99 protein-coding genes, 1 pseudogene and 1 riboswitch (2 of these 101 only partly in view) are annotated in these 115,343 nt (G+C 55.0%); of the genes and pseudogenes, 47 read left to right on the top strand and 53 right to left on the bottom strand.

Translation table 11 applies throughout. The features are described from left to right. On the bottom strand, positions 1-871 hold the 5' portion of the coding sequence (locus KJI95_RS07245) for an extracellular solute-binding protein (protein WP_214506512.1). Its footprint begins 137 nt before the window's first position; the window shows 871 of its 1,008 coding nt (coding positions 1-871); it begins with the start codon at positions 869-871; the stop codon falls past the left edge of the window. A 245-nt stretch (positions 872-1,116) separates the two neighbouring features. On the opposite strand from KJI95_RS07245, the gene KJI95_RS07240 reads away from it, so the two are divergent. Continuing rightward, positions 1,117-1,626 carry a hypothetical protein gene (locus KJI95_RS07240; protein WP_214506511.1) on the top strand — a complete coding sequence of 170 codons (510 nt, stop codon included), beginning with the start codon at positions 1,117-1,119 and terminating at the stop codon, positions 1,624-1,626. A gap of 23 nt (positions 1,627-1,649) precedes the next feature. On the opposite strand, the gene KJI95_RS07235 is transcribed toward KJI95_RS07240, so the two are convergent. The 5 genes from KJI95_RS07235 to KJI95_RS07215 form a co-directional block, all read right to left on the bottom strand. Beyond that, positions 1,650-2,243 (bottom strand): glutathione S-transferase N-terminal domain-containing protein, encoded by a 594-nt coding sequence (locus KJI95_RS07235; RefSeq protein WP_214506510.1) that lies wholly within the window; start codon positions 2,241-2,243, stop codon positions 1,650-1,652. A gap of 18 nt (positions 2,244-2,261) precedes the next feature. After that, positions 2,262-3,008, bottom strand: a complete 747-nt coding sequence (locus tag KJI95_RS07230) for a ferredoxin--NADP reductase (protein WP_214506509.1) — start codon at positions 3,006-3,008, stop codon at positions 2,262-2,264. Positions 3,009-3,085: 77 nt separating this feature from the next. After that, entirely contained in the window at positions 3,086-3,703 is a 618-nt protein-coding gene (locus KJI95_RS07225) for a DUF5610 domain-containing protein (protein ID WP_214506508.1), read from the bottom strand. A 433-nt stretch (positions 3,704-4,136) separates the two neighbouring features. Beyond that, the gene (locus KJI95_RS07220; protein ID WP_214506507.1) at positions 4,137-4,394 is read right to left on the bottom strand and encodes a hypothetical protein; all 258 of its coding nucleotides are present in this window, start codon (positions 4,392-4,394) and stop codon (positions 4,137-4,139) included. Positions 4,395-4,464: 70 nt separating this feature from the next. Continuing rightward, positions 4,465-6,249 (bottom strand): ABCB family ABC transporter ATP-binding protein/permease, encoded by a 1,785-nt coding sequence (locus KJI95_RS07215; RefSeq protein ID WP_214506506.1) that lies wholly within the window; start codon positions 6,247-6,249, stop codon positions 4,465-4,467. Between the two features lie 487 nt (positions 6,250-6,736). Here KJI95_RS07215 and KJI95_RS07210 point away from each other — a divergent pair, with 487 nt between their 5' ends. Continuing rightward, positions 6,737-6,913 carry a hypothetical protein gene (locus KJI95_RS07210; protein ID WP_214506505.1) on the top strand — a complete coding sequence of 59 codons (177 nt, stop codon included), beginning with the start codon at positions 6,737-6,739 and terminating at the stop codon, positions 6,911-6,913. Between the two features lie 58 nt (positions 6,914-6,971). Here the strand turns inward: KJI95_RS07210 and aroG are convergent, their stop codons facing one another. Further along, entirely contained in the window at positions 6,972-8,030 is a 1,059-nt protein-coding gene (gene aroG / locus KJI95_RS07205; protein WP_214506504.1) for a 3-deoxy-7-phosphoheptulonate synthase AroG, read from the bottom strand. Between the two features lie 573 nt (positions 8,031-8,603). Here aroG and KJI95_RS07200 point away from each other — a divergent pair. Both KJI95_RS07200 and KJI95_RS07195 read left to right on the top strand, forming a co-directional pair. Then, positions 8,604-9,461, top strand: a complete 858-nt coding sequence (locus KJI95_RS07200; RefSeq protein ID WP_214506503.1) for a lipase family protein — start codon at positions 8,604-8,606, stop codon at positions 9,459-9,461. Positions 9,462-9,470: 9 nt separating this feature from the next. Continuing rightward, positions 9,471-10,721, top strand: coding sequence for a DUF4785 family protein (locus KJI95_RS07195; protein ID WP_214506502.1), 1,251 nt, complete (start codon positions 9,471-9,473; stop codon positions 10,719-10,721). 144 nt (positions 10,722-10,865) lie between these two features. Here KJI95_RS07195 and KJI95_RS07190 read toward each other — a convergent pair whose 3' ends face one another. The 4 genes from KJI95_RS07190 to glnK form a co-directional block, all read right to left on the bottom strand. Continuing rightward, positions 10,866-12,023, bottom strand: a complete 1,158-nt coding sequence (locus KJI95_RS07190) for a tetratricopeptide repeat protein (RefSeq protein WP_214506501.1) — start codon at positions 12,021-12,023, stop codon at positions 10,866-10,868. 165 nt (positions 12,024-12,188) lie between these two features. Then, positions 12,189-12,497: a hypothetical protein gene (locus KJI95_RS07185; protein WP_214506500.1), complete on the bottom strand. Its 309-nt coding sequence runs from the start codon at positions 12,495-12,497 to the stop codon at positions 12,189-12,191. 279 nt (positions 12,498-12,776) lie between these two features. Next, positions 12,777-14,027: an ammonium transporter gene (locus tag KJI95_RS07180; RefSeq protein ID WP_214506499.1), complete on the bottom strand. Its 1,251-nt coding sequence runs from the start codon at positions 14,025-14,027 to the stop codon at positions 12,777-12,779. 12 nt (positions 14,028-14,039) lie between these two features. After that, a complete protein-coding gene (glnK, locus tag KJI95_RS07175; RefSeq protein ID WP_214506498.1) occupies positions 14,040-14,378 on the bottom strand; it encodes a P-II family nitrogen regulator in 339 nt (112 codons plus the stop codon). Between the two features lie 307 nt (positions 14,379-14,685). Here glnK and KJI95_RS07170 point away from each other — a divergent pair, with 307 nt between their 5' ends. Beyond that, a complete protein-coding gene (locus tag KJI95_RS07170; protein WP_214506497.1) occupies positions 14,686-15,225 on the top strand; it encodes a hydrolase in 540 nt (179 codons plus the stop codon). Between the two features lie 149 nt (positions 15,226-15,374). Here KJI95_RS07170 and nrfA read toward each other — a convergent pair whose 3' ends face one another. Continuing rightward, complete coding sequence (gene nrfA / locus KJI95_RS07165) at positions 15,375-16,778, bottom strand: ammonia-forming nitrite reductase cytochrome c552 subunit (protein ID WP_214506496.1); 1,404 nt, start codon at positions 16,776-16,778, stop codon at positions 15,375-15,377. A 244-nt stretch (positions 16,779-17,022) separates the two neighbouring features. On the opposite strand from nrfA, the gene narQ reads away from it, so the two are divergent. Together narQ and KJI95_RS07155 are read left to right on the top strand one after the other, a co-directional pair. Further along, entirely contained in the window at positions 17,023-18,735 is a 1,713-nt protein-coding gene (gene narQ, locus KJI95_RS07160) for a nitrate/nitrite two-component system sensor histidine kinase NarQ (protein WP_214506495.1), read from the top strand. Further along, positions 18,728-19,357, top strand: coding sequence for a response regulator (locus KJI95_RS07155; protein ID WP_214506494.1), 630 nt, complete (start codon positions 18,728-18,730; stop codon positions 19,355-19,357). Before narQ ends, KJI95_RS07155 begins: the two co-directional genes overlap by 8 nt. A 164-nt stretch (positions 19,358-19,521) precedes the next feature. Here KJI95_RS07155 and KJI95_RS07150 read toward each other — a convergent pair whose 3' ends face one another. Continuing rightward, entirely contained in the window at positions 19,522-19,896 is a 375-nt protein-coding gene (locus KJI95_RS07150; protein WP_214506493.1) for a YacL family protein, read from the bottom strand. 137 nt (positions 19,897-20,033) lie between these two features. Between KJI95_RS07150 and KJI95_RS07145 the strand changes: the two genes are divergently transcribed. Then, positions 20,034-20,999, top strand: a complete 966-nt coding sequence (locus tag KJI95_RS07145; RefSeq protein ID WP_214506492.1) for a zinc transporter ZntB — start codon at positions 20,034-20,036, stop codon at positions 20,997-20,999. A gap of 93 nt (positions 21,000-21,092) precedes the next feature. On the opposite strand, the gene fkpA is transcribed toward KJI95_RS07145, so the two are convergent. Then, entirely contained in the window at positions 21,093-21,878 is a 786-nt protein-coding gene (gene fkpA, locus KJI95_RS07140; RefSeq protein WP_214506491.1) for an FKBP-type peptidyl-prolyl cis-trans isomerase, read from the bottom strand. Between the two features lie 142 nt (positions 21,879-22,020). On the opposite strand from fkpA, the gene KJI95_RS07135 reads away from it, so the two are divergent. The 5 genes from KJI95_RS07135 to lpoB are packed head-to-tail and all read left to right on the top strand — an operon-like array spanning position 22,021 to position 25,713. Beyond that, on the top strand, positions 22,021-22,995 hold the full coding sequence (locus tag KJI95_RS07135) for a WD40 repeat domain-containing protein (RefSeq protein WP_214506490.1): 975 nt from the start codon (positions 22,021-22,023) through the stop codon (positions 22,993-22,995). Positions 22,996-22,997: 2 nt separating this feature from the next. Further along, a complete protein-coding gene (locus tag KJI95_RS07130) occupies positions 22,998-23,222 on the top strand; it encodes a SlyX family protein (RefSeq protein WP_214506489.1) in 225 nt (74 codons plus the stop codon). Positions 23,223-23,236: 14 nt separating this feature from the next. After that, entirely contained in the window at positions 23,237-23,743 is a 507-nt protein-coding gene (gene def, locus KJI95_RS07125) for a peptide deformylase (protein WP_214506488.1), read from the top strand. Next, positions 23,740-25,107: a COG3014 family protein gene (locus KJI95_RS07120; protein ID WP_214506487.1), complete on the top strand. Its 1,368-nt coding sequence runs from the start codon at positions 23,740-23,742 to the stop codon at positions 25,105-25,107. The genes def and KJI95_RS07120 overlap by 4 nt, the downstream gene beginning before the upstream one ends. A 12-nt stretch (positions 25,108-25,119) precedes the next feature. Beyond that, positions 25,120-25,713: a penicillin-binding protein activator LpoB gene (gene lpoB / locus KJI95_RS07115; RefSeq protein WP_214506486.1), complete on the top strand. Its 594-nt coding sequence runs from the start codon at positions 25,120-25,122 to the stop codon at positions 25,711-25,713. Between the two features lie 102 nt (positions 25,714-25,815). Here the strand turns inward: lpoB and chrA are convergent, their stop codons facing one another. Then, positions 25,816-26,961 carry a chromate efflux transporter gene (gene chrA, locus KJI95_RS07110; protein ID WP_214506485.1) on the bottom strand — a complete coding sequence of 382 codons (1,146 nt, stop codon included), beginning with the start codon at positions 26,959-26,961 and terminating at the stop codon, positions 25,816-25,818. Between the two features lie 298 nt (positions 26,962-27,259). Here chrA and KJI95_RS07105 point away from each other — a divergent pair, with 298 nt between their 5' ends. Genes KJI95_RS07105 through KJI95_RS07090 form a run of 4 tightly spaced genes read left to right on the top strand, consistent with a single transcriptional unit; the run spans position 27,260 to position 30,395 of the window. Continuing rightward, the gene (locus KJI95_RS07105; protein ID WP_214506484.1) at positions 27,260-28,123 is read left to right on the top strand and encodes a MipA/OmpV family protein; all 864 of its coding nucleotides are present in this window, start codon (positions 27,260-27,262) and stop codon (positions 28,121-28,123) included. 9 nt (positions 28,124-28,132) lie between these two features. Further along, the gene (locus tag KJI95_RS07100) at positions 28,133-28,516 is read left to right on the top strand and encodes a DUF3019 domain-containing protein (protein ID WP_214506483.1); all 384 of its coding nucleotides are present in this window, start codon (positions 28,133-28,135) and stop codon (positions 28,514-28,516) included. Further along, complete coding sequence (locus tag KJI95_RS07095; RefSeq protein WP_214506482.1) at positions 28,501-29,202, top strand: response regulator transcription factor; 702 nt, start codon at positions 28,501-28,503, stop codon at positions 29,200-29,202. The genes KJI95_RS07100 and KJI95_RS07095 overlap by 16 nt, the downstream gene beginning before the upstream one ends. Beyond that, positions 29,199-30,395 (top strand): ATP-binding protein, encoded by a 1,197-nt coding sequence (locus tag KJI95_RS07090; RefSeq protein WP_214506481.1) that lies wholly within the window; start codon positions 29,199-29,201, stop codon positions 30,393-30,395. The genes KJI95_RS07095 and KJI95_RS07090 overlap by 4 nt, the downstream gene beginning before the upstream one ends. A gap of 64 nt (positions 30,396-30,459) precedes the next feature. Here KJI95_RS07090 and rlmC read toward each other — a convergent pair whose 3' ends face one another. The 3 genes from rlmC to ohrR all read right to left on the bottom strand — a co-directional run bounded on the left by rlmC (position 30,460) and on the right by ohrR (position 33,359). Then, complete coding sequence (gene rlmC, locus KJI95_RS07085; protein ID WP_214506480.1) at positions 30,460-31,596, bottom strand: 23S rRNA (uracil(747)-C(5))-methyltransferase RlmC; 1,137 nt, start codon at positions 31,594-31,596, stop codon at positions 30,460-30,462. Between the two features lie 33 nt (positions 31,597-31,629). Next, on the bottom strand, positions 31,630-32,859 hold the full coding sequence (locus tag KJI95_RS07080) for a glycerol-3-phosphate dehydrogenase/oxidase (RefSeq protein WP_214506816.1): 1,230 nt from the start codon (positions 32,857-32,859) through the stop codon (positions 31,630-31,632). A 65-nt stretch (positions 32,860-32,924) separates the two neighbouring features. Then, on the bottom strand, positions 32,925-33,359 hold the full coding sequence (gene ohrR / locus KJI95_RS07075) for a transcriptional regulator OhrR (RefSeq protein WP_214506479.1): 435 nt from the start codon (positions 33,357-33,359) through the stop codon (positions 32,925-32,927). Positions 33,360-33,738: 379 nt separating this feature from the next. Between ohrR and KJI95_RS07070 the strand changes: the two genes are divergently transcribed. From KJI95_RS07070 to KJI95_RS07060, 3 genes are all read left to right on the top strand, one after another. Next, entirely contained in the window at positions 33,739-34,116 is a 378-nt protein-coding gene (locus KJI95_RS07070) for an OmpA family protein (protein WP_214506478.1), read from the top strand. A 178-nt stretch (positions 34,117-34,294) separates the two neighbouring features. Continuing rightward, positions 34,295-35,695 carry a thioredoxin family protein gene (locus tag KJI95_RS07065; protein ID WP_214506477.1) on the top strand — a complete coding sequence of 467 codons (1,401 nt, stop codon included), beginning with the start codon at positions 34,295-34,297 and terminating at the stop codon, positions 35,693-35,695. Positions 35,696-35,800: 105 nt separating this feature from the next. After that, positions 35,801-36,001, top strand: a complete 201-nt coding sequence (locus KJI95_RS07060; RefSeq protein WP_214506476.1) for a cytoplasmic protein — start codon at positions 35,801-35,803, stop codon at positions 35,999-36,001. Between the two features lie 279 nt (positions 36,002-36,280). Here the strand turns inward: KJI95_RS07060 and KJI95_RS07055 are convergent, their stop codons facing one another. From KJI95_RS07055 to KJI95_RS07020, 8 genes are all read right to left on the bottom strand, one after another. Further along, entirely contained in the window at positions 36,281-37,900 is a 1,620-nt protein-coding gene (locus tag KJI95_RS07055; RefSeq protein ID WP_214506475.1) for a methyl-accepting chemotaxis protein, read from the bottom strand. A gap of 47 nt (positions 37,901-37,947) precedes the next feature. Further along, a complete protein-coding gene (locus tag KJI95_RS07050) occupies positions 37,948-38,355 on the bottom strand; it encodes a type 2 periplasmic-binding domain-containing protein (protein ID WP_214506474.1) in 408 nt (135 codons plus the stop codon). Between the two features lie 9 nt (positions 38,356-38,364). Then, entirely contained in the window at positions 38,365-39,450 is a 1,086-nt protein-coding gene (locus tag KJI95_RS07045) for a porin (RefSeq protein WP_214506473.1), read from the bottom strand. Between the two features lie 121 nt (positions 39,451-39,571). Then, positions 39,572-40,678, bottom strand: a complete 1,107-nt coding sequence (locus KJI95_RS07040; RefSeq protein WP_349356713.1) for a GGDEF domain-containing protein — start codon at positions 40,676-40,678, stop codon at positions 39,572-39,574. A gap of 151 nt (positions 40,679-40,829) precedes the next feature. Then, complete coding sequence (ahpF, locus tag KJI95_RS07035) at positions 40,830-42,404, bottom strand: alkyl hydroperoxide reductase subunit F (protein WP_214506471.1); 1,575 nt, start codon at positions 42,402-42,404, stop codon at positions 40,830-40,832. A gap of 95 nt (positions 42,405-42,499) precedes the next feature. Continuing rightward, positions 42,500-43,069, bottom strand: coding sequence for an alkyl hydroperoxide reductase subunit C (ahpC, locus tag KJI95_RS07030; RefSeq protein ID WP_214506470.1), 570 nt, complete (start codon positions 43,067-43,069; stop codon positions 42,500-42,502). A 322-nt stretch (positions 43,070-43,391) separates the two neighbouring features. Further along, on the bottom strand, positions 43,392-44,921 hold the full coding sequence (locus KJI95_RS07025) for a leucyl aminopeptidase (RefSeq protein WP_214506469.1): 1,530 nt from the start codon (positions 44,919-44,921) through the stop codon (positions 43,392-43,394). Positions 44,922-45,074: 153 nt separating this feature from the next. Further along, positions 45,075-45,821: a spermidine synthase gene (locus tag KJI95_RS07020; protein WP_214506468.1), complete on the bottom strand. Its 747-nt coding sequence runs from the start codon at positions 45,819-45,821 to the stop codon at positions 45,075-45,077. A 96-nt stretch (positions 45,822-45,917) separates the two neighbouring features. Between KJI95_RS07020 and KJI95_RS07015 the strand changes: the two genes are divergently transcribed. Next, the gene (locus KJI95_RS07015; RefSeq protein ID WP_250885691.1) at positions 45,918-46,502 is read left to right on the top strand and encodes a mechanosensitive ion channel family protein; all 585 of its coding nucleotides are present in this window, start codon (positions 45,918-45,920) and stop codon (positions 46,500-46,502) included. Between the two features lie 76 nt (positions 46,503-46,578). Here KJI95_RS07015 and KJI95_RS07010 read toward each other — a convergent pair whose 3' ends face one another. The 3 genes from KJI95_RS07010 to fccA all read right to left on the bottom strand — a co-directional run bounded on the left by KJI95_RS07010 (position 46,579) and on the right by fccA (position 50,326). Further along, on the bottom strand, positions 46,579-47,313 hold the full coding sequence (locus KJI95_RS07010) for a dienelactone hydrolase family protein (RefSeq protein ID WP_214506467.1): 735 nt from the start codon (positions 47,311-47,313) through the stop codon (positions 46,579-46,581). A 67-nt stretch (positions 47,314-47,380) separates the two neighbouring features. Further along, positions 47,381-48,394 carry a 2-hydroxyacid dehydrogenase gene (locus tag KJI95_RS07005; RefSeq protein ID WP_214506466.1) on the bottom strand — a complete coding sequence of 338 codons (1,014 nt, stop codon included), beginning with the start codon at positions 48,392-48,394 and terminating at the stop codon, positions 47,381-47,383. 150 nt (positions 48,395-48,544) lie between these two features. Then, complete coding sequence (fccA, locus tag KJI95_RS07000; protein WP_214506465.1) at positions 48,545-50,326, bottom strand: fumarate reductase flavoprotein subunit FccA; 1,782 nt, start codon at positions 50,324-50,326, stop codon at positions 48,545-48,547. Between the two features lie 351 nt (positions 50,327-50,677). Here fccA and KJI95_RS06995 point away from each other — a divergent pair, with 351 nt between their 5' ends. From KJI95_RS06995 to KJI95_RS06985, 3 genes are read left to right on the top strand one after another with little or no spacing between them, the layout of a single operon-like run. Then, a complete protein-coding gene (locus KJI95_RS06995; RefSeq protein ID WP_214506464.1) occupies positions 50,678-51,088 on the top strand; it encodes a hypothetical protein in 411 nt (136 codons plus the stop codon). Then, positions 51,085-51,606, top strand: a complete 522-nt coding sequence (locus KJI95_RS06990) for a class I SAM-dependent methyltransferase (protein WP_214506463.1) — start codon at positions 51,085-51,087, stop codon at positions 51,604-51,606. Before KJI95_RS06995 ends, KJI95_RS06990 begins: the two co-directional genes overlap by 4 nt. Next, positions 51,606-51,896 (top strand): hypothetical protein, encoded by a 291-nt coding sequence (locus KJI95_RS06985; RefSeq protein WP_214506462.1) that lies wholly within the window; start codon positions 51,606-51,608, stop codon positions 51,894-51,896. Before KJI95_RS06990 ends, KJI95_RS06985 begins: the two co-directional genes overlap by 1 nt. Before the next feature lie 107 nt (positions 51,897-52,003). Here KJI95_RS06985 and KJI95_RS19585 read toward each other — a convergent pair whose 3' ends face one another. The 3 genes from KJI95_RS19585 to KJI95_RS06975 form a co-directional block, all read right to left on the bottom strand. After that, entirely contained in the window at positions 52,004-52,126 is a 123-nt protein-coding gene (locus tag KJI95_RS19585; RefSeq protein WP_284730688.1) for a hypothetical protein, read from the bottom strand. Between the two features lie 115 nt (positions 52,127-52,241). Next, on the bottom strand, positions 52,242-52,448 hold the full coding sequence (locus KJI95_RS06980; protein WP_214506461.1) for a hypothetical protein: 207 nt from the start codon (positions 52,446-52,448) through the stop codon (positions 52,242-52,244). A 368-nt stretch (positions 52,449-52,816) separates the two neighbouring features. Continuing rightward, a complete protein-coding gene (locus KJI95_RS06975; RefSeq protein ID WP_214506460.1) occupies positions 52,817-55,201 on the bottom strand; it encodes a winged helix-turn-helix domain-containing protein in 2,385 nt (794 codons plus the stop codon). A 154-nt stretch (positions 55,202-55,355) separates the two neighbouring features. Between KJI95_RS06975 and rluA the strand changes: the two genes are divergently transcribed. Then, a complete protein-coding gene (gene rluA / locus KJI95_RS06970) occupies positions 55,356-56,030 on the top strand; it encodes a bifunctional tRNA pseudouridine(32) synthase/23S rRNA pseudouridine(746) synthase RluA (protein ID WP_214506815.1) in 675 nt (224 codons plus the stop codon). A 78-nt stretch (positions 56,031-56,108) separates the two neighbouring features. Further along, positions 56,109-56,570 (top strand): transcriptional regulator AsnC, encoded by a 462-nt coding sequence (gene asnC, locus KJI95_RS06965; RefSeq protein WP_214506459.1) that lies wholly within the window; start codon positions 56,109-56,111, stop codon positions 56,568-56,570. A gap of 77 nt (positions 56,571-56,647) precedes the next feature. Here asnC and KJI95_RS06960 read toward each other — a convergent pair whose 3' ends face one another. From KJI95_RS06960 to KJI95_RS06950, 3 genes are all read right to left on the bottom strand, one after another. Next, positions 56,648-57,751: a succinylglutamate desuccinylase/aspartoacylase family protein gene (locus KJI95_RS06960; RefSeq protein WP_214506458.1), complete on the bottom strand. Its 1,104-nt coding sequence runs from the start codon at positions 57,749-57,751 to the stop codon at positions 56,648-56,650. Further along, positions 57,751-59,109, bottom strand: coding sequence for a lysine-sensitive aspartokinase 3 (gene lysC / locus KJI95_RS06955; RefSeq protein ID WP_214506457.1), 1,359 nt, complete (start codon positions 59,107-59,109; stop codon positions 57,751-57,753). The genes KJI95_RS06960 and lysC overlap by 1 nt, the downstream gene beginning before the upstream one ends. 138 nt (positions 59,110-59,247) lie before the next feature. Further along, a riboswitch (Lysine riboswitch) is annotated at positions 59,248-59,421 on the bottom strand. 99 nt (positions 59,422-59,520) lie between these two features. Next, positions 59,521-59,952, bottom strand: a complete 432-nt coding sequence (locus KJI95_RS06950) for a DUF3293 domain-containing protein (RefSeq protein WP_214506814.1) — start codon at positions 59,950-59,952, stop codon at positions 59,521-59,523. A gap of 572 nt (positions 59,953-60,524) precedes the next feature. On the opposite strand from KJI95_RS06950, the gene arcA reads away from it, so the two are divergent. Continuing rightward, positions 60,525-61,241, top strand: coding sequence for a two-component system response regulator ArcA (gene arcA / locus KJI95_RS06945; RefSeq protein ID WP_214506456.1), 717 nt, complete (start codon positions 60,525-60,527; stop codon positions 61,239-61,241). A 131-nt stretch (positions 61,242-61,372) separates the two neighbouring features. On the opposite strand, the gene KJI95_RS06940 is transcribed toward arcA, so the two are convergent. Beyond that, positions 61,373-63,580, bottom strand: a complete 2,208-nt coding sequence (locus KJI95_RS06940; RefSeq protein WP_432653789.1) for a S9 family peptidase — start codon at positions 63,578-63,580, stop codon at positions 61,373-61,375. A gap of 237 nt (positions 63,581-63,817) precedes the next feature. Here KJI95_RS06940 and KJI95_RS06935 point away from each other — a divergent pair, with 237 nt between their 5' ends. Then, positions 63,818-64,780 (top strand): class 1 fructose-bisphosphatase, encoded by a 963-nt coding sequence (locus tag KJI95_RS06935; RefSeq protein ID WP_214506454.1) that lies wholly within the window; start codon positions 63,818-63,820, stop codon positions 64,778-64,780. Positions 64,781-64,902: 122 nt separating this feature from the next. Further along, on the top strand, positions 64,903-65,436 hold the full coding sequence (gene ppa / locus KJI95_RS06930; RefSeq protein WP_214506453.1) for an inorganic diphosphatase: 534 nt from the start codon (positions 64,903-64,905) through the stop codon (positions 65,434-65,436). A gap of 146 nt (positions 65,437-65,582) precedes the next feature. On the opposite strand, the gene KJI95_RS06925 is transcribed toward ppa, so the two are convergent. From KJI95_RS06925 to KJI95_RS06905, 5 genes are all read right to left on the bottom strand, one after another. Then, positions 65,583-66,827 (bottom strand): dicarboxylate/amino acid:cation symporter, encoded by a 1,245-nt coding sequence (locus KJI95_RS06925; protein WP_214506452.1) that lies wholly within the window; start codon positions 66,825-66,827, stop codon positions 65,583-65,585. A gap of 605 nt (positions 66,828-67,432) precedes the next feature. After that, positions 67,433-68,653 carry a phosphoenolpyruvate carboxylase gene (locus tag KJI95_RS06920; protein WP_214506451.1) on the bottom strand — a complete coding sequence of 407 codons (1,221 nt, stop codon included), beginning with the start codon at positions 68,651-68,653 and terminating at the stop codon, positions 67,433-67,435. Then, positions 68,650-69,309 carry a hypothetical protein gene (locus tag KJI95_RS06915; protein WP_214506450.1) on the bottom strand — a complete coding sequence of 220 codons (660 nt, stop codon included), beginning with the start codon at positions 69,307-69,309 and terminating at the stop codon, positions 68,650-68,652. Before KJI95_RS06915 ends, KJI95_RS06920 begins: the two co-directional genes overlap by 4 nt. After that, a complete protein-coding gene (locus KJI95_RS06910; RefSeq protein ID WP_214506449.1) occupies positions 69,309-72,986 on the bottom strand; it encodes an ATP-binding protein in 3,678 nt (1,225 codons plus the stop codon). The genes KJI95_RS06915 and KJI95_RS06910 overlap by 1 nt, the downstream gene beginning before the upstream one ends. 246 nt (positions 72,987-73,232) lie before the next feature. Continuing rightward, entirely contained in the window at positions 73,233-73,934 is a 702-nt protein-coding gene (locus KJI95_RS06905) for a DUF3581 domain-containing protein (protein ID WP_214506448.1), read from the bottom strand. A gap of 212 nt (positions 73,935-74,146) precedes the next feature. On the opposite strand from KJI95_RS06905, the gene KJI95_RS06900 reads away from it, so the two are divergent. From KJI95_RS06900 to KJI95_RS06885, 4 genes are all read left to right on the top strand, one after another. Next, the gene (locus tag KJI95_RS06900; RefSeq protein ID WP_214506447.1) at positions 74,147-76,315 is read left to right on the top strand and encodes a TonB-dependent receptor family protein; all 2,169 of its coding nucleotides are present in this window, start codon (positions 74,147-74,149) and stop codon (positions 76,313-76,315) included. Positions 76,316-76,575: 260 nt separating this feature from the next. Continuing rightward, positions 76,576-77,748, top strand: a complete 1,173-nt coding sequence (locus tag KJI95_RS06895; protein ID WP_214506813.1) for a porin family protein — start codon at positions 76,576-76,578, stop codon at positions 77,746-77,748. A gap of 93 nt (positions 77,749-77,841) precedes the next feature. Then, positions 77,842-78,351: an FMN-binding protein gene (locus tag KJI95_RS06890; RefSeq protein ID WP_214506446.1), complete on the top strand. Its 510-nt coding sequence runs from the start codon at positions 77,842-77,844 to the stop codon at positions 78,349-78,351. Between the two features lie 8 nt (positions 78,352-78,359). Next, entirely contained in the window at positions 78,360-79,130 is a 771-nt protein-coding gene (locus tag KJI95_RS06885) for a PepSY-associated TM helix domain-containing protein (protein ID WP_214506445.1), read from the top strand. 229 nt (positions 79,131-79,359) lie between these two features. Here KJI95_RS06885 and KJI95_RS19580 read toward each other — a convergent pair whose 3' ends face one another. Next, positions 79,360-79,494 carry a hypothetical protein gene (locus tag KJI95_RS19580; RefSeq protein ID WP_284730687.1) on the bottom strand — a complete coding sequence of 45 codons (135 nt, stop codon included), beginning with the start codon at positions 79,492-79,494 and terminating at the stop codon, positions 79,360-79,362. Between the two features lie 91 nt (positions 79,495-79,585). Between KJI95_RS19580 and KJI95_RS06880 the strand changes: the two genes are divergently transcribed. Then, complete coding sequence (locus tag KJI95_RS06880; protein WP_214506444.1) at positions 79,586-80,494, top strand: LysR family transcriptional regulator; 909 nt, start codon at positions 79,586-79,588, stop codon at positions 80,492-80,494. Here KJI95_RS06880 and KJI95_RS06875 read toward each other — a convergent pair. The 6 genes from KJI95_RS06875 to KJI95_RS06850 all read right to left on the bottom strand — a co-directional run bounded on the left by KJI95_RS06875 (position 80,448) and on the right by KJI95_RS06850 (position 91,943). After that, a complete protein-coding gene (locus KJI95_RS06875; protein WP_214506443.1) occupies positions 80,448-81,329 on the bottom strand; it encodes a universal stress protein in 882 nt (293 codons plus the stop codon). The two genes, KJI95_RS06880 and KJI95_RS06875, sit on opposite strands and share 47 nt — an antisense overlap. 133 nt (positions 81,330-81,462) lie before the next feature. Next, the gene (gene fusA, locus KJI95_RS06870) at positions 81,463-83,553 is read right to left on the bottom strand and encodes an elongation factor G (protein WP_214506442.1); all 2,091 of its coding nucleotides are present in this window, start codon (positions 83,551-83,553) and stop codon (positions 81,463-81,465) included. Positions 83,554-83,832: 279 nt separating this feature from the next. Beyond that, on the bottom strand, positions 83,833-85,431 hold the full coding sequence (locus tag KJI95_RS06865) for a sensor domain-containing diguanylate cyclase (RefSeq protein WP_214506441.1): 1,599 nt from the start codon (positions 85,429-85,431) through the stop codon (positions 83,833-83,835). Beyond that, complete coding sequence (locus KJI95_RS06860; protein ID WP_214506440.1) at positions 85,421-85,846, bottom strand: hypothetical protein; 426 nt, start codon at positions 85,844-85,846, stop codon at positions 85,421-85,423. Before KJI95_RS06860 ends, KJI95_RS06865 begins: the two co-directional genes overlap by 11 nt. 2 nt (positions 85,847-85,848) lie before the next feature. Then, positions 85,849-87,096, bottom strand: coding sequence for a hypothetical protein (locus KJI95_RS06855; RefSeq protein WP_214506439.1), 1,248 nt, complete (start codon positions 87,094-87,096; stop codon positions 85,849-85,851). A gap of 293 nt (positions 87,097-87,389) precedes the next feature. Then, complete coding sequence (locus tag KJI95_RS06850; protein ID WP_214506438.1) at positions 87,390-91,943, bottom strand: ATP-binding protein; 4,554 nt, start codon at positions 91,941-91,943, stop codon at positions 87,390-87,392. Between the two features lie 121 nt (positions 91,944-92,064). Between KJI95_RS06850 and KJI95_RS06845 the strand changes: the two genes are divergently transcribed. The 7 genes and pseudogenes from KJI95_RS06845 to KJI95_RS06815 all read left to right on the top strand — a co-directional run. Further along, positions 92,065-92,976 (top strand): LysR family transcriptional regulator, encoded by a 912-nt coding sequence (locus tag KJI95_RS06845; RefSeq protein ID WP_214506437.1) that lies wholly within the window; start codon positions 92,065-92,067, stop codon positions 92,974-92,976. A gap of 277 nt (positions 92,977-93,253) precedes the next feature. Further along, the gene (locus KJI95_RS06840) at positions 93,254-94,408 is read left to right on the top strand and encodes a C15 family peptidase (protein ID WP_214506436.1); all 1,155 of its coding nucleotides are present in this window, start codon (positions 93,254-93,256) and stop codon (positions 94,406-94,408) included. A gap of 192 nt (positions 94,409-94,600) precedes the next feature. Then, a complete protein-coding gene (locus KJI95_RS06835) occupies positions 94,601-95,116 on the top strand; it encodes a SprT family zinc-dependent metalloprotease (protein WP_349356712.1) in 516 nt (171 codons plus the stop codon). A 172-nt stretch (positions 95,117-95,288) separates the two neighbouring features. Next, a complete protein-coding gene (locus tag KJI95_RS06830) occupies positions 95,289-96,032 on the top strand; it encodes an endonuclease (RefSeq protein WP_432653788.1) in 744 nt (247 codons plus the stop codon). A 17-nt stretch (positions 96,033-96,049) separates the two neighbouring features. Then, the gene (gene rsmE, locus KJI95_RS06825; RefSeq protein WP_214506434.1) at positions 96,050-96,781 is read left to right on the top strand and encodes a 16S rRNA (uracil(1498)-N(3))-methyltransferase; all 732 of its coding nucleotides are present in this window, start codon (positions 96,050-96,052) and stop codon (positions 96,779-96,781) included. Positions 96,782-96,809: 28 nt separating this feature from the next. Beyond that, positions 96,810-97,760, top strand: coding sequence for a glutathione synthase (gene gshB, locus KJI95_RS06820; RefSeq protein WP_214506433.1), 951 nt, complete (start codon positions 96,810-96,812; stop codon positions 97,758-97,760). A 21-nt stretch (positions 97,761-97,781) separates the two neighbouring features. Continuing rightward, positions 97,782-99,074: pseudogene (locus KJI95_RS06815) on the top strand (alkaline phosphatase); the annotation flags it as partial. A 242-nt stretch (positions 99,075-99,316) separates the two neighbouring features. Here KJI95_RS06815 and KJI95_RS19675 read toward each other — a convergent pair. The 4 genes from KJI95_RS19675 to KJI95_RS06795 form a co-directional block, all read right to left on the bottom strand. Next, the gene (locus KJI95_RS19675; RefSeq protein WP_432653787.1) at positions 99,317-99,502 is read right to left on the bottom strand and encodes a pentapeptide repeat-containing protein; all 186 of its coding nucleotides are present in this window, start codon (positions 99,500-99,502) and stop codon (positions 99,317-99,319) included. Between the two features lie 177 nt (positions 99,503-99,679). Continuing rightward, positions 99,680-102,154: a putative bifunctional diguanylate cyclase/phosphodiesterase gene (locus tag KJI95_RS06805; RefSeq protein ID WP_214506432.1), complete on the bottom strand. Its 2,475-nt coding sequence runs from the start codon at positions 102,152-102,154 to the stop codon at positions 99,680-99,682. Positions 102,155-102,158: 4 nt separating this feature from the next. Beyond that, the gene (locus tag KJI95_RS06800; protein ID WP_214506431.1) at positions 102,159-103,355 is read right to left on the bottom strand and encodes a hypothetical protein; all 1,197 of its coding nucleotides are present in this window, start codon (positions 103,353-103,355) and stop codon (positions 102,159-102,161) included. Next, positions 103,352-103,714 carry a type 2 periplasmic-binding domain-containing protein gene (locus tag KJI95_RS06795; RefSeq protein WP_250885690.1) on the bottom strand — a complete coding sequence of 121 codons (363 nt, stop codon included), beginning with the start codon at positions 103,712-103,714 and terminating at the stop codon, positions 103,352-103,354. Before KJI95_RS06795 ends, KJI95_RS06800 begins: the two co-directional genes overlap by 4 nt. 204 nt (positions 103,715-103,918) lie before the next feature. Between KJI95_RS06795 and KJI95_RS06790 the strand changes: the two genes are divergently transcribed. The 3 genes from KJI95_RS06790 to KJI95_RS06780 all read left to right on the top strand — a co-directional run bounded on the left by KJI95_RS06790 (position 103,919) and on the right by KJI95_RS06780 (position 108,132). Continuing rightward, a complete protein-coding gene (locus KJI95_RS06790; protein ID WP_214506429.1) occupies positions 103,919-104,947 on the top strand; it encodes a methyltransferase in 1,029 nt (342 codons plus the stop codon). 242 nt (positions 104,948-105,189) lie between these two features. Beyond that, on the top strand, positions 105,190-106,860 hold the full coding sequence (locus KJI95_RS06785) for a flagellar assembly protein A (RefSeq protein WP_214506428.1): 1,671 nt from the start codon (positions 105,190-105,192) through the stop codon (positions 106,858-106,860). A gap of 171 nt (positions 106,861-107,031) precedes the next feature. Then, positions 107,032-108,132 carry a site-2 protease family protein gene (locus KJI95_RS06780; protein WP_214506427.1) on the top strand — a complete coding sequence of 367 codons (1,101 nt, stop codon included), beginning with the start codon at positions 107,032-107,034 and terminating at the stop codon, positions 108,130-108,132. 70 nt (positions 108,133-108,202) lie between these two features. Here the strand turns inward: KJI95_RS06780 and KJI95_RS06775 are convergent, their stop codons facing one another. Further along, complete coding sequence (locus KJI95_RS06775; protein ID WP_214506426.1) at positions 108,203-109,246, bottom strand: LacI family DNA-binding transcriptional regulator; 1,044 nt, start codon at positions 109,244-109,246, stop codon at positions 108,203-108,205. A 158-nt stretch (positions 109,247-109,404) separates the two neighbouring features. On the opposite strand from KJI95_RS06775, the gene KJI95_RS06770 reads away from it, so the two are divergent. The 3 genes in view from KJI95_RS06770 to KJI95_RS06760 are tightly spaced (at most 45 nt apart) and all read left to right on the top strand, a layout consistent with a single transcriptional unit that may run on beyond the window. After that, on the top strand, positions 109,405-111,759 hold the full coding sequence (locus KJI95_RS06770; RefSeq protein WP_214506425.1) for a GH92 family glycosyl hydrolase: 2,355 nt from the start codon (positions 109,405-109,407) through the stop codon (positions 111,757-111,759). A 45-nt stretch (positions 111,760-111,804) separates the two neighbouring features. Beyond that, positions 111,805-114,336: a GH92 family glycosyl hydrolase gene (locus KJI95_RS06765; protein ID WP_214506424.1), complete on the top strand. Its 2,532-nt coding sequence runs from the start codon at positions 111,805-111,807 to the stop codon at positions 114,334-114,336. Positions 114,337-114,339: 3 nt separating this feature from the next. After that, positions 114,340-115,343, top strand: the 5' portion of a protein-coding gene (locus tag KJI95_RS06760) for a sugar MFS transporter (protein ID WP_214506423.1). It continues 235 nt past the right edge of the window; only the first 1,004 of its 1,239 coding nucleotides appear in the window; its start codon is at positions 114,340-114,342; its stop codon lies off the right edge, out of view.

The raw sequence follows: 115,343 nt of genomic DNA, 5'->3' as shown, positions 1-115,343 counted from the left end.
CCGGATATTCCATGTTCACTTCGGCATAGGCCTGCTGGGCTTTGTCGGAAGATAGGAACTCCATCAGCTTGACCGCCTGGTCGCGGTTTGGCGCGTGCTTGGGCAGGGCCATACCGGACACGTTGATGTGGGTGCCGCGGTTTTTCTGATTGGGGAAGTTAATGTATACCGCCTCGGCCCAGCTCTTTTGCTCTGGGTCCTGCATCATGGCGCCAAAGTAATAGCTGTTGCCGATGGCGATATCACACAGGCCTTCTTTTACGGCTTTTACCTGAGCGCGATCGTTACCCTGCGGCACGCGGGCGAGGTTTGCCTTAAGCCCTTCAAGCCAGGTGCGGGTTTCGGCCTCGCCCTTGTGGGCAATCATAGAGGCAACCAGCGAAATGTTGTACGGGTGCTTGCCGCTGCGGGTACAAATTTTGCCTTTGTACTCAGGCTTGGCCAGATCTTCATAGTCGATATCCAGCTTGCCGAGGCGTTCTTTGGAGGAATACAGGCTGCGGGTGCGCACAGTCAGGGCATACCAGTCATCGCCTTCTGAGCGCAGCTGCGCCGGAATATTGCTTTCGAGCACCGGGCTGTCGACCTTGGCAACCAGGTTTTTATCAACCAGTTCCATCAGCTTGGAAAAATCAGAGGTCAGTACCAGATCCGCTTTCGACAGTCGGCCTTCGCGCTGCAGGCGCTCGGCAATGCCGTCTTTGGCAAACACCACCTGGGTTTTGATGCCGGTTTCTTTGGTAAATTCGGCAAGAATGGGTTCGATAAGGAACGCCTGGCGGTAGGAGTAAATGGTTAATTGTTCAGCCGCCACGCTGGTGCCCGCGATACAGGCCAAGCCGGCAAACAGGATCCCTTTGGATAATTTCATGTCGAACTCCGGTGAAGTTGATGCCCTGAGAATCAAACTAACTAATGATAATTATTATCACTTCCGACAAGGGTAATTCAAGCTTTGGAGCCAAGCAACAAAAAACCGAGAAATTGTTATGCTAGCCAATGATTTTTAAAGATTTTGATCCAAATCTCAACGAGCTTCAAACCAGTAAAACCGGCGATTATCTCAAACTAAACTAAACTGAAGCTTAATTGATTACGGACTCGGGAGTGGGCCCTATGGCGGTGGCGTTCTTGATTATGGCCGTGCTGCTGACGCTGGGCTGGTTTGGCTACAGCCACTATCAGGCCAATCACTGGCTTCAGCGGCATCAACGCCAGCGCAATGGCCATGCCGCCCATGGCAAAGGTGTGTCAGAGGAGCGGGCACTGCGCAGCGCGCCTGTGTATGAAACACTCGAGGAAGTGGCGCTGCATGCCAGTCACAACGTCAGCGCCCATCACGGAGAACATCCGTTCCACTGCGTGGCAATTGTCAGCGACAGCGACAGCTGCACCGCCCAAAAAGCCCTTGGGCAGAAACGTTTTTTATCGGCCGAAGCCCCCACCCTGCCCCTGCCAAACTGCGATAAAGCCCAGTGTCAATGCCACTACCAGCACTTTGAAGACAGACGAGTCCCCGGCACTGATCGGCGCGCCCGTTATGGCCTGTCCGACGAACTCTACGGCCACTTTGGTGAGACTAACCGCCGCGCCCGCTCCAAAGGCAGGCGGCTTAGCGATCACTGAGCTGAATAATCCGCGCTTTTCGCTCAGCCTGGGCGGGTTTGGGCAAACACTGGCAGCTCACGCACTTCTTCAAACCACAGCGCCGTTGCTGGCGCGAGCTTACGCCAATCAAGGCTTGGATGACGAAAATCCACGTAGTCGAGCAGACACACCAGCGCCATGGCACTGGCATCTATGCGGCTGCGATTACCCGCGCCCTGACGCTCAAGTTCACGGATGCCGCGCAGCAGCGCCTGTTCATAGCGCGCCGTCCAAAAGGGCGAGCGCACGCCCTCATCTTCACGCATTTGTTCCTGACGCAGTTTAACCGCGCTGTCGATAAGGCCCTTTATCAATGAAAACTGGCATTGCAGATGCCAATCGCTGCCGGGCGCACCAAAGAGCTGGGATTTGGCATGGGTCACATCAAGGTAACGGCTGATGACCTCGCTGTCGTACAACGCCGCGCCATCACTTAAAAACAGGCAGGGAATTTGCCCGAGCGGGTTGCCGCGCAGCAACTCATCACCATTATCAAACGGGTTGGTGCTGACTTCTTCAACCTCAAGCTCCAGATAGCGCACTATGATGCGCACCAGACGGGAATAGGGAGACGGCGCAGAGCACAAAAGCTTCATCGTTATTTTCCTTTTGGGTTACCAATATTTTTCCAGAGTGATTTGGCCGGGGGCCCGGCGAAGGTTTTTCTCAAGCCCCCGCTCAAGCAGCAGCCGAAGGCTTTCGGCGACCATGTCGGGATTACCGCAAATCATCACCTGAGAATCTTCCTTTGTAAGCAAAAGACCGCTGCGGGACTCAAGCAGCCCCGAAGCGATGGCGTCGGGGATCCTCACCCCCATGGCATGCTCGCAGTGCTCCCGGGTTACAGACAATTGCAGCTGGAATTGCGGCTGACTGCGCTCCAGTGCCCGAAGCTCATCAAGGTAAGCCAGATCCTGTGCGTAGCGCACACCGTAAACCAGCACCAGGTGATCGAACAATTGCCAGGGCTCGGCGGTGCGCAGCATAGAAATAAAAGGGCCAACGGCGGTGCCTGTGGCAAGCATCCACAGTTTTCGGCCTTGACGGGGGGCAAGCGGTAACTCGTTTAAGGTCATAAAACCGGCGGCGCTGGCGGAGACTTCGAGCTTGTCACCGGTATTCAGATCCTGAAGTTTGGGCGACAGCTGACCATCTTCTACGGCAACGGCCAGCACTTCGAGACAGTCATCATCAGGGGCATTTACCAGCGAATAGGCACGCGCCAGCCGTTTTTCATCGCCGCCGAGGCTTAACTTGATAAACTGCCCGGCAATAAAGGGCGCGATTTGCGCCTTTATCCGCAGCGAAAACAGTTTATCGGTCCAATCGCGACGTGCCACCACTTCACCAGTTACCCACATGCTGCCTCCAAAGACGCTGTTTGAAAGTTCAGCATAAGCAAGCGGTGGCCAAATAAAAACCCCTTTCTGTGAGCGGCTTAATTGGCGGCGGTGTTATCGCTGTTATCATCCTTGGGCGACTTGAAGCCGTCGTAAAAGGCTTTCAGGCCATCCTGCACCAACGAGTAGGTTTTATCGACGCCGGCCGCAATGTCACCTTCGAGCACCTTAAGCCCCGATAAAATATCCCGCGCCTCTTTAAACCCCTGATCGATAGCGCCGCCTATCACCGACATAAAACCATCGAGCTGCTCATCGAAGGACTGACTCTGATTTTGCGATTGATAGACGCCAAAAAACTGGGTGGCAAAGTCGACGATACGTTTGGCGGTGGCCTCGGGGGAAGTATCAACCCCTTCATCGGCGAGGCGCTGAATTGCCTTCTCGCCCTGGGTGGGCGCAAGCTCCTCGTTGATGGCCTCGATGGCCGCGCGGTACAACAGCACCATAGGCTCATCGGCTGCGCTGAGGTTAACCTCCTGCTGGGCTGAGAGGATAGCGGCATTCATTAACGAGCGCGCCGAGTGCTCGGCGGTTTTCTGACTGGCGACAACTGAAACCGACTGACCATGATTGGTAGCGGAAGATGCCTCTTTATCCCGTGCGACCTGGGATACCTGACTGCCATGGTTGGCCGCGGGCGGACGAATTTCCATAACTCACCTCAACGCAAACGGATCATCACACCATCGTTATCGGACATTTTTTACACAACTTTAGCGAAATCTGCGCAAAAAACACCCGAAACCCTGCTCGACTTAAGTTTTAATTTAAACTTCATCTGCCTTGAGTATAATGGCCGCAAGAACATTGATTCAGCTCACGCCAAGGAATGAGAGTGAGAGTTGGATCAACCATTGTCAGACCAGGATCCTGTAATTGAACGACCCCAAGTTACCAATGGCAAAAGTACGCAGCACCAGTTGTCAAAACTGTGATCGGCTGACGGAAATCGAAGGTGAACAGCTGTGTTTCAGGGATGGCCGCATCATCAGACTCGTGCCTGCCGATGACGAAAAGCCACATCCGCTGTTGTGTGAAGGCTGGCGTAAGAATCCGCCAGCCAACAAGTAGGCAAATCTCTCTGACTCAGTAACGGCAAGCCCCCGCAGCCTGTATCTTGACTGAGTCAGATATTATCCCGTCCAGCAGTAAATCGGTATTCAGCTTGGCCAGGGTTAAACCACGGGTTGTGACCTTAAGTCCGGCACACAAATCCGCATAAATGTCTTCCAGTGCATCCTGAGATACCTGGCGCTTTAGCAAGGTTGCAGCAACTGCATTCCAATCCGTGGTTACCTTTTCTGACATACCTTCCAGGTTGACCAACAAAGCGATATTTTCCATAGCGACTCCGTTACAACTCCCACGTTTATCAGACGATTATGCGAGTTGCGAGCTGAATCAAACCTGAACTTTACTTCATCTTTTGGTCATGTTGGATATGCCACAGCCGCGCATAAAGCCCGTTGGCCGCAAGCAAATTGTCGTGGGTGCCCTGCTCGGCAATCTGCCCCTGGCTGAGCACCACAATCCGGTCGGCATCCACAATAGTCGACAGCCGGTGCGCCACCACCAGGCTGGTGTGGCCCACGGCCACCTCTTTGAGCGCATCCAAAATCGCTTTCTCTGAGCGGCTGTCGAGTGATGAAGTCGCCTCATCAAATACCAGAATGGGCGAGCCCTTCAACATGGCCCGCGCAATGGCAACCCGCTGCTTTTCACCGCCAGAAAGCTTAAGTCCGCGCTCCCCTACCCGGGTATCCCAGCCGCCGGGAAGCGACGCGACAAATTGCTCAAGGTGCGCATGACGTATCACATCCCGCACTTCCTCATCGCTCGCATCGGGGCGACCGTAGCGGATATTTTCCAGCAGGCTGTCGTTAAACAGCACTGTGTCCTGCGGCACAATCGCGATATTGCGGCGAAGACTCTCCATGCTCATGTCGCGGATATCAACACCATCAATCAGGATGCGGCCGCTGCTGACATCGTAAAAACGAAACAGAAGTTTGATAAGGGTCGACTTGCCGGCACCGCTGTCACCGACCACCGCCACTTTTTCACCGGGTGCTATGGTAAAACTCACGTCGCGGATGATGTCACGCTCGTCGTAATTGAACGCCACCTGCTCAAAACGGATTTCGCCGCGTGGGCAGTCAAAGTCGATGGGATTGCAGCGGTCAACTATTTTTGGCGTTTCATCCAGCAGGCCAAACATCCGCTCGATATTGGCAAGGGCACCGCGAATTTCCCGGTACACAAAACCAAGGAAGTTTAGTGGCATAAAGAGCTGCATCATAAAGGCATTGATGAGCACAAAATCACCCAGAGTCATTTTGTCATCCGCCACGTTCACGGCCGCAAGCGCCATCATCGCCGTCATGGCGCCGGCAATGATCACCGCCTGGCCACCGTTCAGGGCAAACAGCGACAGACGGTTATTGCGCTTGGCCACTTCCCAGGTTTCCAGTGCCTTGTCGTAATGGCGTGATTCATAGCCTTCATTGTTGAAATACTTAACGGTTTCGTAGTTCAGCAGGCTGTCGATGGCGCGGGTATTGGACACTGAATCCGCTTTGGCGGCATCGCGCACATAGGTGGTGCGCCACTCGGTCGCCACCACGCTGAAGAGGATATACAGCAGCACAGACACCAGGGTGATGGCGGCAAACTGCCAGCCATATTTGACAAAAAAGATCACCACCACCAGGCCAATTTCGAGCAGGGTAGGCACTATGTTGAACACCATAAAGCGCATCAGGAAGCTGACCCCACTGGTGCCGCGCTCGATATCGCGTGACAAACCGCCGGTGCGCCGCTCGAGATGAAAATCCAGATCCAGCCGATGCAAATGCTCAAACACCGCCAGCCCCAGCCGGCGGATCGCGCGCTCGGTCACCCGCCCAAACAGGGTGTCACGGATTTCACCTGTGATGGACATCAGCAGCCGGGTTCCGCCATAAGCCAGCACCAGACCTATGGGCACAGCAACCAGGGCGCCGGCGTGGCTCTTATCCAGCCCATCGACCAAATCTTTCAGCAAAAACGGCATCCCAACGCTCGCCAGTTTGGCGACAACAAGGCACGAAAGCGCGAGCAAAATCCGCCCTTTAAACTCCAGCAAATAGGGCCAAAGCAGCGTGAGTACTTTCCAGTTCAGTTTTTCGATTGGGCCGTCAAAGTAAGCAGAGGGGCGCATAGTGTTGGCAACAAAGAAGATTTGCGTCTTATTCTACCACTCACCCACCGTGGCGCCAGTATGGAGCTTGCCGGAGTTGCCAAAGCGGCACTTGGACTGACGGTGACGGTATTTTATTGTGAGCTATACCTTTAGAGGTATGCTGCGGCCAGACAAATACGCCATTACCCTCATCCCCAACCGACAAACCAGCGCAAAAGCACTGGAAGATGCCAGTCACGAAATGGTATTTTAGCGCCGGTTATAGCACTTCGTACCATTTATAAGCCAACAAGCACCAACTTTTGACTTACAAATTCGAAAAATGTATAACCATTTAAGACTAAATTAAGGATTTATTTTGTGTCAGCCTCATGGACGTAGTTAAACATAAAAACAGAATTTGATACTCTGTGACCACCCGAAAGGCTGCCCAGCACACCTATCTGGGCAAACGTACAAAATGCAGGATTTTTTCCTGAAATACACAAAGACTTAAGGAAGTTTTATGTTGGATTCTTCAAAAGTTCAGCACCCACCTATAACTCTGATCCAAACCTGGGTATGGATGATGATGGAATCAGGCAATCCTGAATTGCAGGAAAAAGGCCGCCGAAACCTGGTAAATTCCTTCGGCAGTCTGGCGAAAGCCAACGAATATCTGGCAGAGATGTTGAAGAAATAACCAAAAAGGCGCCGAGGGCGCCTTTTTTATGTCTGCTTCTTCTGTCTGTAAGAATCGCTCAACCTGCCACGCGGCGCGCCAGCACAGCACTGTTCAACTGCGCGAGCAACCGCTCGCTGTCTTCCCAGCCGATACAGGCATCAGTAACGCTCTTGCCATACTCAAGCTCAACGCCGGGCTGATGATCCTGACGCCCTTCCTTAAGGTGGCTCTCCACCATTACCCCGAAAATGCCGCGATTACCGGCGGCAAGCTGAGCACCCACATCCTCTGCAACCAGCAACTGACGGGCAAATTGTTTTGAGCTGTTGGCGTGGCTGAAATCAATCATCACATTGTCCGGCAGGCCAGCATTGACCAATTCCGCCTGAATTTGTGCCACGTGCCCGGCGCTGTAGTTAGGCTCACGGCCGCCACGTAAAATAATGTGGCAGTCAGGGTTACCCTTGGTCGAAACGATAGCAGAGTGGCCAAACTTGGTCACCGACAAGAAGTGGTGCGGCGCGGCGGCGGCGCCGATGGCATCGATAGCAATTTTGATGGTGCCATCGGTCCCGTTTTTAAATCCCACCGGGCAGGACAAGCCCGAGGCCAGCTCACGGTGCACCTGCGACTCAGTGGTGCGGGCACCAATGGCGCCCCAGCACATCAGGTCGGCCACGTACTGCGGCGTGATCATATCCAAAAACTCACCGGCGGTAGGCATGCCCATGTCATTCAAATCCAGCAACAACTTTCGGGCGGTGCGCAGGCCATCGTTGAGTTTGAAGCTGTTATCCATGTAAGGATCGTTGATAAGTCCTTTCCAGCCCACTGTGGTGCGCGGCTTTTCAAAATACACCCGCATCACGATTTCAAGCTGGTCGGCATATTGCTGGCGCAGCTGCAACAGTCGCTGGCCATATTCGAGCGCCGCGACCGGATCGTGAATAGAACAGGGACCAATGACTACCAGCAGTCGGTCGTCCTTTTTCTCAAGCAGACGGTGAATATTGTTGCGAGCATTAAAAACTGTGGCTGATGCGTTCTCGGTTGCAGGAAATCGCTCGAGTATGGCGATAGGAGGCAGCAATTCTTTTACTTCGTTAATGCGAACGTCATCATTTTGGTAATACATAGGATTCACAAGCTCCACAGTGGGTTAAATCGAAAGTCTCTCTCGCTGTTATGACCCAGCCAATTTAGCCATTAAAAACATCGATGGCAATCAAGATATGGATTATTTCAAAATTCATTTTTAATGCGTTGTTTTATATTGTTTTTACCATGCATAAAATTCATTAATCGTGAATCCCAGTGGCCACAGCCGCGCCGGGTTGAGGCAGCCTCACAAGTGCCCGCGAGGGCGCAAACGCCGGAGCCACTTGTCAGCTAAGCGACCACTATTTACAGCCGATACCAAATAAAGCCCCGTATAAATTTACGCTTTGAACTTGCGCCGTTTTAAACAATGCAGGCGGCAGCCCCACAGGCCGACAACGACAGGCCCTGACCAAATAAACCCAGCACGAGCGCCACAAAGCTGAGCAAAAGCTCCAAACCGAGAGCTGTTTAACCGGCTGCCAAACGAACAAGCGTACCAATTAAACTGCTTGCCAGGCCGAAATTGTTAGCGATAGGTTAACAACGCAGGTCAGACGTCCTACCTGTTCAACAAGACCTTAAAAAAACAACTCAATGAGATCAGACAATGAAGACAGCATGCACGCTTTCGCTTCTGGGTCTGTTAGCCGTCAGCCCCCTGAGTATGGCCGCGTCAGGAATTGCGTTTGTCCATGGCACAGGTCACCAAACCAATGCACTCAACGACTACTGGACCGCCGAATTCGTCAATTCGGTGCGCCAGGGATTACCAAACAGCGCCAACTACACAGTGATCAACTGTGACTTTGACCAATACATGTGGGAGGAGGCCGCCGCCGGTTGCCTGGTCAATCAACTGGGCAGCTTTATCGACAGTAAACAAATCACCGACCTCGTGCTGTTGACCCACTCCAACGGCGGCAACGTGGTGCGCTGGGTGCTGTCAAACCCCACCTGGGATAGCCGCTATGCCAAGGTTATCAAGGCCACCAGCAGTGTTATTGCCCTCGCGCCCTCCAGCGCCGGCACCCCACTTGCCGATGCCGTGACCGAAGGCAATGTGTTTGAAACCACCCTGGGCTGGATCCTGGGCTATGGAAGCAATGCGGTGAAACAGCAGCAGGTAAGCTCGATGGCCTATTACAACGCCAACTGGCTTCATGGCACCGCAGGTCGCCCGAGCCTTGGTAAACCCTTTGAAACCGTAATAGGTACAGATGTGGATTCGGCAATCTGGGACAGCGACAGTTACTGCGGCGGCTATCAGAATCAGGTGGCGCTCGAAACCACCCAAAACTGGCTCGACGACTGCTCCGACGGCTTCCTTGAGTGCAGCTCCCAAAGCGCCGCCGGCACTGTGTGGTTCAGGGACAAACAAAAGACCCGCGGCGTTGAACCACTGAGCCACCAACAAAGCCGCCGCGCCTGTTTCGGGCTTGACGTCTTTATCCGCAACCGCATTTAGGAGCGCGCCATGAATACCCATAACAAGCTCGCAGCGGCGCTGCTGATGACGCTGCTGCTCGGTGCCTGTCAGGACGATAACCAAACCACCCTGGCAGAATCTTTCAGCACAGCAAGGCTCAACTCTCCGATTGGCGCCGATTTTTCACCCCAAACCCTTTCGTCGCCAAGTGGTACAGGCCTTAACGCAAGCCGCGATGCGGTGGAGTTTATCTCGCCGCTGTCAGGTGCCTATCAGGCGTCATCACCCTCCTCACAGCAGCTGTTAAGTGATGAGTACTGGTTCAGTGTCAGCGGCGCCGACTTAAACCGCGGGGTTGGGTTAAACCTGACCCAGGGCGGCGCGGTTATCCGCATTGCGCCGCGCGCCGATATGAGTTCAGGCGCGCTGTATCACGCCGAGCCGATTGCGCCGGAAACATTGCAGCTGCAGGCACCCAAAGGCGCGCAGATCCCCAATCTGGTGCGCTCCATGGCCGACAGTCAGGCGCTTGCCAGCGCCGGGATGAATGATGACTCCAGCGCCCTGCTGCTGTCGCCTGCCGCCCCGGCCGGCGAATACCGGCTTAAGTCACGCACGACACTTGATAGCCGTGGGCAGTATCTGGTCAACGTGAAAGAAAAAGGCAGCCCTTATAAGCTGCACCTGTCAAACCCTATGTCGGCCGAGCTTGGCAGCGAGGCGCTGGCGCTCAATCTGAGCCTTGATGGCGTTGACAGCACGCTGCACACCCGCGCCCGCATAAGACATGCAGGCGAGGAGTATCCGGTCGCCATAAGCGGCGATGACGGGCAGCGACAACTTGAGGTGCCGCAAACCCTGGGCCGCGAAATCAGCGCCGAACTGAGTGAGATCCTGATTGATGTCGAGGCAAGTGGCGCTGACGTCACCGTCAAACGCACCATCAAGAGTGCGGTGCGGCTCTACTCGCCAAGCGGCCGTATTCAGCAGGATGTGGTGGTAAAGCGCCAGCAAGGCACACCGGTTGCGGTTATTTTCCAGCTTGAACTGGCCGGTGCCGGCCGTTTTGAGGCCTCAGCAGTAGTCACAGGCATTGATGCCAGCGGCAATGAAGTCGCCATTCATCGAACCCAGGCCGCCGCCTGGCTCGATGGCAGCGGCACCTTGGCGCTGCCGCTTAGCCGCGAGCTGATTGAACAATCGGGCCTGAAACCGCCGTTTCAGTTAAGGGAGCTTAAGCTTGCCGACCAGGGGCAGATGGCCACGCTGTCGTATCAGGACAGGGCGCTCACGCTCTGATAACGCTAGCCCGGATCAAGCTTTTACGGATAACGCTTGGGCGGATTAAGCAAGCCTAGATTAAGCAAGATCCGATTAAGCAAGCTCAGTGAAAAAGGCGCCTCAGGGCGCCTTTTGATTTATCGCTTTGAAACCGTCTTTGGCTCAGTGGCTTGCCATGGCGTTAAGCTTCGCCTGATAGCGGCGTTTGTTGTTTTCATCCCGGCTGAGCTGCATCGCTTTTTCCATGCTCTGGCGCGCCTTCATCGGGTTGCCGGATGCCCAATATGCCTGCGACAGACCAAAGTAAAATTCGTGGCGGTAATCAGCCTTTTCCACCGCCTGCAAATACCAGTTCACTGCCTGTTGGTATTCGTGCTCCGACAGTGCCTGCTCGGCCATATCGTAGTAGTAATAAGGGTTTCGGATGCGCGCAAGCTCCAGCACCTTGTGGATCTCGGCCCATTCAGACAGCCTGTCCTGATCGGCAAGAATAAGCGCGAGATTGTACAGGGTCGTCATGTTTTGCGGCTCAAGCTTCAGGGCCTCCCGGTACACAAACTCGGCCAGATCTTCGCGGCCATGGTAGCGATACAGAATGGCCAGAGTATTGAACGCCGGCACAAACGCGGTACTTTGCGCCAGCGACAGGCGAATTAGGCCATAGGCCTTGTCATGGTCGCCCGTTACCAGCGCCTCGGCGGCCAGATTGTTGTAAAACATCGCCAGCAGCATAGGGCGGTCCACATGCACCCGCTGATAACCGCGCATGGCCCGCGCGGGTAAAAAATCAATTTGGATAGGTTCGCTGAAATGGACCACATTGGCTTCTTTGGTGGGCAACAGTCGCAGATTCACATGGCCATTGACCAGATAAAAATCCCCTTGCCTGTCCCACACCGGCTGCACCAGCACATCCTGAAAATCGACCCCGACCCCAATGGCATCGGCCATGGCGGTGGCAAGCACCACCAGAGACATACAGTTGCCGGCCCGGTCCAGATAGCTGTCGGCAGCAATGCGGGTGTCGTTGTCCTGATAACGAAAGCCGCCATCGGTGGCATTAAGCTGATTGGCAAGCCAGCGATGGGCAAGCTCTCCGCCACTGGTCGCGGCCCGTTGGCGCTCAAAACTGCGTTTAAGCTCGGCCGCAACGCCCGCAGGCAAGGCAAACACCTGCTCTGGCTCAGGTAATCCACCAACCGGCGCAAACAGTTCATCGTGCAACAACTGGTTGGCCATCGCGCTGTGGGAAGGGCTTTGGCTGGTCGCGCAGGCAGTAAGCAGTGGCAGCAACAGGCAAAACAGCAGTCTGACGGACATGGCGTGACTCCCGGTTTTTAAGGCACCTGATGTTGAGATTACGCCAAATTGCCCCGCTGCACCTCCTCCAAAGGTAACAAATAATTAACGCTGTTTAGCCTGCGTTTTGGTCCCTGCGGCTGATTAAACTGCTTTTTTGGGACCTGCCGTTTAAAGCCCCGCCGTTTATGGCTTGGGCACCTTGATAAACACTTCTTTGCCGCGCCAGGGGTAAGGGCGATAAAAGAGGCCGTTGCAGCTGAAATGCCGGTAAGGCGTTGGCTGCATCAGGCAGCCAACGGGCAGCCTTTCCAGCACTTGCAGTTGCTGCTCGGCCCGAAGCGCTTCCTGCCACTCATGCTGGCGGGCAAGTTCATCCCGCACGGCAAAGGCATCAAAAGGCTCATCTGTCGTTCGCACCACCACCTGCCCGGCACCGGCGCTGTGCGCCACGCCAATCAGCAGCAATGCCACCATGGGGATTGTTAATCTCATCTTGCCTCCCGCGCTTCGATGTTCGCTTCGATGTAAATGGGTGCCTCAATGGTCAGTATCCTGCAGCTGCGCCCAGCGAACAAGTTCAAGTGTATGTGCAGCGACGGCTTCAACCAGAATGAATAAAAGCCAGCAAGTCAAACATCAGCCATTCAAAAACGCGGCATCAAAAATCAGGTGTCAAAAAACAAAAACAGCAGGCATTGCCTGCTGTTTTTTAATCGTGCTCAGTCTTTTACGTTAGGCTCAGCCGTTTGCTTAGCGCTCAGCGCGCCGGGCTTAACCTGCTGATTTCACGGTCACAAATTCGGGGTAAGCATCGATACCACAGTCGGATGCGTCCATGCCGTTGTATTCTTCTTCTTCGCTGACACGAATGCCCATGGTCTTTTTAAGTGCCAGCCACACCACGAAAGAGGCGCCGAATACCCAGCCAAAAATCGACACTATGCCAAACAGCTGGCCGCTGAGGGTGGCATCACTGTTGGACAGCGGCACCAGCAGCAGACCCAGGGTACCGGCCACACCGTGCACCGAAATGGCGCCGACCGGATCGTCGATGCGGATACGATCGAAACCGACAATCGAGAACACCACCAGTGCGCCAGCCACCAGCCCAATTACAGCAGCCATACCAAGCGAAGGCGACAGCGGATCGGCGGTAATGGCAACCAGGCCTGCCAATGCACCGTTTAAGATCATGGTCAGATCGGCCTTGCCCCAAATCATCTTGCACACCACCAGCGCCGAAATCGCCCCGAATGCCGCCGCCGAGTTGGTGTTCACGAACACCTTGCCCACCGCGGTGGCGTTGGCGGCATCGGATACCATCAGCTGCGAGCCGCCGTTAAAGCCAAACCAGCCCATCCACAGGATAAACATGCCGAGGGTTGCCATGGGCAAGTTGGAGCCAGGGATAGGATGCACCTGTCCATTAGGGCCGTATTTGCCTTTGCGGGCACCAAGCAGGATTACACCGGCAAGGGCCGCGGCGGCGCCAGCCATGTGCACTATGCCGCTGCCGGCAAAGTCGACAAAACCCGCTTCTTTCACAAAGCCGCCGCCCCAGGTCCAGTAGCCTTCCACCGGATAAATCACGGCAGTCATCACCACTGAAAAGGCAAGGAAGGCCCACAATTTCATGCGCTCAGCCACGGCGCCTGAGACAATCGACATGGAGGTTGCCACAAACACCACCTGGAAAAAGAAGTCCGACTCCAGCGAGTGATTGGCGTCCTCAGCCTGAGTGCCAATCAGGGCGCCAAAGCTTGGCAATATGCCGCCGGCAGCATTATCGACGTACATGATGTTGTAGCCGACCAGCAAAAAGGTAATGCAGGAGATGGCGTACAGACACACGTTTTTGGTGAGGATTTCGGTGGTATTTTTGGAGCGCACCAATCCGGCCTCCAACATGGCAAAGCCTGCGGCCATCCACATCACCAGCGCACCGGAAATCAAAAAGTAAAAGGTATCCAGCGCGAATCTCAGCTCGGCCACGGTCAGGCCCAATTTGCTCAACTCTTCCATCTTATCGCTCCGTTACAGTGCTTCGTCGTCGGTTTCGCCGGTACGAATGCGCACCGCCTGCTCGAGATCAATCACGAAAATTTTGCCATCGCCAATCTTGCCGGTGTGGGCGGCCTTGATGATGGCCTCCACCAGATGCTCGACGTTTTCTTCGCGGGTGGCGATGTCGAGTTTTATCTTCGGCAGAAAGTCCACCTGATACTCGGCGCCCCGGTACAGCTCGGTGTGCCCCTTTTGACGGCCAAATCCCTTAACCTCAGTCACTGTCATCCCTTCTATCCCCATCCCGGCGATGGCTTCACGCACATCATCGAGTTTGAAGGGTTTGATAATTGCACTTACCAGTTTCATCCCGGCCTCCGTTTATCCTTGTCAGTCTGTTCTAACATCCCATTTACAAGCATCAGGCCAACATTTCATCTACATGTTTTTATTTGATTTATTGAAAATTCGCACCATAACAGCACTGCTGTTTCGCACAGTTTTTGTGCAAAGCAGAGCCCTATGCACCGCGCTGGTGCGTTGCCGCTCAGCTGCTGGCACGCTGCTAAGGGCTTTGACTTAAGGCCTATTGGCACAGGCGTGAAAAAGGCGTTAACTGGGCTTAAGCCACGTGCTTAAGCTAATGACTCAGGCGTAAAAACAGAGGAGGACAACCATGCTCAGCGCAGCTGAAACTGTATTGGTGATAGTGGATGTACAAGGCAAACTGGCGCGGCTGATGGATGGCAGCGAGGCGCTGCATCAGCAGCTCGTAAGCCTGATAAGCGGTGCCAGACTGTTTGATTTACCCATAGTCTGGCTTGAGCAGCTGCCGCAAAAGCTTGGCGCTACCTCAGAAGAGCTGCAGGCGGTGCTTGAAGGACACCAGCCCATCGCCAAGGAGCATTTCAGCGCCTGGCCCTGTGATGCCTTTCGCGCGGCCCTTAAGCACACAGAACGTAAACAGGTACTGTTGTGCGGCATTGAAACCCATATTTGCGTATATCAGACCTGCCGCGATCTGCTGGATAACGGATTTGATGTGCATCTGGTCGCCGATGCCATGGGCTCGCGCACAGCCGCAAACAAGGCGCTCGGGCTGCAGATGATGCTGCAGGCGGGAGCAAAGCTTACCAATGTCGAATCACTGCTGTTTGAGCTGCAGCATCACGCCGTTGGCGATAACTTCAAGGCACTGCTGAAACTCATCAAATAGAGCACAGCCGCTCATTATGTTGCCCAGTAATTAGCACGCAGCTGAAGCAAATCAGAAAAAGCGCAGCGCAAACCAGAGCAGTGGCCAAAGGCCATAAAAAAGCCCCCGCAATGCGGGGGCTTGGTGTATGCAGGCTTGGGGTTCGCTGCTTACTTGTAAGTGGCTTCGCGGGCCTTGGCTTCTTCATCCCACTTAGGCACAAGTTCTTTCTTGAACTTCTCTTTCTCAGCCTTCATCGCTTCCATGTCCATACCCAGCGCGGCTTGCGCCTTAGCTTTGGTTGACACGTCAGGCAGTTCGATTGGCTGTTTCACGCCCTTGGCTGCCAGGAGCTGTGCCAGCTGTACGCGGGCATTGGCGGCCTTGTCCACGGCAGTACCGAGGATGCGCAGCGCTTCGGTCGGCGCGTGGGCATACACACCGTGAGACGCAATTGCGTAGTCCCAGCGCCACTGAGCGTGACGGATGTTGGTCAGAATTGGCTTCATTTCTTCTTCGGTGGCACCTGCTTTCCAGGCAGCACCGGCTTCGAAGTGAGCAGCAACCAGTTGCTGTTCAGCCTTGCCTTTCACTTCCAGTACTTTGGACTTGTTGGTCTTGTAGACATTCAACATGTAGTCCTTGTCCTGGCTGTGGCAGGTAGCACAGGTTTCTTCGAAACGATCGAATGGGTTACCCACTTTGTGATCGGTGAACTTCTTGCCTTTTTCGTTGGTCACTTTAGGCATGTGACAGTCAACGCACGACACATTGTTCTGGCCGTGAGTACCCAGCTTCCAGGTTTCATAACCTGGGTGCTGCGCTTTCAGCATTGGCGTTTTGGATACGGCGTGGGTCCAGTCAGCAAACTGAATACCATCGTAGTAGGCTTCCATCTGCTCAACTGTGGTACCCATATCCCATGGGAACTTCACGAAGCCCTTGCGATCGTCGGCCTTCTCGAAGTAGTACTCCACGTGACACTGGGCGCACACCATGGACTCTTTGTCCTGCTTGGAGGCCTTGTCAAACGGAGTGCCAATGGCTTCCATCGCGCGCTCGGCAAATGGGCGTGACAGACGCAGTTTTGGCGAGCCCTTTTCGTGACAGTCGGCGCAGCCGATGGTGTTTACCACTTCGGCGCCGCCCTTGGCCCATTTACCGGCAAAGTAACCGGCCTCGCCCTTGTCTTCAATCAGACGCGGTACGTCGGTACTCTTACAGCTCCAGCACGCCATTGGCATCGGGCCATCTTCGGCGTTGGTTGGGCCACCGGTACGCAGAGTGTTGCGAACGTCGGTCACGGCATACATGTGACCACGTGGGGCGTTGTAATCTTTGGCAAAGCCGTAACCAGCCCACAGAATCACCAGGGCAGGATCCTGCTCCAGTGCATCGGTGATGGTTTCACTTTCGGCGGTTGAATGCCAGGTTTCGAATTGATTGCTGAACTTGTCTTTGTACACATCACTGCGTGGCTCGGTCTTGTCACTTGCCATCGCACCGGCAGCTACAAAGCTGGCGGCGACCAATGCGCTGAGCGCAAAGGATTTTCCGTTAAGCTTTTTCACCATCTCATCTCCCTGTTGGGTTATTGTGTTTCTGAATATCCACGACATCTCCAGGGTCAAAAGTAGTCCTGAAACCGTGGCAAAGACATACCCAATAAGGAGTATCAGAGACAAAGTTTGCTCAAGATCAACATATTGATGTGTCTTTGTTCACACTTTTGTTTAACAGTGGGTGAGCAAAAGAAAAAGCTAATGTAGAACATGCACTTTAGTTGTAAATAATCGGCCGTAACGGCGGGGGAAAACCATGAAACGTGGCAGTCTGACATCCAAGATCCTCGGCCTGATGCTGACGCTGATTTTACTCTCCAGTGGCCTGGCGATTTTTGCACTGGCCAACCTGTCATACAGCTTAGGGGATGCCCGCGCCATCAACGCCTCCGGGTCGCTTCGGATGCAAAGCTACCGGCTGATGTTTTATGCCAACTCCGGCAGCGAAGAAGCCAGTGCCAAAATCCACGAATTCGAAAGTACACTTTACTCCCCGGCGCTCAAGGCGTCTTTGAGCTGGAGCACACCACAAAGACTTAAAGATCAATATCTTTTGGTTATCGATAAATGGAAGATGATGAAGTACTTCATCGAGGAGGAAAACTCCCGCCAGTACGCACTGTCGCTGAAGGATTTTGTCGATACAATCGATCTTTTTGTGCTGGAAACCGAGCACCACGCCGCATTCAAATTGCGGCTGTTGGCGGCAAGCCAGCTGATTGGTCTGGGGCTGATGCTGGCCATCGCGCTGATTGCCGTGCGCTACACCAAACGCAAGGTTGTTGAGCCACTTAACCAGCTGATGTTATCGGCCAACACCATCTCCAAGGGCAATTTCGATGTGGACATGCCCCAAACTGAGTACATTGAGCTGCAGGCGCTGGCCGATGCTCTCGACTCCACCGCCAAGGAGCTGTCGGCGCTTTATGGCGATCTCGAGTCACAGGTACAGGAAAAAACCCATGCCCTCACCCGCGCCAATCAGGAGCTGAGTTTCCTGTACGACAATCTGGTGGCACTGCACGGCAACCGACTCGACTACAAGGCGCTGAAAAGCGCGCTGGATCAGCTGAAAGAGTACGAGCAGCTGCAGTATCTGCGCCTGGTTATCCAATACGAAGACGACACCGATGAAGCCATTGAGGCCGACGGCGGCTGGCCGGCCGACACAGTGCCAAGCTGCCGCTTTGGTCTCAGCTTTGAAGATACTGACCTTGGCTACCTTGAAATGGTGTCGGACAAGACCCCGAACCGGCCACTGTTTGAAAACTTTGCCATCATGCTCGCGCGCTCGATTCTTATTCATCAGTCCGCCGAGCAGCGCCAGCAACTGGCGCTGATGGAAGAGCGCGGCGTGATAGCACGCGAGCTGCATGACTCCCTCGGTCAGGTGCTGAGTTTCCTTAAAATTCAAATCAGTCTGCTTAGAAAAGGGCTGGATGAGAGCTGCCGCAATCCACAGGTGGAAGAGCAGCTTAACGAGATAAACGAAGGGGTCAGCAGCGCCTATGTGCAGTTAAGGGAGCTGCTGTCGACCTTCAGGCTGACCATCAAGGAGCCCAACCTCAAGCACGCCCTCGAGACCATGCTGGATCAGCTCAGAAGCCAGACCGATATTCACATCGCGCTTGATTACGGCATCCGCGAGCAACTGCTTGGTGCCAATCAGCATATTCACATATTACAGCTCACCCGCGAGGCGACAATTAATGCGATAAAACATGCCAATGCCAGTGAAATTGTGATTCACTGCTGTAAAAACGCCGAAGGTATGATTAACATCAGCATCAGCGATAACGGCATCGGCATTGAGCACCTTAAAGAGCGGGATCAGCACTTTGGCATCGGCATCATGCACGAGCGGGCCAGCAAGCTCGACGGCAAGCTCGATTTTGCCAGTAACGACGCCGGCGGCACTACGGTGACGCTCACCCTTCCACCACAGCAGGAGCCAAATCAACATGGGTAAACCCTATTCAGTCCTGGTCGTCGACGACCATCCTTTGCTGCGCCGCGGAATTTGTCAGCTGATTGGATCTGATGCGGATTTCACGTTGTTCGGCGAAGCCGGCAGCGGTATTGAGGCCCTGAGCGCGGTGGCCACCGACGAGCCGGATATCATACTGCTGGACTTGAACATGAAAGGCATGTCGGGGCTCGATACCTTAAATGGCCTGCGCCAGGAAGGGGTAACCTCCCGCATCGTTATTCTCACGGTATCCGATGCAAAACAGGACGTTATCCGCCTGCTGCGCGCCGGTGCCGATGGCTATCTGCTGAAAGACACAGAGCCGGATCTGCTGCTTGAAAAGCTCAAGCAGGCGATGCTCGGCCACCGGGTCATCAGCGAAGCGGTGGAGGAATATCAGCTTGAGCTCAAACACGCCACCGACGAAAACGAATGGATTGATGCGCTGACCCCAAGGGAGCTGCAAATCCTTGAGCAGCTTGCCGAGGGCTTAAGCAACCGGCTGATTTCCGAGCAGCTGCATATCAGCGAAGGCACGGTCAAAGTGCACGTGAAAAACCTGCTGCGTAAAGCCGGTGCCAAGTCGCGCACCGAAATGGCAGTGCGTTACTTGAACAGGTGATGCACTTGAACAGGCGGTGCACTGATTCGTAAAAAACACAGGCAGCCTTCGCTGCCTTTTTGTTTTTTTGCTTGCTTTGCCAGACGCTTGAGTCTGTAACTTAACGCTTCGCCCAGCGGCCGTAACTTAACGCGTCGCTCGGCGGCCGTAGCCAAAAGCTTCGCTCAGCGGCTGTCGCTCAAAAAACCAAGCCAGCTTTTCAGCGCCGCTTCGAAATCCTCAAGCCCGCAGCTGGCCTCAAGCTCGGCGTCATACAGCGCCATGCCCTCATCCAATTCGTCCTGATTGTCGTAACCCAGCACATTGGCGTACACCCGCGCCTGCTCGGTATCCAAATCCAGACTGAACTCACGCCCGCTGCGGTGCCACTCGCGCAGGCTCCCGGCAGCAATTTTCGAAATCGCCTCCAGCACAGCGCCAATCGCGGCCTTGTCATCCCCCAGCTCTTCACCAAACCAACGCCCCATCACCTCATGCTCCATACTGAAGCAGGCCATTACGGCGCCATCAAGGCTGTTGCGGCGAAACTCGTACTCCATGGTGAACCTCTCACTCAAACGTTATTGTGACATTTTACCCCAAGCGCCCCACTCTTGCCTCCCAAGTGCCACGCAGGACTTGAATCAGCTACCCGCTCTGGGCTAGTGTCAGGGAAATTTTGGAAAGGAAACTGATTATGTCACAGGGCTTTGTACACAGTCTCTGGTTGTCTGGCGAACATGCCGGAGAGGAGCTGACCCGCGAACAGCTTGGCAACTGGAGCGCCGATCAGGGCTGCATCTGGGTGCATCTGAACTACCATTCCCGCGACGCCAGAGAGTGGCTGCAAAGCACAGATTTGCCCAAGCTGGAAATTGATGCCCTGCTGTCGCGGGACACCCGCCCCCGCGCCATCAGCGGCGAAGGCGGCCTGCTGCTGGCGCTGCGCGGGGTAAACCTTAACCCAGAATCCGCCCCAGAAGACATGGTGGCGCTTAGATTGTTTGCCGATAAGTCGCGGGTTATCAGCACCTGCAGGCGCGGCCTGCAGTCTGTGACCGAAATCGGTAATGATATCCGCGCCCGGGTGGGCCCAAGCTCGCCATCTGAAGTGATCCTGGCCCTGTGTGAGCGCCTGACGCTGCGCAAGACCGAGTTCATCGACAGCCTCGAGGAGAAGCTTGACGATCTGGAGGAGCTGGTGGTGTCGGGTAATGCCAAAGACCTTCGCAACGACATCGCCGAGCTTCGCCGGCAAACCGTCACAGTGCGTCGCTACCTTGCGCCGCAGCGGGAAGCCTTTTCGACGCTGCAAACGGAAACCGGCCACCTGTTCAAAAAGAGTGAGCAGCTCAGAATGCGCGAAATTCGCGACCGCCTCACCCGCGCCATTGAAGATTTGGACGCGCTGAAAGACAGAGCCAGCGTGACCCAGGAAGAGCTGATGGGGCGCCAGTCGGAAGAGCTCAATACCCGGCTGTATTTTCTGTCGCTGGTCACAGCGGTGTTTTTGCCGCTGGGCTTTTTAACCGGTTTGCTTGGGGTCAATATCGGCGGCATCCCCGGCGCCGACACGCCCTGGGCCTTCGCCGCCTTCTGCGGTTTGCTGGTGCTGTTGGTGGTGGTGCAGCTGCTGCTGTTTTACCGTAAGCGCTGGTTCTGATCCTGCGCCCGCTTAGAAACAAAAATATTAGCGATAAAAATCAGCAACAAAAAAGACGCCCTCGGGCGTCTTTTTCGTCAAACCAAACCCGGATTAATGGGCGTGGCCGTCTTCGGCTTTGGCTTCTGCTTTCGCTTCGGCAGAGGCTTTTTCCACAGACACCAGCTCAACTTCGAATACCAGAGTAGAGTTAGGTGGAATGGTGCCGTTGTCGCGATCGCCATAAGCCAGCTCAGCCGGGATCACGAAGCGGTACTTGGAGCCAACTGGCATCAGCTGCACGCCTTCGGTCCAGCCTGGGATCACGCGGTTCAGCGGGAACTTGGCGGTCTGGTTGCGATCGTATGAGCTGTCGAACTTGGTGCCATCAATCAGGGTGCCAACATAGTGCACTTCCACTGTGTCTTCAGCGGCAGGCTTCTCACCGGTACCGGCGGTCAGCACTTCGTACTGCAGACCAGACTCAGTGGTGGTCACGCCTTGCTTGGCCTTGTTGGTTTCGAGGTACTTTTTGCCTTCTTCGGCATTCTTGGTAGCCAGGGCTTCAGCCTGAGCCACACGCTTGTCGTTCAGCTTCTTGTCGAGGTTCTGCAGTACGGTCTGCATTTCTTCTTCGGTCAGCTTCAGGGCACCGTTCAGGCCGTTGGCAAAACCTTCAACCACCAGAGCGCGATCGACTGGCAGACCCAGTTCTTCCTGCTCTTTGATATGGCCAGACATATAGTTACCGATAGAAGCACCTACGCTGTAGGCTTCTTTATGGGCTTCGGAAGTCAGGGCAGTAGCTGGAGCAACTTCAGTTGCTTTTTCTTCTTTATTACAAGCAGTTAAACCAACAACAGCCAGGGCGACCAGAGAGTATTTATAAATAGATTTCATTGAAGCTTCCTTAGCATCCTCAAGTGGTTACAATAACCATAATTAAGCAAACCGACCCACTTTATACTAGTTATAAGGCTTATGCCATGGGGCAAGCGCAAGTGGGCCGGTCCTTATCATCAGTCAGCAGTGAGACCAAACCATGTGGAGAAAGTTCATCGCTGGATATTTTGCCGCCATGCTCGGCGCACTGGTCGCAGGCTGCGCTCCGGTGGCGCCCGACAAGGTGCTGGTACTGACCGAATCCCCAAGCTATGGCGCCATGCTTAACCAAAGCAGCACCGAAGCCCTGCTCAGCACAGAGGATAACGGCGTTGAGCTGTGGCAGCTGTCTCCCAAAACCCTTAAACACCGCTGGCAGCACGGCGCCGCCGGCAATGAGTCAGTTGAACTCGCGCTGTCGCAAAACGGTGAATTTGCCGCCTCATTAAGCCGCGATTCAGTTGCCCTGTGGCGTACTGCCGATGGCGCTCAGGTTGGCTGGTGGAGCCTGCCTGAGCCGGGGCAGAGTATTGCAGTGGCCAATCAGGGCAGTTTGCTGATAGCGCTGGTGGATGGCTCGGTAATGTCCCTCGTTGGCGGCCAGCAAAAGCTCATTCGCTTTTTGGGCCACAGTGAAAAGGTCAACAGCGTTGCCCTGTCGGCCGATGGCAGACTGGCGCTCAGCGGCGGCAACGATTACCGCGCCATCCTGTGGCAGGCGTCGACCGGCCAGCCCATCAGCGAGCAGCAATTTGGCGCGCGGGTCTTGAAAGTCGCATTGTCAGCCGATGGCAGCCAGGCCTTTGCCGCCGACGCCAAGGCCGATGCGCGGATTTTTGCCACTGACTCGGGCAAAGAGGTCAGTCGCCTCAGGATAAAACAGCGCAGCCTCACCTTTTCTTCGGCGCGCTTTAGCGGCGATAACCAGCTGCTGCTGACCGGCACCCCGTTTCGTGAGGTGATGCGCTGGCAGGTTAGCGATGGAAAATTGCTCACTCGCTGGCAGGCCGGACTGTCAACCCGCCCCCAAATCAAGGGCGCCGTTGTATACTCGGTGGCAACAAGCGATGACCCCGGCGTGGCGGCGGTCAGTATCAGCAGCAGTGGCAAAGTCGAGTACTGGCCCCAGAGGTAAGAATGCAAACAGACTATCAGGCACTACAACGAGAGATTGAAGAACTGCAAACCAAGCTCGCTTTCACCGAAATGACGGTTGAAGAGCTGAACCAGGAAGTGATAAAACTCAATGAACTGGTGGCGAGGCAAAGCCATTCCATGCAATTGATCGTCAGTAAGCTTCAGGCCATGGAACCGAGCAACATAGCCACAATGGCAGAAGAGACGCCTCCGCCACATTATTGATTTCAAGGACGAGCATGTTTGCGCCCACCCCCCTGCCAATTTGCGTAACAGGCGACCCGGTGCTGTATCAAATCGCCGCGCCTGTGACCGAGTTTGATGCCAGACTCGAAGCCCTTGCCCACAGCGCCATGGTCACCATGGATGCCGCCAAGGGCGTCGGCATTGCTGCGCCGCAGATTGGCGTAAGCCTGCGCTTTTTTATCGTCGCCTCCCGCGCCAACGAGCGCTACCCGGATGCGCCGAACATGGCGCCGGTGGTCATGGTCAATCCCTGCATACTTGCTGCGTCAAATGAGCTTGTCGCCGGTGAGGAAGGTTGCCTGTCGGTGCCCGGTAAACGCCTGTCTATCCTGCGTCATCAGTGGCTCGATGTAAGCTGGCAAAGCCTTGATGGCGAAACGCACCACGCCCGGCTTGAGGGTTTTGTGGCGCGGATATTCCAGCACGAACTCGACCATCTCGATGGCATTACCCTGCTTGAACGGATTGAACGCCAGCACAAGGAGCCTGTGCCATCATGAGACATATTGCGCTGCTGACGCTCGCATTCAGCCTTGGCGGCTGCGCCATGGGCAGCCTGTTTATCAGTTACCCGTCACAGATGGCGCCGGTAAAGCAGGCGCTGTCGAGCCAGACACCACTTGCGCCCCTTGGTGACCTCGCCAAAGAAATCGACTCGCAGGACGGCCTGCTGTACGCCCAGGAAGCGGGCCGGGTCGCCCAGGTTGGCGGCGATTTCAGCGCCAGCAAAAGCTATTATCAGGCTGCCATTGCCGCCTATAACCGTTTTGACGATAAGGCCACGGTCAGCGTCTCCGGCATCGGCGCCAGCGCCGGTAGTCTGGTGCTGAACGATAACGTCATTCCCTATCGCGGCCCGGGCTTTGAGCGGGTAATGCTGCATCAATATCAGGCGCTCAACTACCTGATGCAGCGCGAGTTTGATGGCGCACTGGTGGAAGTTCGCCGCGCCAACGAGCTGCAGGATCTTGAGCAAAAACGCTACGCCAAGTCGAAAGACTCGGTCAAAGCCATGGCCAACGGCACGGTGGACGCCGAGATGGACCGCCTCGGGCGAGAAGCGGGCAGCGTAACCAGCTCGTTTATGAACGCCTACAGCTACTACACCACAGGGCTGCTGCACGAACTGCTTGGCGAAGAAAACGATGCCTACATCGACTATCGCAAGGCGGCGCAGATTTTCCCCGGCAACCCCTTCCTCGAGCAGGATTTGGTCAGACTGGCGAAAAAGCTCGCCATGCCGCAATACGACGAGTTCAAAAGCCGCTTTGGCGATGCCAAATTGCCAGAGGCCAACGACGGTGAGGTTATTTTACTGCTCGAGCGCGGCTTTGTGCCGGAAAAGCGCGCCATCACAGTACCTTTTACCATTCACGACAATTGGCAAACCGTGTCGCTGCCAACCTATGGCGGCTCTTACGGCCAGTTGCCACCGGCGACCATCAGCGGTCTAAAAACGCCGCTGACCACAGCCACCATCGCCAATATCGATGCGCTGGCAATCACCGCCCTGAAAGAAGACTTGCCGATGTTGCTGGTGCGTCAGGCCGCGCGGGTGTATGCCAAGTCGGAGTTAACCCGCAGCGTCGAGAGTCAGAGTAAAAAGCAGCGCAACGATTTTGACGGCGCCGCCATTGCAATGCAGATTTTCAACGTGGTCAGTGAACAGGCTGACCTTCGCAGCTGGCTGACCTTACCGCGTCAGGCACAAATTGCCCGCCAATATTTGCCCCAGGGTGAATATCGGCTCAGTATCGGCGGCCAAAGCCATGCCGTGCAGGTACAGGCAGGCGCTGCCACCCTGGTGTGGGGCATTGACACAGGCAATAACATCCGGTTTTATTCAATCAACATCAAAAAGTAAATGGAACTGACTATGAAACACTTCAAACTGATTTTCATCCTGGCCGCCTCGCTGGGCCTCGGTGCCTGTCAATCCAAAGTCGAGTACGGCGATGCCACGGAAGTGGAAACGGTTAACGAGAACTTCGGTTCCACCGATCTGCAGGCCATCACCTCCAAGATGGTCGACAGCATGCTGACCTTCCCGCCTGTGGTTGCCATCACCGCCAAAGAACGTCCAATCATTTTCGTGGACAAAATCAAAAACAAAACCTCAGAGCATATCGACACCGAATCGGTCACTGACTCCATCAGCAACAAGCTGCTGCGCTCAGGCAAATTCCGCTTCATCGACATGACCAAGGTAGACACAGTGCGCAAGCAACTGGATTACCAGAACAACTCCGGCATGGTTGACCCATCAACCGCCATCCAGTTCGGTCGTCAAATCGGTGCCCAGTACATGCTGTACGGCAACCTGTCGAGCATAGTAAAACAGGAAGGCAGCACCAAGGACGTGTACTACAAGGTCACCATGCGTCTGATGGATCTGCAAACCGGCCTGATTGAATGGTCTGACGAAAAAGAAATCCGCAAGACCAAGTCCAAGTCGTTCCTTGGCATGTAATCTTGCGTTAAGCACAAAAAAACCAGCGCACTGCGCTGGTTTTTTATTTGGGCCGTACGCTTACAGCTAAAGAGAATATGCTTACAGCAAAAGGCCATCGGCTTAGAGCAAAAGGCCGCCGCCCGCAGCAAACGCCGCCACCAGCGCGAGTATCGGCAGCTTAAGAAGCTTTAGCGCAGCCACCCCAAGGATAATCAGTGCCACATCACGCGGCCCACTCACAGCCGAAGTCCAGATGGGCTGATACAGGGCGCTGAGCAGCAAGCCCACCACAGCAGCATTCACACCGGCAACGGCGCCGGCAATACGCGGCCGCTGACTGAGCCCCTGCCACGCGGGCAGGAAGGCGAGGATAAGTAAAAAGCCCGGTACAAAAATCCCCAGCGTCGCGATAAGGGCGCCCGCCACACTGTCACCGGTTGCGGCATCGGCACCCAAAAAGGTCGCCAGGGTAAACATGGGGCCGGGGATGGCCTGGGCCGCCGCGTAACCGGTGAGAAACCTGTCCGGCGACATCACCGCCTCAAAATGTCCCTCAAGCAGCGGCAGCACCACGTGGCCGCCGCCAAACACCAAGGAACCCGCCTGAAAACCCACGGCGCCAAGCCAGGCGGCCGAGCCGGGTGCAAGGGTCGGCAGCAGTGCCACTGCCGCAAGCAGCAGCGCCGCAAAAGCGCCAAGCCAGCCCCAGCCAATACCGCGCACCGGCGCCGCATCGCCCTCGCCGCGCACCAGCAGCCGCGAGCCAATAATGGCCGCAAGCAGCAGCACGGCAAACTGCATTAAGCTGCTGCCAACCAACAGCAGTGATGCCGCACTTGCCGCCATCAAAAGCTTAGCGGCCGTGCTTTGGCAAAACTGGCGGAACATACCAAGGCAGGCATCGAGCACCACCACTACAGCCAGCAGTTTCAGGCCATTAATCATGCCGTTAAACCACTCCTGCCCCAGCACATTGGCGCTGGTCACGGCAATCAGGTACATCAGCATCGCCGATGGCAGGGTAAAACCGATAAAGGCCGCCAGCGCGCCGCCAAGCCCGCCGCGACTTAGCCCAATGGCAAAGCCCAATTGGCTGGAACCCGGCCCCGGCAAAAACTGCGACAGCGCCACCAGCGAGCCAAAGCGCGCTTCATCTATCCAGTTAAGCTCTTTTACAAAGGTTTGCCGGAAGTAACCGATATGGGCCGCAGGGCCACCGAAACTGGTGAGGCCCAACATAAAAAAACGGATGAAAATCTGCCACATGAAGCAAAACTCAGGCTGATGGAGGTTAAGGGAATTATGCCATTTTAGCGCCAGAGTGTGACACTTTTAGCCGGGCGGGCGCCGATTTTGTACAAATTTGTGACAGCCAGAAGATCTTTGCCTGAGCCGTTGAATTGCAAAATAAACCTGTCAAAACACTGTGGCGGAACCATGTAGCATTTTGTACACCTGTACCAAAATTTGCTTTATCTCACGGCACTCTTTGGTAGTCTGTGAACCAAAAGGTGCCCCAAGAGCACCGCTTTTTCTGAGTCACACACAGGCATCAACACCAATAATGAAGCGTTTGTTCACACTACTGCTGCTCCTTTGCACCAGCGTTTCGGCCTTGGCTGAAGCGACGCAAGATGCAGCAGACAGCGACACACTGCAGCAGGTCAGCGCCGGCGACTGGCAGTTTTCCCTTGCGCTTGGCTATGGCGTGCTGGAAAACCCCCGGGCCAAAACCGACAATATCAGCACCTATGTGCTGCCAAGCTGGTATTACTACGGCGAGCGGTTTTACGTCGAAAACCTGACCCTGGGTTACAGCCTGTATGAAACCGACTGGATCTCGGTCGATGTCCAGGGCCAGCCCAACGAAGACGGCATCTTTTTCGAGTTTGATGGCGTAGGCAAATTGCTGCTGTCAGACATCATGGGCTTTACCCCGTCGCGGGAGCCTATCACCCGCCCAAGTAAAGCCGTCGAACCGCCACCGGCTGTGGAACGCAAAATCTCCTACCTCGCAGGCTTAAGCGCCACCTGGTACACCCCGGCGTTTGATCTGACCTCCGGCCTTTTTTACGATGTCACCGGGGTGCATAACGGTTATGAGTGGCAGCTCAGCGCCAAAAAGGCTTTTGTCTGGTCATGGGGCGCCATCGGGCTTGAAGCCGGCGGCGTGTACAAGAGCGCCGAGCTGGTGGATTACTACTATAACGCCCGAAAAGAAGAGTTTACCCGCCCCATTCGCTTAAAACCGCTTGAAGCCGCCACCAACTGGCATGTGAAAGCGGTAGTCAATGTGCCGCTCAGCGACAGTCTTATGCTGGTCGCCACGTTAAAGCACACCGCCCTTGGCGACAGCATCCGCGACAGCGTGCTTATCAGCGCCGACAGTTACTTCGCCGGCTTTGTCGGCGTCAGTTATCAATTTTAAGGAGGCGAGATGAAGATAATCCTGTCACTCATCCTCCTGTGCATCGGCCTTGTGCCCGGCAGTATGCCGAAGGCGGCCGAGCTGAAAGTTACGCCCAAGGCCTGCGCCACCAGTGCAGACAACCTGCCCTGCCGCTTTGATGTGTCGGTCACCTACGCCGGAGAGCGCGAGCAGGACCTGTGCCTGTGGCTTAAACATGAAACCGGACCACGCCGCTGCTACACAGGCCTAAAGGAGCTCAGCGAGCAATTGTCGCTGGCACTGGAGCAGGATACCCAGGTCGAAATCCGCGACATGGAATCGCGGGTGCTGCTGTCGGCCGACCTGTCGGTGGCACTGTTTCAGCCACCGGTGAAACGTAAACGGAGGGGACTCAATTGGGATCTGCTGTAACACCCGTACTGCTGCTGATTGAAGATGATCTGCCACTGGCCGAACTCATCATTACCTTCCTTGAGAATCAGCAATTTACTCTTATTCACGCCGATTCCATCGAGGCGGCGCTCAAGGCCTGCGACGGCAAAACCATCGACCTCATCATCTGCGATGTGATGTTGCCCGGACAGGATGGCTTTGCCGCCTTTCCGACCTTAAGCCGCAAGTTTGCCGCGCCGGTGATTTTCATGACCGCCCTTGCCAACACCGAAGATGAAATCCACGGCCTTGAGCTTGGCGCCGTCGATTACATCACCAAACCCGTGATGCCGGGGCTGCTGCTTGCGCGCATCAACGCCAGGCTCAGGCGCCAGTCAAAGCCTGACAAACTCATCTGGCAGCGGGGCGAGCTGCAACTGCACCGCGCCCACCAGCAGCTGAGCTTTGGCGAAAGGCACTTTGAACTGACCACCCAGGAAACTGAGCTGCTGTGGATTTTACTCAGCCGCATCGATGAAGTGCTGAGCCGCGAATTTTTGTTTGAGCGCTTTATTGGCCGCGAATACGACGGCCTGGATCGCGCCATGGATCTGAAAATCTCCCGCCTGCGGCGCAAACTGGAACAGTTCAGGATCCCGGGGCTCAACATCCGCACCGTCCATGGCCGCGGCTATGTGGTGAACTTTGCCGGCGAGGAGTCATGAAGCCGCAGCTGCTGCGCCTGTTTGTGCTTATCATCGCCTCCTGCGCCCTTATCGTCTGGTCGTTCAACCTCATCTACAGCGCCTTTGACGACGCCTACGGCTATAACCTCGATGCCGAGGCGCTGCTGCGCCAGGGCTCGCTGGAATTTCGCGACATTCCCGCAGGCCATATCGCCTTTTCCGCCGAGCTGATGGAAAAATTAGCCGCAGGGCAGCTGATTTCACTCGGCCGCGAAAATGGCGAAAGCTATTATTATCAGCAGCTTGAAAATGGCGATCTCAGAGAAATGGGGCCTGTGGTATCCCGGCCTGGCAGCGATAAAATCACCGCGCTGATCCCTTTGCTTTACGCCAGCCTCGCGCTCACCATATTGCTGCTGATAGGCCGGGTTTTCAAAGATTTAAGCCTGCTGCAATCCAAGGCGCTGTCCTTTGGTGACAGCCCGCAGAAGCTGAAAACCGGGATCCGCCCCCGCTCCGCCATCTACCCGCTGGCACTTAGCTTTGAAACCATGACGGCGCAAATCATGGACTTTTTGCAGCTGCACAAAGACCTATCCCGCACCATCTCCCATGAAATCCGCACCCCCTTGTCACGGATGCGCTTTGCGCTGGAGCTATCACGGGAACAGCTGCCCGAGCAGTACCTGAGCCGGTTGTCGCAGGATATAGATCAGATTGAAGAGCTGACCCGCAGCTACCTCTCCTTTGCCCAGGTTGAGCATCAGCAGCATAAGCAAACCCGCCAATGGCTCGATGCCGACGCCTTTATGGCGGATTTACTCAGTAAATTCAGCATCTACGCCGACAGGTTCCAGTTCAGCCTGCAGCTCGATTGCCAGGCAAGCGGCGGCAAAATCCAAATCGATCCGCTGTCAATGGAGCTTGCGGCGCAAAATCTTATCGCCAACGCCCTGCGCTACGCCGGCAAACAGATCCGCATCAGTCTGCTGGCAACCGAGCGCCACTGGACGTTGACTGTCGCCGACGACGGCCCGGGCTTTGATGATAAAGGCAGCGAACTGCGCCGCGCCTTCGAGCGTGGTCAAAAGGAGCAAAGCTCAGGTTACGGACTCGGACTTTACATCGTCCGCAAGATTGCCATCTGGCATCAGGGTACAGTAAAAATCAAGCGCGACAGCGACCTTGGCGGCGCCGCCATCAGCCTGCGGTGGCGCAGGCCGGTTTTCTGAAATCGGTTTTGCCGCGCAAAAGAGTAGAGCAACCAAGTCCAGTTTGCTGCGCCCTTGGCTTGAATCAATCGACTTTAGTGAGCAGACACAGCACTTCAAAGTGGTCGCTGTGGGGGAACATATCAAAGAGCTGCACTCTGGCGATGCGATAGCCGTCGATGGCGCGCAAATCCTTGGCGAGGGTCTCGCCGTTGCAGCTTGAATAGATGATGGCGCGGGGACCAAAGGCGCTTAAGCTGGCACACAGCTCGTCACCAATCCCCCGGCGCGGCGGGTTGACTATGATGACCTCAGGCACGCTGGCAGCATCGCTGCCCTTGGCAAAATCGGTGGAATCCAGGGCGCTGAAGCTCAGATTTTCAAGCCCCATGCTCCTCGCCGACATTCTGGCGCACTCGATGGCCTCGGCTTCAATCTCGATGCCGGTTACCGGGAAGGTATCACTGGCGCAGTGCAGGCCAAATCCGCCAACACCACAAAAAAGATCCCACAGGCTTTCGGGCTTAAGCTCATCCACCCAGGCCGCAGCAGTGGCATAAAGCGCCGATGCGACCTCTGGGTTGGTCTGAAAAAAGCTCTTGGGGCGAATATACAGCGGCACGGCATTGAACACTTCCTCAAGGCGCGTGGCGTCGGTGAGGAATATCTCTTCGTCGCCCTCGAGGCGTGCCATGTGCACCGGCTGCAGGTTGACCGACACCACCTTGATGGCAGGAAAACTGGCGAGCAGCGCCGGCAACTCGCGCTCGATACGGTGAATAGCATCATGGCTTCGCAGCACAAAACGTAGCATAAACTCGCCGCGCACGGCGCTGCGGGTCAGCAAAACAAACTTAAGCTCGCCTTTGGCTTTATCGACCCGATAGGGCGGAATGCCCGCGCGGCGCACAAAGGCTTCAAGCTCAGCGAGCAGCACCTGCATATCGGCAGGATACAGCGGGCAGGCGGTGAGGCTTAGGGGTTTACCGCCCGGGCCGGGAATGCCGAGTACCGGCTCATGGGCCGCGCCCATCACTACCATCTTGGCCTTATTGCGAAACCCGAACTCCGGGCCACTGACCGGCGGCAAAAAGGCATCGACGTTCAGCCCGGCAAGCAGCGATTCGAGTTTTTGCTGCTTGTCAGTGAGTTGCTCATCCAGACTTTTTGCCATAAATCGGCACGACTGACACAGGCCTTTGGCAAAGAATTCACAACTCACGTTTGGCTCTCCCGTTTAAAATCGGCGCACACTTTAGCCTGTTTGGCCGATAAAATCATCCCGCGGCGGCGCAATTGCCAGCTTAAGTTTATCGACATTGGCAATTGGCTGGCGTGGCCCAAGGCTCGCGGTAATCCAGCCCAGCACATCGGCCGCACTGCTTCTGAAGGTGGTGAGTTTGCCGCCATAAATGCTCAAAAGCCGTGGATGGGTCGGGTCGAGATGCATCAGAGTATCCCGCGGTGCATGAAAGGCATCACCGGGAAGCTTTGGCAGCACCCTCACCCCGCAAAAACTGCCGCAGATAAAAGACTCAAGCGCCGCCACATCGCCTTTTTGCGGAAAGTAATGGCTGTAAAGCGACAGCAAATAGCGCTTTTCGGCCTCGGTCACCGCCACAGTGTCAAGGGAGCTTAAGCGGGTTTCAGTGGTGCCGACCAGGGTTTTGCCGTACCAGGGCATCACAAAGACCACCCGTTGGTCGATGGGGGACTCAAGATACAAAATGCCGTCAGGCGGCGGCAGGTCGAGCAGCAAGTGCGCGCCCTGCACCCAGTCAATCGCCAGTTTGGCCACCGGCGGACTAACACAATCCAGCAGTTGATTGACCCAGGGGCCGCAGGCGTTTACCACCAGCGCAGCACGCACCTCGGCTGGCACTGGGGCTTGTCCGTGTTGAAAATGCTTAAGCAGGCTCACCTGACAGCCATCTTTGCCATGGCTGATGGCGGTAACTTCAGTGTGCTCACAAAGGCGGGTGCCAAGCAGCAGCGCGCTGTGGGCAACCGCCTGACACAAGCGACTGTCGTCAGTCTGGGCATCCCAATACTGGAACACCGCCTCAAGGCCATCGGTTTTCAGGCCGCAAAGCGTTTGCCAGTTTTTCGCCGGTACACGCCGAAAGCGGCCAAGGGGGTCAAATTCACTGAGTAAACCGTAGAGGGACAAGCCGGCGCGAATCGTCAAAGCGCCGCGCTTGCTGGTTCGATAAACCGGGATATAAAACGGCACGGGTTTAACCAGCTCTGGCGCAAGCTCAAGCAGCTTACGCCGCTCTTTGAGTGACTTACGCACCAGATCGAGCTGAAAGCTTTCAAGGTATCTGAGCCCGCCGTGGATAAGCTTGCTGGAGTTGGCTGAGGTTTCGCTGCCAATCAGGCCGCGCTCCACCAGGGTAACGCTGTAACCGGCCGCCGCCGCAAACTGCGCCACGCCCACACCGGCAATACCGCCACCGACCACCAGCACATCCATGTCTGTCATCATGCTCATTTGCGCTTCGCCGTTGCTGCCTTGTCTGTATGACAATAGTCAGAATTTTCGAAAGTTTACAGCTCCCGCTCAAGCAATTTGGCCGCCTTGTCGCACAGCCTTTTAAGCTCGGCGAGCTCTTCAAGACCTGTGCCCACCATGCAGCGCATCCGGTCGGGAATATCACGGGCGCCGCGTTTAAGAATACGGCCATCGTCGGTCAGGTGCAGTACCCGCACCCTTTCATCCTGCTCGCTGCGCCCACGGCTGATAAGGCCCTTTTGCTCGAGGCGTTTCAGCAGCGGCGTGAGCGTGCCCGAGTCCAGATGCAGCCGCTCACCCAGCGCCTTGACACTGAGCCCTTCTTCTTCCCACAGCACCAGCATCACCAGGTATTGTGGGTAAGTCAGCCCCAGACCATCGAGCACAGGGCGGTAGGCGCGGATCATGGCATTACTTGCACGGTACAAAGAAAAACAGACCTGACGGTCAAGCGCCAATGGATCTTGCATCTTGCGCTCCAATTTAAGTTGCACACAAATTAGTTGTGTTATAACAAAAAAAATCTGCCCATGGCGAGGAAAAAGTGACAGACGTAAAAAATTTTTTTCAGCCAAAATCCTGACGCCATGCCGCAGAGAACCGCCTTCACGCCGCTCTTTTTGCGGTGTCCTTTTTCTGACGTTTACCCCCGTCGCAGCCGCCGCTTTTTTTGGCCGGTTCTCAAATTGAAATCAGGCTAACAATGTCTTAAATTGACCACCAAAAATAAATAATAAACAGTACAATATTCTTTACGGAACCCTGATGTTAAAACATATTTCTGCACTTATCTTAATATTGGCATTTAATGCCAACGCTAAATGTCTGGACAGAACAGAACTCGGCCTTGTGAGTTTTGACAGGAACAGTTCGTACTTTGACGCCAGTGGCGGCAACACCCTAAAGCAGCTGATTGAGTCTTCGCAAACGCAGGCGAGCAGCAATAAAGGTTACCTTTTAATCGAATTTGAATTCGACCGTGAGCTTGGCAACGCCGACCTGCAAAAATACAACATGTGGCTTGCTGAGCGCCGGATTGAGCGGGTAAAGGAGTTTCTGAGCAAAGGCGGTTTCGGTTCGGCCATGGTCAGCCGCATTCTCACCGCCGGCAACGCCGAAAACCGTGATGTGCGGCTCTTTTGGTGCAATGAACCCGAGATGCCCGCCGAGCAAATGCTTGCCGATGTCACCCCCGCCCCGCGAGAGCCTTTCATCAAAGCGCTCTGAGCACCCAAAAGGCCTTCTCACGAAGGCCTTTTGCTTCTCATAATCGGTTCATTTTCTGATGCAATTTACAGTTTTGACAGGCCGATTTAGCCCCTGCATGCGTTTTCGTTAAAGTAGTAACAAAGGTTTTGTTTTGCGGTTTTGTTTTGCGCCCGGCAATACCGGGAAGGGAGGCCATATGGTCCGCGCTATCTTTGTTACGCTGTTGATGCTGTTTGCCAGTATCAGTTTTTCATCCTATGCCCACGAAGGACATTCGCCGGACAACCCGCTTTGGCACGCAAAGGACGCCAGCGGTAAGCCTGTGGTCAAACTGTATTTTTTCTGGTCCAAGACTTGCCCACACTGCGCTGAGGCGCATCCCTTTATCGATGAACTGCCGAAAAAGTACCCCTGGATTTCGCTGGAATCGGAGATGATCACCGCCCCCGGCGCGCGGGATAAATGGCAGCAAATCGCCTCGGCAACCGGCACAGACACCCGCTCTGTGCCCTTCTTTGCCATTTGCGGCAAAGCCAGCATAGGCTACAGCAGCGCCGAAGTAACAGGTGCCTTTTTGGTATCGCGCCTGAAGGAATGCTACTTAAGCCTTGGCGGCGTGCTCGATGCCAGCGACGATACACCTGTTACTGCGCCAGCGGGCAATGCGCCACTTTTTGGCACCTGCAGCTCATCAACCGAGGCGGGCACCTGTGACTCAGGCGCTGACACCTCCGCCAGCAGCAATGTGCAACCGGTGGAGCTGCCCTTTATCGGTGTGGTGACACCGGATCAGTTATCTCTGCCGCTGCTGACGCTGGTACTTGCCGGGGTCGATGCCTTTAACCCCTGCGCCTTCTTTGTGCTGCTGTTTTTGCTGTCGATCATGGTCAACGCCAAGAGCCGCAGCCGGATGCTGATTGTCGGCGGCATCTTTGTGTTTTTCTCAGGCTTTATTTACTTCCTGTTTATGACGGCCTGGCTCAACATGTTTGAACTCCTTGGCGCCGACGGTGATGGCGGCACCATTATCCTTGCCGCCGGGGTGCTGGCACTGGTAGCCGGCAGCCTTAACATCAAGGACTTTTTCTTCGAAAAGGGTGAAGTCACCCTGTCGATGTCGGCCGAAAAGCGCACTGGTCTTATCAAGCGGATGGGCAAGCTTTCCAGCGCCAGCTCCATGACCGCCATGATAATAGGCACCACAGTACTGGCCATCCTTGCCAACGCCTACGAGCTGCTGTGCACCGCCGGTTTCCCGATGATTTACACCAGTGTGCTGGCGATGCACGAACTGCCGTCAACCGAACGCTATTTTTATCTGGTGATGTACAACCTGGTGTATGTGATCCCGCTGGCGCTGATTGTGCTGGTATTTGCCCTGACCCTGGGCAAACGCAAGCTCAGTGAGAAAGAGGGCGAGTCGCTCAAACTCATGTCCGGCGTGATGATGGTTGGCCTTGGCGGCATGCTGGTGTGGGATCCGACCTCACTGCAAAACGTAGCGCTGGCCATCGGTCTGATTGTGGGCTCTATCCTGCTGACGACTGTAATTTTACTTGGTCGTAAGCTCTTGGCTACAAAGGCGGCGAGCCAATAATCGCCCGGGCGAACCATACGGCGCCTTGCAAATCAGGCCTCGGGGGCTAAAGTTTACTGGCAGGGCGCCGATAAAAGGTTTCGGCCACCATTGGAGAAGTACATTATGGCGATGTCCATCAGCACAGCAAATATCGAACCGAACCTGAGCAACGGCGCGGTTGGGGTTAAGGTTGCCCAGCTTGCCAAAGAGCAGCAAAAAGTTGAGGGGCAAATTGCCGTGGATTTGATTAATGCCGCTACCGCGCCTGCACCCAAATCCGCCCCGGTGGGCAATATCGGCCACAACATCGATACCACCGCCTGAGCTTTACACTAAGGTTCAAGCTTTGAGGTTCAAGCTTCGAGGCTCAAGCTTCGAGGGTAAAAGTTCAGGGCTTAACCCATAACGCCGGCAATTGCCGGCGTTATTGTTTGTAAACTTATCGACTTATCGACCTAGCGACCTATCGACCTATCGACCGACTTATCGACTCGCAGCCTTGCTCGATGAAACTTGAAACCTGCAACTGTGCCATTAAATCAGGCACGGGCTCAGCAAGCTCAGGGTAGTCAACAAGCAACTCGCCGACTTTCGTCCTTAACATCAGAGCCTGAACTGGGACGTGGCACTTTGCAGCGCATCAGCAAAGTCAGATAAGCCTGAAGACAACTGCTGCACCTGACTTAGGATACTGAGGGTGTGCTCGAGAGAGGAGTTCATGTCCACCACGTTATCTACCACCAAGGATGCCACCTGAGACTGCTCGTCAGTCGCCTTGGCAATATGGCTGTTCATGGCGGTAATACTCACAATCTGCTGCTGAATGCTCTCCAGCGCCCGGCCGGTTTTCCCCGCATGCTCTTCATTTTCAGACGACTTGCTCATTGCCGTGTTCATGGTACTGACAGAAGACTCCGCCGCGCCTTTAAGCCGGGTCAGCACTTCGCGGATTTCTTTGGTGGCATCCGCCGTTTTCGATGCCAGCGCCCGCACTTCATCGGCCACCACCGCAAATCCCCGCCCCTGCTCACCCGCCCTCGCTGCCTCAATCGCGGCATTGAGCGCCAACAGGTTGGTTTGCTCAGCAATGGAGGTGATCACGTTCAAAATGGATGTCACACTCTCGGTATCTCGCGCCAGCTCATTGATGGAATTGGATGCCTGGGCAATTTCAGCGTTCAGCTCGCGGGAAATACTCATGGTGCGCTGCACCACCGCCATCCCGCTCATCGCCTCTTTTTCGGCAATTTTGGCCGCTTCCGCCGCCTGGCTGGCATTGTGGGATATGTCGGTCACAGAATGGCGCATCTCTTCCATTGAGCTTTGCACGTTGCGGGCATCACGGCTTTGCTGCTCGGTTGCTGCGCTTGCCGCTTCCATTTTGGCATTCAAATCGTGGGCGCTGTCCAGCAGCGGTGCGGTTACATTTACCACCCGCTGAATCGACTCGGCCAGTAAGCCAAGAAAGCGGTTAAAGTTACCGGCCACCTGCCCCAACTCATCGTTGCTGCTGACCGGCAACTGGTCGGTCAAATCACCCTTGCCGTCGGCAAGCTCCCCAAGAGAACGCGCAACGCCTTTGGCACTTTGGCTGATGGCGCGCCCAATCGACATAGTAACCACCGCCATAATAAGCAGCAGCCCTACTCCCACCGCCATGGTCAGCCATAGGCTGTTTTCGGAGCGCTCGGCTGCCTCCCTGATGGTGTTTTGAAATTCCTCAACCTTGGCCTGCTTGTAAGCCTGAATTTGCCTCAGAACCCCTTCATAGGCGGCACTTTTTTGCTGGCTTACGGTGGCAATATTGGCCATATCGGCGGTGCCGTCCAGCATGCTTTTGGCGAGTGATGAGGTCATTTGCTTGTAGTCAGCAAGCTCTGTGCTGATGGTCTTAAGATCGGCTGATTTGAGTGTGTCAGACTCAAACAGCAGCCCCAGATTATTGGCCAGCTCCTGATAGTGGTTGCCCGCCTGCTCGAGCAGCTCTTCATCGGCCAGCGACACCGCCTGGGTGTAAACCTCATCAAGACGCTGCACCAACATGACATTCTGGTTGGCAAGCTCCACCCGCTGATAAATCTTCTGCTCCATAAAGTCGAGTGTGGCGCGATTTTTACTGATGGACACCAGACTGATACCGAGGTTAACCATAAAAATGGCCACCGACAGCACAAACACCACTGCAACTTTTTTGAATATGGAAAGGTTATTGAACCACGACATGGGCAGCCCCCTCTGAGCAAGGTGCCGGCAAACGCCGGCACCGGCTATCAGAACTCGGCAATTACCTTCACCGAACCATTGACCTGACTACTATCAATGTAGCCAATGATATTGGGGTTGGATGAAACAAGCCCTATCACCTCTTCGGCGCTGGCCACTTCCTTTGGCGGCGTACCTTTACCGGTAAACACTTTTTGCGACCAGTAGGACTTAAGCTGGCTGGACGACTTGCCAAGCACAGTGCTGTCGAATGCTTCACGCACAGGCCCACCTTCCAGATTTACCGGCACCGCCTGACCGCCACCGGGGAACGACTTGGTTTTGCCAAGGTAGATGTTTTCGATGGCTTTTTTATCTATGGTGTCGCCGTTATTGGGGTGAACAATCACAGCCACTCCGGCAAACACCTGCATTGAACACAGACACAGTAGGATTGAGTTAATCAAAGTTTTCATGGCTCTCTCCTAAAATACCAGGTCAACGCCCAGACTGATGGACTTGGAGTCCCCGGCAACCCGCCATGAATCCTCGGTACCGGCGCCGACGCCTTCGTCACTCACGTCGTCGTACTGGATCTTAAACGCGGCAGAGGGATGAAAATCCCAACGAACACCAAAGGATGTGGTGTTATGAATTTCATTGCCGTCATCAAAGTCTGAATAGGAAACAAAGGGCATCACACTGCCAAATCGGTAACCCAGAGTTACAAGATAGGTATCCAAATCATCGCCTTGCAGTGTGAGTCGGTTAATTTCGGTCAGCAGCAGTACGTTATTCCAGTCGATGTTGACTGACAGGCCGTAAAACTTGCCATCGCGCTCGGTCTGGCCGTCCCACTCCACCTGTTCGCCGCCGATATAGCGCTCGTTGGTGTATTGCATGTGGGTCAGGCGAATGTCGAGCCATTCGTAATTCAGCTGCGCCACAATACCGCCGATATCTTTCCAGATTTCACGGGTTGGCTCGCCAAAAAAGAACTCTGACAGTAGCTTGTTCGGCTCATCGTCCTCACGGCCAAAATATGCCTGGCCGGTCAGGGTCCAGTCGCCAATCAGGTAGTTATAGAGCACGCTGACACCTGTGTAGTTGAAGATTTGCCAGGTGTAGTTATCAGCAGGTGGACGGATCCAGGGGTAGGCAAAGCCCACATCAAAAAAGTCACTGTAATAATAAAGCGGCAGCCGCTTTTTACCGGCCTGCACTGTCCAGTGTTCATTAAATTCGTAGGAGAGATACGCCCACTCAAAGTCGGCTTCAAAGTCATTGGCACCGCGGGACACTATCTGTGCGGTTGCCGACAAACCTTCAAGCAGATCGGCTGAGAGCTGAATACCGAACAGGGTGTCCGGTTCAAAACTGATTTCTTCGGTATAAGCGCCCACCAGGGGATAGTCTGCAAGGAAGGTCGGCTCCAGACCAAACTCCTCGACACCACTGCCTTCCAGCACCTGTCCGCCCACAACAGACGCAAATCCGGATATGTTGACCTCGGCCAGCGCTGCGCTACTCATCACCAGCGCGCCAAGGCAGATTGCCTGTTTGTATTTCATATAAAACCTTACAGTTGCCAAGTGTATCCAACTTTAAGACTAGGTCAGGTCAACAAATTGGCAAACTTAAGGGTTATATTTTGAACAAATCGTCAGTCGGGCGGTCTAAGGGTTCTTCAGTTCAGGCCGAAATGCTGGCAACCCGGAATTGATTGCGACCCCGCTGTTTGGCTTCATACAAGGCTTCATCGGCGGCCGCGAGCAGAGGCACGGCTTCCATCCCCGCCTGCCACTTCACCAGCCCCTGTGACACGGTAATGGCACTGCCAACGTCAGAATCGGGATGTGGGATAGCCGCCTGCGTGAGCAAACGGGCAATCTTTGTCGCGACTTCTTCGGCGCCGGCAAGGCTGGTCTCAGGTAACAGAATAGCAAATTCCTCACCGCCGTAGCGGGCGGCCAGATCCCGTGGCCGGCGCGAAGTACTGCCAAGCAGTTTGCCTATCCGGCGCAGGCAGTCGTCTCCAGCCTGATGACCAAGCGAATCGTTGAGCCGCTTGAAGAAATCGATATCGAGCAAAATCAGGCACAAAGAGTGGCCTGTGCGGCTCGCGGCGCGGATTTCCTGCTCGAGTATATCGTCAAAGTGACGGCGGTTACTGAGGCCAGTCAGCCCATCCACCAGCGCCATTTTGCGAAAATGTTTCAGCAACTTGCGCTTTTCAGCGTCACGGCGCACCGCCTTTCGAAACCAGCCGTAAATGATTTCACGGCCACTGAGAAGCAACACAGCAAGGCAGAAGGTACGCACCAGGTTAAAGAGCCAGCTTTCCGGCATCAGCTCAAAACGAAAATAGGCCGACAACAGCAGCAGCGGAAACACCGCCGCTATTGTGAGCCGAAGCGAGGGAAACAGGGCTATCGCCATCAGCAACATCAGGATGTCGCACAGGGTCTCCACCGCGGTCAGCATGGATGCGCCGCCGTGGGAAAGCATCCACATTACCACCAGCCAGCCCACCACCATCGCGAGCAAATGCCCATAAACCCAGTTATGGAAACCACTGTGGCGAAAACGGAAAAAATACAAGCCGATAAAAGCAAGACACAGAAGTGAAAACGGCAAAACCAGCGCCATCACCCGGACGAAATCGAGCTCAAGATGGGGCGAAAACAGCAGACTTAACAGCGTTACCCACAGCAACACCAGGCTTGCCGAACTCAGCCACAACATGCCTCTTAGCAGGTACTGACGGGTTTCGTCCCTGAGCAATTGATCAAATGGCACTGCTTCTCTGTCCAACTGTTAACCCATAAATCCGGTTGAAAAAGCCAATATAGCACGAATTATCAGACACACTTCCCCAACGGGGGAATGAAAAAGCCGGCGGACGCCGGCTTTGTCTTTCACTGAATTTATCAGTTTGTTTCCGTGTTTATCACGCGGCCTGTGTATCAGTTTGCTCGCTGTGCCTGATGAGGTAATCGAAGGCACCGAGGCTTGCAGTCGCGCCGCTGCCCATGGCGATGATAATTTGTTTGTAGGCTGAGTTGGTTACATCACCCGCCGCAAATACTCCCGGCAAGGAGGTTTGGCCGCGCTCATCCACGACGATTTCACCGCGAGGAGTTAGCTCCAGAGTACCCTTGAGCCATTCGGTGTTTGGCACCAGACCGATTTGCACGAAGATCCCCGCCAGAGTGACTTCATGGCTGTCGCCGGTGTTGCGGTCGGTGTAAACCAGACCAGTAACCTTGTTGCCGTCACCGCGCACCTCGGTGGTTTGCGCCATGGTGATGATGTCGATATTGCCCATAGAGCGGGCCTTACGCACCAGCACCTCGTCGGCGCGCAGCTTGCTGTCAAACTCAAGCACAGTTACGTGCTCAACGATGTTGGCAAGGTCAATCGCCGCTTCAATACCTGAGTTACCGCCACCAATCACGGCAACGCGCTTGCCTTTGAACAGCGGGCCATCGCAGTGCGGGCAGTACGCCACGCCGCGGCCACGGTACTCTTTCTCGCCGGGCACGTTCATTTCGCGCCAGCGGGCACCGGTGGCAAGCAGTACGGTTTTACCCGACAGCACAGCGCCGTTGGCAAGTTCGACCTGATACAGACCGCTGCTGTCGCGCTCTTTGGTCAGGCGCACCGCTTTCTGGCTGTCCATCACGTCAACCTCATAATCTCGGACGTGTGCTTCAAGGTTTGCCACCAGCTTTGGACCTTCGGTCGCTTTAACCGAAATAAAGTTCTCAATACCAATAGTTTCCGCCACCTGACCACCGAAACGGTCGGCCACAAGCCCGGTACGCAAGCCTTTGCGTGCCGAGTAAATGGCCGCCGAGGCACCGGCAGGACCACCGCCGACAATCAGCACTTCGTAAGGCTTACGCTCGCTGAGCGCCTTGGCCTGACGCGCCGTGGCGTTGGTGTCGACCTTGGCAAGAATTTCTTTGAGGCTAATACGGCCCTGGGCAAACAGTTCACCATTCAGGTACACCGAAGGCACCGCCATGATCTGGCGAGCATCCACTTCGTCCTGGAACAGCGCGCCATCAATCATGGTGTTGCTGATCCCGCTGTTCAGTGCCGCCATCATGTTGAGGGCCTGCACCACATCAGGACAGTTCTGGCAGCTCAGCGACACAAAGGTCTCAAACTTGAGCCCTTCCGGCAGCCCTTTGATTTGCTCAATGATTTCAGCATCAAGCTTCAGCGGGTGGCCGCCTGTGTGCAGCAGTGCCAGCACCAGCGAGGTGAATTCGTGTCCCATAGGCAGGCCGGCAAAACGAATGTCGGTGCCCTGGTCGTTGGTCACCTGCATGGCAGGAGAGCGCTCGAGCCTGGCCTTGGTCACTGAAACCAACGGAGACAAGGAGGCGATGTCGTTGGCCAGGTCGAGCAATTCCTGTGACTTTTTGCTGTCATCGGCAGACACCACGAGTCTGACGTCTTGCCGTAAATTCTGCAGATAGGTTTTAAGCTGCTGTTTCAAATCCGCGTTTAACATGGTGGCTCCAGATGCAAGCAAATATATAACCGGGTGAAAAGGCTCCGGGCCAAATCAGGGGGAGGCCCGGAGCAAGGGGTGATGCAGGGTAAGGCTTAGATCTTGCCTACCAGGTCCAGTGATGGAGCCAGAGTTTCGTCACCTGGCTGCCACTTGGCAGGGCACACTTCGCCGTCATGGCTGGCAACATACTGAGCGGCCTGGATTTTGCGAACCAGTTCGCTGGCGCTGCGGCCGATGCCCAGGTCGTGGATTTCAGCCACTTTGATCTGACCTTCTGGGTTGATAACGAAGGTACCGCGCAGGGCCAGACCTTCTTCTTCGATCATCACGCCGAAGTTACGGGTGATGGTACCGGTTGGGTCACCCACCATCGGGAAGTCAATCTTGCGGATGGTGTCAGAAGTGTCGTGCCATGCTTTGTGGGTGAAGTGGGTGTCGGTTGACACTGAGTACACTTCCACGCCCATTGACTGCAGCTTGGCGTAGTGGTCAGCCATGTCACCCAGTTCAGTTGGGCACACGAAGGTGAAGTCGGCTGGGTAGAAGAACACTACAGACCATTTGCCCAGCAGATCCTGCTCGGTCACAGGTACGAATTCGCCCTTGTGGAAAGCCGTGGCTTTGAATGGCTTGATGGTGGTGTTGATGATTGATTGAGTCATGGTTTGCTCCTTCATTAACTAACGTTTGGTTCAGTGAATTTTCGCGGCAACCTGATTGCTGCCCCGTCGATGGAGAGCATAGTAGTCAATCGAACCAATCATTTATAACGGATAAAAACTATCGACCTAATCGATTTTTTGAGTGAGCCAAAAACAAAAAAGGGAAAACAGCTGTTTTCCCTTGTTTGATATTTCAGAGGCTTGGCTGAAAGCCAGCGAGGACTGTGATGACTTGTGATGACTTGTGATCACTAAGAGTCGCAGGCTGGGCCTCGCGGATTCAGCATCGAGGCCCGGCCGCCATGACCGCAGTCAGTACGCATCAATTGGCTTTCTGAGTTTCCATCAACCACTGGCTCAGCAAACGCACACCATAACCGCTGGCACCGGCCGGGCTGATGGCGCTGTCAGAGCCTGCCTGCGCATTACCGGCGATGTCGATATGGGCCCAGGGCAAATCGCCGCTGAAGCGCTTAAGGAACATGGCGGCTGAGGATGCGCCCGCGCTGCCTTCAGCGCCGGTGTTTTTCAGGTCGGCAATGTTTGACTTAAGCTCATCGCCATAGGCTTTATCGAGCGGCAAACGCCACAGCTTTTCACCCACGGTTTGCCCGGCGGCGGAAAGACTGCTTACCAGCGCCTCATCGTCACTGAAAAGACCGGCATACTCACGGCCAAGGGCGCGCACCTTGGAGCCAGTCAGGGTTGCCACATCAATCAGCACCTTGGGCTTATACTGGGTGCGGGCATACCACATGCCATCGGCAAGAATGAGGCGGCCTTCGGCATCAGTGTTCATCACTTCAACCGACAATCCCTCGGCGGTGCGAACCACATCGCCCGGACGCAGCGCATCGCCGGACACCATGTTTTCCGCGAGCGGCAGCACAGCCACCAGATTCACCTCAGCCTTCTGCATCGCCATGGCTTTTACAGTGCCAAGAATGGCAGCGGCGCCGGCCATGTCGGTTTTCATATGGGAAATAGAATCGCCGCTGGCCTTGATGTTGTAGCCGCCTGAGTCAAAGGTAATGCCCTTGCCCACCAGCGCCACCGGGGCGCCTTTCGCGCCTTCCCAGTGCGCCACCACCAGACGCGGGCCGCGCACGCTGCCCTTGCCTACGCCCATCAGCGCGCCCATGCCGAGCTTTTCAATGCCCTTGGGGTCAATCACAGTCACCTTAACGCCAAGGTCTTTGAGCTGCTTGGCTGCATCGGCAAAGTCTTCCGGGGTCATGTCACCTGCAGGGGTGTTTACCAAATCCCGCGCCAGTACCACACCGGCTTCGATACCAACGCGCTGCTGATAGGCTTTAGCGGCGGCGTCGGCATCCGAGAGCGCAAAACGCAGCTCGCGCTCATCTTTTTTAGGCTCGATGTAGCGACTGAAGTGGTAACGCTTGAGATCAAAACCATGGGCCACGGCAGCGGCGAAATTGGCTTCATCCGGCGTGCCTTCGGCAACCAAAGTGATGTTGCTGTCTTTATTGGCCACCAGGCGATCGGCAAGTTTGCCGCCGAGGTTATTCAGCTCGCCTTCGGTGAGCTTGCCGTCACCCAGCCCCAGCACCAGGATCCGGTTAAGCTGGCTGCCGGCCGGAGCCAGCAGCTCAAGCACCTTACCTTCTTCGCCATCAAACTGATTCACCTGCATGGCGCGCTCAAGGTGGGTCAAAGCGCCATCGGCAAGTACCCGGGCACCGGGAAAGTCGGTATTTTGCACCTTGAACAGCACCAGGGTTTCACCACTGGCATTCAGCTCGTCAGAAAAGCTGACTTTATCGGCCATGGCGGGCAGAGACAGCAGCGATGCAAACAGCAGCGCGAGGGGGGATTTGGATGTTTTCAGCATGGAAACGTCGCCTCAGTCGTACGGCGCGCAGAGGGTCAGGCGCCTTGTTATTTTAAGACGCGCAAGCATAACAAAGCTGTATTGCCAGGTTAACCGGTTAAGCACCGGGTTAACACCGGCTTACAATTTTCTGCAGCCTGTATTAATTGAGGCTTAAAACTGCCAGGGGCCGAAGCTGAGCGACGATTTTCCCACGTTGAAGTCGAGCCGGGATGAGAGTTCGGCGCGGGCCTGTTTCAGCCCGTCTTCGCGGATAACATTGGCTGTGCGGGAGGCAAAAATCACCCAGTTACCACCACTGGTGAGACTGGCAAACACCTGGGCAAAGTGGCGGTTAAGCAGTGCAGCAAGCTCAGGGTTCTGACGATGCTCCTTCCAGCAGTTAAGCACCAGCATGCCATCGTCTTTCAAGAGCCTCAGGGTTCCTTCAATAAAGGCCTCGCTGAGCTGACCATCGGCTACGCCATCGACACTGAAGAGATCCGCATAAATCACATCCACCCGTTTATGCTCGCCGCTGGCGATAAACTCGATGGCATCCCCTTCAATCAGCTGCAGTTTTTTACCAACGGGCAAAAAGAAAAACCGCTTGGCCACCTCGATAACCGCCCCACGCAGCTCCACCGCGGTGAACTTGATGGCCGCGTCATAGCGGCGCAGCGCATGGATCAGGGCGCCGCCGCCAAGCCCAAGCACTATGGCGCTTTTGGGGGACTTGAACATCAGCGATTCGAGCATCACCTGCACGTAGGAGTGGCGCGGCACATGATGCTGCTTTTTATCGAGCTTGCTTTGCTCGTCGTTGTCACCAAAGGCCAGTACCCGGCACTCGCCATCATCCAGCACCCGCACCGTGCCCCAGTCATCCCGGGTTTCAAAAATTACTGCATATTCGGACAAAATCAGACTTCCCGGGCACTCAACACCCTTCACGACACCCGCATCCAACCTCTACAATAGCGGCTTTTGGCTTAGGTGATTTTTTGAAGGGTTATTATGACAAATCAAATCCTGCTTGCCTGTTTTTATTTGCTGGCGTTTTACATTATTCAGCGCAACCTCAAATCCATGATTAACGTGCTGGCCGAGAAAAAACAGGTCAGCCCGGCGCGTACCAGTCTGGTGAGTCGATTCCTGACCGCCATTTTGTTTTTCATCACCCTGTCGCTGATGGCGGTGTCGCTGGGGCTTGGCTACAACGACGTGGCGCTGTTTGTCTCCTCCGCCTTTGCGGTGCTGGGTGTGGCCCTGGTGGCCCAGTGGTCGATTCTCAGTAACCTCACCGCCGGGGTACTGATTTTCTTTGTGTTTCCCTATCGGATCGGCGACTACATCAAGGTGGTGGACAAGGACGAAGATATTCGCGGCATCATTCAGGAAATCGCGCTGTTTCATGTACTTATCAAACGTGATGATGGCAACCTTATCACCTACCCCAACAGCCAGATTCTGCAAAAGTCGGTGATCAAGCTGCTTAATCCGACCCTGTATGAAAAGGCGGCTGAAGAAGCCAAGGCCAAACTGCTGGAAAACAAAAGCAGCGACACCAAGGCACCGGAAGCGCCTAACCCCGGGGTGTAATGGCGCTGTTTTCAGGCAAATAAAAACGCGGCAACTTGGCCGCGTTTTTTTTATGCTGCATTTACTTTAGCGCAGATCACAGAGTGCGCTTGAACAGGGCTATCGCCTTTTGGTACATCTCCAGCGCCAGCGCCGGGTCGTGGCGCGCATCACCGTCACGCATAAAGGCGTGCTCGGCATTGACCTCAAGCCAGCTGTAATTGGTGCCTGCATCTTCAAGATTTTGCTGGATTTTACGTCGGCCTTCGCCACTCACATGGGGGTCTTGCTTACCAAATACCATGTACAACTCGCCGCGAATATCTTTGGTACGGCTTAAGGAGTCGTTGCCGCTCTGGCTTGGAATACCGCCAGAGTGAATGTCGGTGGCGTACAGGCAAAAGGCGGCAGCGATATCCGGATTGACTGCGGCGCGGTAAGCCAGATGGCCGCCGATACACACGCCCATACTGCCGATTTTGCCGCGGCTCCAGCTTTGGGCGCGGATAAAATCGACCATGGCGACTGTGTCGGAATCATGGGCTTCGAGTGGCTTGGTGGCCTTGTCGCAGTTGCCCTTGTTTTTACCGGCATCATCGTAGCCAAGCACTGTGCCCATGGGGTTGAGCTCGTGAAAAATCTCCGGCACCAGCACCACAAAGCCGTGCCCTGCCAGTACGGTAGCCATGCGGCTGATGGGGTCAGTTTCCTGAAAAATTTCCGAATAAAAAATAATGGCCGGAAAACTGCCGGTGGCCAGCGGGCGGTATACCCGGGTTTGCATGGGGCCGGTGGCGGTATTGAGGGTGAAAAGTTCAGAAGTAACGCGCATATAGGCTCCAAGGGCTTGAGATTGCACTCAATCTAGCAAGCCCAGCAGCCGGTGTCAGCGCAGATTTTCAGAAAAGTTCGTTTCCGCTGCGCTCGCCACTAAGCGCTGCGCGCACATTACCCAGGGTGGTGCGGGCAATGGCGCCGAGCGCCTCTTCGGTTAAAAACGCCTGGTGGCCAGTAAACACCACGTTGTGGCAGGCCGACAGGCGGCGAAACACATCGTCCTGAATGACTTCGTTTGACTTGTCCTCAAAAAACAGCTCTTTTTCGTTCTCGTATACGTCGAGCCCGAGCGAGCCGATTTGGCCAAGTTTGAGGGCCTCCATGGCGTCGATGGCATTGAGCAAACCACCGCGACTGGTGTTAATGACCATGGTACCTGGCTTCATTTTGGCAAAGGTCTCGGCGCGAAGCAGATGATGATTGTCCTTGGTCAACGGGCAGTGCAGGCTGATGATGTCGCACTGCGGGAAGAGTTCATCGAGCTCCAGATAGGGCACACCGAGGGCTTCCACCGCCGGATTGCGATAAGGGTCGAACGCCACCACCTTACAGCCAAAGCCAAGCAGTACTCGAATGGTGGCCAGGCCGATTTTACCCGTGCCTATCACCCCGACGGTTTTGCCAAACATGTTAAAGCCCACCAGCCCTTCGAGGGAGAAGTTGGCATCGCGGGTACGCTGGTACGCCTTGTGGATTTTGCGGTTGAGGGTCAACATCAAGGCTACTGTGTGCTCGGCCACTGATTCAGGCGAGTAAGCCGGCACGTTAACCACAGTCATCCCCAGCGCCTTGGCGGTATCAAGGTCAACGTTATTAAAACCGGCGCAGCGCATGGCTATCACCCGGGTACCGTTGGCGTGGAGCTCACGCAGCACTTCGGCCGACAGTTCATCGTTTACAAAAGCGCAAATCACTTCAAAGCCATAGGCGAGCTTGATGGTCTGCATGCACAGGCGCGAATCAAAGTACTCGATACGGGCCACCGCCTCGAGCCCAAGCTCCTGCCCAAGGGCAGTGTTGGTGCGGTCAAAATGCTGCATATCGTAGTGCTTGGCACTGAAAAATCCGATTTTCATGGACTAACCCCTTGTCTTTATTTATGGCCGCAGTGTAAGGCAAATTCGAAAATCTGTCGTCCCAATAAAGCTGACAACTAAGGATGCAAAAAAGGCGGCCATGATGGCCGCCTTATCCTTATCCGACTAGGGAAAACCGGAAACCGGCAATCAGTTGTCTTTGGCGTACTTGGCGGCTTCGGCGCCGGCGATACGGCCAAAGGTGACGATGTCGGAGATGGCGTTGCCACCGAGGCGGTTGGCGCCATGCACCCCACCGGTCACTTCACCGGCCGCGTACATGCCCTTGACCTGCTTACCATCTTTGCCCATGACTTCGGCCTTGGTGTCAATCTTCACGCCGCCCATGGTGTGGTGCACCGCTGGTGCAACTTCCATGGCGTAGAAAGGCGCTGTGGCCAGTTCACGTGGCATGTCGGCACGCTCAAACTGCTCATCCTTGCCGGATTTAACAAAGCCGTTGTAACTGGCAAGAGTCTTTTCAAGCTCAGCCGCTGGCATGCCCAGTTTATCGGCCAGGTCTTTGACCGTCTTGCCTTCGTTCACAATCTTAAGGTGCACATAACCCTCAATCTTGCTGAGGCTCTTACGTACCGAGTCGTCAAACACCAGATAGGCGCTCTCGCCTTTCTGAGCCAGAATGGCGGCAGATGCCTTGTCGCGGGTGGTGATTTCGTTGACGAAACGCTTGCCCTCACGGTTAACCAAAATGGCACCGTTACCACGCACCGCTTCGGTGATCATCACGCCGCCCACCGGGCTGTAGGTTGGGTGGGCCTGCACATATTCCAGATCCACCGTCTGTGCACCCGCCTGGGTCGCTACATCCAAACCATCACCGGTCGCGCCGGGGTGGTTGGTGGCTTTAAAGCCCTTGAGCTTGGCATCGTACTTGGCCACGCGCTCGTTGTTTTTGGCAAAGCCACCGGTCGCCACCACCACAGCATCGGCCTTGATGACGTAGTAGCCGGTGTAGGCGCCCTGCACCAACACGCCGGTTACTTTACCGCTCTGGTCTTCCAGAATGCGCACCACACGGCTGTTAAGGCGAATGTCGGTGTCGCGCGCAACTGCGGCATCCCACAGTACCTGCGCCACATGAGCGCCAACACCAGCGCCGCCGGTTGGACGGTGGCTGCGGTTAACACTGGCGCCGCCCATACGGCCAACGTCATTCATGTCGGCACCGAGGCTGGTCAGCCAGTCAATTGAATCAGAGGAATTGTTGGCAAGCACCTTCACCAATTCCGGATTATTGATATTGCGGCCACCTTTCATGGTGTCCTCAATCATGGTCTCTTTCTTGTCCTGAATACCAAGCTTGGCCTGGGGCTTGGTTTCGGCGGCGTTCATGCCACCAGCCGCAAGCTTGGTGTTACCACCGGGCACTGGCTCTTTTTCCAGCAGTACGACTTTCACGCCGGCATCGCGGGCCGACACGGCCGCAGCAAGCCCTGCGCCGCCTGAGCCAATAATGACCACATCTGTGGTTTCACGGGGGCCGGCTGCAATCGCTTTGTCCTGAGCCGCTTTGTCGGCATCCACAGGAACAAACTTGCGCTCCCACTTGCCGCCAAAGGGCATTTCATAGCCAAAGCTGTGGCATGCATCGCAGTAGGTCACTGATTTTTCGTGGCCTTTGTGGCAGCTGGTACAAGATACCTCACCAATCAGGTGCGACTTGTGCGGCGACACTATCCCCTTGCGCTCACCTTCAGCAACCTCAGGCAGGGTGCCGTGGCAGCTCACGCACTGGGCGTTTTCGTGGGTCAGGTTATCGTTGGTGGGGCCCTTTTCGGACTGGTGGCAACTGTCACAGCCGTTGTCGGCGTGGAAGTCTGCCAGGTTTTCAGCATTGGCCCAGGCAGAGCCTGCCATGATCCCGGAGATCAGGGCTGCCAGCATGGATTTTTTCATCGCTCCCGTGAACATAAGTGTTCCTCCAAAACTACTTATAAAGAGGTATTCGCTAGGCGTGTTTGCATCTCAATTTTTGATTATTTTCAGAGTAAAACGCCATTTGCGAGAGAAATGGTAGCACTATCTAAAGAGGTAGTTTTTATGCCTAAGTCACAGTATTCGGCCAAGGCTCACGCCAGCTGCAACAATTTGCAACCAGCGGCCGGTTTTAGCGAGCTGTGGTGAACAGGATCACAGCACGGGATTACAAAATGTCGGCCAGACAACATTTTATCGATGAATAACCCCACTAAAGGCAGCGCGCGCTTTCTTTGCCAAACCGGCCTGATATGCTACTGAACATGGTTTTCAGGGAGCCAACTCATGGCAGACAAACAACTTTCAGAGCCCAGTTTCTGGTTTCAGCGCCTCAGTAAAACAACGTTGCGGGCGCTGCATCTGCTGGGGATTTGCGGCGTAGGTGGCGGCGTGCTGCTCGGCGTCGCCAAAGGCGAATGGCAGCACTATTGGCTGCTTGCCATGTTAAGCGGCAGCATGCTGATGGGCTGGGAAATCTGGCGTGACTGGCGTTGGCTTATTCAGCTTAAAGGTGTGCTGACCCTGGTAAAGCTCGCGCTTTTGGCGCTGTTTATCCCGCTGCCGGAGTATAAGGCGGCACTGTTTATCAGCATTTTGCTGCTGTCAGTATTGGTGTCCCATGGGCCTGCGGGCCTTAGACATTATTCCATCTGGCACAGGCGCCAACTCCACAGCCGCAAGGAAATTAAGGGATGAGCGCGCCATCGCCGCTGTTTGCTGCGTTCGAAGGCAGCTTTAACAGGCCCGGACTCAGGGTGCTGGATCTTGCCTGCGGCAGCGGCCGTAACGGGCTTTGGTTTCTGGAGCAAGGTCACCAGGTCAGCTTTATTGACCGGGATTTGTCAGCCTTGGCGCCACAAATAGTGACCCATCCCAATGCAAGCTGCCTGCAGATGGACCTCGAGATTTCCCCTTCCCCGGCCCTTGGCGAATTTGATGTGGTGCTGGTGTTTAACTATCTGCACCGGCCGCTGTTTGCGACCTTGCAGGCAAGTGTGGTGGCAGGTGGGCTCATGGTGTACGAAACCTTTACCCATGAACAAGCAAAGCTTGGCAGGCCAAGAAATCCTAACTTTCTGCTGAATGATGGCGAACTCAAACAACGCTTTACCGGGTGGCAGCTGCTGTATTATGGTGAGGATTCGCCTGAAACCCGTCCTGACAGCCCTGCGTACAAAGCGAGGATTATCTGTCGTAAACCCCTGGAAAATTGATGTTTCCCTACCCTGAAGCTTACCGCAACGCGATTCCGCCGCTGCTCACAGCCCTGATAGTGGCCTGGGCCATTATCGGCCGCGCCCTCACCGGCAGCGGCAACCCTGTGTTTTACTACCCGCTTTTGATGATGTACCCCGCGATATTGATAAGTCACATCTGGCTTATCTGGCATGCGGACGGCTTTAAACGCCTGGATCAGGCCTTTTATGGTCTGGTACACGGGATCCTTGCCTTTGTGGTGTGGACCTTTGCCATCATGCATCTGCGCGATGCAGGCCTGCAGTAAAGACGCGAGCATTCGCACAAAAGCCGTTATCGTGGATGAAAAATCAGCGCATAGAAATAAAAAGTGGCACAGGGGAAACCCGGTACCACTTTGGCGGAAAGGGAGATTTAGTCGTCCTTTGGGTCAAGCAAACATGATTCTTCGGACGCCAGAACCACGTTGATAAACACGTAGTAGATAGTAAAAAATCCACTCAGTGCCCCTACGATATAGAACGCGATAGACCACATACACTATCCAATTTCACACGCAGGATTTTAATTAACGACCCATGTCGATGACACCTGTCATTAATCAAAATTGGAGTCTTTATTTAGATCGCCTTTAAATTAGAGCTGCTTTCAATTAGAGCGCCTTAGGTTTTTCGGCATTCAGTTTATCGGCGTCTGCGCCATCGGCGCGGTAAATAATACAATCAGGGAATGGCTCACAAATAGCCAGTTTGGGTGATGTATTCTCATCAGGCTGCGCCTGAGTATTTGCCAGATAAAAAGGCACTGCAAATACAGAAGATAAGGCGGTTGCTGTCAGCAAGGTCACATATTTTTTCATATTCAACTCTCCACGATTAACCAAAGTAGTAATGAACCAAAGCAGTTAATTTTGTTTTTGAAATATCATTTGGTACACGGCATTGGAAACATGGCCAATTAACAGCAGGCAGCAATACCTTTACCTGTTTTTGAATCAGCTGCTGTAAGCGCGTTGCAGCTGACACATTATTTGAACTCAACCAGCTCGGCTGCGGGGGATGCGCCATTGCTTTTGCGACCAGCGGATTAGCAAATCAAAGCGACTCAGGGTAAGGCGTCGTTATGTTTCGAAGCCGAGCTGGTTGATGAGCCAACACTAGCTATTGGCCCATCAAACCGCGACAAGGAAAAGGTGAGGAAAAAGTGACGAAAACCTATAGCATTGAATTAATTGAACAATACAACATCCACATTGGCATCATCCAGCACAGACAGCAGCACCTTACCATCCTCGCTGAGTGACAGTGAGTTGGCAGATACCGAGGTTTTGGTAATGGCATGCTCCTGCCGAGCCAGGCTCTGCGGGTCAAACTCCACTAAGCCCATGCCGGTATTTGTCTGTTTAAGAAACCAGATTTTGCCGGATTCAACACTCCAGGCGCCGGCAAAAAATGGCGTGACTTCGTCTGTGATCAGCCGCTCTTGCCCATCTGCGACGGTCCAGATCCCGCCGGCATGGATTTTCGAGTAATAGAGTTTACCGGTGGCATAATCATATTTTCCTGAAAACCCATTATTGGCTAACACTTTAATGGTTGTGCCAGTAACCACATTCACAAGCTGTAATTGCTTTTGACCATTATCAGAGGAAAATAAAATCAGCTCGTTATTATTCATACCCCAGCTGAGATTTCTGACCGAACTGCGCCCCGGAATATAATTAAGGGTGGTGGTGGCAATATCAAAAACAAAGGCTTCGCCATTAATAGTACCAGCAAGGGCTTTACCATCGACAGAAAAAGTCAGTTCATCAATAAATGAAAAACGGGAAAAATCACTGAGCTTATGTTCGCGGCCATCGCTGTGTTTAAGCCAAATTTGCGGCAGCCCGGTGCGGTTGGACACAAATGCCGTTTGTTTACCATCATGGCTGATAACGCCGCGATAATCCCGTCTGCTTGATGACACCCAGGCGCTTGGTTGTAAATTCCCAGCCCCAAGATTGGCAATCCACAGCGCCTCTTCAATCAGTTCGCCGGCCACCGCAACGGTTTGCCCAAGCTCATTGGAGCGCGGCGAATTCACTTCCTGCAGCACTTTGGTGATACGCGTGCGGCTGCCGGTCGCTAAATCGAGCCGATGCAGCTGACCTTCTTCTGCTCGATAAATCAGGCTGTTACCATCTGCCGACCAGGCCACACTCTTCAGTGGATAGCCAACCTTAAGCGCGGTTTGCCACTCGCCGCTGGCAAAATCGAACAGCATTATCTGGGTATCAAACCAGCTCAGGTTTCGCAGCACGGCCATCCGGCGCTTGTCCGGCGACAGGCTCAGGCCATAGTCGCCCCGGCCAAGACTATGACTCAGGCTGAGTTGATCCCGCCTTAAGGTATTAAGGTCAACCTGATAGATTTTTTTGACCTCTTCCACCCCTTCCGAGTCGACATAAAACAGCATCTGCCCCTTGAGTGCCAGGGCGCCGGATTGGCTGGACGGATGGCAATGGGCAACGGTTTTAAGATTTTGGGTGAGTAAATCAAGCAGCATAACCTGACAACTGTCACGGCCATTAAACTGCATAAAAGCCAGATGGGCACCATCGTCACTCCAGGTGGGAAAGCGCTGATTCAAGCTGCTGTTATCACTGCGGATAAAGTTGATTTGCCCGGTCGAGAGCTCCTGTGTCATCACCCGCCAGCGCTGGCCATTGAGCTCACGGTATGAAAAGGCGAGCATCCGGCCACTGGGTGACAGTGCCGGGTCCACTTCCTGCCCATCGAGGGAGGTCAGCGGCTTAAGCATGGCTATCTCTTCATTTATCTCGAGTGCGCCGCCCCCTGCTACATCGGAAGAGTGATAAGAGTCCCAGCCCCAGAGAAGCAGGACAGGCAGGCAAATTCCCAGCGCCGCATAGGGCCAGCTGCGCCGGCGCGGCTTTGACACTGATTTGGGTGTCGGTTTTAACGTTAGCCCAGCTTCATCTGATACCCGATGAAAACGCAGCCTTTCTATATTGTCGGGCGCATCAGCAAGATCGTCAGGCGCACCAGCAAGGGCTTGTGTATCGGTGGCACCATCCATTGTTTCTGAACTGATATTGCGTCTTTCAAGTGTTACCGCTTGAGGCTGTACTTCACTTAAACCCAGTGATCCGGCGCCAGAAACCTCCGGCGTTAGCGTTTCTAACCTAGCCCCCGACACAGCCTCTGACATAGCCTCTTGCAAGGCTTCTGGCGCGGCGTTTGTAGTGTGAAGCGGCCTTGGCTGGACTGTTTTAGATTGGCTTAGCAGCAGGGCTTCTACATCCGCCGTCAGCAGATAGCCGACTTTGGGCACAGTTTTTATCAGCCGCTGATTTTTGGCATCATCGCCAAGGGCGCTTCTCAGCTGGGCAATAATCCGATTTATCGCATTGTCAGAAACGACACCACCGCGCCACACTTCTTTAATCAGTTCATCGCGGCTCACCGGGCGTCCGGCCCGCTCAAGCAGGCACACCAATACCTGCATCACCCGCAGCTCAAGCCGCGACTCCAATCCATCACGGCTGACCAGGCACATCTCAGGGTTAATCAGAACATCGCCGACGCGGTATTTTTTATTATTAAACATGGCGTTCGTTTAATGACTCGTTTTTGATTTTCCGTATTTAAGCAATTACCGCGACAAAGGGAAAGCGCAGAAAATCACCAATGGCCGAACAAGGCTTGCTGCATCTGCCAGCCTTGGGTATCTTTAGCGCCCTTACGCCCAATTGAGACGGATGATGGACGACTTTATCTACAATCCCCCCACCGAGCCCTGGCTGGATATTTTGCACCAGGACAAGGACATCATCGTTATCAATAAACCCAGCGGCATTTTGTCGGTGCCGGGGCGCGACCCCATTCACCACGACAGCAGCTTTAGTCGCATCAAGGCCGACCATCCCAACAGCCAAGTTGTGCATCGACTCGATATGGCCACCTCAGGCGTGATGGTTTTTGCCCTGCGCCGCAGCGCCGAGGTGGAGCTCAAACGGCAATTCCGCGACCGCGAAACCCACAAAATTTACTTTGCCCGGGTGGCGGGTCACGTCAAACAAGATTGCAGTGTTGAGCTGCCGCTGATTTGCGACTGGCCCAACCGGCCGCGCCAGAAAGTGGATCACCAAATCGGCAAGCCCTCATTGACCCATGTGGAAGTGGTGAGCTACGGCAAACGCTCGACCCTGGTGAAACTGACTCCGGTTACCGGCCGCAGCCACCAGCTCAGGGTTCATATGATGGCACTTGGCCATCCTATCCTCGGCGATGGCTTTTATGCCGATCCGCTTGCCAAACAACTGGCCGACCGCTTGCTGCTGCACGCCGCCAGCCTGAGCTTTGTCCACCCCTACAGTGGTGAAGCGCTGACCTTTACCACGCCAGTGCCGTTCGAGCAGGCGATAAACGATCAGTAAAGGCCGATTATTTCTGGAAAAAATGTATCGAATACCGTAAATTATTGCCTAATTACTCAATTTAAAGAGCAATATGCAGTGGATACATCATTTCAGCGAGACCAGTTGGACAATCAGATCCTCGAAGCCCTGATGGCAGATGCGCGCACGCCCTTTGCCGAGCTTGCGAAGCGCTTTGGTGTCAGCGCCGGTACTATCCACGTGCGGGTCGAAAAAATGAAGCAGGCCGGCATTATTACCGGCGCGCAGATAACGGTTAACCCCAAGGCGCTGGGCTACGATGTCTGCTGTTTTATCGGCATCAATTTAAAAAGCGCCGGCGACTACCCCTCCGCCCTTGCCAAACTCAATGCGCTGGAAGAAGTGGTTGAGGCCTACTACACCACAGGCAACTACAGCATCTTTGTGAAAGTCATGTGTCAGTCCATCGACAGCCTGCAGCATGTGCTGATTAACCGCATCCAGTCGATTGCCGAAATTCAGTCCACCGAGACCCTGATAAGCCTGCAAAACCCGATTTCGCGCGCAGTAAAACCCTGAGCCGCGCCAGCACAAAAACGATAACACCGGGCAAGCCCGGTGTTTTTTTATATTATGTTTTAATGCATTAGCTGAGATTACAGCGCAAACACCTTGGTCATTACCTTGTAAAGCTCGGTGCCCTGATGCACAGATGCCGAGGCAAAGTGCAAAATCGGCACGCCATCCTCCGGCAATTTAAGCGCAGTGAGCTCTTCGCCCGTGCCATAAAGGTCGAGCCGCAGCAAATTCACCAGCACATCCCCTGCCTTCATCGGCTGGCCAACCTTGCCCACATACTCGACCATGCCAGCTTTCGGCGCATGGAACTTGCGGTAATCCTTCAGCAAACAGCCGAAACGCTTCATTGGTTTGGGCAGCACTTTTTCAGCAATCACACCGCGATAGCTGAGGTACGCCAAAATGCCCTCGGCATCGTTCAGCGCATCGGCAAGGTCGATACGCTCCTGACTGCCAAGCTCCAGCGTCAGTGCCGATACCCGCACACCAAGCTCACGGCCATGGGCAGCGGCCACCTCGGCAAGCGTCCACCAGGGGACAAACGCCGCCTCATCCATGGCACCGCCGAAGCTGTTTGGGATAAACAAAGTGTAAGGAATGGAGAAATACTGCGCCGCTTCGCGCTCATACTCCGGGCAATACAGGTGCTTACATGACTTGGGGCCTGTGTGTAAATCGAGCACTATGTCCGAGCGGTGCGCCATCGCCTGCAGCGAGGTCGCAAGCCACTGTCCGGTGGTCACGCCCCAGACATTGTCAAGCTTACGCTCACAGGCGGCAATCAGCTCGGTGCGAAACGCCGCAACCAGACTGTCATCATCAAGCTCACTGTGCGCCGCGTACCAGGCCGCAATATCGAGGCTGTGATTAAGGTACTCGCGGTTCCAGTTTACCCCGGTGATAGGGTCAAAGCGGCCGAGGGTAAACTCACCGCTTTTTTGATTAATCCCCAGCGGATTGGCGAGCGGCACCAGACTGATGTCACCCAAAAGCTCATAATGCTCAAGGAGTTTCATCAGCTGATAAATTACCGCATTGCCCTGCACCTCGGCGCCGTGGACATTGGCCTGAATGTACACACTCGGGCCCTTGCCTTTGCCGTGAAAGCGGTAAACCGGCAGGCTCAGGGCCTGACCGGCCGCAAGCTCGCCGACCTTAACCTCCTGCTTTTCGACCCGCATTAAGCCTGGCCTTCAAACAGGTTTTCGTGCAGCGCCTTCACAACCTGCGCCGCCTCGCTTTCAGCCACCAGCACACACAGGTTGTGGGGGCTCGCGCCCTGGCAAATCATGCGTACATTGTGCTTTTCAAGAACAGTGAACACCCGGCTGCAAATGCCGGCTGTGGTGGCGATGCGGTTACCGATAATGGCCACCAGCGCAAGACCATCTTCCACCCGCACCCGGCAGTGCTGCGACAATTCCTGCAGCAGCGCCTCGCTGAGCAGTCCCGCGCCGGTCGAATCTGAGCCGGTTTTGTCCAGAGTCAGCGACACGTTCACTTCAGAGGTGGTGATAAGGTCAACCGAGATCTTGTGGCGGGCCAGGGTGGCAAAGGTTTCAGCCAAAAAACCGCGGGCGTGCAGCATCTGCAGGCTGTGCAGGTTCAGCAGGGTCTGATCGCGGCGCACCGCAACGGCGCGGTAAATCGGCGGGTTATCGACCTGATGACGTATCCAGGTGCCACCTTTTTCAGGCTCGCGGCTTGAACCCACAAATACCTGAATTTGCTGGCGTACGGCCGGCAAAATGGTGGCTGGATGCAACACCTTGGCACCGAAAGTGGCCATTTCAGCGGCTTCGTTAAAGCTGATTTCGGCAATCGGGCGCGCGTTTGGCGCAAGGCGCGGGTCGGTGGTGTAGATGCCGGCCACATCGGTCCAGATCTCTACCGCATCGGCGCACAGGGCTTCGGCAAGGAGCGCCGCCGAGTAATCACTGCCGCCACGGCCAAGAGTCGTAGTACGGCCTTCGGCATCAGCGCCGATAAAGCCCTGGGTCACGACAATCTGAGTCGCCAGCAGTGGCTTTAAAAAGTCGCGCGACAAGGCAGCAATGTCTTCAATCTGGGGCTCGGCGCGGCCAAAATGGCTGTCGGTACGCAGCACCTGGCGCACATCAAAACTCACGCTGCTGGCGCCGCGCTCACGCAGCACGGCGGCAAACAGCAGCGACGAGCACTGCTCACCCATGGACAAAAGCTCATCCATAATCGCCTTGCTGCGATTGAGAATAAGTGACTCGCTGAGGCTTGCGATGCGCGACAGTAAGCCATCAAGCGGCGCAGCAACGTCCTGCGGCCGGGCCAACTTGTCGATAATGGCATATTGAATTTGGGCGATGCGCTTTAAAAGCTGCAGGCGGGTTTCATCGGTTACCGTGGCCTGGGTCAGCTCAACCAGAAGGTTGGTGACGCCACTTGAGGCACTGACCACCACCAGACGGGTGGCGGAATTGGCCAGCACTATATCGGCACAGCGGGACATGGCGCCAAAGTCGGCAACGGAGGTACCACCAAATTTTGCGACGACCAGAGACATCAGCACACCTCCGTCAGACAATTAACGACGAAAGCGCGAGAATAAAGAGTTACGTATTTCATGAGTTAGCTCCGAACTGACAACGTTCGAAGAGCCTGGTGCAAAGATTCGGCACCCCAAAAGGAGGGAAAAGCGATCGTCACCAGAAGCTCTCCACCAAACAGGTGACAATCGTCAGGATTCAGCCTGAACGACCGACGCAATCCACGCAGCCACGTGTGTTGCACCTCGGCGCCAATCTCCCTCGCAAGCCGTCATTGGAGTGGTTGCTCCTCAGACTCGCTACCTAGTGGGCGCTCCTCTTCTGTGCCTTCCATCGGAAGGGACGAAAAAAGTAGCAATAAAGACCTACACAAGTCAATGCGAAAATACACAAGTTGACAAAAACTGTATTTGCGCTGGTAACCGCTGTTACAAATCGAGCTCAGGCAGTTCCTGCACCAGTTTCACCCGAGAGCGAAAGGAGCCAAGCGACACCACCTCACGCTCCATCAAACAGGGCAGCAGCAGTAACTCATCCTGCACCACGTAATAAATGGCATTTTGACGGTATTTTAAGGCAAGTTCGAGGGACTCTTCTTCGCTGGCAAACACGGCCCAACTCTTTTCCATGTGCGACAAGGTGCTGTTGGTGCCGATTAAGGCGCGGTATGGCACCCCCATCGCCTCAATGTCTGCCAGCAACTTGCGGTCAAGCAAGCGATTCTGACAGGGAGATAACAGCTCCCCCTGAGGGTTGTGGGCGGTCACGATAGCGAAGCGGGAAACAGAAGATAGCGGCTGGGTCAACAGAAATTCTGTCGACTGATAACAAGACCAAAGCTGTTCGAAATGACTTTCCATGTACGTAATAATCATTCAAAAGAACCCGAATTAGTTTAGCAGACTCTTTTCTTCTGCCTAGCCATGTGAGACAGATCTCGTTTACAAAAATCAACATATCATTAATTATCATTGACTTACAAAAAATTAATGATAATTAATCGCCCATTGGACTGGATTTGTTAACATTTCAATTGTTAAAAAATGCCTAAAACGAGTACAATTGTCTGCGTTAGCCATCCAAACTTCCAGTCTGCACCTTGATACAGGCTGTTACAATTTTCCCACTGATGTCAGTGACTTGGCTAAACAACTGTACGAAATGTGATCCATATTCAAATTAACATTTATACTTTGCAAAAAAAGCAATCGGCGTTGGAACTTTAGTAACGCCTTGTTTATCGAAGTAAGTACAGATTTACCACCATCTTTTGATGGCTTGTTGGACTAGTCGTTGCGTGTGCCACCTGTCGGCACAGCCTCTTTTTAAAGTTCAGGTTTTACAGGTCTTGCATAAAAAGCAGCGGGGCCTGGCCGGTCGTCAGCCGGCACACCCGATTAGCACATATTTGTTTTAAATTTAGGTACTTAATATGCAAAATCCGCACATTCTCATCGTAGAAGACGAAGCCGTTACCCGTAATACCTTAAGAAGTATTTTTGAGGCAGAAGGATATGTGGTAACTGAGGCCAATGATGGCGCAGAAATGCATAAAGCTTTGCAGGAAAACAAAATCAATCTGGTGGTGATGGACATCAACCTGCCAGGTAAGAACGGTCTGTTGCTGGCACGTGAACTGCGTGAAATCAACAACATCGGTCTGATTTTCCTGACTGGCCGTGATAACGAAGTGGACAAGATCCTGGGTCTTGAAATTGGCGCGGACGATTATATTACCAAGCCGTTCAACCCACGTGAACTGACCATTCGTGCCCGTAACCTTCTGACTCGCGTCAACAGCGCAGGCGTTGAAGTCGAAGAGAAAAGCGCCGTTGAAGTTTATCGCTTCAACGACTGGAGCCTGGAAATCAACAGCCGCTCTCTGGTTAGCCCTGCGGGCGAATCCTACAAGCTGCCACGCAGTGAGTTCCGCGCCATGCTGCATTTTGTAGAGAACCCGGGCAAGATCCTGACCCGCGCCGATCTGCTGATGAAGATGACCGGCCGCGAGCTCAAGCCACATGACCGCACCGTTGACGTGACCATCCGTCGTATCCGCAAGCACTTCGAAAGCCTGCCGGACACGCCGGAAATCATCGCCACCATCCACGGTGAAGGCTATCGCTTCTGCGGTAACCTGGAAGAATAAGGGCTATCAGCCTGCAAAAAAGCCAATCTCCGGATTGGCTTTTTTATTGGTGAAATTACAAAAAACAAAGGCCTGTCATCGACAGGCCTTGTTCATCTCATGCTTATTACGACTGGTTCAGTACAGATGGCTCAGCGCTTAAGCTCACTGTCGAGGAAGTCAGCCAGAGTACGGTACAGGTGATTACGCACCTTCTCACCGCGCATCGAGTGCTTGGAGCCCGGGTAATCCACCATGCGGAACAGTTTGCCTTCATCCTGCAGCGCCTTGTATACCCGGGTTGAGTTTTCAAACAGCACGTTGTCATCGGCCATGCCGTGGTACATCAAAAGCCCGCTCTGGTAACCGCCCACATGGGGGAATACGCTCGCCTTATCATAACCTTCGGCGTTGCGGTCCGGATGCCCCATGTAACGCTCGGTGTAATGGGTATCGTACAGGCGCCAGTCGGTCACGGGCGCGCCGGAAATTGCCGCTTTAAAGTGGCCTGGTGCCTTGAAAAGACTCATCAGCGCCATGTAGCCGCCATAGCTGTGGCCATAAATCGCCACCTTATCGCCGGCAACATAGGGCAAGGTGCGCAGGTAATCCACCCCGGCCATCTGGTCGCGCACCTCGGCATCACCGAGGTTTTGATAGATCACATATTCAAATTTGGTGCCGCGATGGGCCGAGCCGCGGTTATCCAGCTGAAACACCAGATAATCGTTTTGCAGCAGATACTGGGTAAAGTAATCCTGCTCGCTCCAACTGTTGGTGACGAGCTGCGCATGTGGGCCGCCATAAACCCTCACCACTACAGGATATTTTTTACTGGCATCAAAATTAACCGGTTTGAACAAACGGTAATGCAGCGTTTGGCCATCATCTGCTTTCAGGGTGCCAAACTCCGGCAGCTGCCACAAACCGGCAAAGGGATGCAGCGGATGACCGGCTTTGACGGCGTTTTCTTCAACCCAGGCGAGCTGTTTGCCGCTGGCATCATGCAGGCTTACCTGCGGTGGCTGCGACAGGCTGTTGAAGTAATCCAGATACACTGGGCTCTTGTCGGCGAACACTGTGCCGTGCATGCCCGGTTTCTCCGACAGACGCGCGATATCGCCGCCCTTGAGGCTTACGCGGTACAGATGGCGCTCGGTGGCCATGTCTTTACGACCGGCAAAATATACCAGCCCCGCTTTTTCATCGACGAAGGCAATCTCATCCACCGCCCAGTCGCCCTTGGTGAGCTGACGCTTAACCTTGCCCTTGCTGTCAAACAGATAGATATGATTGAAACCATCACGCTCTGAGGTCCACAGGAAATCGTCACTCTCTTTCAAAAAGTGCAGGTCGTCATTGAGGTTTACCCACGCCTTGCTGGTTTCCTTCACCAACAGCTGACTTTTGCCGGGTTTAGCTACCGACACCTTGCGAAGCTCCAGCGTTTGCTGGTCACGGCTTTGCCACTGGAAACTGAGCTCTGTGCTGTTTGGCAGCCACTTAACCCGCGGCAGGTAAATGTCTTTCTCTTTACCCAAATCAACCCACTCGGTGCTACCGCTATTGAGAGTAACAATGCCCAGGGCGATTTCCACGTTGGCTTTGCCAGCATAGGGATAGCGCTGCTCAGTCAGCTTAATGCCGTCAGCATAGATTTCATTGCGGGTCACCAGCTCTACCGGCGTCTCGTCGATGCGGGTAAAGGCGATACGCGCCTCATCACCCGACCACCAGTAGCCGGTCATGCGGCCCATTTCTTCCTGGGCAACAAACTCCGCCATGGCGTTTTTAATAGCGCCGCCACCATCTTTGGTGAGCTGAGTCAGCTTGTTACTGGCAAGCTCATACACATAGAGATTTTGCTCACTCACAAAGGAGACAAAGTTCCCCTTGGGCGACAATTTAGGATCGGTGGCAAAGCCATCGCCGGTGGCAAGCAAACGAACCTCACCACTCGATGGTGTAAAATAGTAAAGTTTTCCGGCAGATGGGATAAGCAGCGCCTTACCGTCGGCCGCCCAGAAATACTCCATGATGCCTTCGCCATAAACCCGCTGGCGTTCACGGCGGGCCTTTTCTTCATCGGAAAGCTCACCTCCAGCCAGCTTATCGGCATCCAGCAGCAGGCTCAACTTGCCGCTCGCCACGTCCATTTGCCACAGATCGAATCTGTGTTGATTGTCATCACGGCCCTTGATAAAGGTGACCAGCGCGCCATCGGGCGACAACGTCAGGCCACGGGGGCTGCTGCCTGCCAATGCAGGAGAAGCGTACATGCGCTCAATGGCTAAAGGTTCGGTACCGGCGCCCGGAAAAGCCGGCGCCGCCTGCAGAGATGCGGCAACACCTGCCAGCATTAATGAAGCCACGATTTTTTTAATCATTGTTTTTTCCATGTGTGGTTCGTGTGGAGGGTAGTTCAACACTGTTATCGACCTTTGCGATAAGCCAACCATTCTGCCCGAAAACTTTGCCCCTGCCAAAGTAATAGCCAAAGGCAAAGGCGACTGAAAATGTCGCCAATCTCGGGTATCATTAGCGCCAGAATTATTCCAAAGACCTCCCACAAATTTGTCTAATCAGAAGGACACAAGATGCAGACCCTGTCCCAATCCCTCAAGCAAAGCGGTATCAATGACGAACTTGCCAAGCTCATCACTGTGCTCGCCAACACCTCCAAAGACATCAGCCAGGCCGTGCGCCATGGCGCCCTTGCCGGTGTGCTCGGCGTTGCCGGCACCGAAAACGTCCAGGGTGAAGATCAGAAAAAGCTCGACGTTATCACCAACGACATGCTGAAAGACGCATTGGCAGCCCAGGGTTCGGTGAAGGCGCTCGCCTCTGAAGAAGAAGATGAGATAGTGCCACTCTCAAAGGACGGGCAGTTTCTGGTGTGCTTCGACCCACTGGATGGCTCATCCAATATCGACATCAACTCCCTGGTAGGCACCATTTTCTCTGTGCTGCCCGCCCCAAGCGGTGATGTGAGCGAACAAAGTTTCCTGCAATCCGGTCGCAAACAGGTAGCGGCGGGTTACGTGCTTTACGGCCCATCCACCATGCTGGCACTGACCACAGGCAAGGGCGTGCAGCTTTATACCCTAGACCCGGTCAGCGGCGACTACCTGCTGACGGTAGATGGTGTGCAAATCAGTAAAGACACCGGCGAGTTCGCCATCAATATGTCCAACCAGCGCTTCTGGGAGCCGGGCATGCAGGCTTACATTGCCGACCTTATCAAGGGCAAAGAAGGTCCGCGCGGCAAAAACTTCAACATGCGCTGGATTGCAGCCATGGTAGGCGATGTGCACCGGGTACTGTGCCGCGGCGGCCTGTTTACCTACCCAACCGACACCAAGGACCCGAAAAAGCCGTTCAAACTGCGTTTGATGTACGAAGCTAATCCGATGGCATTCTTGGTTGAACAGGCGGGCGGCAAGGCCAGCACAGGCTATGAGACCATACTCGATGTAGCGCCAAGCGAAATTCACCAGCGTGTGGCGGTCATTTTGGGCTCAGCCAACGAGGTTGATGCCTGTCTTGGTTACCACAAATAAGGCTCGCGTTAGTCTTTAGTGCAATGGCGGCGGCCTTTGATTGGCAAGCCGCCAAATCGCGCTATAATACGCGCCAACCGATTTTCTGAAATCTGATTTCAATACCGTTAAAGGATATGCAAATGAGCTTGAATGCAGTGCCAGCGGGCAAATCCCTGCCAGATGATATCTATGTAATCATCGAGATCCCACAGAACCACGATCCTATCAAGTACGAAGTGGACAAGGACAGCGGCGCCCTGTTTGTTGACCGCATCATGACTGCTCCTATGTTCTATCCTTGCAACTACGGTTATGTAAACCAGACTCTGAGCCTGGACGGTGACCCAGTTGACGTGCTGGTACCAACCCAGTACCCACTGCAGCCTGGCAGCGTGATCCGTTGTCGCCCTGTTGGCGTGCTGAAAATGACCGACGAGTCAGGTGAAGACGCCAAAGTAGTTGCCGTTCCACACGAGAAAGTGTCCAAAGAATACGGCCACATTCAGGACGTAAACGACCTGCCAGCCCTGCTGAAGGCCCAGATCAAGCAGTTCTTCGAACACTACAAGGATCTGGAAGTTGGCAAGTGGGTGAAGGTTGAAAGCTGGGAAGATGCAGCAGCTGCCCGCGCCGAAATCCTCTCCAGCGCCGAGCGCTACAACAAGCAAGCCTAATTCGCCTGTTTGCAATAAATTGCGTAAGAGCCGACCTTTGGGTCGGCTTATTTATTCCTGCCGCCTGGTAACGACGTGCGGCATACTCACAGTAAAAAGCCGCCCAGGGGCGGCTTTGTCATTAAGCGTTGTTGCCCTATACAGGCTTAGTCATCATCGCTGGTCACCTGATGCGGCCTTTCGGTTTGGTCAACTATGGTCAGCACCGCGGTATCGCCCACTACGTTGCAAGAGGTGAGCACCATGTCGATAAGGCGGTCAAGCGCTGCCACCAGCGCAAAGGCTTCAACCGGCAGGCCCATCTGGTGAATAAGCACGCCTATCATCACCATGCCACCACCGGGTACGCCACCGGCGCCGACCGACAACAGAAAGATACTGAAAATCAGAGATGGTAACTGCTCCAGGGTTATCGGCATACCAAAGGCATTGGCAACGAAAAAGATGGCGATAGTGATGTAAATCGACACGCCGCCCATGTTCATGGTGGCACCGAGCGGCACCCCAAAGCCCGCAACGGCACGGTTCACTTTGAGTTTTTCAGTCAGGGTGCGCATGGTCACCGGAATGGTGGCATTGGAGCTCGCAGTAGAGAGCGAAAACAGGATTTGCTCCTGGGTCTTTTCACGAAATACGCTGGCTTTGACCGGAGTAAACAACTGCACCGCATAGGGGTAGACCACAAAAATCCACAGCAGCAGCAAGCCAAGAATAAGCACCAAATATTCCATCACGCTGAGGAACACGCCGGCTTCTAAGGTCGCCCCTAACTTGAACATCAGCGCCGCCACGCCAATGGGTGCCAGATGCATCACCACCGAAATCAGTTTCATCATGATTTTATTGGCGGTTTGAAAACCAGACACGGCCCCTGCCACATGCTCGCCCAATGACTTCATCACGCCGCCAAGCAGCAGCGCCATAAAAATCACCTGCAACATATTGCCCGACATAAAGGCCGCCACCGGATTGCGCGGCACTATGTCCACAATCAGCGCCATCAGACTCGGCAGCTCGGTCGCTGTGATGGCAACATCATTGCCGCCGCTCATATCCACACCACGACCGGGCTCCAGCAGCAAAGCCACCGTCAGGGCGGCGAAAATCGCCACCAGGGTATTGATGATGTAAAAGCCAAAGGTCTTGCCGCCGAGACGGCCAAAACTCGAGAGGTCTTTCAGTTCACACACGCCGCAGACAATGCTGACAAACACCAGCGGTACCACCAGCATCATGATCATGTTGACGAACATGGTGCCTACGCCAGAGGCAATATCGACCAGAGTCGAGGAGAAGAATGGGATATCGTGCAATCCGTACTGCACCAGAGTGCCGGATACAAGTCCGATGGCCAGACCCAAAAAGATCTTTGCCGAGAGTGATTTAAACATAGTAAGCAAGCCTGTTTTGAGGTGAAAATGCGAAGTCTTGAGGCTTCGCTGCCTCGGATAGTGAAACATGCCAGTGAGGTTTTCAATGAAAATGTCACAACACAAGCCGGTAACGCCAGGCAATAAACGCAATAATAAGCTGAATTTAAATAGCTTTTCATAAAGGCATAAATTTCCAACCTAATCAGGGTCGCAACCAATTTAACCTTAAAAAGACACTTGAAAAACAAGCCATTAAAAACGTGCAGTTGAAATAACTATCAATCAAATAATTTCAAGTCAGATTATCTACAGCAACCCAAGAAGCTCCTTCGCTGCACTGCATTTTTGACAAAACCCGGCGATGAACCAAGCCCGATTGGTGTTAGCGAAATGATAAAGCGGACCTTTAGTCGGGTGAACAAGCCATGCGCTCTGCCAACTCAAAAGAGTTAGAAAATCAAGGCACCGAGAAAATCAAAGCACTGAGAAAATCAAAGAACCGAGAAAATCAAAGCACTGAGAAAATCAAAGAACCGAGAAAATCAAAGCACTGAGAAAATCAAAAGGCCACCCCAAGGGTGGCCTTTAAACTTACTGACAAACCTAAATTGTCATGCCGCGCATCAGCTTAGCCACAGCTCCACGTCACGGATGATAAAGTTGCCGGTATACACAGGATGCGGCTCACCCAAGGGCTCGAGCTCGAAATAGGATTTGTGCTCTTCGCTGAGGCCCTCAAAGCCGCCAATTACCTGATAAATCCAGCTTTCTGAATCCCATGGCAGGGCTTTTTCGTTCAGGTATTCCAGCGCCGACTGACGCTTGCCCGAATCAATCACAGCCACAAAGTAGTCCTCCACATCCTGCTTAAGTGGATTTTCCGGAATATCAAAGTCTTCGGCCGCGCTCAGCACCACATTGGCTTCGGCGGCCTTGGCGGCGGACACATTACCAAGGCGCGAAATCGACTTAATTCGCGCCACCATCTCCATGAGCTCCTGCTCCTGGCTTTGGTTATGCACATCAACATGGGCATCGGCCAGCATGGCTTCGGCGCGGTTAAACAGCATTGGCACCTTGCGATGGGCCACGTGATCCATGGGCTCATAGTCAGGATGCATGTCGGTATACAAGAGCCAGCCCTTCAGCAGCCTTGTGCGGCCCTGAATTTGCCGGAAGCGGCCCAGCAATTCAAGCAGCCTTGCCTGCACCACGCTGAGCTCCTGGGTACAGTCGCTGAGGGTCTCCTGCAGTGTAGTCACCAGCAGTTTGCGAAGCTCACGGATGTCGGCGGCAATTTCCCCAAGCTCGCTGAACTGAAACAGCTCCAGGCCATTCAAGAGCTCAGACACCTGGCTCTGGGCCAGTTCGTTCTCGCGGATTTTGGCACTGATGGTGCCAACATAACCGAACTCGTTGTTAATCCGCCCCCACAATACCCGAATGGAATAACGAAGGTTCTCGGTAAAGGCATACACATGCTCACTTAAATCGGCCAGATACGCCTCGGCAGCGCTGTGATCCGAGTGGCTGCGCGCCTCCTTGTAGTGGGAGGCCAGGGTCTTGATGGTGGCAAGCGCCGAGCCGACGTTGGCGTTAATCTGGCGATTACGCTCGTCTTTCAGGCCTTCTTCCAGCAGCGCCCGCACGCTGCGGGTCAGGCGCAAACCTTCGCCATCATCGGGGCGCCACAAAATACCGGCATCGGTCAGTTTGCTGATAACCCCTGGCTCTGCGGCGGTTTCATCCACCGAGCCTGACAGATACACATCCATTACAGTCTCGGCGTGACGGCCAAGCATTCTTAGCAGCCGCACCCCGGACTGGTGCAGATTGCTGCTCATAGCAGTTCCCTCTGGGTCGCGATTTCGGCCTGCGCCTCGAGATTCAGCCCTTCGGTCTCATCGATAAAGCGAATGACTTCATAAAGATAATCAAGCTTACCTGTGGCGATGTAGATTTGCTTTTCAAGGTTCGGGCGGCTTAAGTAGCCAAGCTCCACCAGCCGTTTGAACACCAGCTTCATCTGCGCATCTACATTGTTCGAGGTAGAGCCAAAAAGCCGGTACTGGCTGAGTTTGGCGAGTTGCTCGCGAAACGCCGGGGTTTCTTCCACTCTGGCCTGCAATTCGGTGAGGCGCACGGGCGCGCCCTCGGTGAGCGGCGCATCCTGACCCGAGGCCTCCTGCACCAGCACCAGCCACTCCACCAGCGGAATAAGCGCCTGACAGATGTCTTTAAACTGGCTGGAAATCACCTTGCGCTCGGCCTCGCCAAGCTGGGCATAACCGCAGAAAAACACCTCGCCCTCACCGGCGCTGGCCACAGTGCGATTAATTTGATTGAGGTAGGTTTCAATCCGCTCGCGCACGGCGGGCGACTTAAGCGCGCGCCAACCGTCTTCATCGGTCACACGGCAAATAAACTCGCCCCGCAGCAGGCGCTCAATCAGGGCGCCATGGCCTACCAGGCTGGCTGGGGAAACATTCACGTCAGACATTACACCGCCTCCCTGGAAATACGGCTGGCCAGCTTATCGGCGATGGGGTTGCTCTTGGGCTTCACCACCTGCAGTTTGCGGGTTTGTTTGTTGATGATGTAGCGATTCTTAAACAGGCTCAGCACTTCAGACTCGGGGTTCGGGAAGGCGCCAAGCACAGAGATGTTATTGTTTTCGCAGGCATCGAAAATCTTTTTCACGTTGTTGTGGTGCAAGGTCCCGAGCTCGTCAATCGGCCAGTGCACGGTGACCTGAGCCGAGCCGCGCAGCAGGCGGGTAAAGGCCAGCAGGAACTTACACAAAATCAGGTACGCCATACCGTGGCTCGAGGATTCATTAAGCTGGCGGTCGGTGCGGATAATCAGATCCGAGTTGCCCTCACGCAGGCGCAGCTCAATTTCCAGCAGCTTGGCCACACCACCAGTGAGCGCCGCCTTGCCGATGATATCCAGCGCCCGGCGCATGCTGTTGGTGTAGTGCTCGTCCGGCAAACCGGCAAATCCGTCGCTCTTCCAGCGCCTGAAGGCGGCCACGAATACTTCAAGTTCGGGCCAGAACTCCAGCTCACTGATGCGGGAACGGATACGCACCGCCGACTCAGAAACTCCATCGAGGAACAGCTCTTCCCCCACCTCGCGGGTGATGCGGGCGCTCTGGGACGCAATACGCCGGTCGATATCGGCCAGCACGTCATAGAAGGCGGTCAAATCCACCCCGAAAATCCTACCCTGCTCCCGCAGCGCCATCATCGACTGCGGCACCATCACATTGAGCAGTTGCTCAAGGCTTGGCACCAGCTTGCGGTAATCCAGTACCCGGATGCCCTTGTCGTTGACCGAGGTCGCTTCCTCACGGGCGCGCTCCCAGGTCTCGGCCAGACCCGAGCCGGACTTGGACACGATAACCGTATCGAAGTGCTCCACGTATTGCTTGACCGAACCGACCAAATAATCGCGCTTGAGCAGCAGCTCTTCGCCCTGCCGCAGGCGCTCGCCTATGCTGCCCTGAGCCTCTTCTTCGCTGAGGGGCAACTTGAGTTCCGCAAGTTTTCTCAGCAAAGCGCGCAGCTTGGTCAGATGCTCAGAAGCCTCGACCTGCGCCGAATCCGATGCCTTGCGGGCGGTTTCAAGCTCGCTGCGCTGCTTTTTCACCTCGGCCGAGAGGCGTGATAATTGCTGCTCCAGATCTGACTGGGCGCGGCGCACCTTGGCAAGCTCTTCGGTCAGGCGCGGCTTGCGACTGAGCCAGGTATGCTGATACCAGTCTTCATAGCGCAGCACGTCGGCGCGGCGGCCTTCGGCATCGGCAATTTTGCGCTCCAGGGTGCGGATATCGGCCTTGAGGCCAACAATCTTATCTTCATCCACGCCACGGGACTTAAGCTCGTCCTTGTACCACTGCTCACAGGCCTTGGTTTCGGCCTTGGCATTGGCGCGGCGACTGTCGATGCCGGACTTAGCAGAGGCAATCTGCCCATCCAGCGCGCCCACCACTTCCTGCCAGTAGGCGTTCTTTTCCATGCGCGCTTCGAGGGCCTGCTCTTTGTGCTCGGCCAGCCAGTCGGCCTCGTCGCGCTTTAGGTTTTTCAGCTGATGTTCAATGTCGACAAGGCGCTTGCCGGCAAGCTGTTTACGCTCGGCCAGCGCCTTGTTGACCCGCTCCTGCTCGGCTCGTTTTTCATCGAACAGGCGGCGCAAGTCTTCACGGGCATTTTTAAAGGCTGTGCGGGCAAAGGTCAGCTCACGGCTCAGGGTTTCCATTTCGCCATTGATGCCAACCAGCTGCGCCTCGGCACTTTCCTGCACCTCGATGGCGGCGCCGAGCATCTCCTCGGCCTTGGCAAGCCGCACTCTCAGCTCCTGCTCGCTTTGGGCGTATTCGGGAATATCCAGCGCTTTGAGGTCAAGCCCAATGCCATAGAGACTGGAGTTATCGGCGCCATTGGCGACAAAGGGATGCAGATCAGAGCGATGCAACAGCTCAGGCGCTATCACCTTACCCAGGCCCGCTTCCCAGCCCGGCGCTTCTTTGCGCAAAAACTCGAGCAGGGTGTGGGACTGAGGGAACAGCATGGCCTTAAGCTCATCCAGCTCACCCTGCCGCTCGCTCACGCGGATGCTGGCAAGGCGCAGCGCTTCGCTCGCCTGATCGCGCCGTGAACGCAGCTTGCGCTCATCCAGCGCCAGCCGCTCGGCACGGCTATTGGCGGCTTCCTGCTCTTCATCGGCGCGCTCGATCCGCTCATCGAAAATCGCGAGCTTGAGCTTTTCCTCTTCGGTGTAGGTCACCGCGTCCTGACGCAGCTTTTCTTCCGAGGCGGCGAGCTTTAACTGATACTCTTCCTCGCGGAAACGGTTTTTGCCCGCCTCCAGCTGATCGCGCCAGGCATTGTCGAGCTTTTCCAGATCGGCGCGGGCGGCCGCAGCCTGACGCTCACGGGCGTCGCGCTGCTTATCGAGCTCCTGATCCAGACTTTCCAGATCGCGGTTAAGCTGCTCGACGATCTTCGAGCGGCGGGCGTTGTAGGCCGCTTCCACGTCCTGATGCTTTTCGGTCAAAAGCTTATGACGCTCGCTCAGGTTCTCAAGGTCGATACGCCACAGCGGCAGCAGCTCAAGGTCACTCTTGGCCTTTTCGATGTCTGCATCCAAAAAGGCACCGTGCTGATTTTCGATAGCCTCAAGCTCGTGCTCGTATTTGCTTACATCACCGCGGGCGGCGGAGATTTCCTGGTTGAGCTCATCGCGCTGCTCTTTCCAGTCGTCATCGAGCTGGCGCAGGCGGAAATTGTAGTCTTTGGAGGCAGTCTGGCTGCGCTCAAGCCGCTCGGCCTCGAACACCTCATCGGCCTTGTAGCCCTTGTGCAAAGTGCCAAGGCGCAGCTCAGCCGACAGCAACTGATTGAATTCCTGCTCAAGCTTATCAAGCTCGGGGCGGATTTCTTCAAAGCCCGCGATAAGCTGGCACTCGCGGATCCAGTTTTCGACCTGCTGCGGGTTAATGCGTGAGGCGGGCGGGTTAACGCCATCTTCCTCGAGAATGGCGGCGATCATCGATTTGACCGTCTCCATCTTGCCTTCTTTGGAGTGCACCGCCTTGGCGAGCTTTTCGATGTGTCTTAGGGTGTGCTCGGCCTCGCACAGGGAAAACTGGCGGGCATAGGCCTTAAGCTCGCTGCGGTTACCGCCGCTCGAAAGCAAGGTGCGATCGTTTTGAATGATGGCGCGATATTCGCGGGTATTCAGTAAGTTGGTGTGGGCGATACCTGCACGTTTCATCTCGCGGCCAAGCTCGGCGGCGGTGTGGCAAATTAGCGTGTCGCCATTACGGCTTTTGACGTAATCCTCAAGCTCAAAGCCCTTGGCGATAAAGCGGTAGCTGATGCCCTTACCATCGCCGTTGGATGTCAGCACTGCCTGATACAACAGGCCGTCGCTGCGCTGGTATTCATAGATGATAAAGCTGCTGTCGTGGGGCAGATACCAGCGCTCGAAGCTGTCGCGGGTGGAGGGCACCACGCGGCTGGGGTACTCGCCATAAAACACCGGCACCAGACGCTGCAGCGTGGTTTTGCCCGAGGCATTGGTACCACAGATATTGGTGTGACCGTCGAGGGCCAACTCGACAACACCCGGCAAGTGGGTGTCGATAAGCACGATTCGTTGCAAGCTAGACATCTTTATCCTTAAAGCGACTCGGCCGCCATCGGGCAGCCGGAGGGTGACTGATGGCCACCGAAACCTTGGGCTGAAAACGCCAACGGAGTCGCCGACGACAGCATCACTGCCGCCTTTGGGCGAACTCACGGGAAAGGAGTATTAAGGTAAAGGAAAGCCCCTGCGATGGCAATCACAGGGGCTTCGGAAGGTGCGCCGATACAGGCTTTGCGGGCCGTTTGATGCTAATTTGGCCTTGGGCGTAAATTACAGGGTGTCGCGCCGCTGCTCGTAAGATTGCACCATCTGATCCAGCGCAGTATCTTCCAGCGCTCTCAGGCCGCTCATCACCAGGGTTTTGGTGCCTGTACCCACCGATTTGCCGCCACTCATCAGCGCAAATTGCAGCCTGACATCGCCGCGTTTGCCATCGATGGCGAGACTCGAGTCAACCAGCTCCAGGGTTACCTGGTCAAAATCCAGCGTCGAGAGCTCAAACGCCATGCTCTCGTAAATCACCAGCGGACGGTCGGGGTTAATCATCACCCCGTGCTCACGCATCATGGGTACCAGCACATGGACAAAGTTCAGGCCCGAAAAGGAGACATAACTACGGACAAATGACTCGATTTGGGTGGCGCAGCGGCTGACATCGCCCTGACGACTAACCCGCAGGTAAGTTTTTTCACGACTGTCGCACACCGGGAATTCATCACCGACATCGGTTGGAAAACACAGGCTTACCCCTTCGCCAACCATGCCCTCGAACTTGAATTGCATCTTCTGGCAGAGGCCGTAATGGCCAAGCACCAGGGCAAACAACAGATCCCCCGGCACGCAAAAACGCTTGGCATCCACATCGTGAATGGGATTGAAGTCTTGCGCCACCCGCTTGGCAAACTCACTGGCTTGCAGAGGGGAAATAGTTACAGATTCAGCAGTTTGAGTGAAGTATTGCTCGAGAAACATAGCGAAATAAGCACCGAAATTTGTTATGTCGTTTTTTTAGGCTGAGCAGTCTACCGCAAAATGCGCAAATAACTCACCCGATGACTTGAACCAGTCTTTACTTTTTATTTACAAAGGTAAAGAAATTGGAAATTAAGTTAGTCTTAAGCACGACTCCCTAGTCTCACGAACATAAATGATAACTATTGTCATTATCGACAACAGGAGACACCATGAACACCACTTTCAAGCCTGCCGCCAAACTGAGCCTGCTGACCAGTGCCCTGCTGGCCAGTTTTGCCGCCAGTGCCACGGCCGATATCGAACAAATCACCATTTTCGGTAAAAAGAATCCGGTCAACACTGTGCCGGGCAGTGCCCATCAGCTGAGCCAGGAAGAGCTGGATACCTTTAAGTATTCCGACATCATGCGCACCCTCGCCTCGGTACCGGGCATCTACATTCAGGAAGAAGAAGGCTATGGCCTGCGCCCGAATCTGGGGATGCGCGGCACCGGCCAGAACCGCTCTGAAAAAGTGACTGTGATGGAAGATGGCGTGCTCGCAGCGCCCGCTCCTTATGCCTCTCCAGCTGCCTATTACTTCCCGACTTCCGGTCGCATGCAGCAGATTGAAGTACTCAAAGGCTCATCTACCGTGAAATACGGCCCGCGCACCACCGGCGGCGTGATTAACATGCTGTCACGCCAGATTCCCGATGCACCGGCTGCTGGCGCGGTGGACATGGCCCTGGGTCAGGACGGCTTTGGTAAGCTTCACGCCCACGCAGGCGGTCAGGGTGAGCGCATCGGCGCTGTTACCGAAGTCTACCGTTATCAGGCCGATGGCTTTCGCGACATCAATGGCGTTGGCGGCGATACCGGCTTTGTGAAAAACGATTTGCTGGCCAAGGTTGCACTCAATAGCGCCAAAGATGCCAGATACGCCCAGCGCCTCGAACTCAAACTCAAATATGCCGACGAAGTTTCCAACGAAACCTACCTTGGCCTGACCGACGAAGACTTCGAAAGTCGCCCGCACAGCCGCTACTCAGCCTCACAAAAAGATGAGATGAGCACCGAGCACAAGCAGGTTCAGTTGAATCACATCATTGATTTCTCTGACATCACTACCCTGTCGACCACGGCTTACTACAACCATTTCCACCGTAACTGGTACAAAGCCGACAAAGTGGGCGGCAAGAGCCTGTCTGCCGGCGGTGTGGCCAATGCCAGCGCCTTTGACCGCAATCCGGTCGGCAGCATCGACGTAAGCGTAAAAGCCAACAACCGCGATTATCTGTCCCAGGGCCTGCAAACCGAACTGGGCCTGAGCCTGGGTGAGCATCAGCTGGACATAGGCGCGCGCCTGCACAGCGATGAAATGGACCGTTTCCAGTGGGTCGACAGCTACAGCCTCGATGAATCCCAGACCATGCGCCTGACCAAGGCTGGCATTCCGGGCACCGACTCCAACCGCATCGACAGCGCAGATGCCTTTGCCGCCTACGTACAGGACAAATTCACCGTTGGCGCCTTTACCGTAACTGCCGGTGTGCGCTACGAAGATGTGACTGTCAGCCGTGAAGACTGGGGCAAAAACAACGTCGGCCGCGATGGCGCCGGCAAAGAAACTGACAACAGCTTCTCGGCCTGGTTGCCATCGCTGTCGGCTACCTGGCAGCTCAATGACAACCTGCTGCTGCTCGCTGGCGTGCAAAAAGGCTTTGCACCGGCAGCACCCGGTAACGCCGAAGGCGAAGAAGAACAAAGCTGGAACTACGAGGCCGGCGGCCGTTACGTAAATGGCGAATTCAGCGCCGAAGCCATCGCCTTCTACGGCGATTACAGCAACATGCACGGCAACTGCACCGCAGCCCAGGGTTGTGATGCCGACAAGCTGGATAACCAGTACAACGCCGGTGAAGTTGCAGTAAGCGGCCTTGAGCTGAGCGCGGCTCACACCTTCAACGCCCGTGGTGCCCTGAGCTTCCCGGTGAAGGCGGCATACACCTTCACCGATACCGAGTTCCAGAACAGCTTCGAATCCGAGTTCGACACCTGGGGCAGTATTGAAGCGGGTTATGAGTTCAGCTACACCCCGGCGCACCAGCTGTACCTGAGTGCCGGTGTCAGCGCCGAGCAATGGGAACTGACCCTGGCAGGCCGTTACACCTCAGACATGCGCGCCAGCGCAGGCCGTGGTGAGATTGCCGCTGACGATCTGATTGCTGCCAAGACCCTGGTGGATTTGTCCGGCCGCTACTTCATTGATAAGCAGCAGGAAGTGTATCTGACCGTTGATAACCTGCTGGATGAAACCTACGTGACGACCCGTGCCCATGGCTCGGTGTTTTCTGGCAAACCACGTTCTGTGACCGTCGGTTATTCATATAAGTTCTAATTCAATACAAAAGAAATCTATAAGAAGCAGCGCCCCGGCGCTGCTTTTTTATTGCTCAAACATAAACCTTAAAAATCAATTAATTATCCATGAAAGCGCTTTAAGGAAAAATCTTCAATTAAATCAGCCAACTTTACTGTGGCTTTACATTTGTTGATTTAGATCATCAATCCCAATACGAATCGTTTGCATTTGCTTAATCGATTGCTAGAATCCGCAGCCATTAATAACCCTCAGATAATAAATGGGAAAGGGAAATGATGAAAAAGACTCTGCTTGCCAGCGCCCTGCTGGGTGTTTTTGCCAGCCACACCGCCATCGCCGCTGACGATACCGCCGAACTGCGTAAAGTGATTGAGCAGCAACAACAGGTGCTGAAGGATCTGGAAAAGCGTCTCGAAGAAACCGAAAAGCGCGTTGAACAGACTGCCGATGCCGCCGAAGCCAATGCCAGCGCCAAGAGCGCCACCACCATCGGTGGTTATGGCGAGCTGCACTACAACAACATCGACAACAACTTAGACCACAGCAAAGACAAAAAAGAGATGGATTTCCATCGCTTCGTGCTGTTCTTCGGCCATGAATTCACCAAGGGCACCCGCTTTTTCTCTGAACTGGAACTGGAACACTCCCTGTCCGGCGAAGGCAAAAAAGGCGAAGTGGAACTCGAGCAGGCTTACATCGAGCATGACATCAATCAGAGTCTGACCGGTAAGGCGGGTCTGTTCCTGATGCCTGTGGGTATCATCAACGAAACCCACGAACCCGACACCTTCTACGGCGTTGAGCGTAACCCGGTTGAATCCAACATCATCCCTGCCACCTGGTGGGAAGGTGGTCTGGCACTGAACATCAAGGCCGCTCCAGGTCTTGCCTTTGATACCGCAGTCACCTCAGGCCTCAGCGTTGACGCCAGCTACAGCATCCGCGGCGGTCGTCAGAAAGTGTCTTACGCCAAAACTGACGATCTGGCCTACACCGGCCGCGTGAAGTACACCGGCGTTCCAGGCCTTGAACTCGCTGCATCTGCCCTGTACCAAACCGACCTGACTCAGGGTAAAGATGGCGTGGACGAAGCCTCTGCCACCATGCTCGAAGCCCACGGTATTTACAGCATCGGCGGTTTCAGCATCAAGGCGCTGTACGCCCAGTGGGAAATCGATGGCAAAGAGGCCGAAGCCCTTGGCCGCGACAGCCAGACCGGCTGGTACATTGAGCCTGCCTACCGCTTCAACGAGCAGTTCGGTATTTTCGCCCGCTACAACGAGTGGGACACCGAAGCCGGTAACGATGCCGATACCACCAAGAAGATGACCAACTTCGGTATCAACTACTGGCTGCACGAGCACGTGGTATTCAAAGCCGACTACGAGAAGCAGAGCGGCGCTGTGGATGCCGACGGCTTCAACCTCGGTGTGGGTTATCAGTTCTGACCCTGAATCGATAAGGGGCTTCGGCCCCTTTTTGCTTGTAAGTCATAAAGATAATCGAAAAAGACAAGTACAGACAAAAAATAAGTGCTGCCAATGAACAAACTCCTCTGCTGCCTGCTGCTGTGGCTTCCCATCAGCGTACTGGCCGAAACCAGTTATCAAAGCAACGATGACTTTATCCGCGAGTCACTGGGCACGCTGCCCAAAGCCGACGTCCTGTGGCTCAGCGACCAGCAGAAAGCCGATATCGAGTCCATTCTCGCCCACGGATTTAACAAGCTGCGGGTCCGCTATTGGCGCGATGGCGCAAAGACAGCCTGGATCCTCGACGAAATCGGCAAAGAGTCCCCTATTACCGTGGGTATCCATGTGGCCGCGGGTAAAATCGTCAACACCAAGGTGCTGGTTTACCGCGAAAGCCGCGGCGATGAAGTCAGGCATGACTTCTTTACCAACCAATTCAAATCGGCGACACTGACGGACTCACTGGAACTCGACCGCCATATCGATGGCATTACCGGCGCCACCCTGTCGGTAAAAGCCCTGACCAAGCTGTCACGCATAGCCCTGTATCTGGATGCGGCGGTGCAACAAGCCAACTGAACATTTGCATGACCAAAACCAGCCACAAAGGGGCAGGCAGCCTCGCCCATCAGGTTCGTAAACAGGTTCGCCCCTGGCACAAACGCCTTGGGGTTATCGGCGCCTTGTTTCTGCTGCTGCTGAGTATCACCGGCGTCGCCATCAATCACAGCGACGGATTATCCCTTGGCAAAGCGCAGGTGTCGCAAAGCTGGCTGCTCGATTATTACGGCATCACGGCGCCCGCCCACGCCGGCCGCTTTGGCGAGTTCGCTGTCACCGATAATCTGCTCTGGCACGACGGCAAACTGCTGCTCGAAGCCAAATCCACTCTTCTTGGTGCCACCCGCCGCCACAACGCCATCATCGCCATCGACCAGGGTCACCTGTATTTGCTAAGCCCCGATGGCACGCTGCAGGAAACCCAGGACAGCAGCGTCGGCCTGCCTACCCCGATAGAGGCGCTGGCACTTGAAGGAAGCACCACTGAAGCAAGCGCACAGGTTTGGCTTAGAACCGATAAAGGTCAGTATCTTGCCGACGATGAGCTGCTCGAGTGGCGCGCTGCGACGTCACTGCTGCCGCTGAACTGGCTCGCTCCAACCCCCGCCGACAGCGCCGTGATTGACCATGCCCGCAGCGCCCATCTCAATTGGGAGCGGGTGCTGCTCGACCTACACAGCGGCCGCTTTTTCGGCCCATGGGCGGTTTGGCTTTGGGATCTGCTGGCACTTATCTTTGTGCTGCTGAGCCTGAGCGGACTCTATATCTGGTGGAGCCAGCGCCCGAAAAAGCGCTGATAGCAATCCCTTTTCTCACGCAAAAAAACGCCCGGCACAGGCCGGGCAAAAGCAACAGGGCGCAAGGCCCAATTGAGGCGATGGTGGTACAAGCTGATATCAACCTGATACCTTGCGACGCGAGCGCGTCAGCGGATTAAAGAAAGATGGCCCAACAGATTAAAGACTCTGTAAAACCCTAAAAATCCTCACAGACAATCACTTAGCCTGCCAAGACAAATATCACTATTCAGGCGCTATGACCTTTGAACAACCTGAGCAAACGCTGCCAGTAACCCGGCCCGGCATCAAGCTGCGGCTTGGCAGTTACCGGCGCTGCGCTTATCCACATACTGCTGACCCACATTCCACGATAGGCTTTCATGTTAATCCCCCGATTGCGATGCCGCTCAAGGTATCGCCGCCAGCTTCATTAGTAAAATGAATCTATTCCATCGTCAGCATTCCAAAATGGCATGAACATCCCCATCAAGAGCCTGCACTGCTTTATGGTGCTGGCTGAAACAGGCAGCTTTACCCGCGCGGCTGAAAAGCTGTATCTGACCCAACCCACCCTAAGCAAGCTTATCCAACGCCTTGAAGACCACTGGCAACAGCAGCTGATTATCCGAGGGCCGCACGGGCTGGCACTGACTCAAGCGGGCGAGCTGATGCTCCTGCGGGCGCAGGAAATCCTTGGACACTGGCATTTGCTCGATGAGGATTTATCACATTTAAGCGGCCTTCAGCGCGGCAATCTCAAACTGGGTGTTTGTCCTATGATGAGCAGCCTGGTGATTGATTTGCTGACTGGTTTTCGCCAAAGCTATCCCGGCGTCAACCTTGAAATGTCGGAATTCGGCGGCTTTGGCTGCGAGCGAGCCCTGCTTGCCAACACCCTCGATATTGCCTTTACCGCCCTGCCTGCCACCCATGAAGAAGAGTTGACAGCCCAGCCGCTGACCGCCTATCCGCTGTGGGCCTGTTTACCGGCCGGGCATGCCTTAAGTGCCAAAGATGTGCTGGATTGGAGTGATTTCGGCGCGTTGCCGTTTATCATGTACAACGAAGATTTTGCCCTCGCCAAACTGCTGCACAAACGGGCAAGGGCGGCAGGTGTTGAGCTCAATATTGCCTATCGCAGCGGACAGTGGGACTTTATAGCCACCATGGTGGAAGCCAAAATGGGGCTGGCAATACTGCCCGCCCCCATCTGCGACAAACTTTCGGATAAAGCGCTGACCTTCAGGCCCCTGCTCGATGGCAGTAGCTGGCAGCTCGCTCTCATCTGGCGCAGCCACATGCAGCTTACCCCGGCAGCAGACGCCTTTTTACGGCTCAGCCGCGCTCATCTGGCAGCCACTGGGGATCCGGCGGCAGAATAAGCAGGTTACAGCGCACCCTGTGCACCAGTGCCTCGGCGGTGCTGCCAATCACAGTACCAAACAGCCCTTCACGCTTGCGGGCGCCAAGCACCAGATACTTGGCTTTCAGGCTCGAACTTAACTGATACAGACACAGCTCTGGCTCGCCGGTCACCAGATGAATTTGCTCCGCCGGCAAGCCAAGGGATTTCAGCGTCTCGCTGTGCTTTTCGTGGGCCGCCTTAAGGATTTCATGGGGAGTAACCAGATCCATGTCCCGCAAAATAGTCGGCACCCGGATCACACAGGCCAGATGCAGCGGCAACGACAGCGCTGCAGCGAGACGTCGGCCGTGAGCCAGCACCAGCTGGTTCAAAAGCTGCTTATCCTCAGAGCTGGCATCCAAGTCCACCGCCATTAACACACAGCGGCCACGGGCAAGCGGATTATTGGTCAGCAGCATTAATGGCGTGCGGGTGTGACGAATAAGATGCCAATCTGTGGGGGCTGGCGCCTCGGCATCATCTATCCCTTTGATAAGCAGCGAAAATCCGCCAGACGAGCTGGCATCAATCGCATCCTGATGGGGCGTCTTGCTCCAGCGCGCCTCCGGCTGCAGTGTACTTTCCCCCTGCTCGGCGAGTTTATTAACCAGCGCCTGACGCCTTTGCTCAAGCAGCGCCTGCCGGGCTGCTGCCGCCAGACGCGGGTTGTAGTACTCATCACCGGCAAAGTAAGCGTAGTCGTAAGACACCAGCGCAGGCGCCGCGTCCAGCGCCCGTGCAAGCGCCAGTCCTTCAGTGACAGTATCGGTTTTACTGCCCGGATGCTGGGCGATGATAAAGACCTTTTCCATGAGATTCCCTCCAAAACGGCTGGTCTGTTAAGGTCGATACTAGGCGCTCAAACTTGATTCAAACTGAATTTGTGCCAGATCCGGCCATAAAAAAACCCGCCACAGGGGCGGGTTTTTATCGCGGAAGTATTAATTACTTCTTAGCGGCGTTCTTGGCCTTGGTCTCTGCAATCACAGTCTCAGCAACGTTGGCTGGACATGGGTTGTAGTGAGAGAACTCCATGGAGAACTGACCACGACCAGAGGTCATGGTACGCAGGTGACCGATGTAACCGAACATTTCGGCCAGCGGTACGTCTGCCTTAACGCGTACACCAGTCAGACCAGCTTCCTGATCCTTGATCATGCCGCGACGACGGTTCAGGTCACCGATTACGTCACCAACGTGATCGTCCGGAGTGAACACGTCAACCTTCATGATAGGCTCGAGCAGCTGAGGACGGGCCTTCGGCATAGACTGACGGAATGCACCTTTAGCGGCGATTTCGAACGCGATGGCAGAAGAGTCAACTGCGTGGTAAGCACCGTCGAACAGTTCAACTTCAACGTCCAGCACTGGGAAGCCAGCCAGAGGACCTTCGCCCATCATTTCTTCGAAGCCTTTCTCTACGGCTGGCCAGAATTCACGAGGAACGTTACCACCAACTACGGCAGACTTGAAGCTGAAGCCGGTACCTGGCTCACCAGGACGGATGCGGTAGTCAATCTTACCGTACTGACCAGAACCACCAGACTGCTTCTTGTGAGTGTAGCTGTCTTCGATTGGGGCAGTGATGGTTTCACGGTAAGCTACCTGTGGAGCACCTACAGTCAGCTCAACGCCGAAAGTACGCTTCAGGATGTCTACCTTGATGTCCAGGTGCAGTTCGCCCATGCCCTTGAGGATGGTGTCACCGGTTTCCTGGTCGGTTTCAACCTGGAACGATGGATCTTCAGCAACCATCTTACCCAGAGCAACGCCCAGCTTCTCAGAAGCACCTTTGTCCTTCGGAGTCACAGCAATAGAGATTACTGGAGTTGGGAAGATCATAGGTTCGAGAGTACATTCGTGCTTAGGATCACACAGGGTGTGACCGGTCTGAACGTTCTTCATACCTACTACGGCGATGATGTCACCAGCCTGAGCAGATTCGATTTCGTTACGATCGTTGGCGTGCATTTCCACCATACGGCCGATACGTTCAGTTTTGCCGGTAGCAGAGTTCAGGATGGTGTCACCCTTCTTCAGCTTACCAGAGTAGATACGGATAAAGGTCAGGGCGCCGAAACGGTCATCCATGATCTTGAACGCCAGAGCGCGGAAAGGCTCGTCTACAGACACAGTAGCAACTGCACCAGTCTCTTCGCCGGTCTCTGGGTCAGTCAGAGGCTGTGGCTCAACTTCAGTTGGAGATGGCAGGTAGTCTACTACGCCGTCCAGAACCAGCTGCATACCTTTGTTCTTGAACGCAGAACCGCAGAAGGTTGGGAAGAAAGACAGGTTGATGGTACCCTTACGGATACAACGCTTCAGGTCTTCGATAGAAGGCTCTTGACCTTCCATGTAGGCTTCCATCAGGTCGTCGTCCTGCTCAACAGCAGTCTCAACCAGCATTTCACGGTATTCTTCAACCAGGTCAACCATATCAGCTGGGATATCGGTTACGGTGAAGTTTTCTGGCAGACCTGAGTCATCCCATACGTAGGCTTGACGGGTCAGTACGTCTACCACGCCGGTGAATTCGTCTTCACGGCCGATTGGCAGGGTCATAACCAGCGGGTTGGCAGCCAGTACTTTCTTAACCTGAGCAACTACGCGCAGGAAGTCAGCACCGATACGGTCCAGCTTGTTTACGAAAATGATACGAGCAACTTCTGACTCGTTGGCATAACGCCAGTTGGTTTCTGATTGTGGCTCTACACCGCCGCTACCGCAGAATACACCAACGCCGCCGTCCAGAACCTTCAGAGAACGATAAACTTCAACGGTGAAGTCTACGTGACCGGGGGTGTCGATTACGTTAAAGCGGTGACCTTTCCAGAAACAGGTGGTGGCAGCAGACTGAATGGTAATACCACGCTCAGCTTCCTGCTCCATGAAGTCCATGGTAGAAGCGCCGTCGTGAACTTCACCCAGTTTGTGGATTTTACCGGTCAGCTTAAGGATACGCTCTGTGGTCGTGGTTTTACCCGCGTCAACGTGAGCGAAAATACCAATGTTTCTGTATTTTGATAAATCGGTCATGATTCAACTTTTTTGCTTGGTTTATAAAAGTAGACGGAGTATGCCACAAAAAGAAGCAAACCACACATCAGGATTTGAGGCGCACATTGTAATTGGGATGGCCGTCCGGCGCAAACGGCTTAGACATTTTTTAGCTGGTAAAACAGAGCTTACTGCTTCTCGAGCGCCAAAAACGATTAAAAATCAACCGCAAAGACCGATATTCCGGAATCGCATTTTGGCGCGTTTTTTAAACAAAACCCATCTAAGCAGACATTTAGCTCATGCTTTGGTTGTGCTTCAGGCCGCCCCCGGCGGCAGACGCCCAAATTGATAACTGCCCCGGCCCTGCTCTTTAACGTCGTACATGGCCACATCGGCCGCCTCGAGCATGGCTTCGAGGGTCTGGCCATGGTGCGGATACACGGCAATACCGATACTGGCGCCCACATCACAGTTCAGATTGCCACGGATCATCACCGGCTTTGATACCTGCTGTAGAATGTTACTGGCGAGCGTTTTCAACAGGTTGTAATCCTTATCCACATTGGCGACGCCTATCAGGAATTCATCGCCGCCCCAGCGGATCACAACGCCGTTATCATCCACCAATCGCATCAGCCGCTCGGCAATCGCCTTGAGCACGGTATCGCCCGCTTCATGACCATACACATCATTGACCGGCTTGAAACGGTCAAGGTCAATCAGCATAAGCCCCATGGGGGAGGCCGTTTGATCGGCGCGGCGCATCATCTCATGCAGCAACCGCTCACCGGCACGGCGGTTTTTAAGCTGAGTCAGCAAATCATGCTCCGCCTCAAAGCGGATCATCCGCTCGCGGTAGGTGCGCTCTGTGATGTCGTACATCATGATTTCAATCAGTAAATCCGACACGCCTTCGCTGTCTTCCACCTTGGAGAACAGACAGTGAACCCATTTGAGCGACTCGGCATTTTCGGTGCGAAGCTGCAGCTCCATTTCCACATGATTCAGGTGGCTGTTTTGCCTGAGCTCCCGCAAAAAGCTCTCGAGCTCAGTTTCTTCTTCAAACCAGCTGATGAGACAGGGCTTGGACTCGAGCGATTTGGTGCCGCACAGGCGTTCGAACGCTTCGTTGGCCACCAGCAGCTGATTTTGCTTGTCGATAAGGCAAATACCGGCGCTGGCACGCTCGAAAATCAGCCGGAACTTTCGCTCGAGCAACTCAGTCCGCTCCCGCAATGTGCGCTCGGTTTCGATGGAATGATTCAGTTTGCCGATAAGCTCGTTGATGCCGTTGACCAGACTGCCGATTTCATCGCGTTCGTGATAACGGGGAATATCAAGCGGGTCGTCTTCGCCCGGGCTGATACGGCCGAAATTGCGGGTAAGCTGATTCAGCGGTGCCGTCAGGGTCTTGTGTACCAGGAAGGACACCAGGAGGGCAATCAAGGCCGATTGCAGTGCCAATACCCACGCCTGCTTGACGGCGCCCTTGGTGGCACTCTCATCGATATAGCGCGAATTGGGCAGCAACTTAAGGTGCCCCAGCACTTCACCGGCAAAAAATGGATGAGGGATATCAAATTGCAGCAGCGCTTTTTCGTTGGCTCCGGCAAAACCTGCCGAGCTTACCCACACCCCGGCGTTGGTTGAGAGCTGAGCGCCGGCGATAAGGTCATTCACCTCAAGACCTTCGACAATTTCGCGGCCAAGCTCCCCATCCTGCACGTACAGCGCCACCGAAGCAGTACTTTGTACCGTCATCGCCAACTGGGAGATTTGGCTTCGCGCCTCTGCCTGCTTGCTCTCTTTGGCATCGAGATAAAAATACAGGCAAGCCGCCACCGCCGCGATTAACGCGCCAAGCCCAATGGCCAAGGCCACTTTGATATAGAGTTTTTGACTGCTAAGGATCAAATCTGTGAACCACCTTGAGTGAATCGTTTAACTGCCCTTCGCTGACAAAGGTAATGGCCGAGCGGGTAGTGCGCATTTTTTCCTGCAACTGCGCAGCGCTGCCAAGCTCCTCCGGCTGGGTTACCCGTCCGGAAAATTGCAGCCGCGCCCAATAGGAATCTACCTGGGCCAAACTTCTGTCTACCAGTTGGCGGTAAAAACGCTCCCGCAACCCCTGGACCGAATCATTATCAAACACGGTAACCTGCGCACCATCCGGAAAGGTGTTATAGCGGCCCATAAAGATATCGACCAGTTCATGATGGCTCAGCTCAGCGACCTCGCTGCCGGCGTTAACCACCACAAACAGGGCCTCCTCCCCATGAACCGGAGCAGCAAGCAAGCAGGCGATGAGTATGCTCGTCGTTAACTTCATGGTCAGAAAGTAAAACTCAGGTTGATGGAGAAGACATTGACCGAATCATCATGGGCCATGGGAAAATCCCGCACCCACAAGCTGGAGCCGTAGTCGCCTATTTGGGTGTGATCCCATTGAAACTTAAGCGCCATGTTGTCGTAAAAATCCCAGCGCGCCCCAAGGGAGTAGCTGGTCTGATCCAGACTTGAGGCATGGTAGGAGTACTGCGCCGCCCCGTGGAGTGCCAGGAGCTGAGCCTGTTGCTCGGCGGGTAAAAACGGCAATGAAGGCGGCGTGGCAATTTCTTCCGCATCTTCGGTGTTTTGCACTGAGGCCACCATGGCGAACAGCGTCAGGTTATCGAAGCGCCGCCCAAGGCTGATGTAGCCAGACATATAAGGCTGCAGCAGCCGCCAGTCGGTTTCGGTATAGCCAAGCTCCGACTGCAGGATCCAGCGGCCATCATCATATTGGGCACCAAGCGCATAGTAACGGGACTTGCGATGGATAAAGGCAATCTCGTCGGCAAGCGCCGCAGCGTCCGGCCACAGCTCTTTAGGGATTGAGCGCAGCGCAAACAGCAGCTGATTGGTCTGATAGTTCTCACCTGTTGCCGACGCATTGGCAATAGAGGCGCGAAGTAGCCATTCATTCGCGGTCAACGACAGGGTCAGCGCGGTGATGTCATCAAGGCCAATATCGATTTGCTGCTCGGCACCCTGCAGCGCAGCATCATTGCTGCCATAGGCCAGCTTGGCTTCAAAGATATTGTCACCCAGACGGGTGCGATAGCTGACGTCGGCGCCGTTGTAACGGGAAATGGAGGAGATAAGGTTGTAAAACTCAGGTACCGGGCGCACCCAGGAATAGGCGTAAGATACGTCGCGATATTCGCTGAGCATATACAAATCAAGCCCAAGCCGGCCGACCCGGAAAGCCCAGTCACTGTTTGGACGATAGCGTAAAAACAGCCACTCGAGGTTATCGGATACCTCATCGCTGACGCGATTTTTAAATACCATTTGCCCGACCAGGTCGAGCTGGTCGGTTAAATCGGCATTTAGCTGCAGCCCCAGCATGGTATCGGCAGCAGTCGACCAGCCCAGCTCGACCGCTTCCATGGTGTAGTCACGGTGAAAACCCAGATAATCACTGTCGTGATACAAGGCACCGATACTGCCAAAGCCGCTGAATCGAATGTCCTGCTGCGCCATGGCGGGCGCTGCAGACAAGAGGCCCAACAGGGCAACCATCGCAGACTTACGCAAACTTTCTCTCCCCGGAGGCAATGCTGTTTTTTACTTATCAACTTAAGTTTAGAAGCTTTGCCCGAAGCGGGGGAAAGCCGGAAACAAAAGTAGCACTTTTGCATTGCATGTTTAACAGATTGTAAATGCTTGTCGGGGGACAAGAAAGCAAGCAGCGTACGGTTTTTGAACGTATCGGCGATTTTTGGTCGGTATTTTGACAAATAACCGCTTTTTGACACTGCACATTCAGACAAATAAAGCAGTAAAAACAAAAAGCCCGCCGGATGGCGGGCTTTTGCAATTAAGGCAGATTAGGCCTCAAGCGGGGTCACCACAAACAGCAGGTCGCCCTGAGACACCTGTTGGCCGTTGGTGTTCAGAATACGCTCGATGCGGTACTTCTGATCTTCCGGATACAGCACGGCGCCTTTGCGGTTGAAGCTCGCCAGGGTCACCTGGGAGAACATCTTCATCGCTTCGGTCAGCGCCAGCACTGTGTCGGTGGTCACAATGTCACCTTCACGCACGAACTCTGGCTCGCCCGGGGCCGGTGAGCTGTAGAAGATACCCGCGCCCTGCGCCAGAACTTTGAGCTCATTGGAGTCGCCCACACGCAGAGACTCAGTGCTCACGCCCTGGGTTTCGGCGGCCGCTTCCATCTCGGCAATCAGCTCAGGAATGTCCAGCTCAGCCATCAAACGTGGCAGATAGTTGGTGTCGTACACGCCTTCGTTGAAGGTAGCATCCTTGAGGATACGCTTGAGCAGCGGAATGTTGGTCGCAATGCCCTTGATCACCACGCTGTCGAGGTAATCGTACATCTTGGCAATCACGTCTTCACGGCTCTCGCCACGAACGATGATTTGCGCGATCAGGCTGTCGTAGTATGGCGACACTTCCTTGCCTTCGGCGGCAATGGAGATGATTTCCACATAGTCACGTTCTGGGATAACACACTCGCTGATCTTGCCTGGGTTTGGCAGCAGCTGCAGAATCCCCTGGCTGTCCAGCGCCGCTTTTTCAGCGGTCACACGCACTTCCATGGCATAGCCGATTTCTTTCGGCTCCAGATGCTCGATAGAGCGGCCGGCAGCGATGTCAAACTGAGCAGATACGATGTCGATGCCCGAAGTGGCTTCGGTAACCGGGTGCTCAACCTGCAGACGGGTGTTCATTTCCATGAAGTACACTTCGTTGGCATCCAGGTTGTAGATGAACTCTACAGTACCAGCGCCCATGTAATCCACGGCGTTACCCAGTGAGCGGGTGTAATCCAGCACGCGCTGCTTGAGCTCCGGCGGCAGCATGGTAGAACCAGACTCTTCAATCACTTTCTGGTTGTTACGCTGTACCGAGCAGTCACGCAGACCCAGCACCTTGGTGTTGCCGAACTTGTCGCGCAGCAGCTGTACTTCGATGTGACGCAGAGAGGTCACGTATTTCTCAAGGTACAGGTCGCCGTTACCAAAAGCGGCAGCCGCTTCGGTAGAAGTCTTCATAAACAGTGGGATCATGTCTTCAGGGCGACGTACAACCTGAATACCCTTACCGCCACCGCCCTGCACCGCTTTAAGCAGCACTGGGTAACCGATTTCGCTGGCCACGTTCACCGCCTGTTCGGCGTTGGAAAGAATGCCGTGGGAACCCGGTACCACAGGCACGTTTTGGGCCTGAGAGGTCTTGATGGCGTTGGACTTGTTACCCATGGTGGTCATGGAGTGAACGCTCGGGCCAACGAAGTTAACACCGTTGTTCACACACAAGGCCGCAAACTGTGGGCTCTCGGACAGGAAGCCGATACCTGGGTGCAGCGCGTCCACCTTCTCGTACTCGGCCACTTTCAGCACTGAGTAAGCGTTCAGGTAAGATTCGTCAGAGGTGTTACCACCCAAGCACACCAGCTTGTCGGTTTCTTTAAGCATGTCGGCCGGTACGGCTGTCATGTCAGGATCAGACGCCACCAACACCACATTGATGTTGTTGTCGTGGGCCTTGCGGATAAGTTTCACCGCAGTACAGCCTCGGGCATGTACCAGCACCTTGTCGATTGGCTTCATCAGGGCACGCGGGTCATCCTGATGCAGTTCATCTTCAATCACCTGCGCCTCGGCCACCAGCGATGACAGAGCTGTGGTGATCACATCTTCAATCTTCTGGGTTGGCATTGGCATCAGCGGGTCGATGCTGGACAGCTGTGAATCCAGAGTCTCGCTGAAGGGGTTGAATACCAGACCGTTCATCGCGCCCGGTACCTTGGACAGGTAGTTGGCGAGCGTAGAAGTAGACGGCAGGTACGCTGGAACCACCATTTGACCGGCAAACGGCATGTTGGTACCAGACATGTAGTAGGTCTGCACCAACGGGTGAGTCACGAAGGATGCCTGGGCACCACCGGTACAGTCACCAAAGCCGAACATCAGTACTGGCAGCTCGTTGTCGCGAATAAAGCGGGTGATACGATCGTTCACCACCGCCATAGAGAACAGCGCCGCAGCACCTTCTTTGGTCTGCATACCACCGGAGGAGATAAAGCAGATCACCGGCAGGTGGCGCTTGGCACACTCAATCAGCAGGGCTGAGAACTTCTCGGCAGACGCCATATCGAAGGCACCGGCCTGGAAGGCGGTGTTGGATACGGCCACGCCCACCTTGATGGCGGCGCCATTGTGTTTGAACTCGGCTACGCCGGTGATCAAACCACAAGGACGGATACCCTTGTCGATGGCATCTTCAATCGACAGACGGAAACCGGGGAAGTTGAGCAGGTTTGCGCTCATCTTGTCGCCGTTCAGTTCATCAAACTTGTTGAAGAACTTACCGATAACGTTTTCCCAGGTCATCTTGCCGGTTTTCTTCTCGTCACGCAGAACCTTCTGGATCAGCAGATCCTGATAGCCCATGGTCAGACGGTTCCAGAAGTCTTTACGACGACCGATACGCACCGGGTTGATGGCACCCGTGTACTTGCTGGTGTCATCCTCGCTGTCGAAATATTCAGGCAGCAGACGCTCGAAGAAGTAGGTCAGGATCACGAACAAAGAGTCGTTCAGCTGTGGGAAACCCACGCTCTTCCACTGCTCGGTTTTGGTCAGCAGCTCGGCGCGGTTTGACTGAGACATGAAGTACTTCAGCCACTTGTAGAACTTGTTCTTGTCGTTGGCGATGTCCTGAGTCGACAGGGCGCGGTCGATGGCCTTGTGCAGCAGGCTGTCTACCGACTTGCGCGACAGGCTCTTGCTCATCATGGCTTCTTTGGCGATAGACGCCAGGCTGCCCACCACGTTGTCGTACAGCGCGTTGAAAATCAGGATGTTGTAGCACTGCCAAATGAAGTCTTCACGCAGCTCTTTGTTAACAACCACGTCCAGCACGGTCAGGTTGTTCAGCTCAGGGAAGTTGGCTTCAGTCACTTCGGCAGGCAGGGTTTCCAGATAATGGATAAGGCCCTTGAAGTTGTTGGCGGCATTGGCCTTCCAGCGGTGGTACAAAGACCAGCCGATGTTGAACAAAAGCGCCTTTTTGGCTTTCTTGTAGTTCTCTTTTGGCTCACCGAGGATAAGACGGGTCAGCATGTTACGCTCAGTGCTGATCTCGCTGCGCTTGTTGACGAAGTTGTTCCACAGTTTGGACAGCTCTTCGTCGTACACGACTTTATCCGGGCTTGAGAGCCAGGCCTGGAATACTTTTTCCTGCTCCTTCTGGATACGCTCCAGCAGGTCACCCTCAGGCACACTTACCTTGGACAAGCGGCCATACTGCTCCATGGAAATGGAGTGGATGCGGCTGCGCAGTGTCAGGTAGCGCAGGTAACGATAGGCGCTGCCGAACAGGTTCAGGTGCATGGTCGGGCTTGAGGCCACGGCCATATCGGCGGTGTTTTCCAGCGCCTTGAGGTTTTTGGAAGGATTAAGGAATCGGGTCAGACTGCGCTCGTAGTGCTCACGCAGGTCTTTGGATTCTTTAACGAAGTTAACTGCAGCGCGCTCAACCGCTTCGATAGAGCTGATGATGGCACGGCGCAGGTTGTGCTGACGCTCGTCACGGTCAGATGGCGAGAAGTCGATGATGCCATCGATACAACCGGCGGTGTACAGCTCTTCAGGGGATACACCCACAGACTTGGCACATTCCTGCCAAGACAGGTTGTACTTGCGGGCAATGCTCTGCAGGCCCTGTGGCTGGATGGTGTTGAAGATACCATCACGCAGCGACAGCAGAATGTTGGCCGCAGCCAGTGGGATAGCGCCGCCCGAGTAACCGGCACCGATCACGATACCGACAGTAGGCACGTCAACGTTGGCACTCTCGGCAATCGCCTTGGAGATAGAGTGCGCCTGGTTGTTGCTGTTGGCCACTTCACCTGCATCGGCACCGGGGGTGTCGATAAGGTAAACGATAGGCATGGACAGCTCGGCAAAATGACGAATGGCCTTACAGGCGGCCAGGTGATGCTCAGGCATCCAGGCGCCGTTGGCGGTGGTGCGCTCCTGAGCCACAAAACCAATGCGGCGAACGCGGCTGCCGAAGTTCAGATCCACTTCAGCACTGTAGAATGAGCCCATGTGGGTTTCGGTAATGACCTTACCCTTGAGATCGGCAATAATACGTTTGGCGCCGGGACGGGTCTTGTCCTGAGTCGGCTGAATTACCTTGGCAACATAGCCATCCACGTCCAGATTGGCCAGTCCCTTGAGGTTGGCCTGGATAGCTGCATCGTCCAGCAGGCCTTTGATTTCTTCAGACAAGCTTTGCTTGCTGTGCTCAGGAAACAGCGAAAAATCCTTCGCCAAATGCTCTGCCTGCAAAAACAGCGGGTCAGGCTTTTGAGCTTGAGTCGTGTGAGTGGGCTTCTTATTGGTGGTCATCAAAAGATCCTCTGCTAAGCCTCTGAAAATTTTTAGCCAACAAATATACCTTTCTTCGCTTTGTAAATACCATTAAACTGCCTTGGACGCTATGTTCCATTTTTGAGACAGTAGAAAAAAAATGCCAGATTTGAATGGGATGGCGCTGTTTGCTGCAGTGGTCAGATCTCAAGGCTTCAGTCAGGCTGCCAGAGATACCGGCATGCCAAAATCCACCATTAGTCGGAAAGTTGCTCAGCTCGAAGAGGAGCTTGGGGTGCGTCTGCTGCAGCGCGACACCCGCAATTTAAGCCTGACTCAGGTGGGCGCCCTCTTTTATCAGCACTGCGAAACCATAGTGAACGAGCTTGAAGCCGCCAAAGCTGTGATTGAGCACACCCACGCCGACGTGTCGGGGTCACTCAGGGTCGCGATTCCGGTGTCATTCAATCAGGAGCTCATCGCCAACCTTTGCAGCGGCTTTTTACGCCTGTACCCAAGCGTTGATCTGGACGTGCAATTTACCGACTCAGACGTCGGCCTGGTGGGCGAAGGTTACGATATCGCCATCAAATACGGGCCGCTGCAGCCGTCTGACAACGTCGCCCGCCTGCTGTTTGAGCGCCAGCCAATATTGGTGGCAAGCCCTGGATACCTTAAGCAACATGGCACGCCAGCCAGCCCGAAGGAGCTTGGCAACCACGCGGGTATTCTGCTTGGCACCACCCGCTCGGCGCCCATCTGGCCGCTCGGGAAAGGCGCCCGCAAAACCATGGTCGCCTTTAAGCGGCGGGTGCGGGTTAACAGCGTGGTGATGGTGCGCCAACTGGCGCTGGACGATTTTGGCATTGCCATGCTGTCCCACGCCCAGTGCAAAAACGATCTGGCCAGTGGTGCGCTGATGCCCATCCTGCCGGAGTGGCCGATGGAGCCGTTTAAGGTTTATGGCGTCTATTCCAGTCGAAAACAGCTTGCCAGTAACATCAGTGTGTTTCTGGATTTCTTTACCAAGCGCTTTGGCAGCCAGGAGTCCTTGCTCGGCATGATGGGCTAAGCCGAGGCCTTTGCATCTGGTCTTTAAATGTGCCGTTGAATATTGCCGTTGGACGCGGCCTTTGAATTAGCGCCTCAAATGGCTCCGCAAAACTGCGCAGGCAAGCCACCAAACTCGCATTTTCACCGCTCCTGTGGTACCCATATCGACGCGCCGCTTACGCGCCCGGCCGCACAGTCAGCCATCCTTACTGACATCATTGACAACAGCAGCCCGGTCTTAGCCCTGGTCATACCGAAAAATAAAACAAGAAGTCACACAGAATTAAGGAAGTTCCATGTTGAAATTGCTCCCGTCCCTTCTGGCCTCCACCCTGATTGGCTTAAGCCTGCCCTCCTTTGCCAGCGCCGACGCCGAAGAATTGAGACTGCCCAAGGCCAGCGCCGAGCTTGGCACAGTGGTGCAGCGTTATCATGGTCTTACCGAAGGACTGCAGCAAAAACTTGCCCAAAGTCAGAATGAAAAGCAGGTCACCCAGCTGGCAGCAGCGCAGGGCGAACGACTGTGGCAACAGGCGGTGCGGGATGTGCAGTCCGGCAACATAGACGACCGCAGCCTGTATTGGTCGCGCCTGATGATGCGAACTCAGGCCAAAAACGACAAGGTTGGCTACAACATTGCCCCCTGGCAGCGCGATATTTTAGTGCGCGCCATCGAAACCGCGTCCCGCGGCCTGTCAGACATCCATTTTGGCGACGATGTCCAGATCCGCATTCTGCTCACCGGCTTCGACCCTTTCTTCCTTGACCGCAATATTCAGCAAAGCAACCCGTCCGGTATCACCGCACTGATGCTGGATGGCTATCGCTTCAAAGTGGGTGGTAAACAGGCACAGATTGAAACCGCGATGATCCCGGTGCGGTTTGCCGATTTCGATCAGGGCATGATTGAATCCCTGCTCACGCCGCTTTACCGCAAACGCGCCATCGAGGCGGTGTTTACCGTGAGCATGGGCCGCGAAGATTTTGACCTTGAACGCTTCCCCGGCCGCAACCGCAGCGCCGATGCGCCGGATAACCTGAATGTACTCACGGGCGCCAATAAAAGCCGCCCGATAGCCCCGATGCTTAATGGCAAGCCGCTGATGGGCGATGAATTTGTTGAGTTTTCTTTGCCAGCATCGGCCATGCAGGCAGCGCCCGGCAACTTCAAAATCAATGACAATCACAAGATAACCACACTCGAGAAAGGCGAGTTTGAGGCCAAAAGCCTAGGTGAGCTTACCAGCGCCACCTCGGTGGAAGGCTCAGGCGGTGGTTATCTGTCCAATGAAATCTCCTACCGCGCCGTACTGCTGAAAAACCAGTTTGGCCTCAAGATCCCGGTTGGCCATATTCACACGCCGAAAATCAGTGGTGTTGACAGCGAGAAAAGCAAAGCCATCGCCGAGCAGGTGCGCACCATGGTGGAGCTGGCAGCCGCGACCCTGTAAGCTGCGGACGCATTTTTGACCCGCTTCGCATAGCTAAAGCGTGGCGGTTTCGGGCGGGTCTCGCTATCATGGCGCGAGACCCGCGACCACACTGACACTCTTTTCCTCAATATGTTCTCCCCGTTTAAGCGCAGCGCATCATCTTTAAAAAAATCGGTATCCGCGCCGCGCCGTGCTGCGCCTCGAAAGACAGTGGCCACCGAGTCTATGGCGCCGACAAGCCCGGCGCAGGAAGAAGCACAATTGCAGCTTGAACGCGCTTGCCTCAGGGCTGAAGCGAGCCTTGGCATCATGCTTATGCGGCCAACTCTTCGCTTTGATATTCGCGGCAAAACCGCTGGCATGGCCTATTTTGAGCTGAACCTTATCCGCCTTAATCCCACGCTGCTTGAGCAAAATCCGGATAACTTTTTTACCGAAGTCATCCCCCACGAGCTGTGCCATCTCCTCGCTTATAAGCTTTATGGCAGAGTCAAACCCCACGGCAGCGAGTGGCAGCAACTTATGCGGCGAGTGTTTGGCCTAAGCCCACGCACCACCCATAACCTGGATACCAGCGCCGTGAGCCGCAGCATCAATTACCGCTGCGGCTGTGGTGAGGTGGCGCTGTCGGTGAGACGCCACAATAAAGTGGTGCGCAATCAAACCCGCTACCTGTGCCGCAAATGCGGCGAGTACCTCAAAAGCACTGTGACCGACGCCGCCTGAGCGCCCTGTTGTGTTCAACTAAAAGTGAGCACCGGCAGTAACGTTAGCCCGGCAGGGTAAACTTGCCTGGCTGCGCACTTGCTTTGCTGGTGAGTTGCCTGCATCAGTCCTTTGTTTTACCATCGCCGCCACCGAAATTTCCCACCTTGTTCAGGCAGTATCCGTGCAGTCATTGCCCCTTAAGAGCTTGTTTTCCGGAGTGCTTGCGCTGCTGCTCGCCAGCTGCGCCTCCGCCAGTCAGTCCCGCGGCCAGCATCCCGAGAGCTTCACCGAAGCCAAAAAAGTCGCCCAGAAGATTTACCAGAAGTTACCCATGCAGAGCTTTTACTGCGGCTGTGACATAAAACCCAACGGCAAACGCTGGGAAGTGGATTTCGAAAGCTGCGGTTATCAGGTCCGTAAAGATGCCAACCGCGCCGGACGTATCGAGTGGGAGCACATAGTGCCCGCGTGGGAATTTGGCCACCAGCGCCAGTGCTGGCAGCAGGATGGCCGCAAGGGCTGCGCCAAAACCGACCCGGTGTTTGTCAAAATGGAAGCCGACCTGCACAATCTGGTACCGGCCATTGGCGAAGTGAATGGCGATCGCAGTAATTTCCGTTTCAGCCAATGGAATGCGAGCGCCAGCCAATATGGTCTATGCGATATGGCCATCGATTTCAAGGGCCGCCGCGCCCAGCCGCCCGCCCATACCCGTGGCCAAATCGCCCGCAGCTATCTGTATATGCAGCAAACCTATGGCCTCAGGATAGCCTCAGCCCAATTAAAATTGTTTCAGGCATGGGATAAAAGCTATCCAGTTGATACTATTGAATGCCAACGGGATGCACTGATAGCACAGCGTCAGGGAAACCATAATCCCTTTGTGCAGCGCCAGTGCCAGCGCCTTGGCGCCGATAAGCGTCTGGCCGATTAACCCATTCAGGACTATGCATGCGAATTCCAAGAATTTTTCAGCCCTTTCCCCTGTCTCAATCATCTGTGCTGGAGCTTGATGAAGACGGCTTTGCCCATGTGGGCAGAGTGCTGCGAATGACTGAAGGTCAGCAGCTTTGCCTCTTTAACGGTGATGGTAAAGACTATCTGGCCGAGATTATTACTGCCGGTAAAAAATCCATGTCGGTCAACATCATTTCAGTTACCGACAACCACAGCGAATCGCCGCTGAACCTGCATTTGGGGCAGGTGATTTCCCGTGGCGACAGGATGGACTTCACCCTGCAAAAATCGGTGGAGCTTGGGGTGAATACCATTACCCCGCTGTTTTCCGAGCGCTGCGGCGTAAAACTCGCCGGTGAACGGCTCGATAAAAAAGTGGCCCAATGGCAGAAAATCGTCATCAGCGCCTGCGAGCAATGTGGCCGCGCCACAGTACCGGAAGTACGCCCCGTGATGGAGCTTGCCGACTGGTGCGCCGAGCAAACCTCGGCACTGAAACTTAACCTGCACCCCCGTGCCAGTCATGGTATTCAGGGACTGGAGGCGGATACCACCAGAATACGCCTGCTCATTGGCCCCGAAGGCGGCCTGTCGGCAGAGGAAATCGCCATGACGGAGCAGCACCAGTTTACCGAAGTGCTGCTCGGGCCCAGGGTGCTGCGCACCGAAACCGCAGCCTTAACGGCTATCACGGCACTGCAAATGAAATTTGGCGATCTGGGCTGACCCAGGCGCACACTTCAGAGGACAGAAGATGATCAAACTCGGCATAGTGATGGACCCCATCAGCGACATCAATATCAAGAAGGATTCCAGCTTCGCCATGTTACTGGCGGCGCAGTCCCGAGGTTATTCGCTGTTTTATATGGAAATGCAGGATTTGGCCATGGTCAATGGTCAGGCCCGCGCCCGCATGCACCCGCTCAAGGTGATGCAGGACGCCGAGTGCTGGTATGAGCTTGGCGACGCGCTGGATTGCCCGCTGAGTGACCTTGACGTCATTCTGATGCGTAAAGACCCGCCATTTGATACCGAGTATATCTACGCCACTTATATGCTTGAGCGGGCCGAAGAAGCCGGCGTATTGGTGGTCAACAAGCCCCAAAGCCTGCGCGATGCCAACGAAAAACTGTTTACCGCCTGGTTTGCCGAGTTTACCCCAACCACATTGGTGACCCGCGACGCTGGCCGCATCCGCGACTTTCATGCAGAGCACGGCGACATCATCTTAAAGCCTCTGGATGGCATGGGCGGCGCCTCAATTTTCCGCGTCAAAAAAGATGACCCAAATCTCGGCGTTATCATCGAAACCCTCACCAACCACGGCAATAACTACGCCATGGCACAGGTGTTTATTCCCGCCATTACCGCCGGTGACAAACGCATTCTGGTGGTGGATGGCGAGCCTGTGCCTTACTCACTGGCGCGCATTCCCAAGCAGGGCGAAACCCGTGGCAACCTCGCCGCCGGAGGCCGGGGTGTGGCGCAGCCTTTGTCCGAAAGCGACTGGCGCATCGCCAAGGCGATTGGCCCAGAGCTTAAACGCCGCGGACTGATTTTTGTGGGCCTCGATGTCATCGGTGACAAGCTGACCGAGATTAACGTTACCAGCCCAACCTGTATCCGTGAAATCGAAGCGGCATTTGATGTGGACATTACCGGCATGCTGATGAATGCCATCGAAGCCCGTCTTGGCAAACAATAACCGCCGGGCGTGAGGAAACCTATGTTACGTACTCTTCTGGCAGCAGCCCTGATAGCCACCCCGCTGTTTGCCATTGCCGAGGGCGCGCCTGTCAAGGCGCCGTCCAAACCCAAAAACCTGGTGATCATGGTGGGTGACGGCATGGGGCCGGCGTACACCACGGCGTACCGCTATTTCAAAGACAATCCGGATACCGAGGAAATCGAGCAAACCGTGTTCGACCGTTTGTTGGTTGGGATGGCGACGACCTATCCGGCGCCTGTGTCAGGCTACGTAACCGACTCCGCGGCCGCGGCGACCGCCCTTGCCACGGGTCAAAAAACCTATAACGGCGCCATTTCGGTGGATGTCGACAAGGCGCCGCTGCCCACGCTGATGGAAAAGGCGCGTCAGGCCGGGCTTGTGACCGGCATCGCCGTTTCAAGCCAGATAAACCATGCCACCCCGGCGGCGTTTCTGTCCCACAACGAAAGCCGCAAAAACTACGATGAGATAGCCAAAGCCTATCTTGATAGCGACGCCCAGGTAATGTTGGGCGGCGGGCAAAAGTATTTCGACCCTGAGCTGCTTGGTAAGTTCATCGCCAAGGGTTACACCCACGTCACCGACATGAATGCCCTGTCGGCCATTAACGGCGGCAAAGTGATTGGTCTTTTTGCTGAAGTGCAGCTGCCATGGGCGGTGGATAACCCCGGCGCCAGACAGCTGTCTACCCTGACCGCCAAAGCACTGGAGCTGCTGTCGCAGAACGAGCAGGGCTTTGTGCTTCTGGTTGAAGGCAGCCTTATCGATTGGGCGGGCCATAACAACGACATCGTCAGCGCCATGGGCGAAATGGACGAATTTGCCCGCGCCATTGAAGTGGTGGAAGAGTTCGTCAGAAGCCGTGGCGATACCCTGATGGTGGTAACCGCTGACCACAACACCGGCGGCCTCAGCATAGGCGCCGATGGCGAATATGAATGGGACGCGGCGCTGCTTCGCGCCGTCAAAGCCAGCCCCGACAGCATGGCAGCCGCCGCCCTCGCCAGCGAAGAGTGGCACAAGCCGCTGATCGCTTCACTGGGTTTTGCGCTTGAAAGTGATGAGTGGGATGAGCTGACCAAGGCCCGCGCCGACGGTCAGGACGCGCTGGCGGCCTGCATTATGGCCATTATTGATAAGCGCAGCCACACCGGCTGGACATCCGGCGGCCACACCGCCATGGACGTGCAGGTGTTCGCCCAGGGACCTGCGGCGGATTTGTTCAACGGCTCCCAGGATAACACCGACATCGCCAATAAAATGATGAGCCTGCTGCCCAAAGTGAAAAAGGAGCAGCCCGCAAAACCCGCCACGGCGACCAACGCCCCAGTCAGTGAGGCAGGCAACGAAGCAGGCACAGCCAAGCCTCAGTCCGCGACTCAGCAAACTGAGCAGAAGTCCGCCGTGAATGAGCAAACGGAGAAAGCGCAGGCTGGGAATGAGCAAACGGAGCAGATTTCTGCCGGAAATGAACAGGCTGAGGAAAAGCAGGCCGAGCCCGCTGTCTCACCCGCGGCAGCGGTGAGTGAGCCTCAAGCTGACGCCAAGCCAGCCGACGCTGAGCCTGTAAAGGTTGAACCTGAAAATGCAGAGCCTGTAAAACCGGAGCCTGTAAAATCCGAACCCGTGAATTCAGAGCCCGCGAAATCCGAGCCCGCGAAATCCAAGCCAGAGCAACAGTCAGCAACTGAGCCTTCACAAGCTCTGACGGACAGCACGCCTGCTATCGCCGCCTGAGTAAGCACACGCTCTCTGATAACAGCCGAAAGACTGCGCGGACTTCGCGCAGTCTACCCTCCCGCGACTACCCTCTCGCGACTACTCTCTCGTAACTGTTCTCTCGCAACCGCCCTCTCGTAGCTGCATCGTCACACAACCGCAGGCAATTCGGCCCGTCATCCAACTTTTTTCCCAAGCAGTATGGTATCGGCGCCTTTTGGCCACAGGCGGGATGCGGATATCGCCATCAGAATGTCGAGGGTTTTGGCTTCACTTATGGGTTTTGAGTAAAGGTAGCCCTGCGCCAATTCGCAACCGGCTGAATCCAGAAACTCGCTTTGCAATTCGGTTTCTATGCCTTCGGCCACCACGGTGCGGCCAAGGTGGTGCGCAAGGTCAATCACAGTCGTGACTATGTGGGTATCGGCGCCGTTATCCAGCACTCCCGCGGTAAAGCAGCGATCGATTTTAAGCACATCGAATGGCAACTGTTTCAAGTAGCTCAGGGAGGAATAACCTGTACCAAAATCGTCAATGGCAATCCTAAGCCCCAGCAGCTTAAGCTCACGCATCACCTCCATCGCCTCGTCGACCTGCTCGATAACGCTCTCTTCGGTCACTTCCAGCAGCAAGCTTTGCGGCGGCACCATGGCGGATGCCAGCAAACGCTTGATGTAGTCACCAAGCCCCGGGGTCAGGTAGTGTTTGGCAGACAGGTTAACCGCAATATAAATGTCATCCCAACCCTGCAGCCGCAGGCGTTTGAGTATCTCCACCGCTTCGGCGAGCACATAGTTGCCCACCTTGATGATGGCATCACTCTCTTCAATATGGGGAATAAAATTGCCCGGCATAATGAGACCACGGCTTGGATGGAACCAGCGGATAAGCGCCTCAAATCCTTTAATGTGCCCATCTTTAAGTGCCACTATCGGCTGCAGGAACAGGGTCAACTGCCGCTCATTGATGGCGATGCCGATATCCTGCTCTATCATCAGCCTGTTATTGGCGTTGTGCAGCATATCGTCGGTAAAGACGCGGAAATTGGAGCGGCCGGCATCCTTGGCCTGATACATGGCCAAATCGGCGAACTTGATAAGCTCTTCGGCGTTGACCGTGGGGGAGTCGCACATGGCAACCCCGATACTGGTGGTGACAATCAGCTTGTGATTGCCAAGCACCACCGGCTGCTGCAGCGCGGCAAAAATTTTGTGAATTACCCGGCGCACATCCTGCTCATCCCGTATGCCCCTGAGCAAAATCAAAAACTCATCGCCGCCCTGACGAAACACGGTATCCATGCCGCGCACACTGTTACTTAAGCGACTCGCCACAATTTTAAGCAGCTCATCCCCTTCGTTGTGACCCAGCGCATCGTTGATCCGCTTAAAGGCATCAAGGTCCAAAAACAGCAGCGCAATCCGGTCGTGCACCCTGCCGACACAGGCAATGGCCTTGTTAAGCTCGTGAATTAACATCGCCTTGTTGGGTAAGCCGGTTAGCACATCCAGCATCGCCAGCCGCTCAAGCTCGCGGGTGTAGGCATCGACGTCCTGTTCCAGATCCTGCAGACGGTTATTGAGGCTCAGCATCGCCCTTCCCATCAAGTCCACTTCATCCAACAGACGGGTGTTTCGGGGCAATAAGCGGGTACGCACATCTTCAAAGCGCCGCTCGGCAATCATGGGCAACGTATGGGTATGCAATTCAAGGCGACGAATAGGCGACCAGGCCACCAATGCCATCAATACCCCAGCGGCAACCAGGGTGATAAGCAAAAGTCCGAGAATATTTTGCTGAAAGGCTTTAAGCAGATGATGCCACTCATCAAGCTGCCACATCACCAGAATCCCCGGGCCACTGTCGCTGGCATCCAGTGGAAAATACCACAGCGCATGTGACTTAGTATCAAGCTCAAACAGCTCCTGCTTGGACACCAGCTCCTGCCAGCCCCAGGCCTGGCCAACTGCCTCGAGCAGCGGCAGGCTTTGCTCCCGATTACTGATATTAAAGAGCTTGCGTCCCCAGTAGTCTGAGCCTTCCTTGCCGGTGCCGAGGGCGCCGAGTACCGCCAATTCAAAGTCCTGCTCGTAGCGGAAGCTGGTGATGAGCGAGGTGAGCTCCATTTCAAGGTAGAGGCGAAACGGGGTTTTATTATTAAGAACAGGCACCTGCACCTGCAAAACGCAGGTATCCACACAGTGGATGCGCCAGATGGGGACACTGGCGCGGCTCCAGCGATCGAACCATTTAAACTCGTCATCGCCCGGTACCCGACCTAGGTAAAAACCGCCGTAACCGGGCTGTGCAATACGGCCAACACCCTCCAGATCCCAGGCAAGCTGTAGATCCTGCCACAGCGGCTCAAACCGGCTCTGAGTGGTTTCAGGAGCAAAGAAATCCGATCCCACCACCAGCAGCAGCTGGTGCGCTGTGGCAACCGCATCGTCGACCACACCGGCAACCGAGTGACTGAGATTTTGCTGCAGCGCCTGCTGCTGCTCCTCGAGCAAAAACTGCTGCTGGCGCGCAAGTTCACGCATAGCAAAGTTACCCAGCACCAGCGTCAGCACCGTCATCAAAAAAAACACGCCGATAAGCAGCTTCCATCTTAAACTGACAAACCAGCGCCCGGGCTCAAATCTGGTCATAGGATCACCATTGCATCCTATAGGCAAGCTGAATGGCAACCAGCGTCCAGTACTTATCCTGCGTCAGGGGATCTTTGGTCAGTATGGGCGGCACCCAGGACGCTCCCTCAATGTGATGATATTCGGCGCTCAGCAGCCAGTTGGGGGTGATGCGCCATTGTAAGCCGGTGCTCCAATCCCGGCTGTAGCCAAAGTAATCCGGGTTACCTATGACTGCGAGCCCGTCACCTCCGGGATCGCTTAGGTTATCCACCGCGTCGTCATAGCGCACAAACAGATCCAGAGCGTCGTTTACCAACCAGCGGCTATCGATATAAAAGCCGCGGTTAGGCTCTTCAATCTCCCAGTCCTTAGCCATCATTCCGCTCAGGGTTCGTACACCGCGAAGATACTCAGCCGTCAGCTCAAACTGTTGCCAGCGGTACTGCGCCGACAGCACATAATTGAACAGCTCAATGTTCCCGGGGAGGTTTTGCGGTGTATCGACTGATATACCCATGGCAAGCTCGGGCATCACCGCGCTTTTGGGGTTGTACCCCAGCCGGGATTGATACAGGCTGGCACCGAGCCTTAAGTTATCGGTGCGAAAATCGAGGTCAAACGCATAAAAATAGTCCGAGTCAAATTGCCCGGCTGCCGTGGTCCCAAGGGAGTTTTGCGTCAGATCTTCGGTCACATGCAGCTGGCCGCCACTTAAATGCCACTCAAGCTGACCGTCCAGCACAAAATGTCTGCCAACCACATCGCCGCCATTAATGTGCAGCTGCGCATCTCGGTAATAGTCGGCGTAAATGGATTGGGGCAGAAATATGCCCGGCCTTGAAAAGGGTACATCGCGGGTACTGGAGTAAAAACCAACTTCATTTTTTACCCGCCCAAGCCGCACGCCGATGGCGCCTTCAGCGACGGGAAACATAAGCTCAGCAAAGAGATAATCCGCCTGTATATGCTCTTCGGTAAGATTACCGCGCTGGCGTACACCGAGCGCCCCGGCAAATCGCAGCGCATCCAGTGCGCGCCACGATGCGGTCAGCGTCGCCTCCGACAGCTTAAGGCTGCTGTCATCGTCGCCGGTGAAAAACTCACTGCCTTCTACCATCACTGCGCCCTGGCTCAGATAGGCGTTGAGCTGTACCTCACCCGCCGAGGTTTCGGCACATATAAGGAGTTGACAGAAAAGGAGATAAACGACTTTCTTCATTTGAATTCGTCCCTCGCGGCCACCTCATCGGGCAGATACCCGATAGCGCCGGGTGTTTCCCTGACCTTAACTTCCATTTCGGCGATAGTGCTGACGATTTGTGGGCGATCGGCGGTGCCGGACGAAACCTGCCTGTCCCAGTTACGTTGCAACACATAAGGCAGCAGCTCCAGGGTCTCGGTGCAAAAGCGCTTGTGAAACGCCGAGTCCGGAGGCAGTACAAATACCCTTATCGGCGTGCCATCGGGCCAGAACAATTTTTGTCTCGAGAAAATCAGCCGAAGTTCAGGCACGCTCAGGGCTTCTGTATCGACAGAATCGAAGGAAATAATGGCCGCCTCTGCGCTGCAGCTTGCCATTATTAACCACATCCATGTCGTTGCACGGCGCATTAACGTTCTCCGTTACAGAGAGAGCATGAAGGTTTACCGCCCGATGAGCATAAAAAGCCCTGTCTGCTACTAGCTTAGGCAAGGAATTCCGAGCCTGCACAGTAAAATTGGCTGATGGCCACGCGGCGCCTGGGGTATAATTGCTGCAAATTCATCACCCCAGACGCTGCTTTGCTGACCAATCCATCGCAACTCATCCTAAGAAACGCCGGGCTCATCGAAAATCAACGCCTGCTTCTGCTCAATGTTGAAGCCGACACCCTGTGCCACGACCTGCTGCCGAGCTGCAAATCGGTCACGGCGCTGGCGCTTGATTTCAATCATTACCAGCAGCAGCGCCGTCATGAAGATGCCAGGCTGCAACTGAGTTTTGGTCATGCGCTGCCGGGGGATGACAAGTTTGATGTGGTAGTGGTGTTTTTCCCCAAGGCGAAAGCTTTGGCACCTTATTTGTTTGCGCTCGCAGCCTGGCATCTCGCGCCTCAAGGCCAGCTTTTGGTGTGCGGCGAAAACAAAGGTGGGATTAAATCGGTCGATAAGCTGCTTGGAACTGATTTCTCCAAACCGGTGAAACTCGACAACGCCCGCCACTGCCTGCTGTACAGTGCTGAACTTATCGGCGCCGCAACCAAACCCCGGATTGAGGACTTTGTCAGCCGCTACACCCTGGCGCTGCCCACGGGTGAGGTGACTATTTGCAACATGGTCGGGGTATTTTCCGATAAGAAGCTTGATGAAGGTACGGCACTGCTGCTCGACAATCTGCCAAGCCTCAGCGGCCGCGTGCTCGATTTTGGCTGCGGTGCCGGTGTCATTGCGATTGCACTGAAAAAGGCCAATCCAGCGCTTGAGCTGGAATGTGTCGACATCAACGCCATGGCGCTGCTGTCGTGCCAGTTATCGCTTAAGGCCAATGGGATGGACGCCAAGGTGTTTGCCTCCGATGGTCTGGCGCAGGTTGAAGGCAGTTTCGATGCCATTATTTCCAACCCGCCGTTTCACGATGGCCTGTCGAGCACCACCGACATCGCCACCCGCTTTGTGGCCGACAGCAAGACGCGCCTCAAATCCGGTGGCCAATGGCATATAGTCGCCAATCGCCATCTGCCCTATTCCGACACAGTGGCGGCGGTTTTTGGCAAAGTGAACATCAGCGCCGAAAACAACAAATACAAGGTATATTCAAACCAAAACAGGTAACAAAACCAACAAAATCACTACAAACCACATTTTCCGCTACAGGGTGATTTCTGGCCAGTTTTAATAAAAATAACTAAACTGAAAACCAGTGCACAAATTCGCCATCACACCCTTTTTTGCGCAAAGTTTATCTTGTTATACTCCAAGGGATAACCTTGGCCTAACTCCTTAGCAATACAAAGGTTTTAGGCCTTAAAAGGGCAAACCGAAGAAAAATAACTACAGATAAACAGGTAATGACTATGTTGGCTCCTGAACTGCTCGAGCTGAGCTCAGACGGCACCAAAGCCGAATTGCGGCTCATCCCCGCAAACCACGGCCCCGTGACCGAAAACGATTTACGGCATCTCCTGGCCCTGCCGGGCTTCGCCAATATGTGTCCCCTCGATCCTGTCATTCAAAAAGCCGTTATCACCATCAACAAACTTTGTGGTCAGGACGACGGCAAGTTCGAGCAGTTTTTTGCGATTGCCGAAAAACGCGATGGCAAGGTAGAAATCATCATCAGCCCCGACCGGATGCAGGCTGAGATGGAAATCACCGCCGCCTTTGGCGGCAAAGAAATGTCCCTGCCCGATGTACTGATAGCGCTCAAAGCCAGCGGCGTGTCTATGGGGCTGAGCAAGGCGCGTATCGAGCAACTGCTTAAGCAAATCCCGCTGATGAGCCCTGGCAGCAGCAGTAAACAGCCCATCGCCTTTGGCAAACCCGCCGTCAATGGCAACAATGCGGTGCTGGAGCGTAAAGTCGCCCTCGCCCGTGAACGCCTGCTGCAACCCCAGGAGCGGGAAGACGGCACAGTCGATATGCGAAACCTGGGCTCGGTCATCACGGTCAAACCCAACGATACCCTGATGATAAAAATTCCCGCCACTGAAGGCAGCGCAGGTTATACCGTCAAAGGCGAAGTGCTGCAGCCCAAGCCGGGTAAAGATGTGGCACTGGTTGCCGGCGAAGGCACCGCCATTTCCCCCAAAGATCCCAATAAACTCATCGCCACCGTGGCCGGTCAGCCGGTTGAGACCCGCACCGGCATGCAGGTCGATGATGTGCTGCAAATCAAAGAAGTGGACGTGAAATACGGCCATGTGAATTTCAAAGGCTCGGTGCTTATCACAGGCGATGTGCACGAAGGCATGCAGGTACGCTCCAGCGGCGATGTCACGGTAATGGGCTTTGTCGACTCAGCCCAGATTGAGGCCGACGGCGATATCATCGTCAGCAAAGGGGTCATTGGCCGCCAGCTTGGTGAAGGCAAATACTCCACTAGCCTCAAGGCCAAAGGGCAGATAGCAGCCCAGTTTGTGCAGTATTCCAACCTCGATGCCGATGGCGATATTCAGGTTACCAAGCAGTTGCTCCACAGTCATACCAGCACCCGAGGCAAGTTGATTGTCAGCGATAACAATGGCCGCCGCGGCGATTTGGTGGGGGGCCAGGCCCACGCCGCCAAGGGCGTGCGCGCTGTGGTGATTGGCGCGACAGCCGGCACCAAGACCGAAGTGTTTTGCGCGATGGAACTGAACGATCTGAAAGCCGATCTGAAGGCACTCGATGAAAGCGTTAAAGGCATGGTAGTCGCCTGCCTTGATATCGATGCCCGCATCCGCAAACTGCCGCCCAAAAGCGAGTGGCAGGACGACCCTGTGATGCTCGAACAGGTGCGAATGATGATGGATGAAAAGCAGCGCATGAGCACCGAGCGTACCCGCGAGGAGCTGCAGCACGACACGGTCAAACAGGAAGTGGACGCTTACTACGACAACTACCGCATCGAAGTGCTCAAACACATCTTTGTGAACGTAGAGCTGCACATAGGCCCGGCGTTCCAGCGCACCCAGCGGGAGCATGGCACCTGCACCGTCAGTAATCAGGGGCAGGAAATCAGTTTCGATTACAACGCCAAGCCCTAATCGGTCACGCGCCAATCACCAAAACACGCCATTCGCCAAGGCCCGCCAATCGCGGGCCTTTTTGTCACAGCAATTTCACCCGCAGGGTGCTGAAACTCTTTCTGTTTCTCGCTATTATGCTCGGGCGCTGGCGCATACACGCCGACATTCCACACGATTCAGAGGTGCAATTTGGAACTGCTCAGGGTTCAGTGTCTTGGTAAAACGCTAAGGCTCGAAGGCTCACTTGCCGGATGGCAACAACTCTTCTGGGACAACCAGCTGGTATCACAAAAAGCGGCCGGGGTTGAAAACGAAGGCCTGAAAGTGCACGAATTTTATCTGCAGGCCCACACTGACACCGATGCCGCGCCGCAAAAAATCGCGGTCCGACTTGAAACTGACGTGATTTGGCAGCCCTTTAAACTCGACTACCGCCTGCTGGTTGAAGATAAAGTCGAAGCCGAAGGCCGCCGCACCGAAAAAGACATGGAGCGCCAGGAGCCGGAGCTGCCAAGACAAAACACCCAGCGCCTGAGCCTGGTGGGGCTGGCGTCTTTAGGCTTTAAACTGCTTAAAAGCGCCAAAATCATCAAGGCCGTGCTGGCCGGTGCGAGTCTGGCGGCTTACAGCTGGCTGTTTTCGTTCCAATTTGCGCTCGCGCTTATCGCCTGCCTGGTGGTGCACGAATACGGCCACGTGCGGGCGATGAAGTATTTCGGCATGAAGACCAAGGGCTTTTACCTCATTCCCTTTATGGGCGGCCTGGCGCTGTCGGAAGACAAAATCAACACCCGCTGGCAGGATGTGGTGATTTCCATCATGGGGCCGACATTTGGCCTGTTTATGTCGCTCGCCTGTCTGGTCGGTTGGTGGGTAACCCAAAACCCCATCTTTGCCGGACTTGCGGCCTTTAACTCGCTGCTGAACCTGTTCAATCTGCTGCCGATTTTACCGCTCGACGGCGGCCATGTGATTAAAAGCATCAGCTTCTCGATGAACAGCAAAACCGGGCTCTTTATCTGTATCCTCGGCGCGGGCTTCGGTATCTGGCTCAGCTACAGCCTCGGGCTGGCACTGCTGGGCTTTTTGCTGCTCATTGGCAGCGCCGAAATTCTGTTTGAGTGGCGCAGTCGCCATCACAGCCACCTTATTCCCCTTGACCGTTACGGGCAGATTTTCTCCGGGATCTGGTACCTGCTGACCCTGGGCGCCTTTATCGCCATCATCTGGTATTTCGCCGGCATGGGTGACGATTTGCTTGGCTTACCGCTGCAAATCCTTAAAAGCTAAGCCAGCAGTAAATAATCAGGGCGCCGATGGCGCCCTGTTTTTTATCGACTTTTTACCTGTGCGTTTTGCGTCAGACAGCCTGTTTCGCCGGGCTTGAGCCCCGCGCCTTGAGCGCCACCTCAAGCCTGCCAAGGGTTGGCAACTCCTTCCCCTTGCGGATGGCATCGAGCACGGCGCACACGCTGGCGCCGACCGCATCGGCGTCAATCGCGATGGAAGACAGCGCCGGCGTCATCAGGCTTGAGTCTTCCAGATCGTCAAAGCCGACAATCGCCATATCCCGCCCAGGCACCAGCCCATGCTGACGCAGCTGCTCGATGGCGCCATACGCCACGATATCGGTAAAGCACACCAGCGCCTCGGGCACATGGTTTGGATGTAATAACGCCGCATCATTTAACAGCGCCGCCATGGCAAGCCGTCCGCCGTGGCGGTTAGTCTCAGCGGTCTCCCAAATTCCGGCGGCTTCGAGGGATGCTTCAGCAAGCGCCATATGAAAGCCCTTAAGGCGTTCACCGTAGTCAGAGATGCTCTGGTTACCGCCGAAAAATCCGATCCGCCGATAACCCTGGGCTATCAGGTGCCGGGTAGCGGCCAGGGTGCCACCCTGGTTATCGGGCAGCACAGTTGGCACAATCGCGCCCGCCACTTCCCGCATGATATGGATAACCGGCACACTGCCAGCAAGCTCGTTAACCCAGTTAGCGTCCGTTCCTGGCGCGGGGCAAATCACAAAGGCGGCGACATTGTATTCTTTAAGGCTCTGCACCAGCTCGGTTTGGGTGTTCTTGTCTTCGCCTGAATTAACCAGCATCGAAAACAGCCCCATGCGGCGGATATTGGCCTCAAGCCCCACCGCCAACTGCGCCGAATAGGGGTTGGTCAGATCGTTGATGACAATCGCCACCAGATTGGAGCGCTTGCCCCGAAGCGATGCTGCCTCGCGGTTATACACGTAGCCAAGCTCGGCCATGGCCGCCTGCACCTTGTCACGGGTGGCGGGGTTAACCTTGTCGCTGCCCTGTAGTACCAGAGACACTGTCGATTTCGACACCCCGGCCGCATTGGCCACATCGATGACAGTCACGTTCTTTTTCGCAGCTTTAGCGCGCATTTCCGCATCCCGGTTCTGGTCTGAAGAGTCACCAGAGAGTTAAAAAGGATTGAATTATAACCAGCCAAAACTTATATTAACACAAATTGGAACGTTCCAAAACAACATATTATTACTAACCCATTGCCATAAAAAGAAAACATCAGGGAGCCCTGCGGATGGGAATGTTAACAAAATGGTCGCTGCTGGCCGGAGTCATGCTAACAAGCAGTCCACTTTATGCTGAAGATTTGACCCAGTGGGTCGACCCTTTTATTGGCACAGGTGGCGATGGCCATACCTTTCCCGGCGCCGTGGTGCCCTTTGGTATGGTGCAGCTAAGCCCGGATACCGATAACCCGATGCGCGGCGTCTCGCCTCAAAGCGAAATCTACAAGCGCTGCGCCGGTTACCATTATGACGACAGCACCATAGTCGGCTTCTCCCATACCCATTTCAGCGGCACCGGCCACTCGGATCTGGGCGATCTGCTCATCATGCCAATGACCGGCACGCCCAAAACTGAGCCTGGCACGGCCGCCGACCCTGACAGCGGCTACCGCTCCCGTTTCAGCCACGACGACGAAGAAGCCTCCCCCGGCTACTACAGAGTAAAACTCACCGATTATCAAATCGATGCTGAGCTTACCACCACAGCCCGCACCGGCATGCACAGGTACAGCTTTCCCGAAACCGATCAGGGCCATGTGCTGATTGATTTGACCCACGGCATCTACAACTTCGCCAATAAAGTTATCTGGAGCGATGTGCGGGTAGTCGATAACAGCACCCTTATCGCCTCACGCCGCTCAAACGGCTGGGCGCATGAACGCCCCATGTATTTCGCCATTAAATTCTCCCGCCCCTTCGACGATATTGAGCTGATAAACGAAGACAACGCCCGCTACCGCTGCATGGGTTGTCTCGATAACAAAAATGGCAAGCACTCCACCATAGTCAACAGCCGCATTCCTTTCACCGCAGGCAAGGCAGTTAAGGTGCTGGCCCGCTTCGATAATCCCCATCAGGCGCCGCTTTTGATCAAGGTAGGCGTATCGGCCGTTGATAAAAGTAATGCGCTGGAAAACTTAAACAGTGAACTGCCCCATTGGGACTTTGATAAGGTGCGCAGTGATGCCAAAGCCGCCTGGCAAACCGAGCTTGAACGCATGGAGGCCAAGGGCGACAAGTCGCAAAAACGCCAGTTCTACACCGCGCTTTATCATGCGCTGCAGGCGCCAAGCCTGTATCAGGACGTTAATGGCGAGTACCTGGGCGTTGATGGTGAAATCCATAAGGCCGACTTTACCCACTACACCCTGTTCTCGCTCTGGGACACCTACCGCGCACTGCATCCGCTGCTGACACTGGTATCCCCCGAGCGCGTACCCGACATGATTAACTCCATGCTGGCCCATTACGACCAAAGCTATGACCGCATACTGCCGATCTGGTCGTTCCACGGCCACGAGACCTGGACCATGATTGGCTACCATGCGGTGTCGGTGATAAGCGACGCCTGGCAAAAAGGCATTCGCGGCTTCGATGGCAAGCGGGCGCTGGATGCCATGACGGCCACCGCCAACCACCCCAATTACGATGCCATTCCTGAGTACCTGAAATACGGCTACGTGCCCATGGATGTGCTGCCGGAGTCTGTGTCTATCACCTTGGAATACGCTTACGATGACTTTGCCATCGCCCGCATGGCCGAAAGCATGGGCGAGGCAGATATTGCCAAAGCCTTCGATAAGCGAGCGCAAAACTGGCGCAATGTGTTTGATCCAGAAACCAAATTTGCCCGTGGCCGCGACAGCAAAGGCAACTGGGATAAAGACTTTGATGTGGAAGAAGCCAAGTACATGGGCCCCTTCACCGAGGGCAACAGCTTCCAGTACAGCTTCTACGTCCCCCACGATGTGGCAGGCCTTATCGACATCAAGGGTGGCGATGCTGCCTTTATCGAGCGTTTGGATGAGCTTTTCACCCGCCCGCTCCATGCCGACAAAATCAAGGAGCATGAAGACATTGCCGGCCTGATTGGCCAGTACGCCCACGGCAATGAACCGAGTCACCATATTGCTTACCTTTACAACCACGCAGGCGCCCCCTGGATGACCCAGGCACGTATTCGTCAGATCATGGATACCCTCTCCAACGACACCCCATCGGGCCTCGCCGGCAACGACGATGTGGGTCAGATGTCGGCCTGGTATCTGTTCTCCGCCATGGGTTTTTACCCGGTGACTCCGGGCGATATGACCTATGTGATAGGTGCGCCGCAACTGCCGGAAGTGACACTCAAGCTCAGTAACGGCAAGCGTTTTAAGGTTATCGCCAAGGGGCTTTCAAAGGACAACTTCTACGTTGCCGGCGTGAGCCTCAACGGCAAGCCGCTAAGCCAAAGCTACCTGCACCATAACGACATCATGGCCGGTGGCGAGCTGGTGTTTGAGATGGCAGCAACACCCAACAAAGCCTGGGGCAAGGCGATTGATGCGCGCCCCAAGGCCATGAGCCCTTACAAAAACTAAAAACGTCCACCGTCAAAAGCGGAAAAGGACAGACAAGGACAGACAATGCACACACCTCGTACCCTTATCGGCATTGCCGTTATCGCAGCACTGAGCGGATTGTCGCTCAGTGGCTGTGGCAGCAGCGACGCAGACACAAATCGCAGCCAGGCTGACAACAGCGTCGCCAACAAAGCGGCAAAAAGCCCGAGCTGGATTAGCCAGCCGGTGGATTTTGTTAATCCGCTGATTGGCAGCCAGGGCGTATTCAACCATCGCCAGGCGGCCAACGTGGCCGTGGGCGCCTCACTGCCCTTTGGTATGTTCAATTTTGGCCCGGAGCACGCCTACACTGAGACGCTGCTTAACGAAAGCGAAGGCTTAAAAAAGCGCGTACTGGAAGAGAAAGTGCGCATTCCCGTCTCCCCCGGCGGTTACAACTACGACGCCACCCGGGTTAAGGGATTCAGCTTCACCCGCCTGTCCGGCACCGGCTGCCTTGGAGCCTCGGGCGAAGTGCCTGTGCTGCCATTCCTTGAGCCCATCAAGCACTCACCCGATACAGATTTGATGGACGCTTACTACAGCGTGGGTTACAGCCACGCCAATGAAAGCGTGCGCCCCGGCAGCTACCGCCTTACCTTGGATAACGGCGTTGGTGTGAATTTAACCGCCACTGAGCGCAGCGGCATCGCCGAGTTTGATTTCCCTAAAGATGCCGATGCCAAGCTTCTGTTCCGCACCGCTTACAATCAGCTTGGCAGCGAACAAGCCAGCACCCGCTTTAATCCCGAAACCGGCGAAATCACAGGCTCAGTCACCAGCGGCAACTTCTGCGGCTATTTAGGCGAAGCCAACCGCTACAGCTATTACACCCTGCACTTTGTGGCCAAACTGGACGTGCCCGTGACCTCCAGCGGCGGCTGGCAGGATGATAAAATGCTGCCGGGTGCCAGCTACAGCGAAGGCGGCACCGGCTACGGCCCCAAGGGCGTGCCCGAGCTTGGCAAGGGCTCTGGTCTGTGGCTTGAACTCGATACTGCTGCGCAGCAAAAAGTCACCATGCGGGTGGGGATCTCTTACGTGAGCGAGGCCAACGCCCGCCAAAACCTGATTGCCGAGCAGGCCCACAAAGACTTCAGTGCAGTAGAAACTGCAGCCAATGCCCGCTGGAACGAGACCCTTGCCAAGGTCAAGGTTGCCGCCAACCCGGAGGCCGACAAGGACAGGCTCACCACCTTTTACACCGCGCTTTACCATGCGCTGCACCACCCCAATCTTTTCAGTGACGTTAATGGCGAGTACACCGGCTTCGATGGCAAGGTGCATAAGCTGAGCGCGGGTCAGGCCGCGCAGTACGCCAACTATTCCCTCTGGGATGTGTACCGCTCGCAGCTGCAGCTGATAAGCCTGATGGAGCCCAAAGTGGCCTCCGACATGGCCCAGTCGATGCTCAATCAGGCCAATCAATACGGCGGCGTGTGGGACAGATGGACCCACAACTCGGGCGCGACCTCGGTGATGTCAGGCGACCCGTCCACCATCGCCATCGCCAACTTTGTCGCCTTCGGCGCCGATGATTTTGCGGTGAAAGAGGCCTACGAGTCGCTGTACAAGGCCGCCACCGAGCCGACGCAGTTTGACCTTGGCAACATTGGCTGCCCGGTGTTCTGCCGTGGTCAGCGGCCGTCGCTGGATCAGTGGTTGTCAATCAATTACATCTCAGACCAATCCAACAGCTGGGAAGGCGCCAGTGAAACTCTGGAGCAGGTGAGCGCCGACTTCGCCCTGTCGCAGCTGGCATCACGCCTTGGCCAGCAAGGCCAGAGTGACGAGCTGCTTAAGCGCGCCGGTTACTGGAAAAACCTCTACAACCCCAAGGCTACCGCCGAGCTTGGCTACATTCAGGGCCGCAACAAAGACGGCAGCTGGAAGACCGATTTCGACCCGGCGAGTCCGCATCTGTTTGTTGAGGGAAGCCCAGCCCAATACCTGTGGATGCTGCCCTTTGATGGCGCAGGTATGTCGGCGCTGCTTGGCGGCGACGCCGCCATGGAAGCAAGGCTCGATGGCCACTTTATCAAGCCAGACGGCAGCTATGTGCTGTTCCGCGACGATGCCTTTTTTGCCGACGTGAGTAACCAGCCATCCATCAACAGCCCCTGGATGTACCTGCACACAGGTGCCGCCCACAAAACCCAAAAAGTAGTGCGCGAGACCCTGAACACCCTGTGGCTGCCAACGCCCAAGGGCATTCCAGGGCAGGATGATTTGGGACAGATGTCGTCCTGGTATGTGTTCTCGGCGCTCGGGCTTTACCCCATGCTGCCGGGCCGCGCCGAACTGGTGCTGGCCGCACCTGTGTTTGAAGCCGCCGAAATAGGCAAGCTCAGCATCCGCGCCCCGGGTGCCAGCAACGACAACCTCTATATCGATGGGATAGTGCTTAATGGCAAACCGAGCCTGAAAAGCTTTATTCCAGCTGATTATGTAGAGCAAAGCACCAGTCTCGAATTCAAACTGAGCGATAAGCCCAACCCGGCCTTTGGTCAGGCAATGGCCGACCGCCCACCTTCATTTTCGCTGACAGGGAACTAAGCCATGGCCATAGTCACTTCTACCCAGACCGCCGCGGGCGAGCCAGTCGCGGCCCAGAGCAATCAGCAGCTGCTGTTTGGTGCCATGACCAGTTTGTTTTTCATCTGGGGCTTTATCACGGCGCTGAACGATATCCTGATCCCGCACCTGAAAGGCATATTCGAGCTCAGTTACACCCAGGCAATGCTGGTGCAGTTCTGCTTTTTTGGCGCTTACTTTTTGGTATCGCCGCTGGCAGGCTCGCTGATATCCCGCATCGGCTACCTTCGCGGCATTATCGTGGGTCTTTGCACCATGGCCACGGGCTGCCTGCTGTTTTACCCGGCATCGAGCCTTGAAGAGTACGAGCTGTTTTTGCTGGCGCTGTTTGTGCTGGCCTCGGGCATCACCATTTTGCAGGTTTCCGCCAATCCGTTTGTGGCCCGCCTCGGCCCAGAGCGCACCGCTGCCAGCCGCCTGAATCTGGCCCAGGCGCTGAACTCCCTCGGGCATACGCTTGGGCCCCTGTTTGGCGGGCTGCTTATTTTCGGCGCTGCCGCCGGTACCCACGAAGCGGTGCAGCTGCCGTATCTGCTGCTCGCTGCCGTGATTGGGCTGATTGCGCTGGGTTTTGTGCTCATTGGCGGCAAGGTAAAGCAAACCGCCATGGGCGTGGACAGGCAGCATTCAGGCTCGCTGTTGTCCCATAAGCGCCTGCTTTTGGGCGCGCTGGCAATTTTCCTTTATGTGGGCGCAGAGGTGTCTATCGGCAGCTTTTTGGTGAACTACTTTGCCGAGCCAAGCATTGGTGGAATGGATGAAAAGAGCGCCGCAAAACTGGTGGCCTGGTATTGGGGCGGCGCTATGCTTGGCCGCTTTGCCGGCGCAGCCCTCACCCGCCGTTTTAATCCGGCTACTGTGCTCGCGGCCAATGCGGTGTTTGCCAATCTGCTGCTGATGCTCACTATCATTTCCAGCGGCGAGCTCGCGATTGTGGCCGTATTGGCGATAGGCTTTTTCAACTCCAT

It is taken from the genome of Shewanella jiangmenensis, from assembly GCF_018596335.1.
GTDB lineage: Bacteria > Pseudomonadota > Gammaproteobacteria > Enterobacterales > Shewanellaceae > Shewanella > Shewanella jiangmenensis.
The sequence above is the reverse complement of the archived record's forward strand: the minus strand, read 5'-3'. Positions and strand labels throughout refer to the sequence as shown.

Bases quoted from the DNA above. Each gene is read 5' to 3' on its own strand.
- KJI95_RS07240 (WP_214506511.1), top strand. From the start codon at position 1,117: ATGGCGGTGGCGTTCTTGATTATGGCCGTGCTGCTGACGCTGGGCTGG.
- KJI95_RS07235 (WP_214506510.1), bottom strand. From the start codon at position 2,243: ATGAAGCTTTTGTGCTCTGCGCCGTCTCCCTATTCCCGTCTGGTGCGC.
- KJI95_RS07230 (WP_214506509.1), bottom strand. From the start codon at position 3,008: ATGTGGGTAACTGGTGAAGTGGTGGCACGTCGCGATTGGACCGATAAA.
- KJI95_RS07225 (WP_214506508.1), bottom strand. From the start codon at position 3,703: ATGGAAATTCGTCCGCCCGCGGCCAACCATGGCAGTCAGGTATCCCAG.
- KJI95_RS07220 (WP_214506507.1), bottom strand. From the start codon at position 4,394: ATGGAAAATATCGCTTTGTTGGTCAACCTGGAAGGTATGTCAGAAAAG.
- KJI95_RS07215 (WP_214506506.1), bottom strand. From the start codon at position 6,249: ATGCGCCCCTCTGCTTACTTTGACGGCCCAATCGAAAAACTGAACTGG.
- KJI95_RS07210 (WP_214506505.1), top strand. From the start codon at position 6,737: ATGTTGGATTCTTCAAAAGTTCAGCACCCACCTATAACTCTGATCCAA.
- aroG (WP_214506504.1), bottom strand. From the start codon at position 8,030: ATGTATTACCAAAATGATGACGTTCGCATTAACGAAGTAAAAGAATTG.
- KJI95_RS07200 (WP_214506503.1), top strand. From the start codon at position 8,604: ATGAAGACAGCATGCACGCTTTCGCTTCTGGGTCTGTTAGCCGTCAGC.
- KJI95_RS07195 (WP_214506502.1), top strand. From the start codon at position 9,471: ATGAATACCCATAACAAGCTCGCAGCGGCGCTGCTGATGACGCTGCTG.
- KJI95_RS07190 (WP_214506501.1), bottom strand. From the start codon at position 12,023: ATGTCCGTCAGACTGCTGTTTTGCCTGTTGCTGCCACTGCTTACTGCC.
- KJI95_RS07185 (WP_214506500.1), bottom strand. From the start codon at position 12,497: ATGAGATTAACAATCCCCATGGTGGCATTGCTGCTGATTGGCGTGGCG.
- KJI95_RS07180 (WP_214506499.1), bottom strand. From the start codon at position 14,027: ATGGAAGAGTTGAGCAAATTGGGCCTGACCGTGGCCGAGCTGAGATTC.
- glnK (WP_214506498.1), bottom strand. From the start codon at position 14,378: ATGAAACTGGTAAGTGCAATTATCAAACCCTTCAAACTCGATGATGTG.
- KJI95_RS07170 (WP_214506497.1), top strand. From the start codon at position 14,686: ATGCTCAGCGCAGCTGAAACTGTATTGGTGATAGTGGATGTACAAGGC.
- nrfA (WP_214506496.1), bottom strand. From the start codon at position 16,778: ATGGTGAAAAAGCTTAACGGAAAATCCTTTGCGCTCAGCGCATTGGTC.
- narQ (WP_214506495.1), top strand. From the start codon at position 17,023: ATGAAACGTGGCAGTCTGACATCCAAGATCCTCGGCCTGATGCTGACG.
- KJI95_RS07155 (WP_214506494.1), top strand. From the start codon at position 18,728: ATGGGTAAACCCTATTCAGTCCTGGTCGTCGACGACCATCCTTTGCTG.
- KJI95_RS07150 (WP_214506493.1), bottom strand. From the start codon at position 19,896: ATGGAGTACGAGTTTCGCCGCAACAGCCTTGATGGCGCCGTAATGGCC.
- KJI95_RS07145 (WP_214506492.1), top strand. From the start codon at position 20,034: ATGTCACAGGGCTTTGTACACAGTCTCTGGTTGTCTGGCGAACATGCC.
- fkpA (WP_214506491.1), bottom strand. From the start codon at position 21,878: ATGAAATCTATTTATAAATACTCTCTGGTCGCCCTGGCTGTTGTTGGT.
- KJI95_RS07135 (WP_214506490.1), top strand. From the start codon at position 22,021: ATGTGGAGAAAGTTCATCGCTGGATATTTTGCCGCCATGCTCGGCGCA.
- KJI95_RS07130 (WP_214506489.1), top strand. From the start codon at position 22,998: ATGCAAACAGACTATCAGGCACTACAACGAGAGATTGAAGAACTGCAA.
- def (WP_214506488.1), top strand. From the start codon at position 23,237: ATGTTTGCGCCCACCCCCCTGCCAATTTGCGTAACAGGCGACCCGGTG.
- KJI95_RS07120 (WP_214506487.1), top strand. From the start codon at position 23,740: ATGAGACATATTGCGCTGCTGACGCTCGCATTCAGCCTTGGCGGCTGC.
- lpoB (WP_214506486.1), top strand. From the start codon at position 25,120: ATGAAACACTTCAAACTGATTTTCATCCTGGCCGCCTCGCTGGGCCTC.
- chrA (WP_214506485.1), bottom strand. From the start codon at position 26,961: ATGTGGCAGATTTTCATCCGTTTTTTTATGTTGGGCCTCACCAGTTTC.
- KJI95_RS07105 (WP_214506484.1), top strand. From the start codon at position 27,260: ATGAAGCGTTTGTTCACACTACTGCTGCTCCTTTGCACCAGCGTTTCG.
- KJI95_RS07100 (WP_214506483.1), top strand. From the start codon at position 28,133: ATGAAGATAATCCTGTCACTCATCCTCCTGTGCATCGGCCTTGTGCCC.
- KJI95_RS07090 (WP_214506481.1), top strand. From the start codon at position 29,199: ATGAAGCCGCAGCTGCTGCGCCTGTTTGTGCTTATCATCGCCTCCTGC.
- KJI95_RS07080 (WP_214506816.1), bottom strand. From the start codon at position 32,859: ATGACAGACATGGATGTGCTGGTGGTCGGTGGCGGTATTGCCGGTGTG.
- ohrR (WP_214506479.1), bottom strand. From the start codon at position 33,359: ATGCAAGATCCATTGGCGCTTGACCGTCAGGTCTGTTTTTCTTTGTAC.
- KJI95_RS07065 (WP_214506477.1), top strand. From the start codon at position 34,295: ATGGTCCGCGCTATCTTTGTTACGCTGTTGATGCTGTTTGCCAGTATC.
- KJI95_RS07060 (WP_214506476.1), top strand. From the start codon at position 35,801: ATGGCGATGTCCATCAGCACAGCAAATATCGAACCGAACCTGAGCAAC.
- KJI95_RS07055 (WP_214506475.1), bottom strand. From the start codon at position 37,900: ATGTCGTGGTTCAATAACCTTTCCATATTCAAAAAAGTTGCAGTGGTG.
- KJI95_RS07050 (WP_214506474.1), bottom strand. From the start codon at position 38,355: ATGAAAACTTTGATTAACTCAATCCTACTGTGTCTGTGTTCAATGCAG.
- KJI95_RS07045 (WP_214506473.1), bottom strand. From the start codon at position 39,450: ATGAAATACAAACAGGCAATCTGCCTTGGCGCGCTGGTGATGAGTAGC.
- ahpF (WP_214506471.1), bottom strand. From the start codon at position 42,404: ATGTTAAACGCGGATTTGAAACAGCAGCTTAAAACCTATCTGCAGAAT.
- ahpC (WP_214506470.1), bottom strand. From the start codon at position 43,069: ATGACTCAATCAATCATCAACACCACCATCAAGCCATTCAAAGCCACG.
- KJI95_RS07025 (WP_214506469.1), bottom strand. From the start codon at position 44,921: ATGCTGAAAACATCCAAATCCCCCCTCGCGCTGCTGTTTGCATCGCTG.
- KJI95_RS07015 (WP_250885691.1), top strand. From the start codon at position 45,918: ATGACAAATCAAATCCTGCTTGCCTGTTTTTATTTGCTGGCGTTTTAC.
- KJI95_RS07010 (WP_214506467.1), bottom strand. From the start codon at position 47,313: ATGCGCGTTACTTCTGAACTTTTCACCCTCAATACCGCCACCGGCCCC.
- KJI95_RS07005 (WP_214506466.1), bottom strand. From the start codon at position 48,394: ATGAAAATCGGATTTTTCAGTGCCAAGCACTACGATATGCAGCATTTT.
- fccA (WP_214506465.1), bottom strand. From the start codon at position 50,326: ATGTTCACGGGAGCGATGAAAAAATCCATGCTGGCAGCCCTGATCTCC.
- KJI95_RS06995 (WP_214506464.1), top strand. From the start codon at position 50,678: ATGGCAGACAAACAACTTTCAGAGCCCAGTTTCTGGTTTCAGCGCCTC.
- KJI95_RS06990 (WP_214506463.1), top strand. From the start codon at position 51,085: ATGAGCGCGCCATCGCCGCTGTTTGCTGCGTTCGAAGGCAGCTTTAAC.
- KJI95_RS06985 (WP_214506462.1), top strand. From the start codon at position 51,606: ATGTTTCCCTACCCTGAAGCTTACCGCAACGCGATTCCGCCGCTGCTC.
- KJI95_RS19585 (WP_284730688.1), bottom strand. From the start codon at position 52,126: ATGTGGTCTATCGCGTTCTATATCGTAGGGGCACTGAGTGGATTTTTT.
- KJI95_RS06980 (WP_214506461.1), bottom strand. From the start codon at position 52,448: ATGAAAAAATATGTGACCTTGCTGACAGCAACCGCCTTATCTTCTGTA.
- KJI95_RS06975 (WP_214506460.1), bottom strand. From the start codon at position 55,201: ATGTTTAATAATAAAAAATACCGCGTCGGCGATGTTCTGATTAACCCT.
- rluA (WP_214506815.1), top strand. From the start codon at position 55,356: ATGGACGACTTTATCTACAATCCCCCCACCGAGCCCTGGCTGGATATT.
- KJI95_RS06960 (WP_214506458.1), bottom strand. From the start codon at position 57,751: ATGCGGGTCGAAAAGCAGGAGGTTAAGGTCGGCGAGCTTGCGGCCGGT.
- lysC (WP_214506457.1), bottom strand. From the start codon at position 59,109: ATGTCTCTGGTCGTCGCAAAATTTGGTGGTACCTCCGTTGCCGACTTT.
- KJI95_RS06950 (WP_214506814.1), bottom strand. From the start codon at position 59,952: ATGGAAAGTCATTTCGAACAGCTTTGGTCTTGTTATCAGTCGACAGAA.
- arcA (WP_214506456.1), top strand. From the start codon at position 60,525: ATGCAAAATCCGCACATTCTCATCGTAGAAGACGAAGCCGTTACCCGT.
- KJI95_RS06940 (WP_432653789.1), bottom strand. From the start codon at position 63,580: ATGCTGGCAGGTGTTGCCGCATCTCTGCAGGCGGCGCCGGCTTTTCCG.
- KJI95_RS06935 (WP_214506454.1), top strand. From the start codon at position 63,818: ATGCAGACCCTGTCCCAATCCCTCAAGCAAAGCGGTATCAATGACGAA.
- ppa (WP_214506453.1), top strand. From the start codon at position 64,903: ATGAGCTTGAATGCAGTGCCAGCGGGCAAATCCCTGCCAGATGATATC.
- KJI95_RS06925 (WP_214506452.1), bottom strand. From the start codon at position 66,827: ATGTTTAAATCACTCTCGGCAAAGATCTTTTTGGGTCTGGCCATCGGA.
- KJI95_RS06920 (WP_214506451.1), bottom strand. From the start codon at position 68,653: ATGAGCAGCAATCTGCACCAGTCCGGGGTGCGGCTGCTAAGAATGCTT.
- KJI95_RS06915 (WP_214506450.1), bottom strand. From the start codon at position 69,309: ATGTCTGACGTGAATGTTTCCCCAGCCAGCCTGGTAGGCCATGGCGCC.
- KJI95_RS06910 (WP_214506449.1), bottom strand. From the start codon at position 72,986: ATGTCTAGCTTGCAACGAATCGTGCTTATCGACACCCACTTGCCGGGT.
- KJI95_RS06905 (WP_214506448.1), bottom strand. From the start codon at position 73,934: ATGTTTCTCGAGCAATACTTCACTCAAACTGCTGAATCTGTAACTATT.
- KJI95_RS06900 (WP_214506447.1), top strand. From the start codon at position 74,147: ATGAACACCACTTTCAAGCCTGCCGCCAAACTGAGCCTGCTGACCAGT.
- KJI95_RS06895 (WP_214506813.1), top strand. From the start codon at position 76,576: ATGAAAAAGACTCTGCTTGCCAGCGCCCTGCTGGGTGTTTTTGCCAGC.
- KJI95_RS06890 (WP_214506446.1), top strand. From the start codon at position 77,842: ATGAACAAACTCCTCTGCTGCCTGCTGCTGTGGCTTCCCATCAGCGTA.
- KJI95_RS06885 (WP_214506445.1), top strand. From the start codon at position 78,360: ATGACCAAAACCAGCCACAAAGGGGCAGGCAGCCTCGCCCATCAGGTT.
- KJI95_RS19580 (WP_284730687.1), bottom strand. From the start codon at position 79,494: ATGAAAGCCTATCGTGGAATGTGGGTCAGCAGTATGTGGATAAGCGCA.
- KJI95_RS06880 (WP_214506444.1), top strand. From the start codon at position 79,586: ATGAACATCCCCATCAAGAGCCTGCACTGCTTTATGGTGCTGGCTGAA.
- KJI95_RS06875 (WP_214506443.1), bottom strand. From the start codon at position 81,329: ATGGAAAAGGTCTTTATCATCGCCCAGCATCCGGGCAGTAAAACCGAT.
- fusA (WP_214506442.1), bottom strand. From the start codon at position 83,553: ATGACCGATTTATCAAAATACAGAAACATTGGTATTTTCGCTCACGTT.
- KJI95_RS06860 (WP_214506440.1), bottom strand. From the start codon at position 85,846: ATGAAGTTAACGACGAGCATACTCATCGCCTGCTTGCTTGCTGCTCCG.
- KJI95_RS06850 (WP_214506438.1), bottom strand. From the start codon at position 91,943: ATGACCACCAATAAGAAGCCCACTCACACGACTCAAGCTCAAAAGCCT.
- KJI95_RS06845 (WP_214506437.1), top strand. From the start codon at position 92,065: ATGCCAGATTTGAATGGGATGGCGCTGTTTGCTGCAGTGGTCAGATCT.
- KJI95_RS06840 (WP_214506436.1), top strand. From the start codon at position 93,254: ATGTTGAAATTGCTCCCGTCCCTTCTGGCCTCCACCCTGATTGGCTTA.
- rsmE (WP_214506434.1), top strand. From the start codon at position 96,050: ATGCGAATTCCAAGAATTTTTCAGCCCTTTCCCCTGTCTCAATCATCT.
- gshB (WP_214506433.1), top strand. From the start codon at position 96,810: ATGATCAAACTCGGCATAGTGATGGACCCCATCAGCGACATCAATATC.
- KJI95_RS06805 (WP_214506432.1), bottom strand. From the start codon at position 102,154: ATGACCAGATTTGAGCCCGGGCGCTGGTTTGTCAGTTTAAGATGGAAG.
- KJI95_RS06800 (WP_214506431.1), bottom strand. From the start codon at position 103,355: ATGAAGAAAGTCGTTTATCTCCTTTTCTGTCAACTCCTTATATGTGCC.
- KJI95_RS06795 (WP_250885690.1), bottom strand. From the start codon at position 103,714: ATGGCAAGCTGCAGCGCAGAGGCGGCCATTATTTCCTTCGATTCTGTC.
- KJI95_RS06785 (WP_214506428.1), top strand. From the start codon at position 105,190: ATGTTGGCTCCTGAACTGCTCGAGCTGAGCTCAGACGGCACCAAAGCC.
- KJI95_RS06775 (WP_214506426.1), bottom strand. From the start codon at position 109,246: ATGCGCGCTAAAGCTGCGAAAAAGAACGTGACTGTCATCGATGTGGCC.
- KJI95_RS06770 (WP_214506425.1), top strand. From the start codon at position 109,405: ATGGGAATGTTAACAAAATGGTCGCTGCTGGCCGGAGTCATGCTAACA.
- KJI95_RS06765 (WP_214506424.1), top strand. From the start codon at position 111,805: ATGCACACACCTCGTACCCTTATCGGCATTGCCGTTATCGCAGCACTG.